Origin of the sequence: Arthrobacter sp. NPDC080031, from assembly GCF_040702485.1 — a bacterium.
GTDB lineage: Bacteria > Actinomycetota > Actinomycetes > Actinomycetales > Micrococcaceae > Arthrobacter.
The window spans coordinates 1-110,733 of record NZ_JBFBLA010000018.1; the positions used below are offsets into that span (position 1 = coordinate 1).

General features: G+C 64.9%; 98 protein-coding genes, 1 tRNA gene and 3 pseudogenes. 26 read left to right on the forward strand and 76 right to left on the reverse strand.

Going from position 1 to position 110,733, the window contains the following annotated elements; translation table 11 throughout:
- The first annotated feature begins 124 nt into the window (after positions 1-124).
- On the forward strand, positions 125-655 hold the full coding sequence (locus AB0323_RS15475) for a J domain-containing protein (RefSeq protein WP_366178103.1): 531 nt from the start codon (positions 125-127) through the stop codon (positions 653-655).
- A gap of 165 nt (positions 656-820) precedes the next feature.
- On the opposite strand, the gene AB0323_RS15480 is transcribed toward AB0323_RS15475, so the two are convergent.
- The 19 genes and pseudogenes from AB0323_RS15480 to AB0323_RS15570 form a co-directional block, all read right to left on the reverse strand.
- Entirely contained in the window at positions 821-1,240 is a 420-nt protein-coding gene (locus tag AB0323_RS15480) for a hypothetical protein (RefSeq protein WP_366178104.1), read from the reverse strand.
- Positions 1,241-1,436: 196 nt separating this feature from the next.
- Positions 1,437-2,087, reverse strand: a complete 651-nt coding sequence (locus tag AB0323_RS15485; RefSeq protein WP_366178105.1) for a DUF1345 domain-containing protein — start codon at positions 2,085-2,087, stop codon at positions 1,437-1,439.
- A 536-nt stretch (positions 2,088-2,623) separates the two neighbouring features.
- On the reverse strand, positions 2,624-3,676 hold the full coding sequence (locus AB0323_RS15490; protein WP_366178106.1) for an MBL fold metallo-hydrolase: 1,053 nt from the start codon (positions 3,674-3,676) through the stop codon (positions 2,624-2,626).
- A gap of 584 nt (positions 3,677-4,260) precedes the next feature.
- The gene (gene panB / locus AB0323_RS15495; RefSeq protein ID WP_366178107.1) at positions 4,261-5,178 is read right to left on the reverse strand and encodes a 3-methyl-2-oxobutanoate hydroxymethyltransferase; all 918 of its coding nucleotides are present in this window, start codon (positions 5,176-5,178) and stop codon (positions 4,261-4,263) included.
- Between the two features lie 2 nt (positions 5,179-5,180).
- Positions 5,181-5,609, reverse strand: a complete 429-nt coding sequence (gene panD / locus AB0323_RS15500) for an aspartate 1-decarboxylase (RefSeq protein WP_366178108.1) — start codon at positions 5,607-5,609, stop codon at positions 5,181-5,183.
- Positions 5,610-5,623: 14 nt separating this feature from the next.
- Complete coding sequence (locus AB0323_RS15505) at positions 5,624-6,256, reverse strand: nucleoside monophosphate kinase (RefSeq protein ID WP_366178191.1); 633 nt, start codon at positions 6,254-6,256, stop codon at positions 5,624-5,626.
- A 204-nt stretch (positions 6,257-6,460) separates the two neighbouring features.
- A complete protein-coding gene (locus AB0323_RS15510; protein WP_366178109.1) occupies positions 6,461-7,285 on the reverse strand; it encodes an enoyl-CoA hydratase/isomerase family protein in 825 nt (274 codons plus the stop codon).
- Entirely contained in the window at positions 7,282-8,523 is a 1,242-nt protein-coding gene (locus AB0323_RS15515) for a CoA transferase (protein ID WP_366178192.1), read from the reverse strand. The genes AB0323_RS15510 and AB0323_RS15515 overlap by 4 nt, the downstream gene beginning before the upstream one ends.
- Positions 8,524-8,525: 2 nt before the next feature.
- Positions 8,526-10,025 (reverse strand): aldehyde dehydrogenase family protein, encoded by a 1,500-nt coding sequence (locus tag AB0323_RS15520; RefSeq protein ID WP_366178110.1) that lies wholly within the window; start codon positions 10,023-10,025, stop codon positions 8,526-8,528.
- 51 nt (positions 10,026-10,076) lie between these two features.
- The gene (locus AB0323_RS15525) at positions 10,077-10,853 is read right to left on the reverse strand and encodes an enoyl-CoA hydratase (protein ID WP_366178111.1); all 777 of its coding nucleotides are present in this window, start codon (positions 10,851-10,853) and stop codon (positions 10,077-10,079) included.
- The gene (mmsB, locus tag AB0323_RS15530; RefSeq protein ID WP_366178112.1) at positions 10,850-11,761 is read right to left on the reverse strand and encodes a 3-hydroxyisobutyrate dehydrogenase; all 912 of its coding nucleotides are present in this window, start codon (positions 11,759-11,761) and stop codon (positions 10,850-10,852) included. The genes AB0323_RS15525 and mmsB overlap by 4 nt, the downstream gene beginning before the upstream one ends.
- A 73-nt stretch (positions 11,762-11,834) precedes the next feature.
- Positions 11,835-12,898: pseudogene (locus tag AB0323_RS15535) on the reverse strand (enoyl-CoA hydratase/isomerase family protein).
- Between the two features lie 2 nt (positions 12,899-12,900).
- Entirely contained in the window at positions 12,901-14,037 is a 1,137-nt protein-coding gene (locus tag AB0323_RS15540) for an acyl-CoA dehydrogenase family protein (RefSeq protein WP_366178113.1), read from the reverse strand.
- A gap of 17 nt (positions 14,038-14,054) precedes the next feature.
- Positions 14,055-15,014, reverse strand: coding sequence for a hypothetical protein (locus AB0323_RS15545; protein ID WP_366178114.1), 960 nt, complete (start codon positions 15,012-15,014; stop codon positions 14,055-14,057).
- Between the two features lie 30 nt (positions 15,015-15,044).
- The gene (locus tag AB0323_RS15550) at positions 15,045-16,028 is read right to left on the reverse strand and encodes an electron transfer flavoprotein subunit alpha/FixB family protein (RefSeq protein WP_366178115.1); all 984 of its coding nucleotides are present in this window, start codon (positions 16,026-16,028) and stop codon (positions 15,045-15,047) included.
- A 30-nt stretch (positions 16,029-16,058) separates the two neighbouring features.
- Positions 16,059-16,826, reverse strand: a complete 768-nt coding sequence (locus AB0323_RS15555; protein WP_366178116.1) for an electron transfer flavoprotein subunit beta/FixA family protein — start codon at positions 16,824-16,826, stop codon at positions 16,059-16,061.
- A gap of 53 nt (positions 16,827-16,879) precedes the next feature.
- Complete coding sequence (locus AB0323_RS15560; RefSeq protein WP_366178117.1) at positions 16,880-17,968, reverse strand: acyl-CoA dehydrogenase family protein; 1,089 nt, start codon at positions 17,966-17,968, stop codon at positions 16,880-16,882.
- Between the two features lie 39 nt (positions 17,969-18,007).
- Positions 18,008-19,963 carry an AMP-binding protein gene (locus tag AB0323_RS15565; RefSeq protein WP_366178118.1) on the reverse strand — a complete coding sequence of 652 codons (1,956 nt, stop codon included), beginning with the start codon at positions 19,961-19,963 and terminating at the stop codon, positions 18,008-18,010.
- A gap of 2 nt (positions 19,964-19,965) precedes the next feature.
- A complete protein-coding gene (locus AB0323_RS15570; RefSeq protein WP_366178119.1) occupies positions 19,966-21,141 on the reverse strand; it encodes an acyl-CoA dehydrogenase family protein in 1,176 nt (391 codons plus the stop codon).
- Between the two features lie 65 nt (positions 21,142-21,206).
- On the opposite strand from AB0323_RS15570, the gene AB0323_RS15575 reads away from it, so the two are divergent.
- The 3 genes from AB0323_RS15575 to AB0323_RS15585 are packed head-to-tail and all read left to right on the forward strand — an operon-like array spanning position 21,207 to position 22,679.
- The gene (locus AB0323_RS15575) at positions 21,207-21,653 is read left to right on the forward strand and encodes a MaoC family dehydratase N-terminal domain-containing protein (protein WP_366178120.1); all 447 of its coding nucleotides are present in this window, start codon (positions 21,207-21,209) and stop codon (positions 21,651-21,653) included.
- Positions 21,650-22,201 carry a MaoC family dehydratase gene (locus AB0323_RS15580; RefSeq protein WP_366178121.1) on the forward strand — a complete coding sequence of 184 codons (552 nt, stop codon included), beginning with the start codon at positions 21,650-21,652 and terminating at the stop codon, positions 22,199-22,201. The genes AB0323_RS15575 and AB0323_RS15580 overlap by 4 nt, the downstream gene beginning before the upstream one ends.
- Positions 22,179-22,679, forward strand: a complete 501-nt coding sequence (locus tag AB0323_RS15585) for a thioesterase family protein (protein ID WP_366178122.1) — start codon at positions 22,179-22,181, stop codon at positions 22,677-22,679. The genes AB0323_RS15580 and AB0323_RS15585 overlap by 23 nt, the downstream gene beginning before the upstream one ends.
- Before the next feature lie 56 nt (positions 22,680-22,735).
- Here AB0323_RS15585 and AB0323_RS15590 read toward each other — a convergent pair whose 3' ends face one another.
- The 4 genes from AB0323_RS15590 to AB0323_RS15605 are packed head-to-tail and all read right to left on the reverse strand — an operon-like array spanning position 22,736 to position 26,539.
- Positions 22,736-22,879, reverse strand: a complete 144-nt coding sequence (locus tag AB0323_RS15590) for a hypothetical protein (RefSeq protein WP_366178123.1) — start codon at positions 22,877-22,879, stop codon at positions 22,736-22,738.
- Between the two features lie 57 nt (positions 22,880-22,936).
- The gene (locus tag AB0323_RS15595) at positions 22,937-23,902 is read right to left on the reverse strand and encodes an acyl-CoA dehydratase activase (RefSeq protein ID WP_366178124.1); all 966 of its coding nucleotides are present in this window, start codon (positions 23,900-23,902) and stop codon (positions 22,937-22,939) included.
- Between the two features lie 54 nt (positions 23,903-23,956).
- Positions 23,957-25,345 (reverse strand): 2-hydroxyacyl-CoA dehydratase family protein, encoded by a 1,389-nt coding sequence (locus AB0323_RS15600; RefSeq protein ID WP_366178125.1) that lies wholly within the window; start codon positions 25,343-25,345, stop codon positions 23,957-23,959.
- A gap of 15 nt (positions 25,346-25,360) precedes the next feature.
- A complete protein-coding gene (locus AB0323_RS15605; RefSeq protein ID WP_366178126.1) occupies positions 25,361-26,539 on the reverse strand; it encodes a 2-hydroxyacyl-CoA dehydratase family protein in 1,179 nt (392 codons plus the stop codon).
- A 166-nt stretch (positions 26,540-26,705) separates the two neighbouring features.
- Between AB0323_RS15605 and AB0323_RS15610 the strand changes: the two genes are divergently transcribed.
- The gene (locus tag AB0323_RS15610) at positions 26,706-27,584 is read left to right on the forward strand and encodes an alpha/beta hydrolase (protein WP_366178127.1); all 879 of its coding nucleotides are present in this window, start codon (positions 26,706-26,708) and stop codon (positions 27,582-27,584) included.
- A 2-nt stretch (positions 27,585-27,586) separates the two neighbouring features.
- Here the strand turns inward: AB0323_RS15610 and AB0323_RS15615 are convergent, their stop codons facing one another.
- Positions 27,587-28,750, reverse strand: a complete 1,164-nt coding sequence (locus tag AB0323_RS15615; RefSeq protein ID WP_366178128.1) for an acyl-CoA dehydrogenase — start codon at positions 28,748-28,750, stop codon at positions 27,587-27,589.
- Positions 28,751-28,858: 108 nt separating this feature from the next.
- Here AB0323_RS15615 and AB0323_RS15620 point away from each other — a divergent pair, with 108 nt between their 5' ends.
- From AB0323_RS15620 to AB0323_RS15630, 3 genes are all read left to right on the forward strand, one after another.
- Positions 28,859-29,554 carry a PaaI family thioesterase gene (locus tag AB0323_RS15620; protein ID WP_366178129.1) on the forward strand — a complete coding sequence of 232 codons (696 nt, stop codon included), beginning with the start codon at positions 28,859-28,861 and terminating at the stop codon, positions 29,552-29,554.
- 169 nt (positions 29,555-29,723) lie between these two features.
- On the forward strand, positions 29,724-30,518 hold the full coding sequence (locus tag AB0323_RS15625) for an SDR family oxidoreductase (RefSeq protein WP_366178130.1): 795 nt from the start codon (positions 29,724-29,726) through the stop codon (positions 30,516-30,518).
- A gap of 202 nt (positions 30,519-30,720) precedes the next feature.
- The gene (locus tag AB0323_RS15630) at positions 30,721-32,370 is read left to right on the forward strand and encodes an AMP-binding protein (protein ID WP_366178131.1); all 1,650 of its coding nucleotides are present in this window, start codon (positions 30,721-30,723) and stop codon (positions 32,368-32,370) included.
- Positions 32,371-32,382: 12 nt separating this feature from the next.
- Here the strand turns inward: AB0323_RS15630 and AB0323_RS15635 are convergent, their stop codons facing one another.
- Positions 32,383-33,261: a PaaX family transcriptional regulator C-terminal domain-containing protein gene (locus AB0323_RS15635; RefSeq protein WP_366178132.1), complete on the reverse strand. Its 879-nt coding sequence runs from the start codon at positions 33,259-33,261 to the stop codon at positions 32,383-32,385.
- Positions 33,262-33,540: 279 nt separating this feature from the next.
- Here AB0323_RS15635 and AB0323_RS15640 point away from each other — a divergent pair, with 279 nt between their 5' ends.
- Both AB0323_RS15640 and AB0323_RS15645 read left to right on the forward strand, forming a co-directional pair.
- Positions 33,541-35,205, forward strand: coding sequence for an AMP-binding protein (locus tag AB0323_RS15640; protein WP_366178133.1), 1,665 nt, complete (start codon positions 33,541-33,543; stop codon positions 35,203-35,205).
- A complete protein-coding gene (locus AB0323_RS15645) occupies positions 35,202-36,245 on the forward strand; it encodes a nitronate monooxygenase family protein (RefSeq protein WP_366178134.1) in 1,044 nt (347 codons plus the stop codon). The genes AB0323_RS15640 and AB0323_RS15645 overlap by 4 nt, the downstream gene beginning before the upstream one ends.
- 107 nt (positions 36,246-36,352) lie before the next feature.
- Here the strand turns inward: AB0323_RS15645 and AB0323_RS15650 are convergent, their stop codons facing one another.
- Positions 36,353-37,309 (reverse strand): nitronate monooxygenase, encoded by a 957-nt coding sequence (locus AB0323_RS15650; RefSeq protein ID WP_366178135.1) that lies wholly within the window; start codon positions 37,307-37,309, stop codon positions 36,353-36,355.
- A gap of 164 nt (positions 37,310-37,473) precedes the next feature.
- On the opposite strand from AB0323_RS15650, the gene AB0323_RS15655 reads away from it, so the two are divergent.
- The 4 genes from AB0323_RS15655 to AB0323_RS15670 are packed head-to-tail and all read left to right on the forward strand — an operon-like array spanning position 37,474 to position 40,950.
- The gene (locus AB0323_RS15655; protein WP_366178136.1) at positions 37,474-38,277 is read left to right on the forward strand and encodes an enoyl-CoA hydratase-related protein; all 804 of its coding nucleotides are present in this window, start codon (positions 37,474-37,476) and stop codon (positions 38,275-38,277) included.
- Between the two features lies 1 nt (position 38,278).
- Positions 38,279-39,412, forward strand: a complete 1,134-nt coding sequence (locus tag AB0323_RS15660) for an acyl-CoA dehydrogenase family protein (protein ID WP_366178137.1) — start codon at positions 38,279-38,281, stop codon at positions 39,410-39,412.
- Between the two features lie 36 nt (positions 39,413-39,448).
- Positions 39,449-40,354: an SDR family oxidoreductase gene (locus tag AB0323_RS15665; protein WP_366178138.1), complete on the forward strand. Its 906-nt coding sequence runs from the start codon at positions 39,449-39,451 to the stop codon at positions 40,352-40,354.
- Between the two features lie 26 nt (positions 40,355-40,380).
- On the forward strand, positions 40,381-40,950 hold the full coding sequence (locus tag AB0323_RS15670; protein ID WP_366178139.1) for a hypothetical protein: 570 nt from the start codon (positions 40,381-40,383) through the stop codon (positions 40,948-40,950).
- Here AB0323_RS15670 and AB0323_RS15675 read toward each other — a convergent pair.
- The 13 genes from AB0323_RS15675 to AB0323_RS15735 all read right to left on the reverse strand — a co-directional run bounded on the left by AB0323_RS15675 (position 40,926) and on the right by AB0323_RS15735 (position 53,829).
- Complete coding sequence (locus AB0323_RS15675) at positions 40,926-41,960, reverse strand: hypothetical protein (RefSeq protein WP_366178140.1); 1,035 nt, start codon at positions 41,958-41,960, stop codon at positions 40,926-40,928. The genes AB0323_RS15670 and AB0323_RS15675 overlap by 25 nt on opposite strands.
- A 25-nt stretch (positions 41,961-41,985) precedes the next feature.
- Positions 41,986-43,023 carry a phosphotransferase family protein gene (locus AB0323_RS15680; RefSeq protein ID WP_366178141.1) on the reverse strand — a complete coding sequence of 346 codons (1,038 nt, stop codon included), beginning with the start codon at positions 43,021-43,023 and terminating at the stop codon, positions 41,986-41,988.
- 9 nt (positions 43,024-43,032) lie between these two features.
- Positions 43,033-43,845 carry an enoyl-CoA hydratase-related protein gene (locus tag AB0323_RS15685; RefSeq protein WP_366178142.1) on the reverse strand — a complete coding sequence of 271 codons (813 nt, stop codon included), beginning with the start codon at positions 43,843-43,845 and terminating at the stop codon, positions 43,033-43,035.
- Between the two features lie 35 nt (positions 43,846-43,880).
- Complete coding sequence (locus tag AB0323_RS15690) at positions 43,881-44,693, reverse strand: enoyl-CoA hydratase-related protein (protein WP_366178143.1); 813 nt, start codon at positions 44,691-44,693, stop codon at positions 43,881-43,883.
- Positions 44,694-44,754: 61 nt separating this feature from the next.
- Positions 44,755-45,903 (reverse strand): CaiB/BaiF CoA-transferase family protein, encoded by a 1,149-nt coding sequence (locus AB0323_RS15695; RefSeq protein WP_366178144.1) that lies wholly within the window; start codon positions 45,901-45,903, stop codon positions 44,755-44,757.
- Between the two features lie 131 nt (positions 45,904-46,034).
- Positions 46,035-46,823, reverse strand: a complete 789-nt coding sequence (locus tag AB0323_RS15700; protein ID WP_366178145.1) for an enoyl-CoA hydratase-related protein — start codon at positions 46,821-46,823, stop codon at positions 46,035-46,037.
- Positions 46,824-46,899: 76 nt separating this feature from the next.
- On the reverse strand, positions 46,900-47,736 hold the full coding sequence (gene menB / locus AB0323_RS15705; protein WP_366178146.1) for a 1,4-dihydroxy-2-naphthoyl-CoA synthase: 837 nt from the start codon (positions 47,734-47,736) through the stop codon (positions 46,900-46,902).
- Between the two features lie 18 nt (positions 47,737-47,754).
- Positions 47,755-48,513: an SDR family NAD(P)-dependent oxidoreductase gene (locus AB0323_RS15710; RefSeq protein WP_366178147.1), complete on the reverse strand. Its 759-nt coding sequence runs from the start codon at positions 48,511-48,513 to the stop codon at positions 47,755-47,757.
- A gap of 31 nt (positions 48,514-48,544) precedes the next feature.
- Complete coding sequence (locus AB0323_RS15715) at positions 48,545-49,492, reverse strand: hydroxymethylglutaryl-CoA lyase (protein WP_366178148.1); 948 nt, start codon at positions 49,490-49,492, stop codon at positions 48,545-48,547.
- Complete coding sequence (locus tag AB0323_RS15720) at positions 49,489-50,727, reverse strand: acetyl-CoA hydrolase/transferase C-terminal domain-containing protein (RefSeq protein WP_366178149.1); 1,239 nt, start codon at positions 50,725-50,727, stop codon at positions 49,489-49,491. The genes AB0323_RS15715 and AB0323_RS15720 overlap by 4 nt, the downstream gene beginning before the upstream one ends.
- Before the next feature lie 2 nt (positions 50,728-50,729).
- Positions 50,730-51,914: a thiolase family protein gene (locus AB0323_RS15725; RefSeq protein ID WP_366178150.1), complete on the reverse strand. Its 1,185-nt coding sequence runs from the start codon at positions 51,912-51,914 to the stop codon at positions 50,730-50,732.
- Positions 51,914-52,663, reverse strand: a complete 750-nt coding sequence (locus AB0323_RS15730; protein WP_366178151.1) for an SDR family NAD(P)-dependent oxidoreductase — start codon at positions 52,661-52,663, stop codon at positions 51,914-51,916. Before AB0323_RS15730 ends, AB0323_RS15725 begins: the two co-directional genes overlap by 1 nt.
- Positions 52,663-53,829: an acyl-CoA dehydrogenase family protein gene (locus AB0323_RS15735; RefSeq protein WP_366178152.1), complete on the reverse strand. Its 1,167-nt coding sequence runs from the start codon at positions 53,827-53,829 to the stop codon at positions 52,663-52,665. Before AB0323_RS15735 ends, AB0323_RS15730 begins: the two co-directional genes overlap by 1 nt.
- Before the next feature lie 211 nt (positions 53,830-54,040).
- Here AB0323_RS15735 and AB0323_RS15740 point away from each other — a divergent pair, with 211 nt between their 5' ends.
- A complete protein-coding gene (locus AB0323_RS15740; protein WP_366178153.1) occupies positions 54,041-54,817 on the forward strand; it encodes an FCD domain-containing protein in 777 nt (258 codons plus the stop codon).
- A 117-nt stretch (positions 54,818-54,934) separates the two neighbouring features.
- Here AB0323_RS15740 and AB0323_RS15745 read toward each other — a convergent pair whose 3' ends face one another.
- The 4 genes from AB0323_RS15745 to AB0323_RS15760 all read right to left on the reverse strand — a co-directional run bounded on the left by AB0323_RS15745 (position 54,935) and on the right by AB0323_RS15760 (position 58,531).
- Positions 54,935-56,065 carry an AMP-binding protein gene (locus tag AB0323_RS15745; protein ID WP_366178154.1) on the reverse strand — a complete coding sequence of 377 codons (1,131 nt, stop codon included), beginning with the start codon at positions 56,063-56,065 and terminating at the stop codon, positions 54,935-54,937.
- A 122-nt stretch (positions 56,066-56,187) separates the two neighbouring features.
- Positions 56,188-56,589, reverse strand: a complete 402-nt coding sequence (locus AB0323_RS15750; RefSeq protein ID WP_366178155.1) for an AMP-binding protein — start codon at positions 56,587-56,589, stop codon at positions 56,188-56,190.
- A gap of 103 nt (positions 56,590-56,692) precedes the next feature.
- On the reverse strand, positions 56,693-57,478 hold the full coding sequence (locus AB0323_RS15755) for an enoyl-CoA hydratase/isomerase family protein (protein WP_366178156.1): 786 nt from the start codon (positions 57,476-57,478) through the stop codon (positions 56,693-56,695).
- A gap of 48 nt (positions 57,479-57,526) precedes the next feature.
- Positions 57,527-58,531, reverse strand: a complete 1,005-nt coding sequence (locus AB0323_RS15760) for a zinc-binding dehydrogenase (protein WP_366178157.1) — start codon at positions 58,529-58,531, stop codon at positions 57,527-57,529.
- A 117-nt stretch (positions 58,532-58,648) separates the two neighbouring features.
- Here AB0323_RS15760 and AB0323_RS15765 point away from each other — a divergent pair, with 117 nt between their 5' ends.
- Together AB0323_RS15765 and AB0323_RS15770 are read left to right on the forward strand one after the other, a co-directional pair.
- Positions 58,649-59,224 (forward strand): helix-turn-helix domain-containing protein, encoded by a 576-nt coding sequence (locus AB0323_RS15765; RefSeq protein WP_366178158.1) that lies wholly within the window; start codon positions 58,649-58,651, stop codon positions 59,222-59,224.
- A gap of 50 nt (positions 59,225-59,274) precedes the next feature.
- Positions 59,275-60,264 (forward strand): NADPH:quinone oxidoreductase family protein, encoded by a 990-nt coding sequence (locus AB0323_RS15770; protein WP_366178159.1) that lies wholly within the window; start codon positions 59,275-59,277, stop codon positions 60,262-60,264.
- A gap of 94 nt (positions 60,265-60,358) precedes the next feature.
- Here the strand turns inward: AB0323_RS15770 and AB0323_RS15775 are convergent, their stop codons facing one another.
- Positions 60,359-62,038 (reverse strand): AMP-binding protein, encoded by a 1,680-nt coding sequence (locus AB0323_RS15775; RefSeq protein WP_366178160.1) that lies wholly within the window; start codon positions 62,036-62,038, stop codon positions 60,359-60,361.
- A 167-nt stretch (positions 62,039-62,205) separates the two neighbouring features.
- On the opposite strand from AB0323_RS15775, the gene AB0323_RS15780 reads away from it, so the two are divergent.
- On the forward strand, positions 62,206-64,146 hold the full coding sequence (locus AB0323_RS15780) for an acetyl-CoA C-acyltransferase (protein ID WP_366178161.1): 1,941 nt from the start codon (positions 62,206-62,208) through the stop codon (positions 64,144-64,146).
- Between the two features lie 678 nt (positions 64,147-64,824).
- On the opposite strand, the gene AB0323_RS15785 is transcribed toward AB0323_RS15780, so the two are convergent.
- The 5 genes from AB0323_RS15785 to galU all read right to left on the reverse strand — a co-directional run bounded on the left by AB0323_RS15785 (position 64,825) and on the right by galU (position 68,301).
- Positions 64,825-64,897 (reverse strand) — tRNA-Ala (locus tag AB0323_RS15785).
- Between the two features lie 31 nt (positions 64,898-64,928).
- Positions 64,929-65,729: an NAD(P)H-binding protein gene (locus AB0323_RS15790; RefSeq protein WP_366178162.1), complete on the reverse strand. Its 801-nt coding sequence runs from the start codon at positions 65,727-65,729 to the stop codon at positions 64,929-64,931.
- Positions 65,730-65,735: 6 nt separating this feature from the next.
- Positions 65,736-66,461: a hypothetical protein gene (locus AB0323_RS15795; protein ID WP_366178163.1), complete on the reverse strand. Its 726-nt coding sequence runs from the start codon at positions 66,459-66,461 to the stop codon at positions 65,736-65,738.
- A gap of 308 nt (positions 66,462-66,769) precedes the next feature.
- Positions 66,770-67,390: a GNAT family protein gene (locus AB0323_RS15800; protein WP_364534886.1), complete on the reverse strand. Its 621-nt coding sequence runs from the start codon at positions 67,388-67,390 to the stop codon at positions 66,770-66,772.
- Positions 67,391-67,395: 5 nt separating this feature from the next.
- Entirely contained in the window at positions 67,396-68,301 is a 906-nt protein-coding gene (gene galU, locus AB0323_RS15805) for a UTP--glucose-1-phosphate uridylyltransferase GalU (RefSeq protein WP_366178164.1), read from the reverse strand.
- Positions 68,302-68,419: 118 nt separating this feature from the next.
- Between galU and AB0323_RS15810 the strand changes: the two genes are divergently transcribed.
- From AB0323_RS15810 to AB0323_RS15820, 3 genes are all read left to right on the forward strand, one after another.
- Positions 68,420-69,025, forward strand: a complete 606-nt coding sequence (locus AB0323_RS15810; RefSeq protein ID WP_366178165.1) for a 5-formyltetrahydrofolate cyclo-ligase — start codon at positions 68,420-68,422, stop codon at positions 69,023-69,025.
- A gap of 156 nt (positions 69,026-69,181) precedes the next feature.
- The gene (locus AB0323_RS15815) at positions 69,182-69,442 is read left to right on the forward strand and encodes an FmdB family zinc ribbon protein (protein WP_366178166.1); all 261 of its coding nucleotides are present in this window, start codon (positions 69,182-69,184) and stop codon (positions 69,440-69,442) included.
- A gap of 103 nt (positions 69,443-69,545) precedes the next feature.
- Positions 69,546-70,382 carry an RcpC/CpaB family pilus assembly protein gene (locus AB0323_RS15820; protein ID WP_366178167.1) on the forward strand — a complete coding sequence of 279 codons (837 nt, stop codon included), beginning with the start codon at positions 69,546-69,548 and terminating at the stop codon, positions 70,380-70,382.
- Between the two features lie 20 nt (positions 70,383-70,402).
- Here the strand turns inward: AB0323_RS15820 and AB0323_RS15825 are convergent.
- From AB0323_RS15825 to AB0323_RS15880, 12 genes and pseudogenes are all read right to left on the reverse strand, one after another.
- Positions 70,403-74,572: pseudogene (locus AB0323_RS15825) on the reverse strand (AAA family ATPase).
- Between the two features lie 128 nt (positions 74,573-74,700).
- Positions 74,701-76,305, reverse strand: coding sequence for a glutamine-hydrolyzing GMP synthase (gene guaA / locus AB0323_RS15830; protein ID WP_366178168.1), 1,605 nt, complete (start codon positions 76,303-76,305; stop codon positions 74,701-74,703).
- 120 nt (positions 76,306-76,425) lie between these two features.
- Positions 76,426-76,944: a DUF3817 domain-containing protein gene (locus tag AB0323_RS15835; RefSeq protein WP_284980769.1), complete on the reverse strand. Its 519-nt coding sequence runs from the start codon at positions 76,942-76,944 to the stop codon at positions 76,426-76,428.
- Positions 76,941-77,783: an SURF1 family protein gene (locus AB0323_RS15840; RefSeq protein ID WP_366178169.1), complete on the reverse strand. Its 843-nt coding sequence runs from the start codon at positions 77,781-77,783 to the stop codon at positions 76,941-76,943. Before AB0323_RS15840 ends, AB0323_RS15835 begins: the two co-directional genes overlap by 4 nt.
- A gap of 53 nt (positions 77,784-77,836) precedes the next feature.
- Entirely contained in the window at positions 77,837-78,325 is a 489-nt protein-coding gene (locus tag AB0323_RS15845) for a PTS sugar transporter subunit IIA (RefSeq protein ID WP_366178170.1), read from the reverse strand.
- Positions 78,326-78,364: 39 nt separating this feature from the next.
- Positions 78,365-80,125 (reverse strand): glycerol-3-phosphate dehydrogenase/oxidase, encoded by a 1,761-nt coding sequence (locus AB0323_RS15850; protein WP_366178171.1) that lies wholly within the window; start codon positions 80,123-80,125, stop codon positions 78,365-78,367.
- A gap of 103 nt (positions 80,126-80,228) precedes the next feature.
- Complete coding sequence (locus AB0323_RS15855; RefSeq protein ID WP_366178172.1) at positions 80,229-81,365, reverse strand: GuaB3 family IMP dehydrogenase-related protein; 1,137 nt, start codon at positions 81,363-81,365, stop codon at positions 80,229-80,231.
- A 148-nt stretch (positions 81,366-81,513) separates the two neighbouring features.
- Positions 81,514-83,025: an IMP dehydrogenase gene (guaB, locus tag AB0323_RS15860; RefSeq protein WP_366178173.1), complete on the reverse strand. Its 1,512-nt coding sequence runs from the start codon at positions 83,023-83,025 to the stop codon at positions 81,514-81,516.
- Positions 83,026-83,220: 195 nt separating this feature from the next.
- Positions 83,221-85,275 (reverse strand): acyltransferase family protein, encoded by a 2,055-nt coding sequence (locus AB0323_RS15865; RefSeq protein ID WP_366178174.1) that lies wholly within the window; start codon positions 85,273-85,275, stop codon positions 83,221-83,223.
- Positions 85,276-85,525: 250 nt separating this feature from the next.
- Positions 85,526-87,136, reverse strand: coding sequence for a chaperonin GroEL (groL, locus tag AB0323_RS15870; RefSeq protein ID WP_366178175.1), 1,611 nt, complete (start codon positions 87,134-87,136; stop codon positions 85,526-85,528).
- Between the two features lie 87 nt (positions 87,137-87,223).
- Positions 87,224-87,520 (reverse strand): co-chaperone GroES, encoded by a 297-nt coding sequence (gene groES / locus AB0323_RS15875; protein ID WP_028265041.1) that lies wholly within the window; start codon positions 87,518-87,520, stop codon positions 87,224-87,226.
- A 226-nt stretch (positions 87,521-87,746) separates the two neighbouring features.
- On the reverse strand, positions 87,747-88,157 hold the full coding sequence (locus AB0323_RS15880; protein ID WP_364534919.1) for a hypothetical protein: 411 nt from the start codon (positions 88,155-88,157) through the stop codon (positions 87,747-87,749).
- A gap of 77 nt (positions 88,158-88,234) precedes the next feature.
- Here AB0323_RS15880 and AB0323_RS15885 point away from each other — a divergent pair, with 77 nt between their 5' ends.
- Positions 88,235-89,473, forward strand: a complete 1,239-nt coding sequence (locus tag AB0323_RS15885) for a class I SAM-dependent methyltransferase (RefSeq protein WP_366178176.1) — start codon at positions 88,235-88,237, stop codon at positions 89,471-89,473.
- A gap of 23 nt (positions 89,474-89,496) precedes the next feature.
- Here AB0323_RS15885 and AB0323_RS15890 read toward each other — a convergent pair whose 3' ends face one another.
- The 3 genes from AB0323_RS15890 to AB0323_RS15900 all read right to left on the reverse strand — a co-directional run bounded on the left by AB0323_RS15890 (position 89,497) and on the right by AB0323_RS15900 (position 91,715).
- Positions 89,497-90,315 (reverse strand): shikimate 5-dehydrogenase, encoded by an 819-nt coding sequence (locus tag AB0323_RS15890; RefSeq protein ID WP_366178177.1) that lies wholly within the window; start codon positions 90,313-90,315, stop codon positions 89,497-89,499.
- A gap of 50 nt (positions 90,316-90,365) precedes the next feature.
- Positions 90,366-90,488 (reverse strand): type B 50S ribosomal protein L36, encoded by a 123-nt coding sequence (gene ykgO, locus AB0323_RS15895; RefSeq protein WP_184740519.1) that lies wholly within the window; start codon positions 90,486-90,488, stop codon positions 90,366-90,368.
- 66 nt (positions 90,489-90,554) lie between these two features.
- Positions 90,555-91,715: a GTP-binding protein gene (locus AB0323_RS15900; protein WP_366178178.1), complete on the reverse strand. Its 1,161-nt coding sequence runs from the start codon at positions 91,713-91,715 to the stop codon at positions 90,555-90,557.
- Positions 91,716-91,891: 176 nt separating this feature from the next.
- Between AB0323_RS15900 and AB0323_RS15905 the strand changes: the two genes are divergently transcribed.
- The gene (locus tag AB0323_RS15905; RefSeq protein WP_364534931.1) at positions 91,892-93,043 is read left to right on the forward strand and encodes a glutamate--cysteine ligase; all 1,152 of its coding nucleotides are present in this window, start codon (positions 91,892-91,894) and stop codon (positions 93,041-93,043) included.
- Positions 93,044-93,064: 21 nt separating this feature from the next.
- Here the strand turns inward: AB0323_RS15905 and tsaD are convergent, their stop codons facing one another.
- From tsaD to AB0323_RS15940, 7 genes are all read right to left on the reverse strand, one after another.
- Entirely contained in the window at positions 93,065-94,192 is a 1,128-nt protein-coding gene (tsaD, locus tag AB0323_RS15910; protein ID WP_366178179.1) for a tRNA (adenosine(37)-N6)-threonylcarbamoyltransferase complex transferase subunit TsaD, read from the reverse strand.
- The gene (gene rimI / locus AB0323_RS15915) at positions 94,189-94,677 is read right to left on the reverse strand and encodes a ribosomal protein S18-alanine N-acetyltransferase (RefSeq protein WP_366178180.1); all 489 of its coding nucleotides are present in this window, start codon (positions 94,675-94,677) and stop codon (positions 94,189-94,191) included. Before rimI ends, tsaD begins: the two co-directional genes overlap by 4 nt.
- Positions 94,674-95,345, reverse strand: coding sequence for a tRNA (adenosine(37)-N6)-threonylcarbamoyltransferase complex dimerization subunit type 1 TsaB (gene tsaB / locus AB0323_RS15920; protein WP_366178181.1), 672 nt, complete (start codon positions 95,343-95,345; stop codon positions 94,674-94,676). Before tsaB ends, rimI begins: the two co-directional genes overlap by 4 nt.
- Entirely contained in the window at positions 95,345-95,914 is a 570-nt protein-coding gene (tsaE, locus tag AB0323_RS15925; RefSeq protein WP_366178193.1) for a tRNA (adenosine(37)-N6)-threonylcarbamoyltransferase complex ATPase subunit type 1 TsaE, read from the reverse strand. The genes tsaB and tsaE overlap by 1 nt, the downstream gene beginning before the upstream one ends.
- A gap of 26 nt (positions 95,915-95,940) precedes the next feature.
- Entirely contained in the window at positions 95,941-97,146 is a 1,206-nt protein-coding gene (gene alr / locus AB0323_RS15930; RefSeq protein ID WP_366178182.1) for an alanine racemase, read from the reverse strand.
- A gap of 93 nt (positions 97,147-97,239) precedes the next feature.
- Positions 97,240-98,346 (reverse strand): carbohydrate kinase family protein, encoded by a 1,107-nt coding sequence (locus AB0323_RS15935; protein ID WP_366178183.1) that lies wholly within the window; start codon positions 98,344-98,346, stop codon positions 97,240-97,242.
- Between the two features lie 40 nt (positions 98,347-98,386).
- Positions 98,387-98,917 carry a GNAT family N-acetyltransferase gene (locus AB0323_RS15940; protein ID WP_366178184.1) on the reverse strand — a complete coding sequence of 177 codons (531 nt, stop codon included), beginning with the start codon at positions 98,915-98,917 and terminating at the stop codon, positions 98,387-98,389.
- Between the two features lie 148 nt (positions 98,918-99,065).
- On the opposite strand from AB0323_RS15940, the gene mshA reads away from it, so the two are divergent.
- The 3 genes from mshA (at position 99,066) to AB0323_RS15955 (ending at position 103,329) form a co-directional block, all read left to right on the forward strand.
- Positions 99,066-100,310, forward strand: a complete 1,245-nt coding sequence (gene mshA / locus AB0323_RS15945) for a D-inositol-3-phosphate glycosyltransferase (protein WP_366178185.1) — start codon at positions 99,066-99,068, stop codon at positions 100,308-100,310.
- A gap of 168 nt (positions 100,311-100,478) precedes the next feature.
- Complete coding sequence (locus AB0323_RS15950) at positions 100,479-102,170, forward strand: formate--tetrahydrofolate ligase (protein WP_366178186.1); 1,692 nt, start codon at positions 100,479-100,481, stop codon at positions 102,168-102,170.
- Between the two features lie 199 nt (positions 102,171-102,369).
- Positions 102,370-103,329, forward strand: a complete 960-nt coding sequence (locus AB0323_RS15955) for a DUF559 domain-containing protein (RefSeq protein WP_366178187.1) — start codon at positions 102,370-102,372, stop codon at positions 103,327-103,329.
- A 132-nt stretch (positions 103,330-103,461) separates the two neighbouring features.
- Here AB0323_RS15955 and AB0323_RS15960 read toward each other — a convergent pair whose 3' ends face one another.
- The 5 genes and pseudogenes from AB0323_RS15960 to AB0323_RS15980 form a co-directional block, all read right to left on the reverse strand.
- A complete protein-coding gene (locus AB0323_RS15960) occupies positions 103,462-104,547 on the reverse strand; it encodes an inositol-3-phosphate synthase (RefSeq protein ID WP_364534961.1) in 1,086 nt (361 codons plus the stop codon).
- A 165-nt stretch (positions 104,548-104,712) separates the two neighbouring features.
- The gene (gene mgrA / locus AB0323_RS15965) at positions 104,713-105,750 is read right to left on the reverse strand and encodes an L-glyceraldehyde 3-phosphate reductase (RefSeq protein WP_366178188.1); all 1,038 of its coding nucleotides are present in this window, start codon (positions 105,748-105,750) and stop codon (positions 104,713-104,715) included.
- Positions 105,751-105,827: 77 nt separating this feature from the next.
- Positions 105,828-107,585 carry a malto-oligosyltrehalose trehalohydrolase gene (gene treZ / locus AB0323_RS15970; protein ID WP_366178189.1) on the reverse strand — a complete coding sequence of 586 codons (1,758 nt, stop codon included), beginning with the start codon at positions 107,583-107,585 and terminating at the stop codon, positions 105,828-105,830.
- A 59-nt stretch (positions 107,586-107,644) separates the two neighbouring features.
- Positions 107,645-109,963: a malto-oligosyltrehalose synthase gene (gene treY, locus AB0323_RS15975; protein ID WP_366178190.1), complete on the reverse strand. Its 2,319-nt coding sequence runs from the start codon at positions 109,961-109,963 to the stop codon at positions 107,645-107,647.
- Positions 109,960-110,733 (reverse strand): annotated as a pseudogene (locus AB0323_RS15980) (glycogen debranching enzyme); the annotation flags it as partial. The pseudogene AB0323_RS15980 and the gene treY, both read right to left, overlap by 4 nt.

Sequence of the window (110,733 nt, forward strand, 5' to 3'; positions counted from 1 at the left end):
AAAGCGGCCCCCGACGATGTCTCCCGCACCGATGGTCCCCGGCCCAGCGGGCCGGGGACCATCCCCACACCCCAGGGCCCCGGCAACAGGGACCGAAAGGAACAACAGCAGGAAAAGCGGGACCATGAAAGAGCACAGCCCGGACCCCTACAAGGTGCTCCACCTGGATCCGGCGGCCACGGCGCGTGAAGTCAGCCGCGTCTACCGGGCGCTTGTTCGCGCCCATCATCCCGATACCCGCGCCCCCGGAGCCGTGGCCGCAGACCCGGACTCCGGCGCACAAGAACTGCGCGACCAGGAACTGCGCGACATCATGGACGCCTACGCGATCCTCCGCGACCCGGTCAAACGGGCCGCGTACGACCGGCAGCGGGCGGGATCCCCACGGCCCGAAACCGTTCCATCCCCGCGAAACCCACAAGGACCTTCCGTCCGCTCATCGCAAGGACCCTCCGGCGCTGCCCTCATCATCGGCCCTGTGCGGTGGGAAAACACCGGGAGACCGGCCCCGAGGCGGCAGGTCGCCGGGGAGCCGGTCACGGGCGCACGGGATCTGTTCCATCAATTGCGGGACCGCCGAGCAGCAGGGGCCGGAGAACCCGCACCGGGCAGGTACCGGATCCCCTGGTGGATGCCGTGGTGGATCCTTCATTGAATCAACGCCGACACCGGCGCTGCCATCGCCGCGGTCCGGATATGGGCAGGAGATCCCCGGCACCCTTCCTTCGGCGCCGGACAAGGGGATCCGGGATAGGGCCTTGACGACCGTTCCCTGCCGGCATGACGGAGTTACTTTTCCAGGAGACCTGGACGTGCCGCTCTAGATGGAGGAGGTCTGCTGCTCCGCCTCTGATTTCTTCGGGTCAGGACGGCTGGTCAGCATCCGCCAGGCCAGGACGGCTGCCGCTGCGGCCGCTGCGGCAGCCAGAGCGGAAGCAAGAAACGTCTTTCCTGAAGGTCGGCCTGCTGGATGGAGTTTCCTTTCCGCACGCAGTACGGCCCGCGAGGCAGCCTTTCGTGCCCGGTTGGCGACCTTCCTGTTTCCTGTCAGCGTGAGAACCACACCGTGAACCACGTCGGGGACGTGGGCCTCGTCGAGCCTGGACACCGCCCACCGGATGGCCGCTTCGGCCTGGGGCGAGGACTTGACGGACGCGTTCTTGATCCATTTTTCGGCACGGTCCCGGGCAGCAGATGCGGCTTCGTTCGCAGCGCGGGAAGCCTTGGTCTTTCCAATCATTGCTCACTCCTCAGCGGTGGTGGCTGGCTGTCCCGTGACAGCCTACGCCCGCACCCCGTGGCGGAGAAACCCATACCCCGCCGCCGCACCCGGACGGCCCAGGCCCCACGGCTCCCCCGGGTCTACGCTCTCAGCTTTCCGCCTGGGCCCTAGCGCCGTCGGTATACCCGGGAGCCAGCGGATTCCCGCTTGGATGTTAGTGGACCAGTCCGGCGACAAGATTTATGGTGGTGGCCAGGACGATGGCTCCCAGCACGTACGAGAGCAGCGCCTGGCGGAGGGCTGTGTACCTGATGGCGTCGGAAGTCAGGTCGGTGTCCGAGACCTGGAACGTCATGCCGATCGTGAAGGAGAGGTACGCAAAATCCGCGTACTTCGGCTGCTTCTTTTCGTTGAAGTCCACCCCGGCATTTTCGCGGTAGTAGATGGTGGCGTACCGGAGGGTAAACAGGGTATGAACCAGAAGCCAGGAAAGCGTAATGCTGCCCAGCGCCAGGGCTATGATGGCCGCCTTCAGGCCGCCCTGGGCGGACCCGGCCTCGAGCAGGATAAGACCGATACCCCCGAAGCTGGCCAAGGTCGCTGCCAGCACGAGGACGTCCGAAGCGATCCGGCCCGGGTCCTCCCGGATGGCATGCGCTGCCGTGTCCGTGGCATCAAGGCGGCTGATCACCGACCATGCCCAGATCAGATAGGTCACGCACGCTGCCGCCCATCCAACAACCGGAGCATACGCCCAGGAGCCCAGACTGCCGACGAGCAGCGCTACGGCCATCCCTATGATGGCCATGGCCGCGACGCGCACGCCGGAGCGGTGGACGGTGGCACTGAAAGTTGGCAAGCTCATCACCCGATCATTGCATCCCACGGCAGGGGCCGCTATGCCCGCGGCTTGAGCTGTCGTCGTTCAGTGCGCTGGCCGCGATCTCCCGGAAGGTGTCCCAAAGCGTGTGGTTTCCATGTGGTGAGTCTCAGATCAGACAAGCAAAAAGCCCTCCCACCCTGCGTTTCCGCAGGTCAAAGGGCCTTCACTGTGGCGCTAAAACTGTGGAGCTAAGGAGATTCGAACTCCTGAACTCTTCTCAGAGGACGGCGTATTTCATTGGTTGCCAAGGGCTTGCGGCGCCCTGATGATCCGCGGAATCTAGGCGTTTTTGGCCCCAGGGGAGACCCTTGACATGTCACCGTTTTTCCATCATTTCCGTGGGGTAAACGTGTGGCGCGATCTCTTGACTGCAACAAGTCAGATGAAACGGACAACGGGCTTTGATACCTCTTGTCGCGCCGGTGATGCACGCCCCACTGTTCCGCTCGTCCTAGGTCAGGGGGCACCTAATTCGGCGGCTGGCCGCCCCGACGAGATGCTGGACCGGCAGGGTGCCGTCACCGGGAGACAGCCGGCCGGGGTTCTGTGACGGGCACGTCGATATCATGGCCCTGTGAGCGGAGATACACCACATGGCTGGCTGTTTCCGATACCGCCAGGCGCAGCGAGAAGGCCTGCAGGGAATCCCAGCCACGGGACCAGGTCAGGTGCCGGGCAATGTCCCAGACCGTTTCGGGCCGGTGCCGATCCAGCACCCGCAGGACCTCCGCGGAGCGTTCGCGATTGTGTTCGACCAACTGTGCCACCCGCCGCTGCATGCCGCTGAAGCGGTACTCGTGCGCAGGGCAGACCTCCATCGCGTCCTCGAACGCGATCAGGTCCAGGGACTCGTAGTAGTCCGCCAACGGGTTTGCCGGTCCAGGCAGCTCCAGGGCTATGTGCGGGGAGATCCGCGGCAGGACATGGTCCCCGCTGAAGATCAGGCCGTGCGGCTCATCGACCAGGCAGATGTGCCCCGGTGAATGCCCGGGAGTGGTGACCACCCGGAGGTCGAGGCCTTCGGCGGGCACTAGGCTGCCGTCTATCAGCCGCAGGTCCGGATCCGCGAGGTTCCGCAGATGGGTGAGTTCGAGGCGGTTCACGGCCACCTCAGCCAGCCTGTCCGCCGGCACGCCCCACAACGTCAGCTCCTCGCTGTGGGTACGCAGGACAAGATCCAAGTCCTCGGAGGCGGAGAGCCGGCGCACTTCCCGGTCACCCAAGGCCACCCACGCCCGCGATGCGATCCGCAGGCGGGCAGCCATTCCCAGATGGTCCGAGTGGAAATGGGTGACCACAATACCCGTGAGGTCCGTGAGCCCAAGGCCCGCCTGCCGCAGACCGGCGGTCAGATGGTCCAGACCCGCATCACTGTCCCAGCCCGGATCTATTAGGACCGCGTCACCGGCCCCCAGTAGCAGGTAGCTCAGGGTGTAGCGCATGGGGTTTCCGGGGAACGGGACGGGGATGGACCACACGTCCTGGCCGAGCCGTTCCACGGGCGGCAGCACCTTGTTCTGCCACGCTTCTTTCTGGGCGTGGCCGGTGAGGGTAATCGGCGGCAGGATCATTAGTTCCTCTCAAAACAGCAAACATGTGGACCGACCTCAGCCGGATCCCGGATGCGGCCCATTCATTCTGGCATAGTGCGCGTAGGCTCAGACGGCCTGGTTGGGCGCAACCTAGGGTCGGTGCGCTCATCAGGGCCGGCGTCCGGCGGGATCCTACGTGTGTCCGTCGGTTGCTGCTTGCGTTCTGCGTAGGGATGGATGATGGACTCGAAAAGGTTGGGCTGCCTCTGCCACCGCCTCGGAAACAGTGGCATTAGCCGAGGCTCGAGCGTGGATAGAGGCGAGTCCAAACCTCATACCCGGAAGCGGTATCAATGAATTCCCGCTGAAATACCCCCTCGGGAGCCAGCCATAAGCCGGATGCGTCGGGCATGGCGGCATCAACCCAGCCCTTGCGATACACCTCGCCCTCGAGCCAGACCTCGATGGTCTCGCCAACGAGCGACTGCCATTGGTCCGTTCGGTGCAGGCTGTCACGACTAACGCTTTGGGACTCCATAACTCACCGTCTTCCTCTTCTGATTGTCGGTACTTCGCAGGTAGTTCACTTCGCTCCACCCGGGAGCCGCCGAGTCGGCGACATGCTAGAAGGAGTGCTCCGGGCCGGGGAAGTGGCCCGAGCGCACGTCCTCGCCGTAGGCTTTCGCGGCGTCGCCCAGGGTGGTCCGCAGATCTGCGTACTGCTTGACGAACTTCGCCATCTTCCCGCCGCGCAATCCTGCCATGTCCTGCCACACCAGCACCTGGCCGGTGGTGGCGTTGCCGGCCCCGATGCCGATCGTGGGGACCTCGACGGCGGCGTCCACGGCAGCCGCTGTCGGAGCCGGAACCATTTCCATCAGCACGCAGAACGCGCCGGCGTCGGCCAGCGCGACGGCGTTGTCGATCAGCCGCCGGGCATCGTCACCGCGGCCCTGGACCCGGTACCCGCCGAGGGCGTGCTCGCTTTGCGGGGCGAAGCCGATGTGCGCCATCACCGGGATGCCGGCCTGGACCATGGCCCGGACGGTCTCGGCGTAGAACTTGCCGCCCTCGATCTTGACCGCGTGGGCGAGCCCCTCCTTGAGGAACCGCACGCCGGTGGCCACCGCCTGCTGGGCGGACACCTCGTAGCTGCCGAACGGCAGGTCGGCCACCACGAGGGCCCGCCGGGCGGAACGGGCGACTCCCCGGCACAGCGGGATCAGCTCATCCACCGTGACGGGCAGGCTGGTTTCGTTGCCGAAGACGTTGTTGGAGGCGGAATCTCCCACCAGCAGCACCTCCATGCCGGCCTGGTCGAAGATCTCCGCGGTGTACTGGTCGTACGCCGTCAGCATCGCGAACCGCTCACCGTTGAGTTTCGCCTGGCGCAGATGGTGCGTCCGGATCCTATTCACCGGTTTCCTGACTGTTTCCGGCTCCGGAAGGCCCGCTCCGGAGGGCCAGGTTCCTCCGGGGGCCGGAACTTCTGCGGGCGTGCCCGGGCCAGGGCTGTTGCTGTTGCTGTTGCTGTTGCTCATGATCAGTTCGCCGGGGAGTTGCGCAGCGCGAAGGGCGGCCGCCGCAGCCCGGGGGCGATGCCTTCGGCGGGGTCGTTGCCGAGCCGGATGATCCGGTTGTGCCGGTCCACGTGGACCACCTTGGGGTCGAAGGTCCTGGCCTCTTCGGTGGTCATCTGGGCATATGTGATGAGGATGACGGTGTCATTCTCCTGGATAAGGTGTGCGGCGGCGCCGTTGATGCCGATGACGCCGGAGCCGCGTTTACCGGCAATGGTGTAGGTCTCTAGCCGTGCCCCGTTAGTGACGTCCACGATCGCAACGAGTTCGCCGGGCAGGATGTCGGCCGCGTCCAGCAGGTCCAGATCCACGGTGACGGATCCGACGTAGTGCAGGTCGGCGTGCGTAACGGTGGCCCGGTGGATTTTGGACTTGAACATGTTGCGAAACATAAGCTGCCCGGCCATTACATCCCCCGGGAAGGTTCGGAGATGCTGGCCGCGGAGTTTGTGGAAGAGGGCCAGCGGAACGCGATCACGTCATGGGTCCAGATCGCATGGAAGAAGCGGCCAGTAACGGTATCTGTTGCCCCAATGCCATCGGCCATGGTCAATATGCCGCGTCCGGCGCACTCCGACACCACGTCTTCTCTCTGCCCGTGGTACTGGGCCCGGCGGTGGCGGATGACGTCCTCCGTGTCGTCGCTGCGCCCGGGTGCGTTGGCGCGGCCGAGAAGGCGTGCGACGAGTTCTTCACGGTCTGCCGTCAGTACTAGCGCCCGGTCCAGCCACTGCTCCTTGGCGGCAAGGATCTGATCCAGGTACGCGATATGCGCCGTCGTGTGGGGATGTCCGTCCAGCAGGAAGCCATTTTCGGCGTCGTTCTCACCGAGGCGATCCCCGACCATGTCGTTGGAGACACCGTCCGGAACGAAATCGCCGGCATCGATGTACTTGCCGGCTTCCAGGCCAAGCGATGTCCCGCCCTTGACGTTGGCGCGGAAGTTGTCGCCAGTGGAGATGGCGACGACGCCGAGTCGGTGGGAAATCCGCTCGGCCTGCGTTCCTTTGCCCGAGCCAGGTGGCCCAACAATCAACATTCTCATTCAGGTCCCTCTGCTGTGCTTGTTTCGTACCATTCGATCCGAGTGAAAATATAGAGATCCACGTGGTCTGCCTTGTCTAGGTGGCATTGGTAATCGTCGAAGGCGCGAATTTTGGGCCGACTTACCGCCTCGTAGCGGTTCCCCCAGCAACTCGGCGCTTTGCCTGCTTCAGTCCGTTTGTTGAAAGGCGGCTTCTGCTCAGATCCGCGCCGGGCCGCCGCCGTTCCAGCGGAAGTCCGGCTCACGTTTTGCGAGAAACGCGCCGATGCCTTCTTCGGGTTCCCCGCTGGCGGCCATCTGGTCCTGCCAATAACCGCTGATCACCGGGACGGCCGGATCATTCACGGCGATTGCGTCGATGATCTGCTTCATGGCCTGAGTTGAGAGCTGCGAGCGGGTGGCGAGCCGGTCGGCGAAGTCCTGGATTTCGTCCCAGAACTTGTCCTCAGGGACCACCTTGGCGAGCAGGCCGAGCCCGTGCGCTTCGGCGGCGGTGATGAAGTCGCCGGTGAGCAGCAGGTACTTTGCGGTGGCGGGTCCGGCGAGGCGGACCAGGCGTTCGATGCCGGAGAGCGGGTAGACGATGCCGACCTTGGCGGGGGTGATGCCGAAGGTTGCGGTCTCGGCTGCGATGCGGATGTCGCACGCGCCGGCGATCTGCCAGGCGCCGCCGATGCAGTACCCGTCGATCGCAGCGATGGTGGGTTTGGGGAAGGTGGCCAGCGCGTTCTCCCCCGCGGTGACGTGGCCGCCGTCGTGGGCGCCGCTGTCCGGGTCGTGCAGGATGGCCAACAGGTCGGAAATGTCGGCGCCGGCAGAGAAGTTCCCGCCGGCGCCGCGGACCACGACGACCTTGACGGAGGGGTCCGTGGCGAGCCGGTCCAGCAGGGGCGCGAATTGCTGCCACATGTCCTGGTTGAGCGCGTTGCGGCGGCGGGGGTTGTCGATCACGATGGTCGCGACGGCGCCGGATTGTTCGGCGCGCAATGACCCTGTCATAGTTTCCTGCGCTGCCCCGGTCATGCCCGGACCCTGTCCGGGGCGGGCGTTTCTCGCACGATGCCGGAGGCGATCAGCTTCTCGATCTGTCCGGGGGTCAGGGCAAGGTCCTCCAGGACCTTGCGGGTGTCCTCGCCCAGGGCAGGAGGCGCTTTGCGGACCGGCGTGGGCTCGCCGTTGACGGACAGCGGGCCGCGCAGCAGCGGCAGTTCGGAGCCGTCGTAGCGGTTCACGGTGCGGACCATGTCCACGGCGGTGACCTGCGGGTCGGCGAAGACCTCGGCGTAGTTGTAGATCGGTCCACAGGGGATCTTCACGGCGCGGAAGGCCTCCAGCCATTCCAGGCCCGGGCGATCGTGGAGGAGTTCCTCCAGTCGCCGGGCCAGAGCCTTGCGGTTGGTCGAACGGTCCCGTCCGGTCGCATAGTCGGGGTCTTTGGCCAGGGCCGGATCCCCCACGAGGGCGCAGAGCTGGAGCCATTGCTTGTCGTTGCCGACGGAGATGATCACCGGGATGTCCTCGGTCTTGAAGACCCCGTAGGGGGCGAGTACCGGGTGGTCGTTGCCCTGGGGCACCGGGACTTCGCCGTTGCTGAGGTAGCGCTGGCCCTGGAATGCGGACAGGGCCAGCGCTGATTCCAGGAGCGAGGTGGAGATGTCCAACCCCGCGCCGGTGCGGGCACGGCCAGCGAGGGCGGCGGCGATGCCGTAGGCGGCGAAGATCCCGGTGCACATGTCCACGATCGGCACGCCGAACCGGTACATATGGTCCGCATCCTGGCCGGTCACGGACATGAGGCCGGACATGCCCTGGGCGACCTGGTCCAGTCCCGCCGTACGGGCCAGCGGTCCGGTGGTTCCGAACCCTGTGACCGAGGTGATGATGAGTCCGGGGTTGGAAGCGCGCAGCTCTTCGGGGTCCAGCCCCATAGTCGCCAGGACCCCGGGCCGGAAGTTCTCGATCAGCACGTCCGCTTGGAGCGCCAGTTTCCGCAGTAGGTCCTTTCCATCGGGCGTGTAAAAGTCGACGGCGACGGAGGACTTGCCGCGATTGACCGAATCGAAGTAGAGACTGTGCTCGTTCTCGAACGGAGGCCAGGACCGGGACGAGTCGCCGCCCTTGATGGACTCGACCTTGATCACGGTGGCTCCCATGTCCGCCAGCAGCGCCGTGGCGTACGGACCCGCGAGGGCGCGGCTGAGGTCCAGCACGGCGATTCCGGCCAGCGGGCCCGGCGCCGAGGTCGTCGTAGTGGTTTCCATGGTCACGCCCTCAGCTTGACGTTGATCTGCTTTGTCTGGGTGAACCCAGCTAGCATGCCCTCAAGGGAGACCTCGCGGCCGATGCCAGACTGCTTGTAGCCGCCGTAGGACTGGCCTACCAGCTGGCCGCCGCCCTGGTTGACCTGCACCCAGCCGGACTCGACCCGGTGCGCGGTGTTCAGCGCATTGTCCAGGTTATGGCTCCACACGTAGGCCGCCAGACCGTAGTGCGAGTCGTTCGCCATGGCCACCACCTCATCGATGTCCTTCCAGCGGATGGCTGCCAGGACCGGGCCGAAGATCTCCTCCTGCGCCAGGCGGAAGTCGTTGCGGACCCCGCCGAAGACGGTCGGCAGGTGGTAGTAGCCCTCCGTCAGCGGCCCCTCGGACGGTGCCGACCCGCCCAGGGCAACGGTCAGGTCCTTGTTCGACCTGCCCTCTTCGAGGTACCCGGAAATCTGGCGGTGTTGGCTGGCGTTGATGATGGCGCCCATATCGGTCGCCTCATCGAGCGGGTCGCCTACCTTCAGCGCGCCGAGCCTGGCCACGAGCCGGTCGAGCACTTCGTCGTAGATGTCTTCGTGCAGGAACAAGCGCGATCCCGCGGTGCAGCTCTGGCCCTGCCGGGTGAACCTGGAGGCGGCCAGCAGCCCGTCGATCAGCTCGTCATCGACGGCGTCGGGGAACACGATGGAAGGGTTCTTGCCGCCGAGTTCCAGGGATACATGGGCAAGCCGTTCGCTGGCCTGGCGGGCGACGCCGCGTCCGACCTCGGTCGAACCGGTGAAGGAGACCTTGTCCACGCCCGGATGTGTGGACAGCGCCTGGCCGATCACCCTGCCGCGGCCGGTCAGCGCGTTCACGACCCCGGCCGGCAGATGACGGTTGCAGATTTCGGCCAGCAGCAGGATCGTCAGGGGCGCGTCGTCGGCGGCCTTTAGGATGACGGAGTTGCCGGCGGCAAGCGCGGCCGGGATCTTGAACCCGGCGATCATCAGCGGGGAGTTCCAAGGCAGGATGCAGGCGACGACGCCGAGCGGTTCCAGCCGCGTATACTGCAGCTGGTTGTCCCCGGCCGGCAGCGTGGAACCCTTCACCTCGCCGGCGACGCCGGCGAAGTAGCGGAAGAGCGCTACCAGCGTGGCTACCTCGGGGCGGGCTTGGGTGCGCAGGGCGTTGCCGGTGTCCAGCGCGGTGAGCCGGGCGAAGTCCTCCGCCCGCACCTCGATGTCGTCGGCGATTTTCGCCAGCGCCCGGGCACGTTCGGTGAAGTGCACCGAACGCCATCCTCCGAACGCGCGCCGTGCGGCGGCGACGGCGAGTTCGACGTCGCCGACTCCGGCGGAGGGCACCCGGGCGATCACCTGCTCGCGGACGGCGGGGTTCTTCACCTCGCGCCACTCACGCGTCGTGCTTTCGGTCCGTTCGCCGCCGATCCACATCAGTTGTTCGAATCCGTCCAGGATGGAGCCGGTGCGGGGGTCAACACTTACTTCGGTCATGGTTCCTCGTCTGCAAGATGGTGGGCGGACCCGCCGGGTGGGGTGCCGGGGTCAGCGGTGGGTGAATTCCGGGGTGCGCTTGTCGATGAAGGCGGCCATGCCTTCCTTCTGGTCATCGGTGGCCCAGCAGGAGTGGTTCAGGCGGCGTTCGAAATGCACGCCCTCGGCCAGTGACATCTCGTAGGCGGCGTTGACTGCTTCCTTGGCCAGCAGGGCGATCGGTTTGGACATGCCCGCGATTGTCGCGGCCGTGGTCAGCGCATCGTCCATCAGCCCGGCGACCGAGACGACCCGGGCGACCAGGCCGGCGCGTTCGGCTTCCTCCGCGCCCATGGTCCGGCCCGTAAGGACCATTTCCATGGCCTTGGACTTTCCGATCGCGCGGGTCAGCCGCTGCGAGCCGCCCATGCCCGGGATCACGCCGAGCCTGATCTCGGGCTGTCCGAACTTGGCGTTGTCCGCGGCGATGATGAAGTCGCAGATCATGGCCAGCTCGCAGCCTCCGCCGAGGGCATGGCCGGCGACGGCGGCGATCAGCGGGGTGCGGACTCTGGCCAGCTCGTCCCAGCCGGCGAACCAGTCAGCGGTGTACATGTCCATGTAGCGGCGCGGTGCCATTTCCTTGATGTCCGCTCCTGCGGCGAAGGCCCGGTCCGAACCCGTGATGATGATGGCCCCGATCTCCGGGTCTGCATCGAAGCCGCGGGCGGCGGCCAGCACCTCGTTACACAAGTGGACGTTAAGGGCGTTCAGCGCCTCGGGCCGATTGAGCGTGATGATGCCGACGCGACCGTCCTGCTTGACCAGGATGGTCTGGAAGTCGCTCATGGCAGTGCCTCCGCGCCCGAGGTGGCACGGATCTCGTTTATGATGCCGGAGAAGTCCCGGCCCGCCCCCTCGCCCTCGGCGAAGTCACGGTAGATCTCCTCGGCCAGGGAACCGAGCCGCGCCTTCACGCCGGTTGCTTCGAAGGCCTGGACGGCAAGGCCGAGGTCCTTGGCCATCAGCGCTCCGGCGAAGCCAGGCTGGTAGTCGCGGTTCGCGGGGCTGTCCGGAACGGGACCGGGGACAGGGCAGTTGGTGGTCAGGGCCCAGCACTGGCCGGAGGCGGCCGAGGCGACGTCGAACAGTGCCTGGTTGGACAGGCCCAGCTTTTCGCCCAGGACAAAGGCCTCCGACACGGCAATCATGGAAATGCCCAAAATCATGTTGTTGCAGAGTTTCGCGGCCTGCCCTGCGCCGGGTCCGCCGCAGTGCACGATCCGGCCGCCCATGGCGGCCAGGATCGGCTCGGCCTCCCCGAAGTCGTCGGCGCTGCCTCCCACCATGAAGGTCAGCGTGCCGTTCGCAGCCCCGGTCACACCGCCGGAGACGGGGGCGTCCAGGCTGCGGTGCCCGTACGCGGTGGCCAGATCGTGGGCTATCCGCGCGTCCTTTACCGCGATAGTGGAGCAATCCAGGAAGATGCTTCCTGGACGGGCGGCATCCAACAACCCATCCCTGCCCTGGTAGGCATCCAGCACGTGGCGCCCCGCCGGGAGCATACTGATGACGACGTCGGCGCCGGCCGCGGCCGCGGCGGCGGACCCGGCGACCTCGATGCCCTGCGCGCGGGCCGTCTCCAGCGCCTCCGGGGCGAGGTCGAAGCCGGACACGCGGTGGCCGGCCTTGACCAGGTTCGCGGCCATCGGGCCGCCCATGTGGCCCAGGCCGATGAAAGCTATGTTCTTACCCATCAAAACTCCTTCTCGTCGCACAGTTGGGGTGCGCAATGGTGCCGTGCAGTTGAGGCTCGTGTGGTGTTGGTGTTCAGGCGGTCGTGCCGGAAACCGCGGTGGCCAGGCGCAGTTCGCGCCGCCCCAGACCAGTAAAATAGGCGGCCACGTCGGCGGCCGAGACCGCCTCCAGGGTGGCTGGGGACCACTGTGGTCGCCGGTCCTTGCCGATCACCTGTGCCCTGATTCCCTCGGGGAGGTCGTTTCCGGCGAGGCAGCGCAGCAGACCCGAAATTCCTGCTCTAGGGTTTCCGCCAGGCTGCCCGAGGTCCGGGCGCGGCGCAATGATTCCAGGGTCAGCTTCAGCGCCGTCGGTGACTTCGCCAGCATGGACTCCGCGGCGGCCGCAGCGGCGGGAACCGGCGTGGCGCGCAGCGCGGCGAGGATCTCCTCGACCGTGTCGAAGGCATAGCACCCGTCGATCCAGGCCCGGTCCGTGGCCAGGGCGGCCGGCGGGAAGTAGTCCCGGCCGAAAGACCTGACGCCCTCCGCGGCGTTCTCGCGAGCCAAGGCCTCGATCAGCCCGGGAAGGGCGCTGCTGTCCACGAAATAATCGGCAAGGCCGAGTGCGATCGCGTCGGACCCGGCGAGGCTTGCGGCGGTGAGCGCCACGTGGGTGCCGAGTTCGCCGGGGGCCCGTGAGAGCAGGTGGGTGACGCCCACATCGGGGACGAAGCCGATGCCGGTTTCGGGCATGCCTACCTTCGTGCGCTCCGTCACCACACGCAGCGAGCCGTGGGCCGAGACCCCGACGCCGCCGCCGAGCACCAGGCCGTCCATGATGGCGACGTAGGGTTTCGGGTAGTCCGCGATCCGGGCATTGAGCCGGTACTCGTCGGCCCAGAAGCGTTCGGTTCCGGTCCCGTGGTTCACCGCGTCCCGGTGGATTGCCACGATGTCACCTCCCGCGCACAGCCCCCGCTCCCCCGCGCCGGACAGCAGGACGGTGGCGACACCGTCGTCGTGCTCCCAGTCCTCCAGGGCCGCGGCGATCCGGGTGACCATGGCGTGGGTCAAGGCGTTGATGGCCTCGGGCCGGTTTAGGATGATGTGTCCGAGGTGGCCGTCCCGGCGCAGCAGGACGTCGTCGTTTTCCATGCCTAGGCCCCCGCCACGATGCGGCCGACGATCAGGCGCATGATCTCGTTGCTGCCTTCGAGGATCTGGTGGACCCGCAGGTCACGGGCGATCTTCTCCAGTCCGTACTCGGACAGGTAGCCGTAGCCCCCGTGTAGCTGGATCGCACTGTTGGCGACGTTGAACCCGGCATCCGTGGCGACCCGCTTAGCCATGGCGCAGAGCTTCACGACGTCGGGCGCCCCGCGGTCCAGCGCATCGGCTGCCCGCCAGAGCAGCGTCCGGGCGGTCACGAGCTCCGTTTCCATGTCGGCGAGCTGGAACAGCAGGGATTGCTGGTTGATCAGCGGGCCCCCGAAAGCCTGGCGTTCCTTGAGGTAGGCCACGGATTTGTCAAGCGCGATCTGGCCGCCGCCCAGGGAGCAGGCCCCCATGTTGATCCGGCCCCCGTTGAGACCCTTCATCGCGATCCCGAAACCGCTGCCTTCCTCGCCGAGGCGGTTGGCCACCGGCACCCTGACGTTCTCGAAGACCACCTGGCGGGTCGGCTGGGCGTTCCACCCCATCTTCTTCTCGTTCGCACCGAAGGACAGGCCCGGCGCGTCCGCGGGGACCACGATTGCCGTGATCCCGCGGCTTCCGGTGTCAGCTGTACGGGCCATCACGACGTAGAAGCTGGAGGACCCTGCACCGGAGATGAACTGCTTGACCCCGTTCAGCACGTAGTCCCCGCCGTCCCGCACCGCCCTGGTACTGAGCGCCGCAGCGTCGGAGCCGGCTCCCGGCTCCGTAAGGCAGTAGCTGCCCAGTGCCTCCATCGAGGCCAGCTGCGGTACCCACTGTGCGCGCTGCTCATCGTTTCCGAAGGAGTCGATCATCCACACCACCATGTTGTGGATGGAGATGTAGGCGGCGATCGTCGGATCCGCCTTGGCCAGTTCCTCGAAAACCAGCACCGCATCGCTGCGCGTGAGCCCGGAGCCGCCGAACTGCTCCTTGACGTAGATGCCGCCCATGCCCAGCGCGCCGGCCTCGGCCAGCACGTCCACCGGGAAGTGCTTGGTCTCGTCCCACTTCGCGGCGTTGGGAGCAAGGGCCTCGTTGGCGAAGTCCCGCACCATCTCAACCAACGCCTGCTGGTCGTCGTTGAGTTCAAACATAGTTGGTCCTTTCCTCCCTAGCGGGAGACCTTGCCCATCAGCGATGCGATGGGCCGCAGGAAGAGCGGGCGTGCCAGGAACCAGGCGGCGATGATCACGGCGAGCGAGCCCGCGAAGATCCAGAAGCCGACCCAGCTGGCGTCGTCGGTCGAGGCGTACATGTGGTTCAGGTTCCGTTGCGCCCCGGTGAGCAGCACCAGGGCGACGTGGGTGATGATGAAAAGGACAACGTAGATCATCACCGGCACGTGGATCGCGCGGGCGGCCTCGACGGGGTAGATCCGGTTCAGCTTCTGGGCATTCTGCGGCCACGCCCCGGACATCCGCAGCCCGGTGATCATGGCCAGCGGTGCGGCGATGAACACCGTGGCGAAATAGGCCAGTACCTGCAGGCTGTTGTAGTTCACCCAGCCGTTCTCCGTGGGCCAGTCAAAGGACGCATACTGCAGCGCGGTGGACAGTGCGTTGGGCACCACGTCCCAGCCGGTGGGCACGATCCGCATCCACTGCCCGGTGGTGAACAGCAGCACGATGAACACGAGGCCGTTGATCACCCACAGCGCGTCCAAGCACTGGTGCAGCCACAGGTCCAGGCTGATCTTCTTCGGCGGGTTCTTCGTCCGGACCAGGCCCTTGTTGTTGCGGGTCCAGTACGCCTTTGGCCGCGCCGTGGTGCGTACCTGCCAGCCGGTGCGGATGATCAGCACCATGAAGAAGGCGTTCAGGAAGTGCTGCCAGCCGAGCCAGGACGGGAGGCCCGTCGGGGCGGTTTCTGGCAGCTCGGTGTGGCCCGGATACTGCAGCAGGAAAGATTCCGCAGCCGGCAGGGTCCGCAGCCACTTGGCCAGTAGGAACACCACCAGTAGGAGCACGATCACGGCCGCCACCGCGGCCGCGGTCTTCGCCCAGGGCGGGGCGGGCTTGCGCTTGGTCTTGGTCTTCGGCGTGGACGCCGCCTGCTTCGTTGGGGTCGCCATAACTCCGCGCTCCTTTCCCGTGGTCCCGGACTAGTTTGCCGCCGTCAGCTGGCGGCCCTTGATGGCCTCGATCAGCTGGGGAACGACGGTGAAAACGTCGCCGACGATTCCGAAGTCGGCGACCTCGAAGATCGGAGAGTCCTCGTCCTTGTTGATGGCCACAATGGTCTTGGACGTCTGCATGCCGGCGCGGTGCTGGATGGCTCCGGAAATGCCCAGGGCGACGTAGAGCTGCGGGGAAACCGCCACGCCGGTCTGGCCGACCTGGTGGGACTGCGGGACGTACCCGGCGTCGACGGCGGCACGGGAGGCGCCCACTGCGGCCCCCAATGCGTCCGCCAACTGCTCCACGAGCACAAAGTTGTCCTTCGAGCCGAGCCCGCGCCCGCCGGAGACGACCTTCGCCGCGCCGCGCAGGGCGGGCCGGCCGGTGTCGGCCCCGGCCTCGTGGGCCTGCTCGATCGTGGCACCCGGGAAGCCGGGGGCGGCCAGCGTGGCGACGATGAGCTCGGCACCGGCGGCCGCGGCCCGTTCCTCGATGGAACCGGGTCGGATGGTGAGGATCGCCAGGCCGTCCTGCACCCAGGATTCGGTGGTGTAGTCGCCGCCGAAGACCGAGTGGACAGCGATGATCCGCCCGTTCTCGGTCCGGACGCCGACCGCGTCGGCGGCGACGGCCCCGCCAGTGCGCACGGCCAGTCGGCCGGCGACCTCGCGGGACTCCGTGGAGTTGGAGATCAGCACGGCGGCCGGCGCGTAGGCGCTGACCGCCGCAGCGAGTGCCTCGAGCTGGGGCTGGGCCAGGATGCGGCCCACACCGTCGCCCTCGGCGGCGTAGACGTGGGCCGCACCGAGCCGGCCCAGCTCTGCGGCGACCGCGGCCCCGGTCCCGGGTGCGGCGGCCAGGACGGCGACGGGGGTTCCCAGTTGGGCGGCCGCTCCGAGCAGGCCGGGTGCGGAGGCCTTGATGCCGCCGGTGGACGTGGTTTCGATGAGTACAAGGATGTTTGCCATGTCGGTTTCTCCGTTGGAAGATCAGGCGGGTCAGATGAGGCGGTTCGAGGCGAGGAAACCGGCCAGTTCCGTGGCGGCGGTCCCGTCGTCGACGATCTTGGTGCCGGCGGCGCGCGCCGGGCGCCTGGTGACGGATCCCACTACCGATGTCGCGGCCGCCGCGCCCAGGCCGAGCGAGGCCCGGTCGATGGTTTCCACGGGCTTGCGCTTGGCCATCATGATGCCCTTGAAGTTCGGGAAGCGGGCCTCTGCGGAGCGTTCGGTGAGGGACACGACGGCCGGCAGCGGGGCGCGTACCGAAAGTGAGCCGCCGTCGATCGAGCAGGTGCCGGACACGGAATCTGCCGCCAGCTCGACGGTGTCCAGCGAGGGCAGCAGGGGTAGGCCCAGGATCTCGGCCACCATTGCCGGAACAACTCCTCCGCGCCCGTCCGTTGACTCGTTGCCGGCCAGGACAAGGTCGAAGCCCCCCCGCTGGATTGCGGCCGCGAGCATCCGCGCCGTCTGCATCATGTCCGAGGCGGCCAAAGCGTCGTCGACGATGTGGATGGCCGAATCGGCGCCCATCGAGAGCAGCTTGCGCAGCGTCTTGACCGCCGAGTCCGGACCCATCGTCAGCACCACGACCTCCGTGCCCTTCTGTCCGTCCTTGTAGCGCAGCGCGGACTCCAGCGCACGCTCATTGATCTCATCGGGGACGATGTCGCTCGCACCGCGGTCGAGCAGCCCGCTGGAAAGGTCGAGCTTGCGGTCCTCGTAGGTATCCGGGACCTGCTTGACGAGTACGACGATCTTCATGGTCTTTCCTCCTATGGGGCTGATTTTTTGTCTTGGCTCTACCATAACAAAGGTCAGACCAAAAGTCTCGTGCGTTCGCCAATAAGTTCCAGGCGGTTTGCCAGCAGCAGGTTCCAGGCGGTCGGTGAACCATTGAGCTGCTCGTCAAGCTTGACCCGCTTGTAGAACAGGTGAAGGTGGTGTTCCCAGGTGTAGCCGATGGCCCCGTGCATGGTCAGGGCGCTGTCGGCCGACTTCACAGCCTCCTTGGTGACCTGCGCCTTGGCGGCGGCGGCATGCAATGCCGACTCGGGCTGACCGGACTCCACGGAAGCTGCGGCGAAGTAGACCACCGAGCGGGCCGCCTCCACAGCCACCATGATGGTGGCGGCCGCATGCTTAACGGCCTGGAAGGATCCGATCGCCACACCGAACTGCTTGCGCTGCTTGCTGTACTCCACGGCCAGCTCAAGCATCCGCCCGGAGGCGCCCAAGGCATCCGCCGCCGTAAGCACTGCCGCGCGCTGCGCCAGGGCCTCGAGCCCGGCCGCAGCCTCCACCGCCAGCGGCTCGGATGCCGCCCCGTCCAGCACCACGTCCGCGACGGACCGGGAACGGTCCAGGAGCCGGCGGGATGACACGGCGACGCCCGCAGAGCCGGCGTCCACCAGCCGCAGGCTCGGCGCCCCGAGCTCCTGAACCACCACCACGAAGTGCGCGGCCGTGTCGCCGGCCAGCACGCGCGGGACGGTCCCGGTGATCCGGCCGGCGGGATCCATCGCCAATGGTGGGGTGGACCCGGGGATGGCCTCGGACGGCACCAGAAGCGCGAGGGTCGCACCGGCCAGGGCCGCCTCGACCAGATCCGCACGCCCCGCCAGCAGCGGTGTGGCCAGGACCGTGGACATCCAGGCCGCGGAGGGCGCCGCGGCACGGGCCAGTTCCTCAGCAGTCTGGGCAAGCTCGACGAGCCCGCCGCCCTGGCCGCCCAGTTCCTCCGCTAATCCGACCCCGGCCCAGTCCCGGGCGAACTGTGCCTCGAAGTCAGCGGAGTCGCCGACCGCCTGCCAGGCGCGCACCGTTTCAACGGGCGCAGCGTCCTCCAGCCAGTCACGCAGCGCCTCGGTGTAAGCGAGCTGCTCCTCTGAGAATTTCCATTCCACGGTGTGTCCTTTGTTCGTAGCTGTGGTGTTCCGGTGGGCTCAGCCGATGGGCTGGCGCAGCCCCTTCACGACGTCGCGGATCTCAGAGACCGCTTCCGGGTTCTCCGCACCGGACAGATCCCCCGGATCGGCTTCCAGCACGGCAGCACGGACAGCGCGCCGCAGGACCTTGGCGGACCGGGTCTTGGGCAGTTGCTCGACGCGCACCACCTGGGAGGGGGCAAACGGCTTGCCGACTTCGTCGGCCACTGCCTGCCGCAACCGGGCCGCGACGGTACTGTCATCGTCGGTTACGCCGGGCCGGCGCACCCAGAAGGCCCACAGGGCCTCCCCCTTCTTGGTATCCGGGATTCCCACGACGGCGGACTCGGCCACCGCGTCGTCGGCGGCCAACACGGATTCGATCTCAGCCGGGGCGACGCGCTTGCCAGCCACGTTCATAACGTCGTCGGAGCGGCCGAGGATGAACCAGCCGCCGTGCCCGTCGGCCAGCGCGTAGTCTCCGTGCCGCCACAGCCCCGGGAAGGTTGACCAGTAGGCCTCCAGGTACCGCTCGTTGTCCTGCCAGACGCCGCGCGTCATCGCGGGCCACGGCTGGCGGCAGATCAGTTCCCCGACGGAGCCGCGCAGCGGTTGTGCACCGTCGTCCACGACGTCGACGTCCATGCCCAGGGCCGCGCCTCCGAGTGAGCAGCTGGCAATGTCCTCGACGGGATAGGGACTCAGGAAAGAGCCGCCCACCTCGGTTCCGCCGGAGAAGTTGATCACCGGGACCCGGCCGCCGAACACGTCCCGCGCCAGCCATTCGTAGGACTCGGGGTCCCAGGGCTCACCGGTGGAGCCGAGTGTGCGCACGGAGGACAGGTCCGCGGCCGGCAGCTCGTGGCCGGAGGCGCGCAGCGTGCGGATCAGCGTCGGGGAGACACCGAGCAGGGAGATTCCATGGCGCTCGACCAGGTCCCAGAGCCGGTTGGTGTCGGGCATGTCGGGGGAACCCTCAAAGAGCATCAGCGTGCCGCCGCAGGCGTGGGTGCCCAGGATCGAGAGCGGGCCCATGATCCAGCCCATGTCAGTGATCCAGCAGAACGTCCGCCCCGGGGTGATGTCGAAGCCGTAGGCGACCTCGCTGGCCACCTTGGCGACGAAACCGGCGTGGGTGTGCACGGCGCCCTTGGGTTTGCCCGTGGTGCCTGAGGTGTAGGCCAGAAGCAGCACGTCATTGGCGGCGGTCGGTTCGATCACCGGATCGGGGTCCCCGGACAGCAGCTCGTCCCAGGAAACGAGTCGTCCATCGGGGAAACCGGCGTCGGAGAGGGTGCCGAGGTTGTTGACGACGGCGACGAATTCGACGCTCGGCGTCTGGGCGAGGGCTTCCTCCAGCTGCGGCAGCATGGCCGACACCTTGCCCCGGCGCAGGGTACCGTCCGCTGTAATTACCGCCTTGGCGGAGGCGTCCCGCAGCCGGGAGGCGATGGCCGTGGAGGCGAACCCGGAAAACAACGGAACCACCATGGCCCCGATGCTGGCTATCGCATAGGTGGCGATCACGGCCTCCGGCGTCATGGGCAGGAAGACCGCCACCGCGTCGCCCTTGCCGATGCCGCGTGCGCGCAGGCCGGCCCGGGCCCGGGCCACCAGCCCGTCCAGTTCGGCATAGGTCAACCGGCGGACGTCACCGGCCTCGTCCTCGTGCACGACGGCCACGGCATCGGGAGTCTCCACGGCCCAGCGGCCAAGGCAGACGTCGGCGACGTTGAGCCGGCCCCCCGGGAACCATTCCGGGAAGGCCGGCCCGCGGGACAAGTCCACCGGCCGGTCGTAGGGCTCGGAGAATCGGATGCCGAGGTCCTTGACGACCTCGTGCCAGAACGCTCCGATGTCCTCGACGGAGCGGGCCCGTAACTCGTCGGCGGAACCGACTCCGAGGGTGCGCATCAGGCGTGCGACGTTTGAGTTCTCAAGGTAGTCCTGCGAGGGGTGCCAGACGTAGGCCATTTTCAGCTCCTGGGCATGCCGAGGATGCGCTCGGCGACGATGTTGCGTTGGATGTAAGTCGAACCGCCGGCAATTGCGGTGCCGCGCGCCTGGTTGGCCAGACGGAGCCAGCGCCGCGGGCGGGGGTCGTCGTCGTCCAACTCGAACTGGTCTGCCAGCGGCTCCATGGAGAGCCGGAAGTCCGCGAGATCCTCGACGAGTGGGCAGAAGTACAGCTTGCCGATGGAGGTGACCGGCCCGGGCGGGGCGTCGCCCGTGGCGTCGGAGATGACACGCTGGCTGATCGCGCGGTGGACCAAAACGCGTCCCCAGAGATCGGCGACCCGCTCGCGCACGTGCAGGTCCGCGCCCAGCGGCGTGCCGTCCGCGGCGCTCATGGTGCGGATGTCCGCCATGATGTCCTCGATGGCCTTGGTGGTGTTCACTCGTCCCGTGGCAATGGCCACACGCTCGAATCCGAGGGTCCCCATGGCGACCTTCCAGCCGCCGTCGACCTCTCCTACCACCGCATCGTCCGGGAGGAAGACATCGTCGAGGAAAACTTCGTTGAATTCGACCTCTCCGAGCATGTGCGCCAGGGGCCGGATGGTTACACCCTCGGCGTTCATGGGAAGCAGGAAGTAGGTGATGCCCTTGTGCCGGTCCCCTCCCCCGGTGCGGGCCAGCAGAATGGCATGGGCGGCGATCTGGGCACGGCTGGTCCAGATCTTCTGCCCCTGGATGCGCCAGCCCCCATCAACCTTGGTAGCCTTGGTGCGCAGCGAGGCAAGGTCGGAACCGGAATCGGGTTCGGAGAAGAGCTGGCACCAGATGTCCTCGCCGGTGAGGATGGGCCGCAGGTAGCGCTCCTTTTGGGTGGCGGAGCCGAAGTGTGCGACGGTGGGGCCGGCGAAATCCTCCCCGATGGTGTTGAGCCGCTCCGGGGCGCCGGCCCGGTCGCACTCCTCACTGAAGACGTTACGCAGCCGTTCGTCCGCGCCCTGGCCGCCGTACTCCTTCTTCCAGGTCAGGCCCGCATACCCTCCCTCGTACAGCATGCGCTGCCATAGGCGCCAGAACGGCGCCTTTTCCTCCAGATCGGCCGGCTCGGGCCAGGGCAGCTTCGGAAGCTGCACTGCGAGCCAGGAGCGAAGCTCGTTGCGGAACCTTGTTTCGGACGGTGTTTCTTCGAAATCCATCGCGGACCCTCCGTTCTCGTTTTTGTGAACTATACTATAGGTCAGACCAAATAAGGAGGATAGATATGGGATCGACCCTAGGGATGCTCGTTGACCGGGTTTCGTTCGACGTCGAGCGGGGCAAGATCGCCGAATTCGCGCGCGCGACCTTTGCTCGCGACCCCGCCCACACCGACCGGGACGCCGCAGCACTGCGGGGATTCGAGGACGTCCTGGCCACCGGGACGCACGTGGTGGTGGCCGGCCACCAGCGCGACCAGCAGGCCGTGGTCCGATCCCTGGGGTTGGACCTGCCACGCGTCGTGGTGGGGTCCACGCGGTGGGAGTACGAACGCCCCCTGGTGGCCGGAGACCGGCTCACCGCGGTGCGCAGCGTCGTCGCGGACGAGACCAAGGAGGGCAAGCGCGGCGGCAGGCTGCGCATCGTGACCCTGGAAACGGACTATCTGGATCGGGATGGGCGATGCGTGCTCCGCCAGCGTGAGGTGCTCATCGAAAGGGGTGCGGCATGAGCCTTCCCGCCGACAGCCCGCCCGCCGGCGCCGTTCCCGGCCACGCCGTTCCCAGCCATATGGTTCCCGCCCAGCGACCGGAACCACGCACAGTCGGACCGCTGACCCAGACCGATATCGTCCGCTTTGCGGGCGCCGGCGGGGATTTCAACCCCCTGCACCATGACCCGGAATTCGCCGCCGCCGCTGGCTTCGGGCGCCCCATTGCGATGGGGCAACTGAGCGCCGGTCTGCTCTCGGGCTGGCTCACCGACTGGTGCGGCGTCGAGAACCTGCGCGTCCTTGAGGTGCGCTTCGCGTCGCCGGTCGCCGTTGGCGACAGCATCACCCTCTCCTGCGAGACCCTGACGGTATCCGAGGGGCCCACGGGCCGGGACGTCATTGAGCTGGAGCTGGTTGCGCGCAGCGGTGCTACCACTGTCGTCACGGCTCGTGCCACGGTGTGGGCGCCCGCCGCCACCCATGCCATGCCGGTCGCGGCACGTGCAGACCGCAGCGGAGCCACCATTCCCGAAAGGGACCCTCGTGACAAGCCTGCCGACATTTGACCAGGTGGCCGCCTTGCCCATTCTGGCCAAGGGATCCGTCACCCCCGATTTCATCGACGCCAACGGCCACATGAACATCCGCCACTACCTTGAGATCGGCGCAGACTGTTCCCAGGTGCTGTGCGACGATTCCGGCGCCCCGCAGGGGTACATCGTCGAACGCAAGTTGGGCGTCTTTACCGCGGAGCACCACCTGCGCTACCTCGGAGAAATGCGCGTGGGCGATGAGTACACGGCCCATGCACGGGTGATCGACCGCAGCGACAAGGCGGTGCAGATGCTCGCCTTCCTGCTCGACCGGGAGCGCAACCGTCTGTCCAACACTTTCGAGACGCTGTTGATCCACATGGATATGGAGACGCGCCGTCCCACCGGCTTCCCTGCCGACGTGGCCGGGAACCTCGACCGGATGATTGGGCACGACGCCAACACCGGCTGGGACGCGCCATTGTGCGGCGTGATGGGCGTCAGGAGGTAGCCAAATGCGTGGGGGCAACTCCCGGGCGGCCCCCACGCCGGCGATGCCGGTCTTCGTCAACGTGCGGCCAGGTACTCGGCGACGAGCGCGGCGGCGATGTCCTTCCGGGGTTTGTGGTCCCCATGCGGGTCGGAGAAGTCGATCGTGCCCGACGCCTGCAGCCCCTGCTCGCCGAAGCCGACGTCGGCATCGGCGCGCACGGCCAGCTCCCGGCCAACACTCGGGCGACGGGCGTTCTCCCTCCGGCCTTCCGGCGGTCAGGCCTCGCGGCCGCCCGAGCGCAGGCCGACCATTGGTCGCGGGGATATCGCCACCGGGACGGGTCTGCGGCTTGAACTACTGCCCAGCTGGCCGTCACAGTCTGCGCAGCGAGGGACTGCAACTGCCAAACCGGCGGCGGCCTGTGCGGCGGCCGCCACGTCGGCCGCAGCAGCGGAAACGTTGCCGAGGTGTTCCTCGCGAGCGATGAGGGCGGCGCCGTAGGCACCCGCAATCTGCGGTTCGTCGAGCATTTCGATTGGCAGGCGCAGTGCTTCTGACAGGTAGTGGACCAGCGCGGGGTTTTTGGCGACGCCACCAGTCATTACGACAGGGGATCCCCTCCCCACTTGGGCAACGAGGCCGAGCGTCCGGGAGGCCACGGCCTTGTGAACGGATGCAGCAATATTGGCCTTCGAGGCGCCCTGCGCCAGAAGGGAGATAACTTCGGTTTCGGCGAATGTGGCGCACATGCTGCTCACCTCCAGACTATCGTCCCCGCTCATCGCGAGGCTACCGACCTGGTCGATCGGCACCTCCAGCGCTCGACACAATACGTCGAAAAACCGTCCGGTGCCGCTCGCGCAACGGTCGTTCATCGCGAACCGATCGACGAGACCGTCCTGGTCTACTGCGATGGCCTTGCTGTCCTGGCCGCCGATGTCAATCACGAGTCGAACGCCCGGAGACATTTTCGCGGCGCCGCGCGCATGGCACGTGATCTCCGTGAAGGTCTTGTCCGCAGGCACGAGTTTGCGGCCGTAGCCGGTGCTGATGGTGCGCAAGATGTCCGGCTGGCTGATGCCCGCAGCTGCAAGCGCAGCTTCCATGGCGACACTGACGGCCTGTGTGCTCACGGCACCCATTTGGACGATTTTCGATCCGACCAGCTCGCCGTGGCTGTCGACGACGGCGACCTTCGCGGTCGTGGAGCCCAGGTCGACTCCCATGACGTACCAGTTCATCCTCGTTGCTCCTTCCGAACTCAGACTCAGGTGTGCCCAGGCTGGGGGCATCGACTACACCAGTGCGCGAGCGCGCTGCTGGTCGATGGTCTCGAGCATGGCGACGAGTCCGCTCTCAAGCGACTCGTCCTTATAGAAGGCAGCGTCGGCGACATCCCCCTCAAAGAAGAATGACTTGATTCCACGGTCGCGTTCCGCCGTCTTCGCCAGGATGTGTTGCGGATTCGTCATGGCCCGGCATGTGCGGGTGGAGTGGAACGCAATACCATCGATCCCGAACTCGTCGCATCGCTTGATCAACAGCTCCTCCATGATCTTCAGGCCGTGGTTGATCGGGCAAATCAGGTAGTGCTGAGCCATCCCGAGCAGCGGGCGGTCGAGATCGATCAGCTGCGGCTCCTGCCAGAACGAGTCGTGGGTGTATCGACCCGCGACGACGGCGACATCGTACTCGGCAAACTTTCGAGTCAGCCAGCCGAGCTTGTTCCAGTTCATGATGCCGTCGAAATAGACGCGATACTTTTCGTTGGCGACAGCCGAGATGCGGTTGTCCAGGCGGTACTGGATCTCGTTCTTCACTCCCTGAAAGTAGTCGACGAGCGCCTGGTTGGCCGGCATGAAGTTGATCGGGGCGATGCTCGCCACCCAGTCCCAGTACGTCGCCGGAGTGGGGGCTGCCGCGCACAAAGCCATCGCCTCCAGTCGCAGCTCGGACGCGCGCTTGATGTAGTACATGTTCTCCGACAAGGCGTCCCAGTTGAACGGTTTCTTCGTCTGGTACTCGATGAACTCGATGAGCTTCTTCAGCTGTTCCTCGACATAGAGCGGTGTCTTCTCCCACTCTGAGCCGCGCAGGTAGCCGGCATCCTTCTTGTTGCCCCAGATCATCGGCAGGGAGACGTTGAAGATCGGGAACTCTTTGCCAAAGACCCGGTATGTCATGGCGTCCCACTGCTGGCCGGTCGAGCAGCCGGCGTAGGCGTTGACGAAGAAGTCCGGGGACGGGAGCTTGGCAGCGAGTTCCTCCTGGTCGACCATTCCGACGATGCCGTTCTGCTTTTCGGTGATGCCCTTCTGGGTCATGACAGCGCAGCCGAGGTGCGTACGGGCGTATGAGCAGAGCTCGCCGATGTAGCCGTACTCCGCACCGGCCGCCTGCGCCGGGACTTCCAGATGCATGGCGGCGAGGCGGGCGGAGAAGGCTTCGCCGTGGCACCATTCGAGGCCGGCGGCCTGGAAGATCGGGTTGAGTGCCGTGCCGTTGTACCAGACGACCTTTTTGCCGCGTTCCTTCGCGGTGAAGATGTTCTCCCAATATTCGGCGACCATCTTGCCACCGGTCTTGGTCGAGGAAAGGCGGTTCGACTTGTCGACCAGATCGAGGGTGCGGTCACGGGTGGACAGCAGTTCCAGCGACTCGCGATTCGGGGTATCCAATGACATGTCCGTTGTCCATTTCTAAGCTAAAGTCGGCACTTTGGTCTTGTTGCGGCGAATGCGTTCGACGAAGGTCTCCACGCGCGTGCGGGTGGACTCCTCGGCGAGTCCCTCGTGCTCGGTTTCAATGAGGAGCACCGGAATATCGTGGCCGTCGAGCGACTTCTTGAGCTCGGGGTAGTACAGCATCAACGGCTCGCAGAACTTGGCCATGAGCGTGATGACGCCATCCGATGCACTGTCCTTCAGGCTCTCGATGAGGTAAGTGTCCCAGTCGACATTGCGCTGAACGCGGGTGCCGCACGGGGCTGAGATATTGCGATCGAGGTACCAGAGTGCGAGCGCGTCGAAGGGGTCGACATCCTCGGGAACGTCCGTGGAGACGTAACGCCAGCCGTGGTAGAGGTCGTCGTTTACTACCAGCGCGCCGCACTCCTCGATGACATCGAGCAACTCCGGGCGCGGCGGGGCGCAGAAGTGGCCGGAGAGGTGGACGCGCACGAGCGCGTCGGGCGCGTACTCCTCGGGCACGAGGGCGCCGAGGATGCTCCGCAACAGCGCCGAGTGCTCCTCGATGTCCATGACCATGCTCGATTTCACGAGTGTCTGCATCTGGGATGCCGTAATGCGAACCCGCCCTGACCTGCGCAGCTCATAGAACTCACGGAGCAGCCTGCGGTTCTCATTGAAGAGCCGGATACTCACGGCAAGCGCCTCCGGCGTCACCGTCGTGCCGACGATCTCCTCGACCTCGACGCGCAGCGAGCCAATCTTGTCGATGACCTGGCCCTGGCTCCAAGGGTCGTCCATCGAGCTGATGAATTGGGCGAAGTGCGTCGGGATCTGCGGCTTCGCCCAGCGGATCACGTCGACCGCTCCGAGCAGTTGCACGCAATGATCGGCGAGCACGAAGGCGTCGAAGACGTCCAGTTCCCCGGTCGCGGCCTGGTCGGCGAGGCTGCGGGTGTAGCCGCAGTAGAACTCGGGCAGCAGGCTTCGCCCTTCGGTGATCGCGGTGCGGCTTTCCTGGATGACAACAGGCAGGGCGCCGGTGGCGTGAGTGAGTTCCGATGGGAAGTTCATCGGAAACGACCCGATAACGGACCGACCCGTGCGTGCCTTCCACGACTGCGCGTAGGTGACTGGATCGGCCGCGGCCGCAGCAAGGGCGTCATAAGATACCGAATCGAGATTTTGCATGCCCTCAAGCTACTCGATGTTTCTCATCTTTGGCAATAATGTTCCGCGAAGTGTCGATAATTGCTTACGGTGCTGTCAAACTGGACAAAAGGGCCATCCCCGGCCGCCAACAAGGAGGCGCAATGTCGTTCCGTCGAGCAGGTAAACCCGATTGGATGGAAGAACTATGACGGCCATGTTGGCCGATCTGGTGCGCACGCCGGACTGGTTCAACCAGGCGCTGGCCGTCGAGGCCAGAGCGGCATCGACGGTGGTCGATGGCGCGAAAATCGCCTACCGCACGTGGGGAGAAGGCACACGCTCAGTGATCCTGATTCACGGCGGGGCCGCCCACTCTCGATGGTGGGACCACATCGCGCCGCTGCTCGGCGAAGGCCGCGAGGTCATTGCGTTGGATCTCTCCGGCCACGGCGAGAGCGACTTCCGCGAGTCATACAGCGTGGACCGCTGGGCCGCTGAAGTGCTCGCGGTAGCGGGTCTTGCCTCATCGGCGGCACCCATCCTGATCGGGCACAGCCTGGGTGGTGTGGTGGGACTTCGGGCAGCCATGGCATCCGGCGCCAAGCTCGGCGGGATCATCATTGTGGACTCGCCCCTTGTCCACTTCACGCCGGAAGAGGACGCGGCGGCGGACCGTCTTGCTTTCGGTCCGCCGCGCCTGTATCCAACCCGCGAATCCGTTGTTTCCCGGTTTCGTCCGATTCCAGACCAACTCACGCTCGACTATGTCGCCACCCATGTTGCGAACACCTCGGTTCGCGAGGTGCCCGGCGGGTGGTCGTGGAAATTCGACTTAAAGATCTTCGACCGCGCCCCCCAGTTGCCGGAGCTAATCCCACTGGCGTGCCAGTCGGCGTTCTTCCGGGGTGAAAATGGGCTGGTCGGGACTGACATGGCCGACGAAATCTTCCGCCGGCTCGGCAGCGCCACGCCCATGATTGAGGTGCCCGCTGCCGGCCACCACCCCATGCTCGATCAGCCGCTCGCGCTCGTGGCCGGCCTCCGCACCCTCCTTGCCGCTTGGGAACACCAGCCTACCGCGTGAGGTCAGCGCCTCGGGTATGGAATGAACTGGCGCCCAAAGAGCTCCCGGGCGATAATGATCTTCTGGATTTGCGCCGTGCCATCAGCAATTTCGACGGCGAGCACGTCCCGGAGCCGCTGCTCGAACGGGAACTCACTCGAATAACCAAAATTTCCGTGCAACAGGAGGCACTCGCGGATGGCCTGGCCGGCGTGAAGCGGGCCGTACCACTTCGTCATCGCCGCGAGAGCGGTGTGCGGCCGCTCGACCGTTCGGTGCCAGAGCGCCGAGTAGCAGAGCAGCCGTGCCGCCTCGAGATGAGTCGCATGCTCGGCCAGCGGGAACGACACACCCTCATTTGCGGCGAGGGGCGAACCAAACGCCGTTCGGCTTGACACGTACTCCACGGTCTCGTCGATTGATGCCTGAGCGGTGGCGATTCCGGTAAGTGCGAGCAGCGGCCGGGTGAAGTCGAACCCGCCGAGTAGCTGTCGGAAGGCAGCGCCCTCATCGCCCAGGAGAGCATCGGCCGGGATCTCGACATTGTCCAGATGCAGCACCCCGCGGCCGAGGGGCAGCCAGCCGGTGTCGGCGATCGCCGATTTTTCGATGCCAGCGGCATCCAGCGGGACCAGGAATGCAGAAGCACCGACCGGCTCTCCGTCCCGGACCGTTTTCGCGACGATGATGATTGCCTCGGCGTTTGCCAGCATCGTCACAGAGGTCTTCTCACCGGAGATCACGTATCCGCCGGGAGTCGCGGTCGCGGTGGTTCGGATGTCTCCGACATCCGAACCGACCTCCGGCTCCGTGAGGCCCAAGGCGACGTAGGTTTCACCTTCGACCATTCTTTTCAGGTACGTCTCCCTGATGCGCAGGCTGCCGTGTCGCGAGATAAGGGCGCTCATGAGCATTACGGGGATGGCCGCGTTGGCGAGATTGAAGTCGGCGTACGCGAGCTCTTCGACAACCAGCCCTACGGCGACGTAGTCCTCCCTCTCGAGAGGGTTGTGGTCACTCCCCGCGAGCAGTCCGAAGATTCCCAGTACGGCGATTTCGCGGTGGAGTGGCCACGGGAACGTTTCCGACTTCGCCCGTGCGAGGTAACCGGCACTGAGCCGGGTGCGTGCGTAGGCGCGCACCGCATCGCGGATTGCCAGCTGGTCATCGGTAAGGCCGAATTCCATTGAGTCTCCTTTGTTTAACGGGGCGCCTGTTTAAGAGGGCGTCAGTTGCGGCGATTTCGCACTCCGCCGACGACCAGTTATTGGTCTGATCATTGTAAGGTTAATACCATGAATGAGACGCATGAAGAAGTTATCCGCCAGCGAGAGGCGGTCGCAAATCTCGGATCCGCGCTGCGCGAAGTGATTGTTGCCCAGGCCGCCAACGAGGTGTCGCCGGAGAATCTGGCAGAGGCTGCGCGTCTTGCCCGTAGGATCACGTCACTGGTTTCCGGCAACGCGCGGGGACTTTCCCAGGTCGCGTCGGTCGACTCGCTGCCGGACGCCATCCGCTATTTCAGCCCGGTGACAGGCCTTGGCAACCCAATGTCACCGCCTCTCGTCTTTGCATACGAAGGCGAGTCGGTCGTCGTTCGCACCACCCTCGACCGCCGGTTCGAGGGACCCCCAGGGTTCGTGCACGGCGGCGTCACCAGCCTCTTGCTCGACGAGGTGCTCGGTCAGGCCGGCACCCAGGCGGGCCGCTGGGGCATGACGGCGTTCCTCAACGTCACTTACCGCCATGCCCTGCCGCTCGACACCGAGCTCGAACTCACGTCACACATCGACTGGACGGAGGGCCGCAAGACGCACGTCCGGGGCGCGATCGCGCTCGCATCAGATCCGTCCGTCCCGCACGTCGAGGCAGAGGCGCTCTTTATCGAGCCGCGCCAGGAGAAGCAGGAGCGGTACTTCGGGGATCTTAGAGACCTCGGCGGCGTCCCGCAGTCGGGCCGGCACGGCGGAACTTCACCACTGCGCGTCTAATCTTCCGGCGTACACGGCGTCGGGATATGCATTCAGCACGGACTGCTTCATCGGCACGGGCGCCCGGGGTGCTTGAGGCAATGCGACCGCTTATGCGACACTAAAACGTACCGAGTCAACTAATGTGTCGACTATTGAGTACGATCCCCTCCACGGAAAAGAGATCCCCATGCCCACCACCGCGCCGCTCGTTCGCAGCTACGAAGAATCCGCCGTCCTGATTGCCGGCGGAACGTCGGGTATCGGGCTGGCCTCAGCCATACAGTTCCTGGGCGCGGGAGTTCGGCGCATTGGGCTCATGGCCCGCGACGAGGCCCGAGGGCAGGCTGCCAAGTCACTGCTGCTGGGTCTGCAGCCCGATGCCCAGGTGGAGTTTCTTGCCGCCGACGCTGACGATTTCCACCAGGTCGCCGAAACCGTCGAAGTTATGCACTCGCGCCTCGGCGGGATCGATGTCGCGGTCAGTTCGGTCGCGGCCTCGTACCGCCCCGAGTTGCTTCACAACACCCCGATCGAGGATCTGTCGTCGATCCTGACCCGCCAGGCGCTGCCCCCGATGTATCTCACCCGGTCAGTTTTGCCGTTTATGCGGGTGCAAGGTGGGGGCAGCATCATCAATGTTGCCTCGGACGCGGCGAAGGTCGCCACACCGGGCGAGTCCGTCCTCGGAGCAGGCATGGCGGCCATCGTCATGTTCTCTCGAACGGCGGCGATCGAGGGCAAACGCAATGGCATCAGGGTAAACGCCGTGACACCTTCGCTGGTCGCGGGAACGATTACCGCGGAGCGGGTGCTGTCGGATGGGTTCAGCAAGAAACTCTTTGAAAATGCCGCGAAGCAGGCCCACCTGGGTGTCGCAGAGCCGGAGGACCTGGCCGCGCTCATCGTTTTTCTTGGCGGCCCAGGCGCGTCACGGCTGACCGGACAGGCGATCAGCGTAAACGGCGGGATCTCGGCCGCCTGACTGACGTGGTCGCTCTCACCGTGGATCACGGCAGGAAGTAGACCGCCGCTGCCATAAGACGGAAACCGGATGGAGCAAGAATCATTCAATTCTCTCGCTCGTAAATGGTTGAACTATTGAACGATTGGTCCTAATGTGATGAATGGGTCCACTTTGTTGCCCTGCCTGTAGTACTTACTCGACCTGCGAAGAAGGAGCGTCGATGAACACCTCCGTTGCACCACTTGTGATGTCCTACTGGCCCAAGGAGTCAAGCTCAGGAGTGCGGGACATTACACTCCCCGATCTGCTCAGGGGCGCGGCTGAGGCGGCGCCGGAGCGCCTTGCCCTCGTTGACGGCGTCGCCGATCCAGCCCTGCGGCGGCACTGGACTTACCGCGAGTTTCTCGCCGAGACTGAGGCTGCTGCCCGCGGGCTGCTCGCCCGCTTTGAGCCCGGCGACCGCATAGCCATCTGGGCGCCGAACAGCGCCGAGTGGGTCATCCTTCAGCAGGCCGTAGCAATGGCCGGCATGATCGTCGTCGCGATCAATCCCGCCTATCGGGCCAAGGAACTTGGGTACGTCCTCAGCCAGTCCGGCGCCGTGGGCCTGTTCCTTGTCGAGTCATACCGCGGAGCGGACATGCGGGAGATTGTCGCATCCGTAGGCTCCGAAACTCCCGCACTGCGTGACCTGATCTCCTTCGACGAATGGGCGGCCTTTCTCGCCTCCGGGGATCCTGAGCGCTCGTTCCCCGAAGTTGCGCCTACTGACCCGGTTCAAATCCAGTACACGTCGGGAACCACAGGCTTCCCGAAGGGTGCACTCCTGCACCACAAGGGCATAGTGAACGAGGCGGCGTTCGTCGGCGAGCGCGCGGGCATGAGTGACGGCGACGTGTGCATTAACGCAATGCCGATGTACCACATCGGCGGCGGCGCGGTCACCGAGCTCTCCACGATCTCCTGGCACGGCACGTACGTGGTGATGCCAAACTTCGATCCGGGCCTGACACTGGAGCTGTTCGAGACCTATCGCGGCACGCACGCGCTGATGGTTCCGACGATGCTCATCGCTGTGCTCGATCATCCCGACTTCGCGGCGCGCGACAAGTCATCCATCAAGACCATGATGTCTGGCGCGGCCGCAGTGGCCGAACAGCTTGTACATCGGGTAACCAGCCATTTCGGTTGTCAGGTCAGCATCCTGTTCGGGCAGACCGAGATGCATGGCGTCATCAGCCAGACCCGAGTGACTGACAGTGCCGTCGACCAGGCCGCAACAGTGGGACAGCCGCTTCCGGAACTCGACGTGAAAATCGTGCATCCGGATACCGGGGAAATCGTTGCTACCGGTGAGCAGGGCGAGATCTGCTGCAGGGGTTACCAAAACATGTTGGCCTACTACGAGATGCCGGAGGAGACTGCCAACACGATCGACGCGGACGGCTGGCTGCACATGGGGGATATCGGCACAATGGATGAACGCGGTTTTATCCGTGTTACGGGCCGCGTCAAGGACATGATCATTCGAGGTGGCATCAACGTTTATCCACGAGAGATCGAGGACCTTCTGTTCGACCACCCCGCGATCGCCGAAGCCGTGGTCCTCGGCATCCCGGATGAAAAGTGGGGTGAGCAAGTCGGCGCCATCGTCCGCCTTCGCGAGGGTGTCACACCGCCCGACCCGAAGCAATTGCGCGCCTGGTGCCGCGAGCGGATCTCCGCACACAAGGCCCCCACGCATTGGTTCTTCACCAACGCTTTCCCGCTGACGCCGTCGGGCAAGATCCAGAAATTCGTGCTGCGGGATCAGATCGACGCGGGCGAGCTGGCTGCCGTCCCCTCGATGGAAGCAGCCTCGCCGATCTAGGCGTGACAGGCTTCAGCTGGATGCGGCGTTAATCTCCGACCAGCGTGCGTGGACTTGGGGCGCCCATGACCGCCGGAGATCCTGCAGGTGCGACGTGACTCGTCGCCCGATCCAATCCGGAAGGAGCGCCTCGGGCAGTTGCGGGTCAGCGAACGGCAACCGCTGCAGTTCTGACAGGACGCGGATGTGCGTAAACAGGGTATCGTCCCCCGGCGCCGGCGTCGGATTCCTGAATTGCGCTCCGACCTCCCTGTACCGCTCAGCGAGTGCCTCAAGATCCCAGCCGCGCCGAATGATCATCTCTTCCGAAAGGCCGATCGAATCGGTCCTTCCGAGAAATGAGATCGTTGAGTCGGTGAGCCCAAGGTCGTCGATCAAGGCATTCACCTGTTCACGCCGCTCACTGTGCGGGGTCAACCATAAACCGGCTGTCGGATTGCCGAATCCCGCCCATTCGAGACCGCTGTATAGCCGCTTGCGGCTGGCCCGGAGGGACAGCGGCACCGTCACCAGGAGAATCAGCCAGTTGCGGTCCCATTCGAGAAACGGATCACTGAGCGCCTCCACCCGGCGTGAACCCGTTTCGAACACCTGGGCCAGTTGGGCCGACACCGACCATGCCACCTCGCGCCCAAATTTGACTGGTTCGATCCAGCCGGAATCCGCACCCCGCACAATAGCCTGGCGGGCCGTGCGCTCCTCGATTCCGAGCCCATTCATCACGTAGAGGAGGGACGACGTCCAGGCCCGCTGCTTCGTTGGCGAGACCAGCTCGCCGAGGATGGTGAGCAGCACCGACCTCGCACTGCCCGGGGTGAGGTCGGCGTGACCCCCCTTGCGGTCTCGTTCTCCAGGATTTCCAGTCGAGACCGGCTGGGGTTGGGTCACCATGATTCCCATCCTATAGGGAGTTTCGGGGCCCTCAGATTGCCAGACACCCCACGCCGGCCCTCACTCGGGCGCACCGGGCATGGGGCGGGCGGCGAATCCCGGATGCAGTTCGCCATCCGCTGCACCCGTGATCGGACCCCGCTTCATTTAATATCGGACCTTTATAGCGGTCTGACCAATTGTGTGTAACACTCATAGGTGAAGTGAGGCGTCCGCCACCTCCCCAGGTGGTCGGCCCACCTCCCTCAGCTCACGATCGGATCAACCCAGAGAGCGAACATGTCAACGATGACATTGACCGAATCTTATTGGCCAGAAGACACGTCCGTGCCCATGCTGGCGTCCACCACCGGCGGGCTGCTCCGCAGCATTGCCGCAGAGGTGCCGGATCGCGTGGCCCTCATCGAGGGCACCGCCGACCCGGCCGCCCGCAGATCGTGGACCTACGCCGAACTCCTCGCTGAGGCAGAACACATGGCCCGCGCCATGCTGCAGCATTTCTCGCCCGGTGACAGAATCGCCATCTGGGCCCCGAACGGGGCCGAGTGGGTGATCCTCCAGCAAGCAGCCGGGCTCGCCGGGCTCGTACTCGTCACGGTCAACCCTGCCTACCGCAAATATGAACTGGAGTACGTGCTGCGGCAGTCGGAAACTGCAGGCATCTTCCATGCCCGCGAATACCGCGGTCACGACTTGGCCGCCGCCGTCGCAGCCGTCCGGGATGACCTGCCGGAGTTGAGGCTGGCGGTGTGCATCGATGACTTGGATACGTTCACTGCGACGGTCGACAAGGCCGCTCCGCTACCGGACGTCCAGCTCTACGATCCCTCCCAAATCCAGTACACCTCCGGCACTACCGGCAAGCCTAAGGGCGCCGTGCTACATCACCTCGGAGTGGTCAACGCCTCCCGCTTTGTCACCGGGGGTGCAGGCGTCGAGGACGGGGCTGTCTGGGTCTCGGCCATGCCGATGTTCCACATCGGAGGGTCCCTGACGGAGATCGGAACCTTCGCCCACCGCGGGACGTACATTGTGGTGCCGGCCTTCGACCCTGGGCTCATGCTGGAGCTCTTCGAAACCTACCGCGCCACTACCAGCCTCCTGGTTCCCACGATGCTCCATGCCATGCTCGAGCACCCGGACAGCCACACGCGCGATGTCTCGGCGCTGACCACGGTGATGTCGGGGGCTTCGTTTGTCCCCGCACGGCTCGTCGAGCAGACCAAGGAACGCTTCGGCTGCAGGTTCAGCATCGTGTTCGGACAAACCGAACTACACGGTGTTATCTGCCAGACCAAGCTGACAGATTCTGCTGAGGACCAGTCACTGACGATCGGCAGCCCCCTGCCAAATGTCGAAGTCAAGATCATCGATCCCGCATCCGGGGACATCCTGCCCATAGGCGAAAGCGGTGAGATCTGCGCCCGGGGCTATCAGACGATGCTGCGCTATCACAACATGCCCGAACAATCGGCGGCCACGATGCAGGACGATGGGTGGCTGCACAGCGGTGACCTTGGATCGATGGACGGGCGCGGCTACCTGAAGATCACCGGCAGGATCAAAGACATGATTATCCGGGGCGGCGAGAACATCTACCCCCGCGAGATCGAGGACCTCATCCTCTCCCACCCTGCCGTCGCCGAGGTCGCCGTCGTCGGGATCCACGACGAAAAATGGGGTGAACTTGTCTGCGCCGTCATCCGCCCTGTTGATTCGAACGACCCGCCCGGCGTCGACGCCCTGCGGGAGCTGTGCCTGACGCATCTGGCCAAACACAAGGCCCCCGCCCGTTGGTACTACGTCGACGAACTGCCCGCCACACCGACGGGCAAGATACAGAAATTCAAGCTGCGCGACGGGATCGTCGCCGGTGAGCAGTCCGTACGGCAGCTCAGCGAAAAGCAGAATTCACTCCTAGCCAACACCAAGGTGGACTCATGAACGCGCCCCTGACCAACCGTTACACCCGCCTGGTCGGCATCGACCACCCGGTGGTGCAGGAGGGCCTCGGCCCCTACCGCACCCCCAAGCTGGCCGCCGCCGTTTCAAACGCCGGCGGCCTGGGCACGGTCAGCATGCCCGGCATGCCCGTCGACATCCAGGAGGGTGCCCGGACCTTCCGTGCGCACATCGAGGAAGCCTCGGCACTGACCGACAGGGTCTTTGCCGTGAACATTCCAGTGGGCGTGGACTCCCACGGAAAGGTCCTGGAATTCACCGACGTCTACATCCGCACTGTCCTTGAGATGCGCGAAAAGGATCCGGCCCTGGCGCGGAAGCTTCGGGTCATGACGACTTCCGCAGGCTTCCCTGGCGACTACATCGGGGCGATCAAGGACGCCGGCATGATCCACCAGCACAAGGTTGGTTCCACCCGCCAGGCGGTGAAATCGGAAGAAGCCGGCGTGGACGTCATCATCGCCGCGGGATTCGAGATGGGCGGGCACGCGCCCGCCGCGGGCGTGCACACCTACGTGCTCGTGCCCACAATCGTCGAGGCAGTCTCCGTCCCCGTTTTGCTGACAGGCGGCGCCCGCAACGGCCGCAGTCTGGCGTCAGCGCTGGCCATGGGAGCGGAAGGCGTGGCGATGGGCACCCGGTTCATTCTGACCCACGAGAACTCGGACTGGCACCCTTCCTATATCCAGGCACTCCTGGATGCCAAGGAGGGTGACGATGTGGCCTTTGACGGCGTTTACGGCCCCTGTCGTGGGCTGCGAAACACCGCCTCCCTGGAGCTGCTAAAGGCCCAGAATGCGCCCGACGCCGATCCCGTGGCCCTGACCCGGCACAAGATCGAGTCGATGCAGCGCGCTCAGACTACCGGTGACACTGAGAACAGCCTCGTGTTGACGGGCCAGATCGCCGGGGCGATCAACGATCTGGTCAGCGTCGCCGAGTTCGTGCCGCGCATCGCGGAGGAAGCCGCAGATATCCTGCAGAGCCTGGCTGCCTCGATCCGCGTGCCGGCGCCGGCATAGAACCGGCCACGCCAGCTGCGAAGGACGTCGCGCCCCACGAGGGCGGGACGTCCTTCGCTTTGCGAAAGCAAACTGTTCCCGGCACGTCCGTGGACGCAGGAGGGGGGTCAGCGAGCCGCCAAATACTCGACGACGATCTCGTCGGCGATGTCCTGGAGCGGGGCGATGCGGTCGACACTTCCCACGCCCTGCCCGGCGGCGAAGATGTTTTTCCAAGGCTTATGCTCTCCGTGCGGATCCGAGAAGTCGATCTTGCCCGACGCCTGCAGCGCCGCGTCGCCGAAGCCGACGTCGGCCAGCGATTCATCGAGCCAGCTGCACATCACGCCCGTGACGGCCTTGGTCGCAGTGACGTCGTCGACCCCGGCCCGGACCAGCATCTGCCGGTATTTGTCGTTGGCGAGGGACTCCTCGGCGCCGATGAACCTCGTTCCCATATAGGCCAGGTCCGCTCCCAGAGCCTCGACGGCACGGACGCCCCGCCCGGTGGAAACGGCCCCGCCAACAACAAGCGTCCCGTCGAAAAACGACCGGACCTCATCGACAAACGCGAACGGCGACAACCGCCCGGTGTGGCCACCGGCCCCATGGCACACGAGGACCAGGCCGTCGGCACCGGCGTCGGCCGCTTTCCGCGCATGCTCCACCGACATCACGTCAGCGTAGACGGCGCCCCCGTAGCCGTGGACCGCGTCGAGCACCCGGCGGGGGGACCCCAGCGCCGTGATCACCACGTCCGGGCGGTACTCCGTCATCAGCCCCAGTTCGGCCTCGAACCGGTCATAGGTAGGGTGCACAATCTGGCTGACGGCCCACTGGGGCCGCGGCAGGCCCGAGAGGCCCTCCCGGATCCGGTCGAGCCACTGCACCAAGTCAGCGTAGGTTCGCGCGTTCTGTGTAGGGAACGACCCGGCAAGCCCTGCCCGGCAGCTGGCCACAACCAGTTCGGGACCGGAGACCAGAAACATCGGCGCGACGATGGCCGGGGCCCGCAGCCCGCGGGGGTCGATGCCGGACGGGCCAGCGAGTGATTGCACGGCCAGGGTTTCCGCAGTCTCGGTCATGTGCCGGTCCTCTCTTCGGGGGGCGATCGAATCCAGAAGTAATCTTCGCCATAGTATTGATAACGATCGTTCACAGCCGTATGTTTGTCAATGGTAGGGCCAATTAGCCGCCAGGGCCCAGGCCGTCCAGCAGGACGGCAGAGCCGGCATAACGAGGAGAAACAATGCCTTCAATCGACAGTTTCACTGATATCACCTACACGGTCGACAACGGCCTTGCCTGGATCACCATCAACCGGCCGGAACGCTACAACTCCTTCCGCGCCCGAACCGTCGACGAGCTGATCATGGCCTTCAAGACCGCGTGGGGCTCGGACAAGGTGGGCGTGATCGCCCTGACCGGCGCCGGCGAGAAGGCCTTCTGCACCGGAGGTGACCAGAAGCAGCGCATGGAAACGGGAGACTACGGCCCTTCCGACAGCGGCCTTTTTGAGATCGATTCCCTGCACCGTGTCATCCGTGACACCCCCAAACCAGTCATCGCCGCGGTGAATGGCTTTGCGATTGGCGGCGGCCACGTACTCCACTTGCTGTGCGACCTGACGATCGCAGTGGAGAACGCCCGTTTCGGGCAGAACGGGCCGCGCGTGGGGTCCTTCGACGCCGGCTTCGGCACCGGGCTCATGGCACGCGCGATCGGCGAAAAGCGCGCCCGCGAGATTTGGTTCCTGTGCCGGCAGTACAGCGCAGAACAGGCCGTTGAGTGGGGACTGGCCAACAAGGTCGTCCCTGCCGGGCAACTCCAGCAGGAAGTCCGCGAGTGGGCCGACGAAATCCTCAAGCTGTCCCCCACCTCGTTGAAGGTCCTGAAGCAGTCGTTCAACGCCGACACCGAACACTTCGCCGGCATCGGGCAGATGGCGTACTCCAGCCTGAAGCTCTTCGGTGACACCGAGGAGGCCAATGAGGGCATCACCGCCTTCAACGAAAAGCGCGCCCCCGAATTCTCGAACTACCGGGGCAACTGAGATGGAACTTTCAGCCGAACAGCACCAGTTCGCCGAAACCATCCGCACGTTTTGCGCCCAGGAACTCGGAACTCTCGCGCAGCGGGATGCAGTCACGGCGGGCGGAACGCTTTCGAACAGTCCGCAGGTGCTGGCCAGGTTGGCTGAGCTGGGCTGGCTGGGCGTCTCCTTGCCGGAGGAATATGGCGGGGGCGGGGCGGGTTTCGTGGACGAGTGCGTCTTCCTTGAGGAGACCTCCCGGGGGCTCGCCCCGATTACCGGGTATTCAACGGGGCTCACCGCTGCACAGACATACCTCAAATGGGGATCTGAACTGCAGAAGAAAACCATCGTCTCGAACCTGGCCGCGGGTAGGCTCGAGGCCATCTCGCTGAGTGAACCAGGAGCCGGATCGGACCTCGGCGGCGTGAAGGTTAAGTCCGTTCGGGATGGCGACGAATATGTCATCAATGGCCAGAAGACCTGGTGTTCCGCCGCCCATGTCGCCGAACACCTGCTGGTCCTCACCCGGGAGGACAACTCCGGGACCAAGCACCAAGGACTCACCCTCCTGATGGTTCCCACGGAAACGCCCGGCCTGGACATCCGGGAAATCGAAACCATGGAACCCCACACCGTCAACGACGTGTTCTTCACGGACGTTCGCGTCCCCGCCTCGAACGTGGTCGGTGAGGCCAAGAATGCCTGGAAGCAGCTGATGCGCGGGCTAAGCGTGGAGCGGGTCATCATTGCGGCGATGAGCCTTGGGTCGGCCCAGCGGTCCCTGGATGACGCCATCGCCTACATCAGCGAACGTGAGCAATTTGGCCGCAAGATCAGCAGCTTCCAGGCCTTGCGCCACCGGATCGCCGACCTCGCGACGGATGTCGCCTTCGCGCGCTCCTTCGTCTATGACGTAGCCCACCGCATTGACGAGGGCCTGGAGGACTCCTTGGCCCAAGAAAGCGCGATGGCCAAGATGCGCTGCACTGAAATCGCCAAGAACACCGCCCTGGAGGCCATGCAAATGATGGGGGGCTACGGCTATGCCCGTGAGTACGGCATGGAGGCCCAGGTGCGTAAGTCCCTGGCGCCGCCCATCTATGGCGGTACCAATGAGATCCAACGGGAAATCATCGCCAAGAGCCTGCTTTAGTCCGGCCCTACTATTTTCACTGAGGAAAGAGGACCCATGTCCATCCCCGCACGTTCCCCCTTTTCATCCGACGCCCTGGCGGGTAAACGCATCCTGATCACCGGCGGTGGAACCGGGCTCGGCCGCGGAGTGGCCCGCCACCTGATAAACCATGGCGCAGAAGTCCATCTCTGGGGACGGCGCGAAGCCGTCCTGCGGGAAGCGGCCGAGGAAGCCTCGAGCGATCACCCGGGCCGCGCGCATTTCCAGACGGTGGATGTGAAGGACTACGATCAGGTCGACGCCGCCATGGACGAAATCTGGGCGCTGCATGGACCGCTCACTGGCGTCATCAACAATGCTGCGGCCAATTTCATCGCACAGACCAAGGACCTGAGCCCGCGTGGCTTTGATGCGGTGGCCAGTACCGTCATGAACGGCTCGTTCCATACGACCCACGCTGCCGGTAAGCGGTGGATCGCGGAGGGGCTGCCCGGCAGTGTGCTCTCCACGCTGACCACCTGGATCTGGACCGGCTCGGCGTACGTTGTCCTCTCTGCCATGGCCAAGGCGGCCGTCCACGCGATGACCATGTCCCTGGCCGTTGAGTGGGCCAAGTACGGCATCCGCCTCAATGCCCTCGCCCCCGGCCCGATTCCCACCGACTATGCCTGGGAAATGCTGAACCCGACGGAGAGAAGCGCCGCGGGCGCAACACAGCAGGACCAGGTGCCCGCCGGCCGGATGGGGACCATTGAGGAGCTCGCCCACTTGACCATCTTCATGATGTCCGATGCATGCGACTACCTGACCGGACAGACCATTGCGATGGACGGCGGCCAGATGCTTGCCGGGCCCGGGACCTTCGCTGGACTGAACTCTATGACGGATGCGGACTGGGCCGAAGCCCGTCTCAAGAGCAAGGCGGCCACGGCGGTCACCAAGGCACAGCGGTCGGTCTAGCCGTGTCGCGCCTACCCACTGACGAGATGACAGGGCCGGCGGCCCGGACACCGGTCCTGATTGCCCCACGAGGCCACCCGGAGGAGCTGTTCCGGCTCCAGTCCTTGCGTTTGCAGGACGAGCAGGCCATGTGCTCCATGGTGACCGGGGAGTGGCTGGCGGATGAGTGGGGCCGGCCGCTTTCCGGAGCAGTGGGTGTCCTTATGGACTGCGTGTTGGCCAACGCAGCAAGGCTGCACCGGCCGGCGGGCAAGGGGTGCGTCACCACGGAACTGGGACTGGACTTCTTCCGGCCGCTCCCCATGGACGGGTCCACGGTCTTCGCGGCGGCAACCTCGCCCCATGGCGACGGCTGGGGAGGATTCGCCGAGGGTCAGGTCCAGGACGAAACCGGCGCCACTCTGCTTCACGGGACTTCATGGCTGAAACTCGTGGATGAGGTTCCGACGTCGACTGCCCTGCCGGACGGGTTGGGGGCGGCCCGCGGGCATTCCCTCAAGGAACTTCTTGCCGGCAGGGTGTGTTCTGAGCTTGTTATTCGGGATCGGGGTCGAACACACGCTGGCTCGGGTCAGCGCCGGAGGGTCGGTTTGTAGACGTAGGAAGCGCTGCGCGTATGCGCGAACTCGAAAATTCCCACCCCGGCGATGCCATCCCAGTCAAACGATGCAAGCCGGTCCGTCAGGGCCGAATCCAGCGTCTTGGGGGTCACTGAACCGTCCAGCGGGTAGACGTCGTACTCGACATGGTCCCTGCCCAGCTGCTGTCCGTGGTGGTCGCCGTAGCCGCCGCCAGCCATGTAGCCGCCGCCCGCGGACGCATCCGCAGCAATGTCATAGGTCTGCCCGGAAGCCGTCCGGACACGCACCATTCCGCTCTTGAGGTCGAGTTGGTCGTCGAAGACCAGGTCATGGCTGACGTCGATGATGTCGTCAAGGGTGCCGTCCTCATGCATCACGGCCCCATCCAGCAGCAGTCGTCCGCCCTGCCGGTTCTCTACCAGCAGGAATCCAACCGAGCGGTCCGGGAACTGCGCCTGGTACCAGATGTGCAGCCCCTGTCCGCCCTTCATGGTCCTGACTCCGCGTGAACGGTCCCGCTGCCCGTACCACCCGGCGGCGTCCAACGTCTCACCGTCGATCGTGACGGTGCCTTCATAGCGCCCGGACTGAAAGAGGTGGTCGAAGGTCGCTGTGGCCTCACCCTCCGTCGCCACGCCCACCTCGCCCGACCACGCCGGCGTCCGCGCATGCCAGATGAGGTCGAGTTCGACGCCGGACTCGTTCGGCCCAAGTTGCACGGCCCAGGTCTTGTTCGGCTCCACCGTCTGCCAGGACATCGGTCCGGCGCTGCTGCCGTCGGTGGCGCTGAGTTCGGTGGAGAAACGCAGATTGCGCTGTTCGGTTCCGGTAACGACAACGACAAAGCCGTCCACGACGTCCTTGGGCGGGTAGATGCCCAGGCCCATCACAATCGAAGGCGCCGTCGCGTCCGCCGCGTGCGCGTTGAACATGAACCTGTCAAAGAATCGGTCCGGTACTCCGGTGACGTCCGGGGCCACCAGATGGTCGTGGAAGTCCTGCCGCATATCCGTCTCTTGCTTCACGGTGCCGTCTCCTGCCATAGGGGGATCAAATGGTTTCCGGAACGCTCAGGCCAGCGGTCCGATACGCCTCTTCGAGAAATGCGTGGACCAGCGCGGGGTCCGCGTAGTAGGGGTCGCCGATGCCTTCCAGCACCCTGCGGCGGCTGTATTCATAGAGGACGGCCAGCTTCCACAGCGCCATGGCCGTGTACCAGTCCAGCTGGGCCGGCTCCCTGCCGGTCTTCTCCGCGTAGCGGCAGGCGAGCTCGTGCCGGGTGGGGTAGCCGTCTTCGAGCATAGCAACGCCCAGGTCTTCGGTGGGGGTCCGCGGCTGTCCGGCCTCGGGAATCGAGGAGAGGAAATATCCGACGTCGAACAGCGGATCACCCAGTGTGGCCAGCTCCCAGTCCAGCACGGCCTCGATGCGGCCCGGTGCATCCGATGCCACGACGACGTTGCCGATGCGGAAGTCGTTGTGGATGAGTGAGGCGCCGGATTCGGCGGGAACATTGGCCTTCAACCAGGCCTCGATCCCCGCGAACTGCGCTGGCGGGTTCCCGTCGGCGTCGGCGATGAGCCTGCCCATCCGGCGCAGGTGGCGTTCGTTGAACCCCTCCGCACGTCCGATGTCTGCCAGCCCGACTGCCTCCACGTCGACCGAGTGCAGCACCGCAAGCGTGTCGATGAGTGATTCAGCTATTTGCCGGCGCCCCGGCGGCGTATCGAGTGGTGCCGGGGTCGAGGTGGTCACCACGTGGCCGGTCGCGAAACCCATCACGTAGAACGCGACGTCCAGGACCTCGCCCGCCTGGGCTGTGGCAAGCACCGGCGGCACCGGGACCCCGGTACCGTGCAGTGCTCCGATGATGCGCGCTTCTCGCAGCATGTCGTTTGCACCTGGCGGGATGGGAGGGGGCGGGGGCCGGCGGACCACCGCCTGCCGTTCCCCGTCGGTCACCAGATAGGTGAGGTTCGAATGCCCGTCGCCAATGCGCCTGGCCTTCACGTTGCGCCCCATGATTCCGCGCGACTCCAGAAATCGCCCCAAGGCGTCCAGCGTGTCAGGTGTCCAGTCCCAGGCCATGATCCTCCGTCACCGCCCCGTGAACACGGGTTCACGCTTTTCCTTGAAGGCCGCGAGGGCTTCGGGCATGTCTTCTGTTCGGGACATCAGCGCCTGGCCGCGGTTCTCCAGTTCCAGGGCAGCGGCGTAGGAGGTGATTTCCTGGTTGCGCTGGATGGCGCGCTTGGACATGCGCACACCGCCGGGTGAGTTCGAGGCGATCAACGTGGCCATGGCGAGGGCCTCGTCGAGGAGGCCCTCGGAGGGCACTACCCGGTTGACCAGCCCGATGGCAGCGGCTTCCTCGGCATCGACCAGGCGGCCGGTGTATCCGATCTCCGCGGCCTTCGCCGGCCCGATGATCCGGGTCAGGTTGTAGGAGGTTCCCAGCTCACCGATCGACAGGCCCACCTTGACGAACGCGGCACTGAACTTGGCGGTCGGGGCCGCGAGCCGGATGTCGGCGGCCAGCGCCAGCGCGAGGCCGCCCCCCGTGGCCGCACCATGGATTGCGGCAATCACAGGGAACGGCAGGTGCCGCAGCGCCTGGATTCCGCCGGTGGCCGTCTCCTGGAACTTCAGGAACTGACGCACACCCATGGTGGTGATGACGTCGATCTCATCCAAGTCGAAGCCGGCGCAGAACGCCCGCTCCCCCGTGGAGGTGAGAATCAGGGCCCGGGCGCCGCTGTCGCGCAGGGCCATGGCCGCCGTGTTGTATTCGGTGAACATCTTCACGGTTTGTGAATTCATCCGCTCGGGACGGTTCATCCGCAGGACGGCGATGTCCCCGGGCAATGCCTCCAGGGTCAGGGTTTCCATATCTGGAATGTCAAGGTTCATGGTGTTCCTTCAGTTCTGTGGTGTGCGGCGACGGCTCACGCGCCGGTGAAGATCGGGGAGCGCTTTTCCTTTAGAGCCGCCAGCGCCTCGGACATGTCACTGGTGCGGGACAACAGGGCCTGCCCGCGGTTCTCGAGCTCCAGGGCGGCGGCGTAGGAGGAGACTTCCATGTTCGCTTGCAGCGCGCGCTTGGAAAGCTGGACGCCGCCGGGTGAGTTCGCGACGATGGCTTCCGCGGCACGGAGCGCGTCCTCGAGCAGGTCCTCGGGTGCGCTGACACTGTTGACCAGCCTCAGGGCTGCCGCTTCCTGCGCGCCGACCATGCGGCCGGTGAAGCAGATCTCGCTCGTTGCCGCGGGGCCGATGAGCCGGGTCAGCAACCAGGAGGTGCCCAAGTCACCGGCGGAGAGCCCGATTTTCACGAAGGCTGCGTTGAACTTGGCCTGCGTTGAGGCGACCCGGAAGTCGGCGGCGAGCGAGAGGGACAGGCCGCCCCCGGCAGCGGCTCCATTGACGGCTGCGATGAGCGGAACCCGCATGGAACGCAGGGCCAGCAGGGCCCGGGCGGCGAGCTCCTGCTGGTCCAGCATGCCCAAGGCGCCCAGGCCGGGGAGGCCATCGGCGTCGGCGAGATCGAAGCCTGCGCAGAACGCCTTGCCGGCGCCGGTCAGGACCACCACCCGCAGATCATCGTCGTCATTGAGTTCCAGGGCCGCCTGCTCCAGTTCACGGAACATGGTGTTGGTCATGGCGTTGTAGCGCTCCGGCCGGTTCAGCGTCATGAGGACGATCCCGGTCCGGACCTCCTCGAGAGTGAAGGTTTCGTAGCTTGTCTCGGTGCAAATCATTGTGTCTCCTTGCCGTGCGGCGATGCCGTGGATGCTGTCGTACCCGTGCGCGTTGCTATGGTCATGTCGTATGGGTCGGTTCCCTCGCGTCCTGGCGGATAGCCCCGGCCTCGGTCCACTGGCGTACCCGCCCCTCGGGAAGGCGCCAGTCGAGCAGTGTCTCGCGGGTGTGTTCACCGGGAAGCGGCGGGGGCGCGTCCACGGCAGCTGGCGTGCGGCTGAACCGTGGCGCGGGGGCCGGTTGCGTGATCCCCTCGACTTCGACGAAGGCGTCGCGGGCCACCGCATGGGGATCGACGATGGCTTCCTCGATGGTGAGCACCGGGGACAGGCAGGCGCTCTTGCCCTCGACGGCGGCCATCCAGGCGTCGCGCGTGCGTGTCCGGATCGCACCGGCGATGACGCCCTTGAGCTCCGGCCACCGTGTCTGGTCGTACTGGTCGGGCAGTGCTGCCGGGTTCAGGCTGAGCACCTCGAGCAGGTCTGTGTAGAAGTGGGGCTCCAGGCTCCCCACGGCCACCCATTTGCCGTCCAGGGTCTCGTATGCGTCGTAGAATGGCGCGCCGCTGTCGACGAGGTTGGTCCCGCGCTCCGCGTTCCAGTCCCCGGTCTGCGCGAAGCCGAAGAAGGCTGCCCCCAGGGTCGCCGCACCGTCCACCATGGCGGCGTCGATGACCTGCCCCTCGCCCGACACTCGCACTTCCCACAGGGCAGCGAGAATGCCCAGGGCAAGGATCATCCCTCCGCCCCCGAAGTCCCCCACGAGGCTCAGTGGCGGCGTAGGGGGCTGGCCGTGGCGACCGAGCAGGGACAGGACGCCGCTCTGGGCGACGTAGTTGATGTCATGGCCCACGGTCTGGGATAGCGGCCCGTCCTGGCCGAACCCCGTCATTCTTCCGTAGATCAGACGGGGATTCCGTTCCAGGCAGGCCTCGGGGCCGATTCCGAGACGTTCCATGACTCCCGGACGGAATCCCTCGATCAGCGCATCCGCGCCCGCCACCAGGCCGAGCACTACCTCACGCCCCTCCGGGTGCTGCAGGTCCACGGCAACGGATCTGCGTCCCCGGTTGAGGATCTCAAGGCGGAAATCGAGGTTCGGGCCGGGAAGCGATGCACCTTGCGCCCGGTCAATGCGGATCACGTCGGCCCCCAGATCGGCCAACAGCATGGCACAAAAGGGCCCCGGGCCCATGGACCCGATCTCCACCGGCCAGCGGGCCTGTAAACGATCGTTCCATGATGCCGTGTTGCTCCTTCGCCCGGTCCTATATCGCGTCCACGTCCAAGCCCTGAGGGGCCCGTGATTCCCGCCGCCGAAGCCTGCGGGATATCGCCTGTCTAGGCGAAAGTCGGCTTTCGCTTCTCGATGAAGGCACTCAGACCCTCGGCCGCCTCGCCATGCTGGAACAGCCCCTGTTCCTGCGCCACCTCGAAGCGTGCACCCTCGCCGAACGGCAGGTCGAACGCCGCGTTGACGGCGCGGGCGCCGGCCAGTTGCGCCGGCAGCGAGGCCCCGGCGAGTTCTGCCGCCAGGGCGAGGGCTGCGTCCAGTGCGTTGCCGTCGGTCAGGCGGTCCACCAGGCCGATGGAGCGGGCTTCTTCGGCCGGGACCTGTCGCGCAGTGAGGATGATGTCCACGGCCCGGCCCCGGCCAACCAGTCGCGGAAGCCGCTGGGTGCCCCCGGCGCCGGGGATCAATCCGATCTTGACCTCGGGCAGGCCGTACCGCGCGTTCGGTCCGGAGACGCGGAAGGTGCAGGCCATCGCCAGTTCGAGTCCACCACCGAGCGCCAGTCCGTCCACTGCGGCGATGGAGAGCCACGGTGAGCTTTCCAGCCGGTCATTGACGTGGCGCATGGCATCGCCGTAGGCGGTGAAGGAGTCGGCGTCAATGGTGGAGAGGTGCTTGATGTCTGCGCCGGCCGCGAAGAAGCCCTCCACTGCGGAGCGGATGATCATGACCTTGATGTTTCCGGCCTCTTCGGCGGCCTGGCACGCAGCCTCGAGACCATCGAGGATCACTGGCCCCAGTGCATTAGCCGGCCCCCGGTCCATAGTAACGAGCATGGTTCCCTCGTCCACCGTCTCCCAGGAGACCACTTGCACGTTCTGCTTCTGCACGGTCATGGTTTACTCGTACCTTTCCTCATTTGGTAAGACCATATACTCGAATTGTGTTGGGCGATAGTGCCCGTGGCATTCGTTACGCGCGTCGCGGGAACCGCGCAAAGTCGGGCTCCCGCTTCGCCTTGAACGCCTCGCGGCCCTCGGCGGCTTCTTCGGTGCCGTAGAATAGCAGGTTGGCGTCATGCGCCAACTGCTGGATTCCGGCGAACCCGTCTTCCGCGGCGTGGAAGCTGGCCTTCATCAAACGCAACGCGAACGGTGAGAGCTGCAGCATCTCCCGGCACCAGCGCACGGTCTCCGCCTCCAGTTCCGCCAGCGGCACCACGGTGTTCACCAGCCCCATCTGCAGCGCCTGGGACGCGTCGTACTGGCGGCAGAGGAACCAGATCTCCTTGGCCTTGCGCGCCCCGACCAGCTCGGTCAGCAGCGAAGCCCCGAACCCACCATCGAATGAACCCACGCGGGGCCCGACCTGGCCAAAGCGGGCGTTGTCCGCAGCGACTGCCAGGTCACAGACCAGCTGAAGGACGTGGCCACCGCCGATGGCCCATCCGGCCACCATGGCGACGATGGGTTTGGGCATTCTGCGCATCTGGACGTGCAGGTCGGTGACGTGGAAGCGCCCGGTGGCGCCGGCATCGGTCTTGTACCCGCTCTCTCCGCGGACGCGCTGGTCCCCGCCCGAGCAGAATGCCTCATCGCCTTCGCCGGTGAGGATGATAACCCCGACCGCTTCGTCCTCGCGGGCCTCCACCAGGGCCTCGGAGATCTCGATCAGCGTCTGCGGCCGGAAGGCATTGTGCACCTCGGGGCGGCAAATGGTGATCTTGGCGATCCCGTCGGCCGTGGTTTCGTAGCGGATGTCTTCATACTGCCCGGTGGCGTGCCACTCGGTTACTGGTGCGTCGCTCATTCTTTTCTCCAGCCCCTCCTAGGACATCGTCAGGCCGCCGCTGACGGACAGCGTCTGGCCGGTCACGAAGCCCGCGGCATCGGAAGCGAAGAAGACGACGGCCGGACCGATGTCCTCCGGCGTGCCGAGGCGCTTCATCGGTACTGCGCGGGTCATGCCGGCAATCACCTTGTCCGCGTCATCGCCCGCGCCGTCGGCGAATTTGCGCAGCGCGGGGGTGTCGGTCGGGCCGGGGCATACCACGTTCGCGGTGATTCCCTTCGTGGCGACTTCACGGGCCAGCGTCTTGGTGAAGGCGATGATGCCGCCCTTGGCACCGGAATACACGGCCTCGAGCGAGGAGCCTACCCGACCGGCATCAGAGCCGATATTGATGATGCGGCCGTGGCCACGCTCGATCATGCCCGGTACGACCGCATGGATGACCCGCAGCGCGCCCTTGAAGTTCAGGTCCAGGATTTTCTCCCAGAAGTCCTCGGTGGTCTCGACGAACGGCATGAAGTCGTCCCACCCGGCGTTGTTGACTACGACCTCGATCGGCCCCAGCTGGGCCTCGACGGAGGCGATCGCTGCCTTCACGGCAGCCGTCTTCGTCACGTCGATCTGGACCGCGATGGCCGTTCCGCCGTTGTTGCGTATTTCCTGGGCCGTCTTCTCGGCGACCTCGAGGTTCAGGTCCGCGATGGCCACTCGAAAGCCGGCCTGCCCCAGGGATGTGACGATGCCCTTGCCGATGCCCTGGGCACCGCCGGTCACCAGTGCTACTCGATTGCTCATGTTCTGACTCCTTTTCGATTCGTGTGGTGTTTCAATTCGCGACGGCCGACGCCCAGCGGACCGGACCGGCAACGATCGAATGGCTGGTCAGTTTACGCCCGAGGACCTGTTGGGCCTTGCGGGCGGCCTCGATGACCCGTTCCAGGTCCAGGCCGGTGTCGATGCCCATTTCGTGGAACATGCTGACCAGGTCCTCGGTCGAGATGTTTCCGGTGGACCCGGCGGGCACCGGGCATCCGCCCAGTTCGCCGAAGCTGGACTCGAAACTATCGCAGCCGGCCTCCAGTGCTGCGTAGGCGTTGGCCAGTCCCTGCCCGCGCGTGTTGTGGAAGTGCGCGGTGAGCTCGACGCCGGGGAGCCGTTCGGCCGCCGCCCGGAAGAACCGCGAGACGTAGGCGGGGTTTGCCATGCCCGTGGTGTCGCCGAAGCCGATCTCGGTCGCGCCGGCCTCGGCAAACTGCTCCGCGAGGTCAAGCACCCCGTCCATGGGGACCTTGCCTTCATAGGGGCACCCGAACGACGTGGCAATGACGGCGCAGAACTTCACGCCCTCTGCAACGACACGCCGGCCCATGCCCTTGACGTCTTCCATAGTTTCCTCAACCGTCCGGTTGATGTTGGCCTTGTTGTGGGATTGAGACGCGCTGACGAAGAGGGTCATGGCCTCGAACAGCCCCCGCACCTGCAGTGCGTTCTCCAGCCCCCGGCTGTTGGGGATCAGGACCATGCGCTCCACGTCGGCGGGCAGGTCAATGCCGCGCAGCACCTGCACCCCGTCCGAAAGCTGGGGAACCACATCCGGGCGGACGAAGCTGGCCACCTCGATGCGTTTGAAGCCGGCGTCGCCGAGGGCATTGATCAGCTCGATCTTGTCCCGCGTGGCGATGGTCTCCGGTTCGTTCTGGAAGCCGTCCCGGGGGCCGACCTCCCTGACCTTGACGACGCGGTGCTCCCCCGCGGTCCTGTTGTCCTGGCTCATACTGCCACCTCCTGTTGTCCGAGGGCCCTGGCGAGCCCGTCACGATGTTGTGGTGCCGCTATCCCTACCAGCCTGCGCGCGCGCTGTGCCATCGTGCAGCCGGTGAGCACCGCGGCGCCGTGCTCGGTGACGACGACATCCACATCTGCGCGCGAAGTGCTGACCAGCCCGCCGCGCAGGTTTGCCCGGATCGTCGACTCCCCACGGGCCTCGGAGCGCAGCGCGATGATCGACCGCGCCCCCGTCAGCGCGGCGGCGCCGCTGAAATCCGCCTGGCCGCCGATCGCGCCCAGGTGGACCGTGCCGGTATGTTCCGAGCCGATCTGCCCGAACAGGTCCACTTCGAGCGCGGAGTTGATGGAGACGAGTGAGCGGAGCCTGGAAAGTGTCGCCGGGTGGTGCGTGTAACTGGCCGGCCGGAACTCGATCGGCAGCGTGGCCAACTCTTCGTACAGGCGACGGGTCCCCATGGCCGCCCCGGTGACGGCCAGGCCTGCGTCGATCTCCTTGCGCGAGCCGTTGATCACGCCGCGCTCGATCAAGTCGAGGACGCCGTCGGTGATCAGGCCGCTGTGCAACCCCAGGTTCCGGTGGCCCCGGAGCGCCGTGAGGACTGCATGGGGCAGCGATCCGACACCGATCTGGATGGTGTCCCCGTCCTCGACGAACCCGGCCACGAGGGCCGCTATGGCGCAGTCGACGGCGTCGGGTTCGCGGGTGGAAACCTCTCGCAGGGGCCGGTCCACCTCCACGACGGCGGCGAAGCGTGACAACGCCAGCATGGGAGCCCCTGCCGTCACCGGCATTCGCGGGTTGACTTCGGCGATGAGGGTGCGGGTGTGCCGGACGGCGTCGGCCGCGTATTCAACCCCAATGCCCAGCGAAACCTCCCCGGCCGCGTTGGGTGCGGAGACTTGGAGCAGTCCGACGTCGTGCGGCAGCCGGCCCTCGGCGAACAGCCGCGGCAACGCGGAATAGTGGCTGGGGATCACCTCGAGCCGGCCGCTCTGGCTCAGCCGGCGCAGTTCCCCCAGGCCGCCGTAAGACTGGATGCGCAGGGACTCGGGCACGTCCGTGCCGAGCCGCGGATTCAGCGACAAACCGGAGAACGCCAGCAGCTCGCCGATCCCGCCCGCCTGGTCCAGCAACGCGTTAACCAGTGATTCAGGTTCGGCAGGGCCCTGGCCCCACCAGATCCCGTCGCCGTCGCGCAGGTGCTTCGAGAAATCGATCATGGCTAGATCCGCTGCACGAGTGTGGCCGTCCCGAGCCCGCCGCCACAACACATGGTCACGAGTCCCAGTTCCACGTCGCGGCGTTCCATCTCGGCGAGCAGGGTCCCGAAGAGCCGGGCCCCCGTGGCGCCGACGGGGTGTCCCATGGCAATGGCCCCGCCGTTGACGTTGACACGTTCCATGTCCGGCTTGAGCTCCTGTTCCCAGGCGAGCACCACCGAGCTGAACGCCTCGTTGATTTCGAACAGGTCGATATCGTTGATCGTCAGGCCGGTGCGCTCCAGAAGTTTCCTGGTTGCCGGGATCGGTCCGGTCAGCATGAGGATGGGGTCCACTCCCACCGTTGTCTGGTCCAGGACCCGGGCCCGCGGCGTGAGTCCGTACCGATCGGCCGCGGCCCGGGAAGCGAGCAGGACTCCCGCAGCACCGTCGCTGATCGGCGACGACGTGCCGGCGGTAATCCGGCCGTTCTCCGGCCGGAAGACCGTCTTCAGCCCGGCCAGGGTCTCCATGGACGTGCCCGGGCGGATGGTCTGGTCGGAGCGGCGCGTTTCGCCGTCCAGGAGGTACGGGATCATCTCGCGGTCAAACCGCCCTGCTTCCAGTGCCTCGGTTGCCAGCCGGTGGGAGCGGGTCGCGAATTCATCCATCTGCCCGCGGGTGATGCCCCACTTATCGGCGATCAGCTCCGCGCTCTCCCCCTGCGGCACGAAGTCGTAGCGCGCCCGGAGCTCCGCGGGCCACGGTTCCCCGTAGAGCTCGGAGATTTTGGCGGGGGAGTTCATCGGGACGTGGCCCATATGCTCCACGCCGCCGGCAATGGCAATGTCGTGGGTGCCGGAGGCAATGAGGGCAGCGGCCATTTCCACTGCCGTCTGCGCTGAGCCGCAGCGGCGGTCCAGGACGGTTGCCGGGACCTCCGCCGGGTAGCCGGCCTGGAGCCAGGCGTTGCGCCCGATGTTCCGGGATTGTTCGCCGAAGGGCGCGGTGCACCCGATGACCAGGTCCTCGACCGTTTCCGGTGCCACCCCGGTCCGCTCCAGCAACGCCGTGTACACGGTGCCGAGCATCTCGTTGGGATGGGTGTCGCGGTACCAGCCGCGTTCGGCATGGGACTTGCCCATTGGAGTGCGCAATGCCTCGACGATCAGGGCTTCGCGGCCGTGGGTAGTGAAGGGGCTGGACATCAGATCACCGTCCCGCCGTCAACGGGCAGGACCTGCCCGGTGATGTATGAGGCGGCATCTGAGGCGAAGAAGACAAACACGGGCGCGATCTCCTCGGCGTCGGCCCAGCGACCGAGCGCGATCCGCGCCAGCTGCTTTTCGGCCAGTTTCTCGTTGGTGCGGACCGTTTCGGTCATGCTGGTGGCCGCGAGCGGGGCCAGCGCGTTGACAGTGATCTGTTTCTTGGCTAGTTCGCGGGCGAGTGACTTCGTCAGGCCGATGACGCCTGCCTTCGCGGCGCCGTAATTGACCTGCCCGATGGTCCCGGTGAGGCCCGCGGCCGACGTCACGTTGATGATGCGACCTGTGCCGTCTTCCGGCATGTGGGGCAGGGCAGCCTGGCTGACGGTGAAGGTTCCGCCGACGTGGACGTCAAGGACAAAACGGAATTTCTCGGCGGTCATCTTCGGGAACATCGCAGGCGCTATGGCACCGGCGTTATTGACGACAATGTTGAGCACGCCTCCGTTGAGCCCGGCAGCCAGTGCTGCGGCTGCGGCTGCCTGCCCGGCGTCGCGCACGTCGAGGGCCGCGGCCTCCGCAACACCACCGTCCCCGACGATCTGGTCGGCCACTGCCTTGGCCGCGACTTCGTCGATGTCTGTGACGACGACTGCGGCTCCGGCGCGGCCAAAGGCGCGGGCCACGCTGGCCCCGATCCCGTTGCCCGCACCCGTAACGAGCGCGGACTTTCCGTTGAGGGTGAACATTAGTAGCTCCTTGGGAGGCCGAGGACGTGTGAGCCGAGGAAGTTCAGGATCATTTCCTGGCTGATGGGCGCAATCTTGGTGAGGCGGGCCTCGCGGAAGTACCGGGCCACATGGTATTCCTCGGCGTAGCCCATGCCGCCATGGGTCTGCAGCGCTCGGTCTGCGGCTTCGAAGCCTGCATCGGCGCACAGGTACTTGGCGGTGTTGGCCTCGCGGGCGCACGGCAGGCCGTTGTCGTACAGCCAGGTGGCCTTACGCAGCATCAGTTCAGCGGCGTCGAGCCGGGCCAGCGAATCGGCGAGCGGGAACTGGATGCCCTGGTTCATGCCAATGGGCCGGCCGAACACCTCGCGCTCGTTCCCGTACTGGACACCGGCGCGGAGGGCTGCGCGGCCGATGCCGAGGGCCTCGGCCGCGACCAGCATCCGCTCCGGGTTCAGCCCGTCGAGAATGTACTTGAACCCCTTGCCTTCCTCGCCGATCCGGTGTGCCGCCGGCACGCGGAGGTTGTCGATAAACAGTTCGTTGGAGGTCACCGCGTTCCGGCCCATCTTCTTGATCGGCCTGATGTCCACATGGTCGCGGTCCAGGTCCGTCAGGAAAAGGGTCAGCCCGTCGGTCTTCTTGTCGGAATCCTCGAACTTCGAGGTACGGGTCAAGAGGAGAATCTTCTCCGACTCCATGGCCTTGGAGATCCAGACCTTTCGCCCGTTGACGATGTAGTCGTCGCCGTCGCGCTTGGCGAAGGTGGTGATGCGGGTGGTGTCCAGGCCGGCGCCGGGCTCGGTCACCCCGAAGCACACGTGCAGATCGCCGCTGACGATGCGCGGCAGCGTTTCACGCTTCATTTCCTCGGAGCCGTGCACGATGACCGGGTGCATTCCGAAGATCGACAGGTGCATCGAACTTGCTGCGTTCATGCCGCCGCCGGAGGCGGCAACCTCTTCGAGCAGGAGGGAAGCCTCGGTGATGCCGAAGCCGTGGCCGCCGTATTCCTCCGGGGTCGTGATGCCCAGCCAGCCGCCTTCGGCGAAGGCCTGGTAGAACTCCGTGGGGAACTCGTGGTTGCTGTCTTTATCCATCCAGTACTGATTGTCGAACTTCGAGGCCAGCTCGGCGACGGCTTCCTTGATCGTCTGCTGGTCCTCGGTCAGTGCAAAGTCCATGTTCGGCCTCTCTGCTCGAAACGTAACCGCCTAGCTACGTCAACTTGGCCTAACCCTATCAAAGGTCAGACCGAATAGCACGAGCTCACCGCCCACGCCGCTGGCATTTCTTTCGATCGATCAGACCATTAGCGGAGGATGACCCTTCGTGGAAGAATATGAATTACTGATGACCAAGTTACTTGCCCCCACGAATCAACAGAGGACAGCAATGAGTATTACTGTAGAAGCCGCGGCACGGCCTGGCGCGAAGTCTTCGCTCTCCCGGCTGCATGTGCCCAAAGCGTCAGACGTCCTCGCTGACGACCTGCGGGAACGCATCCTGCGCGGCGATTTCCCGGAAGGCACGTCCCTGCCGGCGGAACGGGAACTCGTGGCCCAGACTTCCATGAGCCGGACCACGGTCCGAGAGGCCCTGCGCATCCTTGAGGTCCAGGGGCTCGTCAGCATCAGGACGGGCCGTTCCGGCGGCGCCTTTGTGTGCCGCCCTGGCAAGGAATCCGTGGCGAGCTCCGTAGGGCTGCTGATCCGCGGCCGCCGCGTGCGCCTGGCTGACCTGCTCGAAACCCGCGAAGCCATTGAGCCAGCCTGCGCCCGGCTGGCAGCCAAGCACCGCACCGAGACCGACCTGGAGGTGCTCGACCGGCTCAACGACGAAATCGTCGTCGACGACGGCGCCAGTCTCGCCAGCTTCCTCCAGACCAACGTGGACTGGCACGTCGCGGTCGCGATAGCCAGCCACAACGAACTGCTCTCCGGGATGATGATGGCACTCTCCCGTGCCATCTACGAGGCCACCGACAATCAGGGGTTCGTCGATGCCGCAGTGCGCGAAACGACTGCCCGCGCTCATCGCTCCGTCACCAAGGCCATCCGTGAGCACGACGGCGAGGCCGCCGTCCGGCGCATGACCCGTCACGTCCACTCCTATGCCGAAGCTGTCATCCAGGTTGAGGAACGCACCGAAATCCAACTGGCCGAACACTGATAACACAGGCAGCGACGGCCTCCGCCCCTCATTCCGGGGGCCAAGGCCGTCGCAGCATTATTCGTCGCAGCATTATTCTCAGGAGTCGGCGGGGACCGGGCTAGGACCCCGCACCGGTCATGCCAGAACCTCCTGCGCAATCTGCTCGCGCAGCACGTTCTTCTGGATCTTGCCGGTCGGAGTCGTCGGAAGCTCAGGAACGACGACCAGCCGCTCCGGCACCTTCTGGATGGCAAGCCCTTGGTCGAGCAGGTACCGGCTTATGTCCTCCAGGGTCAGTGGGGCGCAGCCGTGCTCGGGGACCAGGAAGCAGCAGGCGCGCTCCCCCATCGTCGGGTCCGGCATGGCCACAACGGCCACTCCTGCCACGGCTGGGTGCGCAATGAGGAGGTCCTCGATTTGACGGACACTGATGTTCAGGCCGCCTCGGATAACGATGTCCTTCAACCGGCCGGTCACCCGGACATAGCCGTCGGCGTCCATGCGCCCCAGGTCGCCGGAGCGGGAGAACCCGTCGTCCGTAAACACGGCACGGTCCTCCTCGGGCAGGCCGATGTACTCGAGCAGGTGCATCGAACCGTTGTAGGCAATGTCCCCCTCCTCGCCGCGGGGAAGCTCCCGGCCGTCGGCATCGATGATCCGCACTTGCTGCCCGCGCAATGCCCGGCCATCGGTCGTGACGGCACGACTCGGCGGATCGTCGATGTCACACATCGTCGTCGTGACGTTTTCCGTCCGGCCGTAGAGGCTGATGATTTTCATCGCCGGCATGGCTGTCCGCGCCTGCTCCACAAGCGAGGCGGGGATTGGCGCCCCGGCCAGGGTCCAGACACGCATGCTGCTGGCATCATGCCTGGCCGGGTCATAGACAGAGAGCACCGTCTGCAGAAAGGTGGATGCGTTCACGGTTGCCGTGCACCGAAATTTCTCAATGTGCCGCAGCCCCTCTTCGGGATCCCACCGCTCCATGATGTGTGTCCCCGCGCCGCAGATCAGCGGAAGGATGATGCCGGTGACGAGACCAGTCGTGTGGGTCACCGGGCTGGGTCCAAACTGCACGTCCTCGGCGGTGTAGCGGTAAGCCTCGCCCTGTAGGCGCGCACTGCAGGCCAAGGTGTTGAAGGTGTGCAGACAGCCCTTCGCTTTCGACGTGGTTCCTGAACTGAAGACGATGGCGAAGGCGTCATCCGGGCCACCCTCAGGACCGATTTCCCGTTCCAGTTCCCCGGGATCGGCGTCCGCGTCCACCAGCACGTCCTGGTAGGTGAGGGCGCCCTGGTGGCCGCCCCCCCACGCACGGTGATGACGGTATCCAGTGCCTCGCGCTCATGCTGGAACGCAAGGAACATGTCGACGTGGTCGAAGCCGCGTTACTCCTCCACGGTGAAAACCGCCCTGACCCCCGCAGTTTCCAGGATGTGTCCCACCTCGTGGGTGCGGTAGATGGGCTGAATGGGCACGATGATCGCGCCCAGCCTGGAGATTGCCATCGCGATTGGGGCGAACTCGGCCCAGCTGGGGATCTGGACGGCCACGGAGTCTCCTGCCCGGAGGCCCCGGCGGTGCAGGCCTGCGGCGAGACGCAACGCCTCGTGGCGCACCTGGCTGAACGTGTAGCCGGTGGCCGAGTCGGTGATGAAAACCTTGTCCCCCCGCAGCGCGGCCTGCTTCTCCAACTCACCGAACATGGTCAGGTCTGTCCACAGGCCCTCGCAGTGGAACCTGTCGACCTCCTCTTGGGTGTAGCGATCCAGAACGGTGGCAAACGCCATGACCTCTCCTTTGAGTCGGCGGACTGCGGCACGTGCTCCGCAGCTCTTAGCTAGACGTTACAATTTTTGGACTAAATAAACAATGGGTCTGACCATTTAGGCGTCATTTACCGGCCCAGACCGGTTTGCGCTTCTCGGAAAAGGCCGCCACGCCCTCTTTTATGTCCTCCGCGGCGAAGGCAAGGGCCAATTGGCTCCGCAGGTAGCGCAGTGCGTCCTCCAGGGGCATATCGCGCGTCGCATCGAGCGCGTCCTTGCCCAGGCGCATGAGCAGCGGCGAGCGCGAGGCCAGCCGGTCGGTCACCCGCTGCAGTTCCGCCTCGAAGTCTGCGGCGGGCACCACGGAGTTCACGATATCCAGGCGCTTCGCCTCCTGGGCACTGATCAGTTCGCCCATCATCATCAGTTCATTGGCCTTGGAGCGGGGCACGCTGCGGTAGATCAGCGCGGAAATCATGAAGGGGAAGACCCCCACATTGATCTCGGGGCAACCGAACCGGGCGCCGTCGGTGGCGATAATCAGATCGCAGGCGAGCGCAATTCCAAAGGCGCCGGCAAGCACGTCCCCCTCGGCGGCGCACACGATGGGCTTACCCAGCCCGCCCAGCAGGCGGTAGAGCCGGGGAAATCGGTCAAGCCCCGCGTACTTGGCCAGCAGGGGCCCGTCGTCAGCAAACGCCTTGAGGTTGCCGCCACTGGAGAACACCTTGGGGTCACCGGAACGCAGGACCACCACCCGGACTGCTTCGTCGTCCCGGGCCCGCTCCAGGGCGCCGAGCAGCTCGTCGACCAGCGCATCGCTCAGCGCGTTGCGGGTTGCGGGGTCGTCCAGCACGATGCTGGCCACCCCGCGATCATCGACGTCGTAGTTCACCTTGTCACCGGTCATTCCGATCTCCTTGTGTGTGTTGTGTGAAGTGTGGCCAGGCGCGCAGCCCTAGCGGTGCAGCAGGACAATCCGCCCGAATCCCGTTCCGGCTTCGAGACGTTCGTGCGCGGCTGCGGCGTCCCCGAGGCCGTAGCTAGCGTCGATGACCGCGGGCGCGACCCGGTGCTGCTGAATAAAGGACAGCAACCCAGACATGTCGGCCGGGCTTCCGAGGGTGGTGCCAATGAGCTCGTACTGCCCGAAGTAAAAGGGCCGGATCGGCAACTCGGCCTGCTCCGCGGCCGAGGCACCAAGGACGACGCAGCGGCCACCGGGTCTGAGGCAGCTAACGGACTCCTCCCACCGCCCCACGGAATCCAGGACGAGGTCGAACCCGCGGCCCTCCGGGGTCAGCGATCGAGCGTGCTCCACCCAGTCCGGGGCTGTGTGGTCCACACCCGCCACGGCGCCCAGGCCGCGTGAGGCGTAGATCTTCTCCGGGGAGCCGGACGTGACGACAACGCGGACACCGGCCGCGGAAGCGAGGGACACGGCCGTGGTTGCAACGCCGCCGCCGGCCCCGAGCACCAGCAGTGATTCCCCGGCCGCAAGCCGCCCGCGGCTGAAAAGACCGCGGTAGACGGTCACGCCCACGAGGGAAAAAACCGCAGCCTCGGCCAGTCCCAATCCAGCGGGCCAGGGCATCACGCATTCGGCAGGGACGGCTATGCGCTCGGCATAGGTTCCCTGGCAGTGGTCCCCCACGATCTCCCATCCCGGTTCGGGCGCGGCGTCGCGGCCGCCCCAGAACATCGTGGGCAGGATGATGACCTTTTCCCCGGTGTCGCGGCGGACACCCGCCCCCTCCGCTCCGGGAACGTGCGGCAATGGGGACTTGTAGTTGCCGCGGCGCACCAGGGTATCGTGCCAGTTCAGCCCGCTGGCGTGCAGGTCAACAGCCACCCACCCCCCAGGGACCTCAGGTTCGGGGTATTCCTCGAGACCCAGGACGTCCGGGCCGCCATACTGCCTCATCACCACTGCCTGCACGCGTGCTCCCTCGATCGATGCCATCCACTATTGGTCCTACCATTAGCAGGTTAGCCCACGAGGCGCCTCGGAGCGAGGGTGTGGCGAATATACGTGGCTCACTTGGGTAACGATCGTTATCAGCGTGCTACGCTCAGCCTCGTGGGAAGAGAACAAACCATCTTGCAGGCGGCTGCGGATGCCTTCTACGAAAAAGGGTTTCATGGCGTAAGCGTCGACGAACTGGGCCGGCGTGCCGGGCTCAGCGGCCCCGCCCTGTATCGATCCTTTTCGGGGAAGGACGAGATCCTGGCCTGCCTCCTCAATGAGGCCATGGATGAGCTGATGAGCGCGACCGTCCCGGTTCACGAGGATGCAGCGCTGGACCTTGACCGGGCCATCCGGCATCATATCGACTTCGCGCTTCGGAAGAGTTCCCTGGTTAACCTCTACCAGCGGGAAGTCCGTTCACTCGTTGACCCGTGGAAACGGCCGTTTCACCGCCGACGGCAGCTGTACTGCGAGCGTTGGGATGAGCTCTTCCTGCGCCGGTCCCCTCACCTCGACGAGGCGACCGCGGCGGTCGCCACACAAACGACCCTGGGAACCATCTTCTCCATCCCCTACTGGCCCGGCCGGCTCCAGCGCTCCGGGGATGTGACCGGACAGCTGTTGGCCCTGCTGGCCCACGGTCACGCCTCGCTGGACGCCGGGCGCGCCCCCGTTCCGCCCGCCTAGCGCCGCGGTTGCCGGCGGCGCCCCGAACCCCACTTACGAAGGAGATCCGCATGCGAGCAGTCGTCATCGAAGAACTCAACGGTCCCGGAGCAGCACGCATCAGGGACGTTCCCGAGCCGGAGGGGGCCCACCCGCGGGCGGGCGGCCGGCGCGTGCTGGTAGACGTGCACGCCGTCGGGCTCTCCTTCATCGACCCGTTACAGACCCGTGGAGCCTACCAATCCGGCGTCGCCGCTCCTTACATCGCCGGCAGCGAGTTGTCCGGCGTCGTGCTCGAAGCGCCCGGGGACGCACTGGTGCAGCCCGGTGACCGGGTGGCAGGGATCGTCTGGCAGGGTGCCATGGCGGACCGGGCCCTCGCGCTGGACGACTACCTCGTCAAACTGCCGAACCACATCAGCTTCGCCGAGGGCGCCGGAATCTACATGAACTATTCAACGGGCTGGTACGCGCTGGAAAGCGCCCGGCTCCGGGCCGGGGACACGGTCCTGGTCCAGGGTGCCGCGGGCGGCGTCGGCACCGCCATCCTGGATTTGGCTCCGGCGTTCGGCGTCAAGACGATCGCCATCGTTTCCTCCGCGGAGAAGGCAGCACTGGCGGCCGCCTGCGGGGCGGACCATGTGCTGCGCAGTGACGAGGACTGGCTCGACGGCGTCAAGGCAATCACGCAGGGACGCGGCGTGGAGGCCTTCATTGACATGGTGGGAGGCGACCGCTTCCTGGACACGGTCCGATCGCTGGCCATTGGCGGGCGAGGCATCATCGTCGGCTTTGCCGGCGGCAGCATCCCGGAGATCAAGGTCAACCGTCTGCTGCTGCGCAACCTCACGCTCACCGGCATAGCGATGGATGTGATGGAGCGGGAACATCCCGGCACGCTCCTGCGGGTGCGCCAGGGGGTCCAGGCCCTGCTGAATGCCGGAAAACTGCATCCGGCCGTCGAACAGCGATACGCCCTGGAACAGGCCTCCGAGGCCCTTGCCTCCCTGGAGAATCGGACGGCGCTGGGCAAGGTCGTCGTCGACGTCAAGCCCGCATAGCTGCCGCGGGGCGCACCGGGCAGTGAAACGCTCGGTGGTGTTGCCGAGGGTGTTGAAGGCCTCCGGCGGATTACCGGAGGCCTTCAACACAGCATCACAACGCCGAGGCACCCAACTGGGTCAGCTTGCCCGCTACGTCGGCGCGCAGCAGGTGCTTCTGAAGCTTGCCGGTCGCCGTAGTGGGCAACTGGTCCACGATTTCCAGCCGCTCGGGAAACTTCTGGACGGGCATGCCACGTGAACGCAGGAACGTTGTCAGTTCATCCAGGAGGGGCGGCTCGCCCGGTTGAGCTGGAACGATATAGGCGCATGCCTTCTCCCCGAGCCGGTCGTCCGGCATCGCCACGACTGCCACCCCGTCCACGGCGGGGTGCTCAAGCAATTGGTCCTCGATTTCGCGGGCACTGATGTTCATGCCCCCACGGATAATGATGTCCTTGACCCGGCCGGTCACACGCACGTAGCCAGCCTCGTCCATACGGCCCAGGTCGCCGGACAGCGAGAACCCTTCGGGAGTGAACAGCGCCTCCGTTTCGGCTTCGTTGGCCCAGTAGCCGAGCATGTGGCTTGGACCACGGTATGCGATGTCGCCTTCCTCCCCCCGGGGAACCTCCTGGCCTAGCGCATCGACGATCTTGACTTCCGAGAGTCCGGTGGCGCGGCCATCGGAGTGGACGGCCCGCTCGGGACCGTCTTCCAGGGTGCACAGGGTTGTCGCCAGGTTTTCCGAGCGCCCGTAGAGGCTCAGCGTCCTGCACCCGGGCAGCACCTCGCCGGCCCTGCGGACAATGGAGCCGGGGATCGGGGCCCCGGCGCAGACCCACAGGCGCAGGGAGCCCGCATCGTCCTTCGCGGGGTCGAAGGCGCCCATGAGCATCTGCAGGAACGGCGTGGCTGTTACTGCCGCCGTGATCTTGTGCTGCTGGATCCTGCGCACCGCATCCTGCGGGTCCCAGACCTCCATGAAGTGGGATGAGGCGCCTGTCAACACAGGGATCAAGACACTGGTCACCAGACCCGTGCTGTGAGTGATCGGCGAGGGGCCGAACTGGACGTCGTCCTCGGTGTACCCCAAATCACGGACCATCTTCACCGCACTGGAACGCACGGTATTCAGGGTGTGGTAGCAGCCTTTGGGCCGCGAGGTCGTGCCCGAGGTGTAGACGATCTCGAACGGATCGTCCGGTGAGCTGTCGGGCCCGGCCTCGGCTTCAAGCTCCGCAATACCGCCCTCGGCCAAGATTTCGCCGAACGGTGTCGCGGCCTTACGGTCCAGGGACTCGTCGGGGCGCACCGCAATGATGTGGCGCAGGGACGGGGTCCTGTCACGTAGCGACTGGAACATGTCCACATAGCCGAACCCACGGAATTCATGGGCCGTGATCGCCAGGACAGCTCCGGAGTTCTCCAAAACGTAACCCACGTCCCCTGCCCGGTATATCGGCATGACGGGCACCACGACGGCACCGATGCGCGAAGTCGCCGCCGCAATCACCGGGAACTCGGTCCAGTTCGGCAACTGGGCCACCACGCGGTCACCCTTGCCGACGCCGAGGCGCTTCAGCCCGACGGCAAGGCGCAGGGTCTTCTCTCGGAACTCCGAATAGGTCAGCGACGTGGTGCTGTCAAACACATAGGTCTTCCCGGGGCGCACGCGTGCCTGCTCAGTCAGTTGCTCGTAAAAGCTTTCGCGCATCCATTCGCCGTCCGCGTAGTACTGCTCCACTTGTTGCGGCGAGAAACGATCATGGACCGTCAGCGTCGTTGCGGACATGCTAGCTCCCTTATGGTCTGATAATTAAATGATAGTGCCACAACCCTATGCCCTCCCGCACTGTCTGGCATATAGTTTTCAGTAGTCGATTTTTGGTCTAACAGTTTGCTAATAAGACCGCTATGCTAGTCACGGAGGCCTATATCGAACTCGGAGAGGGGACACGGATGAGCCGCTCCGAGCCGAGGCCCCGGGCCCCGTGGACTCCTGCCCTCCTGATTTCATTGGCAGCGGTCCTGTTGCTCACCCTCAGCCTGCGCACGGCCATGGCGTCGGTGTCGCCGATCGCCGACTTCATAGACCGGGACATCGGCTTGGAAGGCGCACGCCTGGGGTTGCTGGGCATGGCACCAGCCGTGGCCTTCGCGGCCGCAGGACTGTTCAGCGCGGCCTTCTCCCGGCGGGTCGGCCTGGAAACGGCCCTCCTGCTCTCCGCCGTGATGATGTCTGCGGCCCATCTCATGCGTGCCCTCGCCCCGGATTTCGGTGGCTTTTTGACCGCGACCCTTGTCATCTTGTTGGCTGCAGGTATTGGCGGAATTCTGCTCCCGCCCTACATCAAAATGCTGTTTGGCCAGCGCGCTGCCGCCGTTGCCTCGGCCTACGTCTGCGTGATCTCCCTGGGCACCGCGCTCCCGCCGATCGTCGCGGTGCCGGTCGCCGAGGCTGCGGGATGGCGCGCCAGCCTCAACGTATGGACGCTGATCGCGGCCTGCGCCGCCCTCCCTTGGGCCGTGGCCTGGTTCATCTCCCGCCGCCGGACAGCAACCACCGTGGGCGGGGCGCCACCGGCGCAGCGGCGTGCTCGATGCTCCGTCCGCCGTGCCGGCCCCGGACTGCGCCGCAACGGGCCTGTCGGACACCCCGTCGTCGGCCACACACAGCTACGACCCGAACCTCGACAAGATAGGCAAACTATGAGCAATCACAGCCAGGAAAAAATCGTACTGCTGGAGGGTGCCCGCACCCCGATCGGCAGCTTCGGCGGGGTCTTCAAGGATGTCCCGGGCTACGCGCTGGGCGCAATTGCCAGCCGTGGCGCGCTAGCCAACGCCGGCGTTGCGGCCTCGGAGATCGACGAGGTAGTCATGGGCTGCATCGGGCAGGTCGGTGCGGACGCCTACAACGCGCGCCGCGTTGCCGTCGCCGCCGGACTGCCCCACCATGTCCCCGCTTATACGGTCAACCGGCTGTGCGGCAGCGGCCTGCAGGCCATCTGGTCCGCGGCCATGCAGATGCGCTGGGGAGGAGTCGATTTTGCCCTGGCAGGTGGTAACGAATCCATGACCCGTATGCCCTTCTACGACTTCGGTGCACGCAGCGGGTACAAGCTCGGGGACCGGGCCCTGATCGACGGGACCGTCGCCATCCTCACCGACCCGTTCCACGGCATCCAAATGGGCGTCACCGCGGAAAAGGTCGCCACGAAGTACGGGGTCTCACGCAGCGAGCAGGACGAATTTGCCCTGGAGTCCCAACGCCGGGCGGCCAGCGCAGCGGCCCTGGCCGCCTTTGCCGAGGAGATCGTGCCGGTCGAGGTCGGCGGGCGCAAGCCCTTCACGGTCGACACCGACGAGCACCCCAAGCCCGCCACCACTCTGGAGGCCCTGGGCCGGCTCCGTCCGGCTTTTGCAGAGGGCGGTTCGGTGACCGCCGGCAATTCCTCGGGAATCAACGACGGTGGCGCCGCGGTGGTGCTCGCCCGCGAATCCGTGGCAGCGGAGCGCGGCCTTACCGGTTTGGTCACACTCGAGGCCGTGGCGACAGCTGCCATGGAACCCGAGCTCATGGGCTACGCCCCGGTGCTGGCCCTGCAGAAGCTGTTCGCGCAGACCGGCACGGGCCCGGCGGACATCGACGTGATCGAACTCAACGAGGCCTTTGCCTCCCAGGCGGTCGCCGTCATCCGCGATGCGAAGCTCGACCCCCGCAAGACCAACCCCTACGGTGGAGCGATCGCCCTGGGCCATCCCGTGGGCGCCACCGGCGCGATCCTGTCCCTGCGTGTGGCCAAGGACCTGGTCCGGCGGGACCTGGAATTGGGCATCGTCACCATGTGCATCGGTGGAGGCCAGGCCCTCGCCGCCCTCTTCCGTCGCCATGCATAGTGGTGCTGCGTTAAGTGCTTGGGGAGACATTGGTCAAGCCCCGGGTTTTGTGGAGACGTTCTTAGTTGGAAAGCGAGAGTAGCTCGGGCGCAGGGTGGCCGGCGTGGGGTTGCTCGAATTCAACCGTGCGACCGGCAACAGGGATAGGTTGCATGGCGCGGGAGGTGAAAGTGGAGGACCTCGACGCGCGGGAAGTCTGGGCGATCATCGCCGACGTCGACATGAGCTGGCCCGATTGGTGGCCACACTGCAGCTTCGCCGCGCCCCTCACACGTACCGAGGCATTGAGCAGCTCGCAGGCAGACATCCTCACAGCAACCACCGCCTACCTCAACTTCAAGGCGGCGTTAGGCTACACCCTCACTCCAAGCAAGCCGCAGCCCAACTGGGCCACTCTGGTACGGCAATTACAGAGAAGCACTACATCGCCAAGGCCAACGAATCACCAGATCTCACGGACACCCTCCAAAAGTTTTGCAAAGAGCCGCCATCCGGTCCGGAACGCATGTCCAGATGAACGCCAACAGACGTCGAGGCGTCGACTCCTGCGTCAAGACGGCAGTCCGCCCAGCCCAACCCAACGTTCGAAAGCGTGTGGTTTCCGTGTGGCTGGCCCCACATGAGGCATGAGAAAAGCCCTCCACCCCCACGTTTCCGCAGGTCGGAGGGCCTTCTCTGTGGAGCTAAGGAGATTCGAACTCCTGACCTCTTCGATGCGAACGAAGCGCTCTACCAACTGAGCTATAGCCCCTGGTCAACCGTGGGTTGCCAGTGTCCCTAGGCTACAAACTATTTTCGCGCTTCGCCAACCAAGACTCGAACGTGTCTGTTCCCGTCCGCTGGCTTGGCACCAAATTCAGTCCGTTCCGAAGATATTTGCCCATCGCTCCCGGCAACGGCACCTCCACGATCCGCCCGGCATGTCCCGGAGCTTCTCGCCAGATCTCAGCGAGTTCACGCATGGTCCGGATGTCCGGTCCGCCGATGGTTCGTGTCCGGTGCCGCTCCGGGGACGGCGCCGCCAGCGCCTCCGAAAGCAACTCGGACGCCACATCCGACGGTGAAATCGTTTGAAAGCGTGCGCCCTTGAAGATCGGTATGAGGCGAACTTTCGCCCCGGCCTGGAACACTGCCGCCACGAGGCTGTGGAATTGGGTAGCCCGCACAACCACTGTCTCAAGCGCCGAATTCGCGTAGACCCGTTCTTTCCGGGCTTTGGAGACATAGAATGCCGCGTCGCTCTTGTCGCAGTTGATGATCGAGAGGAGAACCGCCTCGCGGACGCCGGCACCGGCCGCTGCGGCGAGCAGTCGCGAGCCGCCGTCGGCGAAATTCTTGCGGGCCTTCCCGAACCGCCCTTCCAAGCAATCAATCACGACGTCGGCCCCCCGCAGGGCTTCCGCCAGCCCGGCGCCTGTGGTGACGTCAGCCTGAAAGTAGCGGGCGCCGTCGTGATGGACCGGCGACGCGCCCGACGGCGGGCGGCGGCTCAGGACCGTCACGTCCAGTCCGGCGTCGAGCGCCAGACGGACGACTTCACGGCCGACTTGTCCCGTGCCCCCTGCGACGCAGACCGTAGTCAAGGGAGGCTATGCCCGGCGGCGCTGCAAAACGTCGTCGAGGTTGCTGAGGGCGCTCTGAGGCTTGCCGTGCTGCGTCTGGACCGACGGGCCCGTGGAAGGCGCGCTGGCCGGCTTCAACGACGGTTTGCCGAGGGGTTTGGGAGCCTCAGGCAGGTCGAGGGGTTCGGGTGCCGGCCGGGGCGCCTTGGCGGCGTCGACATATGTTGGTTTGGGAACGTCCACCGGCTGCCATTCAGATTCCTTGGATTCCGCCGTAAACCGGACCGTGTTGTCGCCAGCGGCGACGGCAACGTTGAGGGCCGCCTGCCGAAGTTCGACGGCGGTCAGGCGCGTCGCCTCATGGGCGTGGGCTTCCGCGTCGAAGATCTTGGTATCCGGGCGGTCCGATGCCGGAGGACTCACGCGGGGACTCTCGACTGTGTGACCCATTGCGCTGCGGAAGGCCCTGTTCATCTTCGCCCGGCGGTCCCTGATGGCCAACTGGCGAAGCAGGAAGACGGTCCCGGCCACGCCGACGATGGACACCAGTGGCAGCCAACCCGAAACGAGGCCAAGAATGCGCAGCACACCGGAAACGGCTGCCGTGAGCAGCAGGAGGAAACCGGCGAGAGCAAGAGCGCACCGGCCGTATCTGACTTTGAAGACCGCTGTATCCGATGCAGCATCACGCCGTTCGCCGGCGTCGGCCGATGCCTCGGGCAATGCGGTTGCGGTGCTCTGCATGGTTTCCATTGCTTTCTCCTGCCGAGGGGTGATTGACAGAACCACCCCGGCTTGCAGTTCATGAGCGTCTTCGTCGATAACATCCGCTGGAATGTCACCGGCCACTTGGATGTGGTGGCCATGATTCCGCAGTATGTATGGCGCAACCCAAACAATCCACAGCGCGACAGCAATGACCAATATCACCGAGCTGCTGAGAGGGAAGTCCACAATCAAAACCGTAGAAGCAAATACGCAGAGGCCACCGCATTGCCCGCGGTGTGTCGTCGGAGAGTCGGCAAATCAGTGGATTTACCGACTCTCTTCACCCAAACGGACTAGTTTGCTCCGCGTCTCAGCCAAGCAGCCAGCAAGCCCCCGGGGACCTCCTCCGAAGTCAACGCAAAGCTTCGATGGTCGGCCCACTCTCCGTTGATGTGGAGGAAACGCTCACGGCGGCCTTCGTCCCGGAATCCCAGCTTCTCAACAACCCGCAGGCTCGGCCCGTTCTCGGGCCTGATGTTGATCTCCATCCGGTGCAGTCCGAGTGCCCCAAAACAATGGTCAGTCGCCATGGCAACCGCAGTTGGAGCAATTCCGCGACCGGCCCGAGCCTGGTCGACCCAATAGCCAAGCGTGGCAGTCATCGCCGACCCCCACATAATCGAGGAAACCGTCAGCTGCCCGACGATCCTGGGCTCCGCGAACCCTGGAGTGCGCTCCGTGATCACAAACGGAAGGGCACTCGCTTGACGAGCCTGCGCGTTAAGGGAAGCCACCATCTGCCGGTAGTTCGGTAGTCGGCCACCAGGTGCGGGGTTCGAGGCTTCCCAAGGCGCCAGCCAATCACTATTGCGCGAGCGGACCTCGGTCCATTCCTTCTTGTCCCGGTAGCGGATGGGACGCAAGATGAGGTCCCCGCTCTCCAGCGTCACCGGCCAAATGGCCGATCCCCACACGGGACCTACTTGCTGAGGCCGGCAGCAAAGCCCGGCAGCCACTCACGCAGACCGGGACCGAGGTCTTCGCTGTCGCACGCCAGCTGGACGCAGGCTTTGAGGTAGCTGAGCTTGTCCCCGGTATCGTAACGACGGCCGCGGAAGACCACTCCGTAGACGCCGCGACCTTCGCCCTGTCCTGCCGCGAGTACCTGAAGTGCATCCGTCAGTTGGATCTCTCCTCCGCGGCCCGGCTCGGTTTTCTCGAGGACGTCGAATACGGCGGGGTGAAGCACGTAGCGGCCAATCACGGCCAGGTTGGATGGAGCCTCGTCTGCGGCTGGCTTTTCCACAAGCTGCTTGATCCGGACGTAACCGTCTTCACCCATATCCTCGATATCCGCACAGCCATAGGCACTGATCTGGGAGGGGTCGACTTCGATGAGGGCAATAACGGATCCACCGGTTTTGTGCTGGACCTCGATCATGTCGCTGAGGAGCGTGTCCCGGGCGTCGATGAGGTCGTCACCGAGAAGAACCGCGAATGGTTCGTACCCGACGTGCTGCTTTGCTCGCAGCACTGCGTGCCCCAGCCCCTTGGGGTCGCCCTGGCGGACGTAGTGAATGTCGCCGAGGTTGCTGGTCGCCTGCACCGAGTCCAGCTTAGTCGTGTCTCCCTTGGCCTCCAGAGTCGCTTCCAAAGCCGGAACCCGGTCGAAGTGATCTTCCAACGCACGCTTGTTGCGGCCTGTGATCATAAGGATGTCGTTGAGTCCCACGCTCACGGCTTCTTCGACAACATATTGGATGGCCGGCTTGTCGACTACCGGGAGCATCTCTTTGGGCATGGCTTTTGTCGCAGGCAGAAACCGGGTGCCGAGCCCGGCAACAGGGATCACGGCCTTGCGGACGGCGCAGTTATTGGAAGTCACCGGACTAATCTAACGGAAGGAACTGGACAATGGGCAAAAGGGAACGTGCTGGACTGGAGAGAATCCACCGCTCTTTCGCCATCTTCGGAGCCGCACAGCCGCGAGAACTGGAGCAAAAGTGACTTTGAAAGACGATATCCGCCGGGACTGCCGCAAGCGCCGGCTCGCCTTGACCGGACAACAGCGTGCTGACGCTGGAACCGGGATCGCCCGCCACGGCCTCTCGTGGGCGGATGGGGTTGCCCGGGGGAAACCCTCGACTTTTGCGGCCTATGTCGGGGTGGCTGCAGAGCCGCCAACGCTGCCCTTGCTTGCGGCGCTCCATGCCGCCGGGCACAGGATCCTTCTTCCCGTCTGTGAACCGGAACGACGTCTGAGCTGGGTCTATTGGATACCAGAGACGCCATTTGTCCGCTCGAAGTACGCCCCGATTGATGAGCCCGTGGGCGAGCGATTCGACAGCGACGTCATCAAGGATGCGGCTGGGATCTTCCTCCCGGCCACCGCCGTCGATGGAGGCGGAAACCGTATCGGTCAAGGGGGCGGCTACTACGACCGGCTCCTCGACAAGCTCGACGCCGACGGGCAGCGTCCGCCGACTGTCGCCGTTGTATATGACCACGAAGTGCTGCCCGCGGGGACGATCCCGGCCGAACCGTTCGACAAACCCGTGGCGGAGGCGCTGACCCCATATCGGATCGTCCGGCTGGCTCCGGTCGATTGATCGGGGGTTTCCGGCCTGTTTACTCGGTCACGTTCAGTGGTAGCGGCCCCGGCTCCGGATGATAGAATTAGCACTCAGGCCCCGGGACTGCTAATGGACGGAACAATCCGCCTTGGCAGCCCAGGACCTGTAGTTCGTCCCGGAGGAGGATCACAAGTGCCCACATATGCCTATGCCTGCAAAGACTGCGGACATGCCTTTGACATCGTTCAGGCTTTCACGGACACCTCCCTGTCCGACTGCCCTGAATGCGGGGGCTCGTTGCGCAAGAAGTTCAACAGCGTGGGCGTCGTCTTCAAGGGATCGGGTTTCTACCGCACGGACTCCCGGGACTCCAAAGGAAGCACCGTTTCGGCCGCTCCAGCCCCAGCTGCGTCTCCGGCTCCAGCCTCGGTTCCGGCGGCTGCCGCGAGCTGAGTGCGGTTTCCGACTGCCCTCGGTTTTTCCACATAGCTCACCGATTTCCACATAGCGCAACCGGGCCCTGCCACGGGCCCGGGCGTCCGGTTAGCGTGGGCCCATGCCCGCAACCCCGAACGTATCCAAAGGCTCCACGTCTGCCGGACCTTCCTCGATTCCGCGCAACAGGCTCCTCGTGCCGGTCGACGGGGTCAGCACCCGCCGTCTTCACGCCGGTCCCTTCAAGGCTGGCCGGCGCCTGTGCGCTCCCGCGGGACACTCCAGGCCCCGCAGCTTCGGCAGCTGGCTAAACCGCAACCGCCGCCTAGCAGTGGCTCTGCTCCTATGCGTGGCGGTCGGGATCATCGTGCATCAACTGACTCCCCCTTCGGAGCAACGAGCCACGGTCCTGGCCGCCGCGCGGGATCTTCCTGCCGGGTCCACTTTGACGGATTCCGACCTCAAGCCACTCGACGTCCTTCCTGACGGAGTTCCGGCCGGCGCACTCACTTCCGGGGCTGGATATGGCGGGAAGCAGCTTGCCTCGCCCCTGAGGAAGGGGCAGATCCCCACAGACGCCCAACTCCTGGGACCGGGTCTGCTGACCGGTACCGCGCCCGCGACGGCGGTCGTTCCACTTCGCATGGCCGATCCCGCTTCAATTCAGCTCATCTCGCCGGGCCAGTTGGTCAACGTTGTTCTCACCGCAGCTGACGGATTTGGCGGGCCTGACAAGAAATCCGAGCTCCTGGCAGCTACGGTCCCGGTTTTGTGGACGTCCGCGCAAGGAGGCAAAGCCGGCCAATGGTTGGGCACGAACGAGGCGGACGGCCTTGTGGTTGTAGCTGCCACCCCGCAACAGGCCGAAATCCTCGCCGGAGCTTCGACCCGCGGGAAACTGTTCTTTGTACTCGTCAATCCCTCTGACAAACGGCAGATCCAGACCCAGGCCGGATAGTCACGACCATGATGGAACGTTCAGCCCCAGTGCGGGGGCCTTTGCTCCTTCAGCCAGGCATCGTGGTCGTAGCCAGGCTCATCACCCCAGCGGCGTGGATCATCTTCGGAGGCCTTCTTGGGCAGAATGCTCTCTCCCACATGCTTCCGCTCCGGCGCAGGCTTCACTTGTGTTTTCTCCTGCTCGCCCAACTTTGTGTCATCGCCTACTGCGTCGGAACCGGTGTCCGCGGAGTGCCTGGATTGAGTGCTTTTGCTTTCCGCCATTGCGCTTCCTTAGGGGATGGCCGGTCCCGAGCCAAGGCCTTGCGTACCGCCAAGGCCTTGCGTACCGCCAAGGCCGCCCGCGGCCTGATCCGGGTGACCGTCCAGTTCCAATTGTTCAACATCGATGTCCAGGAATCCATCCTGGACGGCACCGTACGAGGGTGCTACCGGCTTCTCCAGTCCCAGATAGGATCCGATGCGATCAGCGCAGGACGAGGGATCCGTGAATACTTCGATGGTCCACAGGGACATGTAACGCCAGCCAAGGCGTTCCAGGAGCTGGGGCCGGAGCCGGCTGCGCTCCCGGACGCTCATCCGGCGGTATCGTTCCGTGCCATCCGACTCGATGGCCACCGGTGTTGGCATCTCGGTGTCATCACGGCCTATGGTGTGCACCGGATCTGCCGCGACGGCGATGTCCAAGGCTCCGTCATAGTGGTGCCACACCCGGGCTCCACGGGCACGGAGTCGCTCACCCAGATCCGCTACCAACGGATCCTCTCCGAGCGCTTGCTCGCTGGCCGCGGCCCTGGTGGCTGGTGTTCCCAGATCCGAATTCCCGGACAGTTCACGGTCAAGGAGTTCATGGAACTCAACGGCGCCGTGAGCCAACCTGTCCAGATCGAGGTCCTCCGGACGGAAGCAGCTTAGGACGTGCAACGATCTCCGGGCGCGGGTCATTGCCAAGGCAAACTTGTTTCGGCCGCCTTCGACGGACAGGGGTCCGAAACTGTGCAGCGCCCGGCCATGCGGAGTGCGCCCAAACCCCAGGGAGAAGATGATGTGGTCGCGGACAAGTCCTTGCGCGCGCTCCAAATCCACCACGCGGAAGGACTCTGCACCGGCGTTGAAGAAACCCGACAACAGCGGATAGTTAGGAAGCTGGAGCCTGATGGCTTCGCCGATCCTCGCCGCGTGGCGCAGGCTTGCGGTGACCACGGCGAGCGAGGTCCGCGGCCTAAGGCTGGCGTGTTCAAACACCAGATCAACCACGCGGTTCACTTCAGCAGCGACCGATTCAACACCTTCGTGATCCGCCCCGGGCAGGCCGGTACCATCCGGAATGTACTCAACTACTACCGAGCGGTCCAACCCTGTTACAGATTGGCCGTCCGGCAGCCGGCGCAGGCCACCGTTGTAGTAGTTCTTGCTCAGCTGGAGCAAGAGATCTTCGTCAATCGCCCGGTACACCCAGTTCAACTGCCACGTGGGCAGGACCCGGGCCAAGGCACTGAAAGCACTGTCTACGGTCTCTTGGCTGGCGGCACCGGCCATGGGAGGTTCCACGGCAACACTGAAGGTGCGGGCATTGGCGATCTTCGAGTCGCCAAAGGCAACCACTTGCCGGGCCCGGGCGATCGCCGGCAGCACGGCCTGCAAAGATGTGCTCTCAGCGTCGAGAATCACCACCGCATCGAACTTCTGCTCTGCAGGCAAGAGGCCGGTCAGCAAGTACGGACTGATGGACCACACGGGAACCAAGCGGGAAACAAGGGCTGGCGCCTGGGCGCTGAGCGCCGAGAGGGTGACGCGGCCGTCCTTGATCAGGTTCCTCAGGAGCTCAGATTGGCGGGGATGTTCAGCGATTCCAGCACGCCACATTTCGGCGAGTTTCCAGCGCAGCCGGGCGGCTCCGCTGGCGATGTGCGCGTGGTCCGCGAGGCGGTACTCCGCTTCGAGACGGCGGAGGGAATCGCCGTCGGACATGGCGAGGTAGTCGTCACCGCTGATCATCGCCTCCAGGGCGGACTGCCACCAGGCAAGGTCCAGTTCCGCGGCAACGGATTCAGCAGGCACTTCGCGTTCAGCCAAGTCAGCGAGAAGCTCGGCGAGTCCATGCTCGCGCATATTCTCCACCAGAAGCGTGCGCTCCGGGAGCGTTTCCAGGGTTCCCGTGTCGGCCACAAGGCGCTCAAGACGCTGCATGAGATCTTCGTAGCGGGTCGCGTGGAGGTCGCCGCCGCCGGCAGTGTGTTTCAGGAAATCGCCCAGACGGCGGAGATCCCGGTCCAGTTCGCGGTAGCTGGCGCCCAGGTCCGCCAGCCCGGAGGGCACTGCCGGATGGCGCTGTGTGGTCGCGTACTCTGCCCACAGTGCCCGCTGTTCCTGAACGAGCACCAAGGAGCTGTGCAGATCCGCAATGTGGACACCGGGCCGGACGTACTCCTTTGCCACGCGACGCAAGCGGGAGCGCTGCATCGAGGGCATCTCCACTGCCCGCTCACGACGCCAGGCGGAGGTGGCGGTCGCCGAAATCAGATCGTGGACTGGCCGGTCAAAAATATCCGGGGTGAATTTGTCCAGGCTTTCCCGCACCGCCATCAAAAGCTCAAGCTGGGCGCCCCATTCTGCGAAGTTCGCCCCAAGCCGGATTTCGGAGTGCTCCGCAACCTGGTTCATCCGCTCCCGCAACCGGGGAAGCTGTTCGGCGGCACTGCTGGCCAGTTGCTGGGCTTCCTCCGTCTCCTTGCGGGTGACCAGGCGTGCCCCGTACCAGGGGCTCGACGTCGATGCACGGCTGAAGCTGCCAAGCTCGGCAGCGCGTCGGAGTCTTTCAGCCAGCTCAGCGCGGTCTTTGATATTGTCCAGCACGCTGCGCTTCAAGCGCACGGTCGTGGCCGGGGCAGGCTGGATCGAGGTCAGCTCCGCGAGCGACTGCATTGCCTGATAGGGCGAGCATCCCCAGCGCTGGCGTACATTGTGCAAAGACGCGACATGGTCCATGAGGGCATGGCGGTGCTCGGTCAGGGTCTTGTGGAGATTCGCAAGTTGCGGCTCCAGCGACTTTTCGTTGCGGATGATCGCGCTGACCAGCTGGCCCTTGAGCTGCTGGGGCGTGGCACCGTTGCCCGGCCTGAACAGCATCGATTCAAGGCCCAGGGCTTCAAAATGGGCCGCCAGACCGTTGAGGCTCGCCCGCCGGTCGCCCACGACAAGCACCGATTTTCCCTCATTGACGAGGGCGCCGATGGCATTGATCGCCGTCTGGGTCTGGCCGCTGCCTGGCGGGGTGCTCACCACCAGCGAATCGCCTGCCCGCACGGCATCCACCACGTACTGCTGATCCGGGTCCGCATCCAGGAGCAGCGACTCTTCGGCGGGGTCGCGCTCGTCGAGGTTCGGGAACCGTCCGGACTTGATGGGTTCGGGTTCCACATCCCCGCCGTTGGCCGCTTCGAACAGGGAGGCCACGACGCTGCTGTTCTCGTTGATCCAGGGGTCTTCCAAGTTCCCGGACAGATCCGCCAACGTCGTGATGAGGAGATTGGGGGTTACCTCGGCACCGTGGATCGGTTGCACCAACGTGGCCAGTCGGTCAAGTACCGGCTGTGGATCAAGGCGCGCGGTGTTGTACGCCATACGGCTCACGGCGTTGACGTCAAAGACAATGCCATGGACTGTCTTCAAGTGCCGGACCAACGCGGGGTTGATGCCCGCCTGCTCGGTGAGTTGCAGCTCGTAGTCATCTTCGCCCGGCCGCGCCGTGAGTGAGATGGCGGCCAACATAACAGGGGCTGAGACTCGTTGGGGTTTTCCTCCGACCGCCGACGTCCACACGACCGTGCCGCAGGACAGATAACCGGCGTCGATCCCCCGGTCGTTTCCCAATTCGAAAATCTTGGAGCGAAGGTTCCTGGCGGCACGCGCGGCAACAAGATACTGCTGGCGATCCCGGATCAGGGTGGAAAGCCGGGTTCGACGCCCGGCGAGGAGCTGTGCCAAGCCTGAGGGGTGGCCGTTGCTCAGGTCTATCGACCCTTCCGGCGTCTTGACGAAACGCAGCATCGTGTCTGCACCAGTCACGGGCTTGAGCCCGGACAGCCATTTCCGGAGCTCCAGGGAGCTCTCTTCGTGGCTTTGACCTACTGACACCGCTGCCTTCTTTTCTGTGATAGCTCGAGACGACTTGGACCAAATCGGCATACTTTCGAGGGTAGCGGGAATCGACCGGCAGTCCGCACCGCAACACTGGTGGAAAGGCAAATTACCCCTGATTTCAGGGGAAATACAAAGTGACCGGCCCCTGGAGCAGGGGCCGGTCACTCAGAATGCTATTCCCACTCGATGGTTCCCGGCGGCTTGCTGGTGACATCAAGTACCACGCGGTTGACCCCGTCAACCTCGTTGGTGATCCTGTTGGAGATCCGGGCGAGGAGGTCATACGGGAGCCTCGACCAGTCGGCCGTCATGGCGTCCTCGGAGGAAACGGGACGCAGCACGATCGGGTGTCCGTAGGTGCGCCCGTCGCCCTGCACGCCAACGCTGCGGACGTCGGCCAGCAATACCACAGGCATCTGCCAGACGTCGTTGTCGAGTCCGGCTGCAGTGAGTTCGGCCCGCGCGATGGCGTCTGCCTTGCGAAGCAGGTCGAGTCGTTCCCTGTTCACTTCCCCGACAATGCGGATACCCAGGCCGGGTCCGGGGAACGGCTGGCGACCGACGATTTCCTGCGGCAAACCGAGCTGTGCGCCCACGGCACGAACCTCGTCCTTGAACAAGGCGCGGAGCGGTTCAACGAGTTCGAACTGCAGGTCCTCGGGCAGTCCGCCCACGTTGTGGTGGCTCTTGATGTTCGCGGCACCTTCGCCGCCGCCGGATTCGACGACGTCCGGGTACAGGGTGCCCTGCACGAGGAACTTGATGCTCTCGCCTTCGGAGGCAGCTTCGGCGATGATGGCCCGTTCTGCTTCCTCAAACGCACGGATGAACTCGCGGCCGATGATCTTACGCTTGGTCTCGGGATCGCTGACCCCGGCCAGGGCGGAGAGGAATCGCTCCTGCTCGTTGGCGACATAGAGTTTGACCCCGGTTGCCGCAACGAAGTCACGCTCGACCTGTTCGGCTTCGCCTTCGCGCAGCAAGCCGTGGTCCACGAATACACAGGTCAGTTGATCGCCCACGGCGCGCTGCACGAGGGCTGCGGCGACGGCCGAGTCGACGCCGCCGGAGAGGCCGCAGATGACCTTGGCGTCACCGATCTGCCGGCGGATCCGGTCCACCTGCTCTTCGAGGATGTTGCCGGTGGTCCAGTTCGGCTTCAGGCCGGCTCCGTTGAAAAGGAAGTTCTCCAGAACCTGCTGGCCGTGGACAGAGTGCTTTACTTCCGGGTGCCACTGCACGCCGTAGAGATGCTTCTCTTCGTTCGCGAAAGCAGCCACAGGTGCGCCTGCGGTGGTCGCGAGGACCTCGAAGCCTTCAGGAGCCTCATGAACGGAGTCTCCATGGCTCATCCAGGTGTTCTGGGAGTCCGGGACGCCCGCAAGGATGGAGCGCGGTCCGCCAACGGTGGTGGCCTCGGTTGCGCCATACTCCCGCAAACCGGTCTGCGCGACCTTCCCGCCGAGCGCGTTCGCCATCGCCTGGAAGCCGTAGCAAATACCGAAGACCGGGACGCCGGCCTCGAAAAGGTCCGCGCCAACCTTGGGGGCACCCGCGGCATAAACGCTTGACGGTCCGCCGGAGAGGATGATCGCTGCCGGGTTCTTGGCCAGAAGCTGCTCGGTGGTGAACGTGTGCGGAACAATTTCCGAGTACACATTCGCTTCACGGACGCGGCGGGCAATCAGCTGCGCGTACTGGGCACCGTAGTCAACAACCAGCACCGGCTTCTGGGAAGTCTGAGCTTCAGAACTGAAGGGTGCGGTGGGAGTAGTCACCGTAACAGCCTACTTTGCCGGGATGCCCCGGTGCACCTTGAAGCCGGTCGTGAAGCCCGGAAATCAGCCCGGAAACTGTCCGACGTTAGCGATCTCACAATGCGCGCCGGGGCACGCCCGTCAGTAGCGCTTGGAAGCCTGCGGATTCGCGGCGAGTTCCATCTCTACTTCCGAGTGGAACTTCTTCTCCACGATGAAGGACATGAGAGGGACAACGCCGCCCAAGGCGAGCAGGATGAGCTTCGTGAACGGCCAGCGCATGAGCGACCACAACCGGAAGTCCGAGATGAGGTACAGCACATACATCCAGCCATGGACGATCAGGACGCCCACGGAGACGTTGACGCCGCCCAGGACCGCCTTGGACTCAGCGTCGGCGAATCCAAATCCGAACGGCTGACCAGTGATTGCATTGGTTCCGCCGGCGAAGAGATACACGCCGAACACATAGCGCGCGACGAGCTCGGCGCACAGGAGCAGCAGCATGGTGCCGGTGAGGTAGGCCATGACTTTATAGAACTTCAGGGCCGACCGGATCTGGGCCGTTGTTCCGCCGAAGCGGCGTTTCTTGGCCGCGCTTGGCTTTGCGGCAGATTCTCCGGACTGTTCGGGCTGGATGGCCGGTTTGGGCTCAATCATGGCTTTACCTGTTCTGGCTTGGTAATTGCTGGCAAATCGTCTGACGGGAATTCGTCCTCGGGCTCTTCCTCGTCGTCTTCGAGGGTGCGCCGGTAGTCATCGGCCACCATGCGCCACCAGATGTAGAGGGCGAATCCTGCAAAGACCACCCATTCCACGGAGTAGAAAAGGTTGAGCCAGTTGATCTGTTGGTTGGGGGGCTGGGCCGGGATATTCAAGGGCTTCAGCTGCGGTGGAAGTGCGAGTGTCTTGCCCGCCGATACTTCCGAGGTTGCGGCGATGAAGCCGGGATAGCTGGAGACTTCCCATGTGTTGATGAGTTCCGCGACGGAAACCGCAGACGCGCGGCCCGCTCCGGCGTCGACGTTTGGCACTGGTGCCTCGGACGGCAGGAGCCGTCCGGTCAGCTCAATGGTGCCCGACGGCGGCGGCCCGGCTTGGGCAGGATCGGCGACCCAGCCGCGGGCCACGGGGATCCAGGTCTTCGCGGAGGCGCCGACACCGTGCAGGACGGGGGCGCCGTCGACAGCAAACGCGGTCACTACCCAGTACCCTCTTTGCCCGGCGAGCAACCGGCCCTCCACCAGGACCTGCTTGGCGGGGTCGTAACTGCCCTTGGCGCTGACCATTTGGTCTGATGCCGAACCCGGAAAGAACGTTCCAGGCTGAAGTTGCCCGGTAAGCGGCTTGACTTGCTCCACCGCGGGGTCCTCAACCGGGACGTCGCTCTGGGTGGATCTGCCGAACTGCCACTGGCTGAGCAGCACAAAGACCCCGGAGAGCAGGAGCGCGAAGACAAGTCCTGCGATCCAGCGGGGCTTCAGAGCGGTTTTCAACACCCCTTAACCGTACTTCGTCAAGCTGTAGAACAGCTAAACGAAAGGCCTGCCCCCTAGTGGTCGAAGAACACCAGGCTGGAATTGATCAGTTCCGCGATGACTTCGGGATCGTGGGCGCGCCGCAGGGATTCCCTGAACGATTCCTTGGACAGCGAGCGGGCCAAGGTCGCGAGGACTTCCAAGTGGTCCGAGAATGAACTGGCGGGGGTGGCAATGAGCAGGACCAAGGTTGCCGGTCCGTCGCTGGCCCCGAAGTCCAAGGCGTGTCCGAACTTCGTGACACCAACAGCGATGGAAACCCGGGAGACAAACTCGCTGCGGGCATGCGGAAGGCCAATGCCGCCCGGCAACCCGGTGGCAAGTTGGTGCTCACGGGAGTTGACGACTTCGAGGAAGCCCTCAAGGTCCGTGATGCGCCCGGCAGCGTAGAGTCGTTCGGCGAGCTGGCCCGCGGCATCTGTTTTGTCGACCGCTTCCATCTCGAGGATGACGGTCTCCGGCGTCGTCAGTTCGGCATCATACGGGTCCAGTGGTTCCGCCAAGTCGTTTTCCCTCCAGTGTGCCCAGCCAACCCGGGCCGCTTAGCGGAGGGGGACGATATCATCGACACCCATGCGCGCAGCATCGGCCGATTCGTCGTCGGGCTGCTGTTGGCTGAGCCGTTCAGCTTCCACCCGGGCCAGGTAGTGCTTGATTTCGCTTTCCCGCTGCGCGTCGCTCCAGCCAAGAATTTCTCCCATCAGCTTAGCGACAACAGGGACCGCGGAAACACCTCTGTCCCACGACTCGATCGAGATACGCGTGCGCCGGGTCAGGACATCATGGACATGCCGTGCACCCTCATGGGTCGCGGCATACACGACCTCTGCTGAAAGATAGTCGTCTGCCCCCGGCAGCGGCTCGGCCATGGCCGGGTTGTCCTTGATGATGGCCAGCACTTCCGGGGTCATGGAGCCATAGCGGTTGAGCAAATGTTCCACCCTTGCGACGTGGATCCCGGCCTCATCAGCGGTTCTTGCCCGCCGGTTCCATGCGGCTTTGAACCCCTCGGCGCCTAGGAGCGGGATGGTATCGGTGCAGCTCGCGGGTACCCGCTCGTCCATGGCCCGGGTCGCTTCGTCCACGGCGTCCTTCGCCATGACCCGGTACGTGGTGAACTTTCCGCCCGCAACCACCACCAGGCCCGGAACGGGGTGCGCCACCACGTGTTCGCGCGAAAGTTTGGCGGTGGAGTCGCTCTCCCCCGCCAGCAGCGGACGGAGGCCCGCGTACACCCCCTCAACATCCTCACGGGTCAAGGGCCGCTTCAAGACCCGGTTGACGTGTTCAAGAACATAGTCGATGTCCTTCGAGGACGCGGCAGGATGCGCCTTGTCGAGCTTCCAGTCGGTGTCCGTCGTGCCGATGATCCAGTGCCGCCCCCAAGGGATGACGAACAGCACGGACTTTTCGGTCCTCAGGATCAATCCGACCGTGGACTGGAAGCGGTCGCGCGGGACCACAAGGTGTATGCCTTTGGAAGCTCGGACCTTGAGCTGGCCGCGATCCGTCACCATGGCCTGGGTCTCGTCCGTCCAGACTCCCGTGGCATTGACTACTTGCTTGGCGCGGACTTCGATGATGCTGCCGTCTTCCTGGTTTTCCACCTTCGCGCCCACCACGCGTTCGCCCTCGCGGACGAACGACACCACGCGCATCCTGTTCACGGCGTGCGCCCCGTAGTGTGCCGCAGTGCGGACGACGTTGACCACCAGCCTGGCGTCGTCGACCTGTGCATCGTAGTAGCGGATGGAGCCGACGAAGGCATCGCTCTTGAGGCTCGGCGCTGCCCTAAGTGTTCCGCGCCGGAAGAGGTGTTTGTGCATCGGCACACCGCGGCTGTGGCCGGACGTGAGGCCAAGCGTGTCATAGAGGAAGATCCCGGCACCAACGTAGGGCCGCTCCCAAAAACGCCGGGTCAGCGGGTACAGGAACGGGACCGGCCGGACAAGGTGGGGTGCGACCTGTTGGATCAGCAATCCGCGTTCCTGGAGAGCCTCCTGGACCAGCGCGAAGTCCAGCATTTCCAGGTACCGCAACCCCCCGTGAATCAGCTTCGAGGACCTGGACGAGGTTCCCGAAGCCCAGTCCCGGGCCTCGACGATGCCCACCGACAAGCCGCGGGTCACCGCGTCCAAAGCCGCGCCGGCCCCGACCACGCCTCCCCCGACAATCAGGATGTCGAGTTCCTTGCCAGGCTCAGTGGTGCCTTTGAGAACGTCTATGGATCTGGCCCGGGCCTGCGGACTCAATGCACCTGTTGATGCATCATCCCTTTGCGAACCATCTGCAACACTGCTCATTGGACGCCTCCCATCGCACAAAGCCCGTAGTTCCCCACACTACTTCTTGTCCAGCGGCTTGGGCAGGGTTTTCGCGGGCCGGCTAACGCGGACCGAGTGGAGGCTACCGGCCCGAGTAAGGCGAGACGACGACGTCGACCCGCTGGAACTCCTTCAGGTCCGAGTAGCCGGTGGTGGCCATGGAACGGCGAAGCGCACCGATCAGGTTGGACGTGCCGTTGGTGTGGTGGCCTGGCCCGAAGAGCACTTCCTCAAGGGGACCGACAGTGCCGACGTTGACCCTGTCGCCGCGGGGCAGCTCAAGGTGGTGGGCTTCCTGGCCCCAGTGCCAGCCCTTGCCCGGGGCTTCTTCCGCACGGGCCAAAGCGCTGCCGAGCATGACTGCGTCGGCGCCCATGGCGATGGCTTTGACGATGTCACCCGAAGAACCCATGCCGCCGTCGGCGATCACGTGCACGTACCGTCCACCGGACTCATCCATGTAGTCGCGGCGGGCAGCAGCGACATCGGAAATGGCGGAAGCCATGGGCGAATGGATGCCGAGCGCACGGCGCGTGGTGGTCGTTGCGCCGCCGCCGAATCCCACCAGGACGCCGGCCGCTCCGGTACGCATGAGGTGCAGGGCCGGGGTGTAGCCGGCGGCCCCGCCGACGATCACCGGTACGTCGAGTTCGTAGATGAACTGCTTGAGGTTCAGCGGTTCATGATTCTTTGAGACGTGTTCGGCCGAGACGGTGGTGCCCCGAATGACAAAAATGTCGACGCCGGCGGCCACCACGGTCTTGTAGTGCTCCTGCGTACGCTGCGGCGTCAACGAGCCGGCCACGGTCACGCCGGAAGCACGGATTTCCGCAAGCCTGGTGGTGATCAGTTCGGGCTGGATGGGGGCCTTGTAGAGCTCCTGCATGCGCCGCGTGACCGTCGGGCTGGCCGTTTCATCCGCAAGGGCAGAGATCTCGTCCAGCACGGACTGGGGGTCCTCGTACCGCGTCCACAAGCCCTCGAGGTCCAGAACGCCCAGACCGCCCAGCCGGCCAAGTGCGATGGCCGATTCAGGCGACATCGCGGAGTCCATGGGTGCGGCGATCACCGGCATCTCAAACTTGTAGGCGTCAATCTGCCATGAGACGGAAACGTCCTTGGGGTCGCGCGTCCGGCGGTTGGGGACGATCGCGATGTCATCCAGGGAGTAGGCACGACGCCCACGCTTGCCACGGCCAATCTCAATCTCGTAAGTCACTGCTCTAGGTTATCCCAGTGCGGCGTGATGTACCGGCAGGGTGACGTACAGCATGACGACAGGCGATACGTCCTAAAACAGGCGAGCCCGCCACCTCCATGGGGGAGGTGGCGGCCTCACATGTTGCTGCCTGGGACGGGAGCACCGCCTAGCGGGAACCGTAGTTCGGAGCCTCGACGGTCATCTGGATGTCATGCGGGTGTGACTCCTTCAGCCCGGCCGCAGTGATGCGCACAAACTTGCCGCGTGCCTTGAGCTCGGCGATGGTCGGAGCACCCGTGTAGAACATGGTCTGGCGGAGGCCGCCGACCAGCTGGTATGCCACCGAGGAGAGCGGGCCGCGGTAGGCGACGCGGCCTTCGATGCCCTCCGGGATGAGCTTGTCGTCGCCGGAAACGTCCGCCTGGAAATAGCGGTCCTTCGAGTAGGACGTGTTCTTGCCACGGGACTGCATCGCACCCAGGGAACCCATGCCGCGGTAGCTCTTGAACTGCTTGCCGTTCACGAAGATCAGCTCACCCGGCGACTCGTCACAACCGGCCAGCAAGGAGCCGAGCATGACCGTGTCCGCACCGGCCACGAGGGCCTTGCCGATATCGCCCGAGTACTGCAGGCCGCCGTCGGCGATCAGCGGGACACCGGCAGGGATGGCAGCCTTCGAGGACTCGTAGATGGCCGTGATCTGGGGGACGCCTACACCGGCAACAACGCGGGTGGTGCAAATGGAGCCCGGGCCTACGCCCACCTTGATGCCGTCGGCACCGGCGTCGATCAGTGCCTGGGCGCCTTCACGGGTGGCGGCCTGGCCGCCGATGATGTCAACGTGCGCGGCGACGGGATCGGACTTCAGGCGCGTGATCATGTCCAGGACGCCCTGAGAGTGGCCGTTGGCGGTGTCCACGAACAGTGCGTCGACGCCTGCGTCGATCAGGGTCATGGCCCGCTCCCAGCCATCGCCGAAGAAACCGATGGCGGCGCCGACGCGGAGACGGCCTTCCTCGTCCTTCGTCGCGAGGGGGTACTGCTCGGCTTTGGTGAAGTCCTTGGTGGTGATGAGGCCCTTGAGGCGTCCCTGCTCGTCGACGAGGGGCAGCTTCTCGATCTTGTTCGTGGCCAGCTTGTGAGAGGCCTCTTCGCGGCTGATGCCGACGTGGCCCGTGATGAGCGGCATCTTGGTCATGACGTCGCTGACAAGCCGCAGGGGGAAGTCGGACTCCGGCACGAAGCGGGTGTCGCGGTTGGTGACAATACCCAGCAGGCGGCCGTCCGTGTCGATGACAGGCAGGCCGGAAACCCGGTAACGCGAACACAGTTCGTCCAGTTCCTGAAGGGTGGCTTCCGGGTGGATGGTGAGGGGGTTGGTGATCATCCCGGACTCGGAGCGCTTGACGCGGTCAACGTGGTCAGCCTGGTCTTCGATGGACAAGTTGCGGTGGATGACGCCAAGGCCGCCCTGGCGGGCCATGGCGATGGCCATGCGGGACTCGGTGACGGTGTCCATGGCGGCGGACAACAACGGCGTCTGGACCGAAATCCGCTTCGAGATCCGGGAGGAAGTATCAGCCTCTGACGGAATGACGTTGGTGTGGCCGGGCAGCAGCAGGACGTCGTCGTAGGTCAGGCCAACAAAGCCAAAGGGATCGTGTTCGGGCTGGGTCATGAGTGCGCCTCTTACCTTGGTTCTTGGGGGTTGCTCTGGTAGGGGTTGCAGCTGATGACCAGCCCGTCATTACGGGACTGGCCTGTGCAGAAAGGTTCTGAATAAATAGTAGAACCTCGCCGCCGATCCCCATATTCCGCGAGGGCAATGTGAGCAACAGCACCCGGCGGCCGCCGTCGAGCCGTTCGACAGGCTTTAGCTCCACCCGGTCGCGGCCATGAACGCCTTCTCGAAGTATGGGGTCAGGGTCTTCATGTATGTGGCGGTCACGTGGTTGTCGTCCTTGTAGACCATCACGTTGCCGATCACTGCCGGACAATTCGCGTCGGGGCAGAAATACTTCGAGAGGTCCAGGAATTTCGTGTCGGGCATTTCCGCGGCCACCGCCCCCGTCGGGGAATCTTCGGAGTAGATTTCGGCACGCTGGGAACCGCACGCAACATATGCGCCGGGGTTCTTCTCCAGGCAGGCCGGAACCGGTTGCGCTGTGCGTGGAGTGTCCCGGAAGGCAACAACTTCGATTCCGGCGTCGTTAAGCGTCTTTACCTCCGTGACCCAGGAAGGATCGAGCCGCTCCGGGATGTTGCTCTGCGCATTGGTGCGTGTACTCGTCGTCACCACAACATCCGGCTTCATCTTCAGGACCTCCGCGAGCGTGGCCTTGTTGAAGTCAACGCACGCCTGCGTGATGTCTGCCGCGGTGTCCTCGCCAAGCGGACAATATCCCTTGGTGATGGACGTCAGGCTCCAATTGTTCTTTGCGGCCATCGAAAGCAGCGGCGTGTTCAGCACATGGGCGTGCGAACTGCCCATGACCACCACGCTTTTCGTCCCGTTCTTGATCCCGTTGGTGCAGCGGTTGACGAATTCCTGCGGGTCCGCCGTCCCTTTACAGGGGGTCGGGAAAACCGGCCAGTCACCATCAACTGCGGTCATGCTTGGAACCAAAGGCACCCCCGGATCGGGGGTGTACACGAGGTCTCCGCCCACGGCTGCCGCTCCCGGGTTGCGGGCATCCATGTTTGCAACCAGCGCACGGTTTGTCTGCTCGATCTGCAAGGGCCAACCCGTCAACGGAAGAATAGCCACGGTCCCCACCGCAACCAGCGAAATCACGCTTCTGCGTCGGTTGGCCTCGGGCCACCTCCACTCCCGCAACGGCTTCTCGATGAATCTGGTGGTCAGAACAGCCAGGAGGAAAGCACCGGCAATGATCACTGTGCCGGACAACCAGCCGGCGTGGGTCTTGCCGGACCAAGCCAAATAGATGACCAACATGGGCCAGTGCCAAAGGTAGAGGGCGTACGAATTGTTCCCCATCCGCACCAGTGGCTTGGAACTGAGGATGCGGTCGATTCCGAATCGGCTTTGGGTCTGGCCCGCTGCAAGCAAACAGGCGGCGGCCAGCGTGGGCCACAAAGCCAACCACCCGGGGAAGACGCCCTCGACGTCCAGAATGAGCCCGCAGCTAAGCATCGCCAGGATGCCGAGCCAGCCAAGGACGATCCTGGTTAACCTGGGTATTTTCAGCGAAGGCAGGAAGAGGGCCAGAAGAGTTCCAAGGGCAAATTCCCAAAGCCTGGCCGCGGTCGAGAAGTACGCCGCCGCTTGGTCCGTAGCGGTGTAAAGGACCGAGTACGCCAGTGAAACCAGGAAGATTAGCCCGAAGATGTAACAGAGGAGTGGAACGTACGCGAGCCTGAACCTTCTGGCCACCCAGCCCGCTCCCACAAAGATGATTGGCCAGACGATGAAGACCTGTCCTTGGATGGACAGCGACCAGAAATGCTGTAAGGGACTTGCCAGGCTGTGATCCGCGGCGTAGTAGTTGACGGCCTGCGACTGAAGCAGGAAGTTCTCGACGTAGAAAAGTGAAGCCCAACCCTGCTTGATGGTATCGACCCAGCGGGTGGCTGGCATGAAGAGGTAGGTGGCGGCCAGCGTTCCAACGATCACCGTGACGGCTGCGGGCAAGAGCCGCCGGAAGTGATGGAGATAGTGCATGATCAGTTCCGTTTGCCGGCCGCCGGCATGCCGCCTCGTGAACTGCAAGGTCATAAGGAACGCCGAAACCAGGAGGAAGACATCCACCCCGCCGGAGACCCGGCCAAACCAGATGTGGTAGGTGACAACCATGAGGACGGCAACAGATCGAAGCCCCTGGATTTCAGGACGGAACGTCGATTTAGGCGCCGAATTCTGTATCTCGCCGCTAGTTCGCCGCAGCGCAATCGGGCGCGTGGTTGTCAAAGTCTTGCCTCCAGGGTGCTACTCAAACCGTCTACCCTACTGATTCGAAAAGTTCATCGTCAATTGAGACCGCGTTCAACCAACTTCCTACGATCCATTAGGACACAAGCGGCTGGGAGCTTCCGGAGCGTTTTCCGGGTCAATCCTCCATGCCGTACAGCCGGCATCCGGTGGTCATCCGGCCCCAGCGCACATGCAGGAGGCCCGGCCCCCAAAAGGGGACCGGGCCTCCTGCATCGATCAACCAGTATTAGTGGCTGTGGCCTGCGTGCTCGTCTTCCTCGGCCGGCTTCTCGACAACCAGGGTCTCGGTGGTGAGAACCAAGGCTGCGATGGACGCGGCGTTCTGGAGCGCGGAGCGGGTGACCTTGACGGGGTCGATCACGCCTGCGGCGATCAGGTCCTCGTACGCTCCGGACTTCGCGTTGAAGCCGTGGTTGTCTTCCAGCTCGGCAACCTTGGCAACCACGACGTAGCCGTCGAAGCCGGCGTTCTGGGCGATCCAGCGAAGGGGCTGGGTCAAGGCGCGGCGGACGATGCCGACGGCGGCAGCCGCGTCGCCTTCCAGTGCCTTGACGGCAGCGTCCTCGTCCAGAGCCTTGAGGGCGTGGATGAGGGCGGATCCACCGCCGGAGACGATGCCTTCTTCAAGGGCAGCACGCGTGGAGGACACTGCGTCCTCGATACGGTGCTTCTTTTCCTTGAGCTCGACCTCGGTGGCTGCGCCGACCTTGATGACGCCGATGCCGCCTGCCAGCTTTGCAAGCCTTTCCTGCAGCTTTTCCCGGTCCCAGTCGGAGTCCGTGCGGGTCAGCTCGGCACGGATCTGGGCGACGCGTGCTGCGACATCCTCAGGAGTGCCGGCGCCGTCAACGATGGTGGTGTTGTCCTTCGTGACAGTGATCCGGCGGGCGCTGCCGAGGACCTCGAGGCCAACCTGGTCCAGGGACAGGCCGAGCTCCGGGGAGACAACCTGTGCGCCGGTCAGGGTGGCAATGTCCTGCAGCATGGCCTTGCGGCGGTCGCCGAAGCCCGGAGCCTTGACGGCAACGACGTTCAGGGTGCCACGGATACGGTTCACGATCAGCGTGGACAGTGCCTCGCCGTCGATGTCCTCGGCAATGATGAAGAGCGGCTTGGCAGCCTGCAGGGCCTTCTCGAGGAGCGGCAGGAATTCCTGCAGCGCGGAGATCTTGCCCTGGTTGATCAGGATGAGCGCGTCTTCCAGAACGGCTTCCTGGCGTTCCGCGTCAGTGACGAAGTACGGGGACAGGTAGCCCTTGTCGAACTGCATGCCTTCGGTGAGGACCAGTTCGGTCTGCGTGGTGGAGGACTCTTCGATGGTGATGACACCATCCTTGCCGACCTTGTCGAAAGCCTCGGCGAGGAGCTCGCCAACCTCATCGCTCTGGGCGGAGATCGCGGCAACGCTGGCAACCTGGGTGCCTTCTACTTCGCGGGCGTTCTCCAGGAGGCGGGCAGCCACGGCCCGCACGGAAACCTCGATGCCGCGCTTGATTTCGCCAGGAGCGGCTCCGGCGGCAACGTTGCGCAGGCCTTCCTTGACGAGGGCCTGTGCCAGCACGGTGGCCGTGGTGGTGCCGTCGCCTGCGACATCATTGGTCTTCGTGGCGACTTCCTTGGCCAGCTGTGCACCAAGGTTCTCATACGGGTCGTCGAGTTCGACTTCGCGGGCGATCGTCACACCGTCGTTGGTGATAGTGGGAGCTCCCCACTTCTTGTCCAGAACGACGTTGCGGCCGCGCGGGCCAAGGGTGACCTTGACGGTGTTGGCGAGCTTGTCAATGCCTGCTTCGAGCGAGCGACGGGCAGCGTCGTTAAACGCAAGCTGCTTTGCCATGGTTGTGTCCTTTCAAGACGGAAAACCCGCACCGCTGATCCGACCGGAAGAAGTCCGACCCGATCTGCGATGCGGGATCCAGGGGAATTACTTAACGACGATCGCCAGAACGTCGCGGGCGGACAGAACGAGGTATTCGTTGCCGCCGGTCTTGACTTCAGTTCCGCCGTACTTGGAGTAGATGACGACGTCGCCAACGGTTACGTCGACGGGCACGCGGTTGCCGTTGTCATCAAAGCGGCCGGGGCCAACTGCAACAACTTCGCCTTCCTGCGGCTTTTCCTGTGCAGTGTCCGGGATGACCAGGCCGGAAGCCGTGGTCTGCTCTGCTTCGAGCGGGCGGACAACAATGCGATCCTCGAGAGGCTTAATGGAGACCGACACTCGGATCTCTCCTTTACGTGAGGTAGTACATGGACTATCAAACCAGGGGTGCCGTGGCGGGCTTACCGTCGTCGCGGTGCCGGTAAGTTGCCTGGCGGCATGATTAGCACCCGCCTAGGGAGAGTGCTAATCAAGACTCTATGTAAGCATTAGCACTCGGTCAAGGCGAGTGCCAGAATTCCGTCGTGGGTGAACGTCCAAAGGGGCAGCTTCCGGGTCAAGTAGCTCATTGCCCGGCGAGGTCGTCGAAGTCGACGTCCTCGCCGTCGTCGTACTCTTCTTTCGGTCCGGTTCCGCGGTTCAGGTAGAGGACTACGCCGCTGGCGAGCGCGACGACGCCGAACACCACCAGCCCGACGATCGCCCCGATGCGGGCACCGGTGTAGCTGTCACGGATGTCCCGGGCTTCATCCGTGGCATCCTGGACGCTCTTTCCGGTCATGGAGTAGGTGGCGGCGTTGAAAGAGTCGAGGAAGAAAATAATGATCAAGAGCGCGATGCAGACAATGGCAATCAAAGCACCCACGATGAGCGCAGGGCGGGCATACTTGGAAAGATTTCCGGCGAAGGGACGTTTATCGGGGGCAGAGGGAGAACCATTGGCGTCGTCAGGCTGGCGTACTGGGTTGTCTTCCATGGCATCAACCCTATCGGCCCGAGCGGTCCCGGATCCCTCCCGACCCCGTATCACCGGCGAGCACTAGGCTAGTTCCCATGGCTGACACATCCCCGGACCAGATTGCCCCCTTGCTGACAACGGAAGGTTGGGAGCTGCTGGCGTCCTTGGGACCGTACCGCGATGGCGAAGCCTTCGCCCTCAATGCGCGCCTGCGCAAGGACGGCCACTCCCCCGCGCTCGTGGCCGCCGTCCTCACCCAGTCCAGGCTCCGCACCCGGGCCGAGGCCAAGTTCGGCGAATTCGCCCGGCAAATGCTCTTCACCCAGGCCGGCCTGGAACAGGCCACCCGGCTCAATGTCGCAGCCAGGCATGCCGAACGCTTCGCCAAGGCGGGCACGCAGCACGTCGCGGACCTGGGCTGCGGGCTTGGAGCCGACTCCATGGCCATGGCCTCCATGGACATCAAGGTCACCGCCGTGGAACTCGACGAGACCACCGCAGCGTGCGCCACGATCAACCTCATGTCCTTCCCGCACGCAACGGTGGTGCATTCCGACGCCACGTCGGTGCCCCTCGACGGGGTCGACGGCGTGTGGCTCGATCCGGCGCGCCGCACGACGTCGTCGTCGGGAACCACACGGATCTGGGACCCGGAGGCGTTCTCGCCGCCGTTGTCCTTCGTTGAATCATTGGCCGCCACCGGCAGGTCCGTGGGGGTCAAGATGGGCCCGGGGATGCCACATGATTCGGTTCCGGCCGGCTGCGAGGCACAGTGGGTTTCGGTGGGAGGGGACGTCACGGAAGTAACGCTGTGGTTCAATGACGTCTCCCGCCCGGGCATCCGCCGCGCTGCCCTTGTGCTCGGGCCGCAGGGCGCGGCAGAGATCACCAGCGGCGAAGATTTCGACGGCGGCCCGGTGCCCGGCGTCGGGCCCGTGGAAGGATACCTGTACGAACCGGACGGCGCAGTGATCCGCGCGGGCCTGGTGGCCGACGTCGCGCTCCGGCTCGGCGGCCACCTGGTGGACCACCACATTGCCTATATCTGCGCTCCGGAACTGGTGGAGACCCCGTTCGCCCGCGCCTACAAAGTCCTGGAAGTCATGCCGCTGAACGTCAAGGCCCTCAAGGCCTGGGTGAAGGCCAACAGCATCGGCGTCCTCGACATCAAGAAGCGGGGCACCTCCGTTACCCCCGAAGAGCTGCGGAAACAATTGCTGCCGCCCGGAAAGGGCCCGGCAAAATCCCGCGGCAGCAAAACAGCCACCCTGGTCCTCACGAGGATCGGCGAGGAAAAGGTGGCTGTTGTGGTGGAGCCGGTAGCGGCCGCCTGAGCTGGACCCTGGACCGCGGCGCCCTATTGGGCGCGCGTGAACTCCTCGGCCGCGGCCACTTGCTCCGGTGTCGGTGTAATGCCCGTGTAGAGCACAAACTGTTCGAGTGCCTGGATGGTGGCCACTTCAGCGCCGCTGATCACGGTCTTTCCTGCCGCACGGCCGGCCTTGATGAGCGGCGTCTCTGCAGGGAGGGCGACGACGTCGAACACCACGTGCGCGGCCGCCACCGCCTCTTCGGGGAAGGACAGTGAGCCGGAGTCAGGTCCGCCGGACATGCCGATCGGGGTCACGTTGACGAGCACGTCCGCCGTCGACTCCCCTATGTCGGCCTGCCAGCCGAAGCCGTAGAGCCCGGCAAGGGACCGCCCGGACTCTTCGTTCCGGGCAACCACGGTAACGCGGGAGAAGCCGGCGTCGCGGAAGGCAGCCGCGGTTGCCTTGGCCATGCCCCCGGAACCACGGAGCAGAACCGAGGACGCCGGGTCGATCGCGTTGCGCTCGATCAACTGCGCGATCGCGGTGTAGTCCGTGTTGTACGCCGTCAGTACGCCGGCGTCGTTCACGATCGTGTTGACCGAGTCAATAGCGGCCGCCGAAGCGTCCATGCGGTCAACCAAGGCGATGACATCTTCCTTGTAGGGCATCGAGACGGCGCAGCCGCGGATGCCCAGGCCGCGAACACCGGCGATCGCATTCTGGAGGTCGGTGGGAGCGAAGGCCTTGTAGATCCAGTTCAGGCCGAGCGCTTCGTAAAGGAAGTTGTGGAAACGCGTTCCGTTGTTGCTCGGCCGGGCAGAGAGAGAAATACAGAGCGTCATGTCTTTATTGAGGATCGGCATAACGGGACTTCCTTCGCGTAGCGGGTTCTCTGCCCAGCCTAGACGGGGAGCTAGCCTTGGCGCGCCTTGAAGCGAGGATTCAGCTTGTTGATGACAAAGGTGCGGCCGCGCCGGCGGACGACTTGCGCGCCGGGGATCTTCTTGAGGGCACGCAGCGAATTCCTGACTTTCATGGGGTTCTCCTTCTCGGGTTTTGACTTGTTTGATTGCGGTTTTGTTCCACCGGAGCTGGAGCTCGGCTAAAGGGTGGATTCGAGTTCAAAGGGGTCCTCGAGTCCGGCGAAGCCGAGCCTCATCTCTGCTTCGCTCAGCGCGCATCCGTCCAGGAGTGCCCGGATTTCGGCGTCGTCGAGATCTTCCCCTCGTCCGGTCACGGCCAGCACCGTGCCCCGGTCGCCGAAGCGGGGATGCCAGTCAAGGACGGCGTCGACGTCGGGGAGGCCCTTTCCTTGTTCCAGGCCCTTACCGGCGAGGACAGGGCCGTTGCCCGCGTCCGCGAGCCACTCGCCTGTGCCCTCGAGCCAGACGCGCGGCCCGATTCCCTGCACCGCGATCCGCACCTTGGCCGCCGAGGCAATCCACAAACGGCCCCGCATCCAGTGGCATCCCTCGGCCAGCTTGGGTAGCGCCTCCTGGAACCGTCGTGGATGAAGCGGACGCTCCACTTTGTGGAGCACAGTCCGGAAACGCCCCGACTCCTCCTCGAGCGGAACCCTCACGGAACCACGACGAACCCTGGCCAGAGCCTCGGCGCCGTCGTAGCAGCCGGGCCGGAAGTCGTCGTCGCCCGCGGAAACGGCGGCGTGCGGCGCAAGCTGCCCGAGCAGTTCCAGCCCCAGGGTCCAGTCCTCGCTTGAGTCCGGACGCAAGCCCGCCAGCTCTGCCCCAAGACCGGCATGCACCATGACGGTGTCCGCATGGCCCAATTCCCCGATGAGAAACTCTCCGCTGGTGCGCTCATCCTCCGGCATGGCCGTGAAGCCGGATTCATACAGCGTGTGCTTGTCCCAGATGTGGTCTTCCAGCCCGGAGGGATCGATTGCCAACACGGCGTTGTCGATGACGGCGGGCCGTTCCAGCCCGCGCTTGAGTTCGGCCACCGCCATGTCCACGGAGACCCCGGGCGGCAGGCCCAGGACGATGTGGTCGTGGCCGGAGGACGCGAGGCGTTCCGCCGTCGGGACAACATCGAGGCGGACAGTACAGCTGAGGCAGCCGTGTTCCAAAGCGGTTTGCGCCTGCTCCACCAGTTCACCCTTGCGGAAGATCCTTCGCAGGACGATGGAGCCGTCCAGGAGGTCGTGCAGGACCACCACCGAATCGCGGTGGGTCCGCCCAAGCCTGGTGGTGGCCGCTTCGCGGCATTGACTGTCCAGTGAGCTGACAACAGTAAGATGCATGCCGGTTATCTTATATGCAAATCATTCTCATTAGCAAATGGCTTTAGTTCTCCTTTTTACCTCGCGGTCCCATCATGCGGTACCGTACCGCCCCTGCATTAGACTTGAGCCAACCGCTGACGGCCCCACGGCGGGCATTGCTCAGGGCGTTTTTGGCAAATACCGAGGGGACCCACGTGCAGATTGATTTCGCTTCATCCAGGCAGTCGACCCTGGGGGTGGAATGGGAGCTCGCGCTCGTCAACGCACGCACCGGCGAATTGGTCTCGGTCGCCAATGAGGTCCTCCGGGGCGTGGCATCGCGGCATCCGGACTTGAACGAAGACGACGAACATCCGCACATCAAGCGGGAATTGCTCCTGAACACCGTGGAACTCGTCACAGGCGTGTGCAACACCGTCAAGGAAGCCAAGGAAGACCTGGCCCGCTCGCTTCAGGCCGTCAGGGAAGTCACCGACCCCATGGGTGTGGAGCTTTTCTGCGCCGGAAGCCATCCCTTCAGCCCGCCGCAGCTTCAGCCGGTCTCGGACAAAGAACGCTACGCCAAGCTGATCGACCGCACCCAATGGTGGGGACGGCAAATGGTCATCTACGGAGTCCACGTCCACGTCGGCCTGGACCGCAGGGACAAGGCGCTCCCTATCCTCGATGGACTGGTCAACTACTTTCCCCATTTCCAGGCGTTGTCCGCCTCGAGCCCGTTCTGGGGCGGCGAAGACACCGGTTATGCGTCACAACGCGCGCTCATGTTCCAGCAACTGCCCACGGCAGGGCTGCCTTTCCAGTTCCCCAGCTGGGCCGAATACGAGTCCTATGTCCAGGACATGTTCACTACCGGGGTGATCGACACCCTGTCCGAAATCCGCTGGGATATCCGGCCCGTGCCGAATCTGGGCACGATCGAAATGCGCATTTGCGACGGCCTGGCCACCCTTGAGGAAGTCGGCGCTGTTGCGGCCCTGACCCAATGCCTCGTGGACGAGTTCTCAACGATCCTGGACAACGGCGGCAGCATTCCGACCATGCCGCCATGGCACATCCAGGAAAACAAGTGGCGCGCCGCCCGTTACGGCATGGACGCGATCATCATCCTCGATGCCGAAGGCAACGAGCAGCTTGTCACTGAGCATCTGAAGGAAACGCTGCTGCGCCTGGCGCCTGTCGCGGAGAAGCTCGGGTGCTCGGCGGAACTGGCCGACGTCGAAAAGATCATCGCCCGCGGAGCAGGCTACCAGCGCCAGCGCCGCGTCGCCGCCCAGCACGACGGCGATCTTCACGCGGTCGTGCAGGATCTTGTGCAGCAAATGCGGTCCGTTCCGACCGCATAGCGTCCGGCCGGGTTCCTCCGCCTACACAGAAACCGTGGTCACCGGCAGGGAGGAATCCGGAGCGAACGCGACGCCGCTGGGACCGATTCCCGCCATGATGAGCTGCGAGCCCAAGGCAGCGACCATGGCACCGTTGTCGGTGCACAGTGACAGCGGCGGCACGTGCAAGGTGATGCCCGCCGCGTCGCAGCGTTGACCCGTGAGCTCACGGAGCCGGGAATTGGCTGCAACTCCGCCGCCCAGCAGAAGATCGGTGATGCCGTTCTCCTTGCAGGCCAGCACAGCCTTGGACGTGATGACGTCCACTACGGCTTCCTGGAATGCGGCGGCGATATCGGCAACGGGAACGTCCTCCCCGCGGGCTTCGAATTGTTCAACGCAGCGCGCGACGGCGGTCTTGAGCCCACTGAAGGACCAATCGTAGCGATGCGGTCCCGGCTCCTCCGCGGTTCCCATGTACTTCGGTTGCGTCAAGCCGCGCGGAAAGCGGATGGCCTTGGCGTTGCCTTGCTTGGCGAGTCTGTCGATGGCCGGTCCGCCCGGGTAGCCAAGGCCCAGGAGCCTCGCCACTTTGTCGTAGGCCTCCCCTGCGGCGTCGTCGATCGTGGAGCCGAGCATCTCGACGTCGTCGGTGATGCTGCGGATGCGCAGGATTTCCGTATGCCCTCCCGAAACCAGCAACGCACCGAGATTTTCCGGCAGCCGACAGCCCGAACCGAGCCCTCCAGTGCCGCCGGCGGCGCCGTCAAGGAGCCCGACGCCGACATGCGCCACCAAGTGGTTGATCGCGTAGAGCGGCTTGCCCGTGGCAACAGAGAGGGCCTTGGCCGCACAGACACCCACCATGAGCGCCCCTGCCAAGCCAGGTCCGGAGGTCACGGCGATGGCGTCGATGTCTTCCAGCGTCACACCGGCCTCGTGCAGGGCCTCCTGCAGCGTGGGCACGAAGGCGTCCAAGTGAGCACGGGAAGCGATCTCCGGAATGACGCCGCCAAAACGGACATGCTCATCCATCGAAGAGGACACGGTGTTGGTCAGCAGGGTGGTGCCCCGGACAATCCCGACGCCGGTCTCGTCGCAGGAGGACTCGATCCCGAGCACGAGCGGCTGGACGGTGGCGGGTTGGTTCGCGTGGCCGGGTTGGTTCATGCCGGTGTTCCTTCAGTCAATGTCAGCCTCATGATGAGGGCGTCCGTGCCGTCGCGGTAGTACCGCCGACGGACATGGATCTGCTCGAAGCCGAACCGCACGTAGAGTGCCTGCGCCCGTGGATTGTCCTCGCGGACCTCCAGGAGCACTTCCACCGCGCCGCGCCGCCGGGCCTCTTCGATCAGTTCCGTGAGGATGGCGGAGCCGATTCCCCTGCCTTCGAATTCGGGCACGACGGCGATCGTCTGCACGTCCGCGATCGGTTCGATGCACATGAGCCCGGCGTAGGCCACAATCTGCCCGTCAGCTTCGGCCACCACATAGCGGCGGGTATCAACCTGGGCAAGTTCATCGAAGAACATCTGCATCGGCCACGCGTCCACCGGGAAAAGCCGACGTTCGAGTACCTCGACGGCGGTGACGTCGTCGGCGGTCATGTCGCGCAAGGTCACGCCGTCGAGCTTGAACTGGTACGAGGGGTTCACAGGGCACGCTTCCTAGGGCCAGGCACTTGCGCGTCGGATTCCCGCAAATACAACGGAGTGGAATCCGGCAGTTCCGCGCCGGCCGCAAGGAGGGCCATGGCGAACTGGCCCAACGAGGCCGCGTCGGGCTGGGTGGTGCTGAATTCCTCGTTCGCGTCGACGACGTCCGCGTAAATGCCGCCGCCGGCACCGAAGACCGGGAGATCGGGCAGCTCCGAGGCGAACCCGACGTGCGGACCGTCCACGAGTTGCGGTAGCTGGCCATCATTGAGCGTGTAGCGCGCCCAGTAGACCTCCTTGCGACGGGCATCCGTGGCCACCAGGAACTCGGCCTGCGCCTCGGTTGATTCGGCCACTTCCAATGCGACCGCGTCCAGGCTCATGAGACCGAAAAGGGGTTTGTTCCAGGCAAACGCCAAAGTGCGGGCAGTAGCGATCCCCGAACGGAGGCCCGTGAACGGCCCGGGGCCAACACCTGTGACGATGAGGTCGATGTCCGCGCCGCTCACTCCGGCGTCGGCCAGAAGCTTCTCAATCCCGGGCGCCAGAACTTCGGCATGGCTGCGGGTGTCCTCCGTGGCGAAGGACTCCACGACACCCTCGATGGCGTCGTCCGAGATGAGTGCCGCACTCGCCACGGCCGAAGTATCAATGGCCAGGATCAGCATCAGGCGCTCTCCTCCAGTATTTCGGGCACGGCGCTCCAGCGAGGGCCAAAGCCGCGGAAAACGATGGTGCGGGGTTCGTCGTCGTCCTCCGGGTCGAAATCCAACACGGCATCCTGGCCAGCTTCCGGCCGGGTTGCCGCCGCGCCGCCCACCGTCCGGTGCATCTCGATGTCCAGGCGGCTATCCGAAAGGTGTTCCACGCGCTCGCGCCCCCACTCGACCACTGTCACGGAGTTGTCCATGGTGTTTTCGAGGTCGATGTCGTCGATTTCGGCAGCTGATGCCAGCCGGTACGCATCAACGTGGACCAGGTCAGGGCCGCCGGGGCGCGGCCCGTCCGGCAGGTTGGGGTGGATCCGCACCAGGACAAACGTGGGTGAGATGACACCGGCACGGACGCCCAGTCCTTCGCCGAGTCCCTGGGTGAAAGTAGTCTTGCCGGCGCCGAGTTCGCCTGTCAGGACCAGCAAGTCACCCGGCTCAAGGACCCCTGCGAGCGCCGAGCCCAAAGCGTGCGTCTGCTCCGCCGTCGCGACTTTGACGGTCCGTTCCCACAACGCCTCTTTCAACGGGATTTTGTCAATCGGGGCCCCGCTCACCGGGCATCCGCCCCCGGGGTCTCGTTGATGTAGATGCGCGGGACGCGCGGGCTGATGCGGGTGACAATCTCATAGTTGTTGGTCCCCGCGGCGGCGGCCCAGTCTTCCGCCGTCGGGCCGCCGTCGGCGCCGTCACCAAACATGACGGCTTCGGCACCGAGCCAGCCGGCTTCGTCCGTCACAGCGTTCCCAAGGTCGATGACCATCTGGTCCATGGCGATCCGGCCCACAACGGGGTAGTTGACCCCGTTGACCCGCACCGGCCCGCCGGTGGCGACGCGCGGCACGCCGTCGGCATAACCCAGCGGGATCAGGCCCAAGGCGCTCTCGCTCGACGTCCGGTAGTTGAGCCCGTAGGACACCCCCTGTCCTTCGGGCACCCGCTTGCAGTTGGAAACGAGGGTGCGGACCGTCATGGCGGGACGGAGGCCAAGTTCCGCGGAGATTTGTCCTTCGAAGGGGGACAGTCCGTAAAGCCCGAGCCCCACGCGGACGAGGTCGAAATGGGCATCCGGGCGGGAAAGCGTGGCGGGCGTATTGGCCAGATGCCGGACTTCGGTGTCCACCCCGGCGTCCTCGGCCACGGCAATTGCTTCCCGGAAAGCCGCCAACTGCTCATCGGTCTCGGGACGGTGCGGTTCATCGGCCACGGCCAAGTGCGAGAAGATGCCCACGACGCGCAGGAGGCCCTCGTCCTGGTACTCCATAGCCTGGCCCACCAGTTTGTCCCATTGGGCGATCGTGGAGCCGTTGCGGCCCAGGCCGGTGTCCACCTTGAGATGGATGCGGGCGGGTCGTTCCTGTTCGCGTGCCGCGGCGACCACCGCGTCCAGTTCCCAGCCGGATATCCCAACGTCGACGCCGGCGGCGACTGCCGCCTGGAAGTTGCTTTGGGTGGTGTGCAGCCAAGCCAGCATGGGAGCATCAATTCCAGCCGCGCGCAGGGTCAAGGCCTCCGAAATATGGGCAACACCAAGCCATCGGGCGCCGGCTTCAAGTGCCGCGCGGGCTACCTGCACCGCGCCGTGCCCATATGCGTCGGCCTTGACCACGGCCATGACGTTTGCGGGTGAGGCGATAGCCACGAATTGGCGAACGTTGTGCCGGATGGCGTCCAAGTCGATGACGGCTGATCGTTCGAGGACCGTTGCCGAACCCGATGTCGTCGAGGGCTCGAAACTGGCAGCTGCTTCGTAAGTCACCCTCACGATTCTAGTGCCGCGACGGCGATCGGGTTGACTCGCGGTGAGCGGGCTGACTCGCGTGAGCGGCTTGTCCGGCGGGGTGAGCGTGGCTCAGGCGTCCGAGTTGTGGGCGATCGTCGCTGTTGCACGACGTTGGGCCCCGGGCGGGACATCCGCCACAATGTCCTCGAGGAAAGCGAACCGTTTGAGCCACTGGCTGGACTGCCGCTCCCTCCGGGCGTTCGCTCGCTGCCACCAATCGGCGATGTCTCCCCAACCAGGTGCAGCCAGCGAGCCACCCACTTCCTGTACCGCCAGCGAGGCGCAAAGATTGGCAAAACGGAGCCGGTCACCCAATGGCCATCGGGCCAGGCAGCCCACAACAAACGCCGCACCGAAGCAGTCCCCCGCTCCCGTGGGGTCGTACGCCGTCACGGGAAGCGATGGCACCCACTCCTCCTCGCCGGTTTCGGAATCCACGGCCATGGCTCCCTGCGCTCCCAGCGTCACTACAGCCACCGGGACGCGGTCGGCCAGCGTGTAGAGCGCAGACCAGGGGTTGTCCTTGCCGGTGAAGGCCATCGCCTCCCGCTGGTTCGGCATGAAGGCGTGGAAATTGCTGAGCTGGTCCAGCCGCTTCGAGGACCACACTCCGGTCGGATCCCATCCGGCGTCGCCGAAGAGTTTGACGCCCGCCTTCCTCGCCGCCAGCATCCAGGGCTCCGGCTCCTCGCCGAGATCCGCGACGGCTGCGAGCGCTTTGGGCGGATCGCCAATCAGTTCGGACGCGCTCATGGGCGAGGGATGCCCATGAGTGACCATGGAACGATCCTGATCGACGCACAAGGAGACTGTGACAGGAGAATGCCAGCCCTCGAACCGCCTGGACAGGGAGAGGTCCACGTGCTCCTGGCTTTCCAGGATCCGCCAGTTGAAGTCCCCGTACCCGTCGTCGCCGAACGCCGCAGCGAGGCTGGTCCTCAACCCAAGCCGGGCAGCCGCGATGGCTTGGTTGGCCACGCCGCCGGGGCAGCTCCCCATGCCTTGGCTCCACACTTCGGTACCCGGTTCCGGGCTGCGGTCCAGGCCGGTAAAGATAATGTCCTGGAACACGGTGCCTGTCAGAAGGAGATCGCAGCCTGAATCGGGTCCGTCCGCCTGCACATCCCCCCGGATAGCGGCAAGGGGGTCGAATCGCGTCCTGGGCGTTGCGTCCATGCACGGCAGACTACGCCGCGGCCACGATTGTGCATAGCTCTCAGAGTTCCTGGTACATCACGTGCAGCCCCACGTAGCCAAGGGTCGGATGCTGGAAGGCCTCGGGGATGGTCGCCAAGATACGGAAGCCCATGGACTGCCACAAGCCCACCGCGCGGACGTTGCTTTCGACGACGGCGTTGAACTGCATCGCCCTGAACCCGGCATCCCGGGCAGCAACCAAGGAATAGGCACAAAGTGCTCGAGCGATTCCCTGCCCGCCGTGATCGGCATGGACCATGTAGCCGGCGTTGGCCACATGGCTTCCGCCGCCGCCCTGGTTGGCGTGCAGTTCCCCGGTACCCAGCACTTCGCCGTCGCGCACTGCCACAAAGGTCAGGCCGGGGGCTTCCTTGAACCATTTGCGCCGGGCAGCCTCTTCGGAAGTGTCGCGGTCCCAGGTAAAGGTCTCCCCTGCCCGGATCACCGGTTCCAGGACCGCCCAGATTCCGGGCCAGTCGCTTGCCCGGGCGGGCCGGATCTCGTAGCTAGCGGCTGCCGACGTTCCTGCTTCGCTGGTTGAATGGCTCACCTCCGTTACGGTACCAGCCCGCCCTGCACTGATGGCCTTGTTGGGCCGGCTGCAGTGCGAGGGAGGTCAGGAGTAGTGTTTTCGCTGGGACGCAGAGGATTTTCGCTTTGCGGGGCTCGTGGAATTGCGTTGGATACAGGAGGTAGCGGTGTCGTTGATCCGTCGCGTAGCCTTCCTGTCACTCCACACTTCGCCCATGGAGCAGCCGGGTTCGGGGGATGCCGGCGGCATGAATGTCTACGTCCGCGCACTGGCCATGGCACTGGCGGATCTTGGCGTGGAGGTAGAGATCTTCACGCGTTCGACGTCGGCCGGGCAGCCCGCCGTCGAACATCCCGGTCCCGGTGTCTGTGTCCATAACGTCCTGGCGGGCCCGCCCCGGAAACTGCCCAAGGAGGAACTTCCCGAGCTCCTCCACACCATGGTTGCCGAAATCGAGAGGATCCGGCAACGGCAACCGCACGGCCGTTACGACGCCATCCATTCGCACTATTGGGTGTCCGGCGTTGCCGGCCTTGAACTCTCCGCATTGTGGAACGTGCCGTTGATCCACACGATGCACACCATGGCGAAGGTCAAAAACCTCGTGCTCGAATCCGGCGAGCGGCCCGAACCGCGCCTACGCGAAGACGGCGAACAGAGGATCGTGGATGGAGCCACTCGACTCGTGGCCAACACTCCCGCCGAGGCCCAAGAGCTCGTATCGCACTACAACGCCGATTTCGACCGCATAGACATCGCTCCGCCCGGAGTTGACCTCACCGTGTTCACCCCGGCGTTCCGCGCCCGGTCCCGCGCCGAGCTTGGCGTGCGGCCCGGTAGTTTCCACCTGCTCTTCGCCGGACGCATCCAGCGGCTCAAAGGCCCGCAGGTATTCATCCAAGCCGTTGGCATCCTCCGCAAGAGGCGGCCCGACATCGACCTCGAACTGACCATCCTGGGCGCCCTGAGCGGCGCCAAGGACTTCAATCTGCAGTCCTTCATCACGGCCGCTGGGCTCGACGACGTCGTAACGCACCGTGCGCCGGTCAAGGCGCCGAAGCTGGCGGGCTGGTTCCGTTCAGCCGACGTCGTTGTGATGCCATCCTTCAGCGAATCGTTCGGGCTCGTTGCCCTTGAGGCGCAGGCCTGCGGCACTCCGGTGGTGGCCACCAATGTTGGCGGCCTGTCCCGCGCCGTTGCCGACGGACGGACCGGTATTTTGGTTGACGGCCACAATCCCTCCCGCTGGGCCGATGTCATCGAAGCCCTGTACGACGATCCCCGGACCCGCGAAGACATGGGCCGTGCCGCCGCCGTGCACGCCGAGGCCTTCGGCTGGCAGAGGACGGCGGCGTTCGCGCTCGAGAGCTACCACGCAGCCATCGGTGCTGTCCTCGTCCGCCCAAGCTAGACCCTCGCTCACCTATGAGCCCAATCCCGACGACGCCCGCTCACCTATGGGCCCCCTCCCGACGACGCCCGCTCACCTATGGGCCCCCTCCCCCAAACCCTCGCTCACGTATGAAGGCGTGGCTGGTAGATTGTCGCGAACAGTGTTCCCGCGGAGTTGAGGACAAGGATGTCTGAAAAGAACTTGAGCGACCTTGAAATTGCCCAGAATGCAGCGATACGTCCCATCGAGGAGATCGCGGAGCATGCCGGGATCAACGTCGATGCATTGGAACTGTACGGCCGGTTCAAGGCGAAAATCGATCTCGCCAAGCTCCGTCTCCCGGACGTCAAACGCGCGGGCAAGATAGTCCTCGTCTCGGCCATGTCCCCGACGCCGGCGGGTGAGGGAAAGTCCACAACCACGGTAGGACTTGCCGATTCCTTGGCACGGGCCGGCCACCGCGTGATGGTCGCGTTGCGCGAGCCGTCCCTCGGACCGATCCTGGGCATGAAGGGAGGAGCGACCGGTGGCGGCTATTCCCAGGTTCTCCCCATGGACGAGATCAACCTGCACTTCACCGGCGACTTCCACGCGATCACTTCAGCCAACAACGCCCTCATGGCCCTTGTGGACAACCACATCTTCCAAGGCAACGAGCTCAACATTGATCCGCGCCGCATGACGTTCAAACGGGTCCTCGATATGAACGACCGCTCGTTGCGCGAGGTCATCATCGGCCTCGGTGGGCCCGCTCAGGGAGTGCCGCGACAGGACGGGTTCGACATAACCGTGGCCTCGGAAATCATGGCCGTCTTCTGCCTCGCGAGGGACCTGGATGATCTCCGCGAGCGCCTCGGCCGCATCACTTTCGGCTACACCTATGACCGGCGGCCGGTTACGGTGGCTGATCTCGGTGTCCAGGGTGCACTGACCATGCTGCTGAAGGATGCCATCAAACCGAATCTCGTGCAGACCATCGCGGGAACCCCGGCCCTCGTGCATGGCGGCCCGTTCGCCAATATCGCGCACGGATGTAACTCGCTCATCGCCACGCGAACGGCCCAACGGCTGGCGGACATCGTGGTCACGGAAGCGGGATTCGGCGCCGACCTCGGAGCCGAAAAGTACATGGACATCAAGTCGCGCATCGCGGACGTGGCGCCGTCCGCGGTCGTCGTGGTCGCGACCATCAGGGCGCTGAAGATGCAGGGCGGCATCCCGAAGGAGCTTCTCAAGGAGCCGAACGTTGAGGCGCTCGCTGCGGGCGTCGAGAACTTGAAACGGCACGTGCACAACGTCGAAAAGTTTGGCGTCACACCGGTTGTTGCAGTCAATAGATTCGCGTCGGACACAACAGAAGAGCTCGAATGGCTGCTGGCTTGGTGCGCCCGGGAGGGAGTCCAGGCGGCGGTCGCGGATGTCTGGGGCCGCGGTGGAGGGGGCGACGGCGGTGATGAGCTCGCGGCGAAGGTCGCCGCGGCGGTGGCGGCAGCAGCGCCGTCGGACTTCCGACACTTGTATCCTCTGAGCCTGTCTGTGGAGGACAAGATCCGCACGATCGCGCAGGAAATCTACGGCGCCGACGGCGTGGAATTCTCCGTCCCCGCGCTCAGGCGCCTCGCGGACATCCGGAGAAACGGCTGGAGCGGAATGCCGGTTTGCATGGCCAAGACGCAGTACTCATTCACCGACGACGCCTCCCAGTTGGGTGCCCCCAAGGGATTCACGGTGCACGTGCGCGAGCTGATTCCCAAGACCGGTGCGGGCTTCATTGTCGCATTGACCGGTGCAGTCATGACCATGCCCGGACTGCCCAAGGAGCCCGCTGCGATGCGAATGGACGTCGATGAGCACGGAAATCCGGTGGGCCTCTTCTGACGCACGCTCACGTATTGCCATATTTACGAAACCCTCGCTCACCTATGTGCCACTTTCGCAGAACGCTCGCTCACGTATACAGCACTTTCGGGAAACGCGCGCTCACATACAGCTCCCGAGCACGACAAGACCTACGGCCGAATCCCTAGCCTGTGGATAACTTCTGCAGGCACCCGCCCATTTGCGCAACAATGCGGGTATGCGAAACGAGATTGCCCTTCCCATTGAACTGCTTTCAGGACCGTTCACCCTTGCCGAGGCCCATGCCCAGGGTGTGCCGCGCAGCCGCCTGCTTCGCGCCGACGTCGAACGCGTCAGCCGTAGCCTCTACCGTCCGGTCGGCTGGGACTTCGATCTTGAGTCCGCCGCCCGTGCGCTGTCGGCCGCTACTCCCGGGGCTTGGATCTCCCATGTGACGGCTGCGCGCCTTCGCTGCTCCTGCCTTCCGCCGTGGCTTGCCGATTCGACGGAGCTGCACCTCAGCAAGCCGCGATCGTTGCCTGGAGCCCGCCGCAAAGGCGTGATCGCGCATAGGGTGATCGCGGCCGTGAACGAGGTCGAATCCGTTGATGGAATACGGATCAGCACACGCCCCCGCACTTGGCTGGACATGGCCCGGGTGCTTCCTTTGAACGACCTCGTCTGCATGGGCGACGAGCTGATTCGCGTACCCCGCCAGGCGCTGGAAGGGCGGGACACCCCGTTCACGACCCTTGAAGAACTGCGCGCCCTCGTGGAACGGCATCCAAATTTACAAGGCGTCGTGCGTGCCCGGCAGGCGCTCGAACTGATGCGCGTGGGCGCGGATTCCGCGCCTGAGTCCCTGCTTCGCTTGGCCATGCTGGACGCTGGAATCCCCGAACCGGAACTTCAACTCAAGCTGCGAAGTGACGATCCGTTCTCGCCGTCGGCGGATTTGGGGTTCCGCCAAAGGCGGGTCGCCATTCAGTACGACGGCGGCCATCACCTCGAGGAGGCCCAGACACTCAGTGATCGACGCCGGAACAAGGCCTTCGAAGCAGCCGGATGGACGGTCCTCGTCTTCCGCAAGGAAGATTTGGCAGATGGTTTCGAGCAGGCAACCAAAAAGATCAAGAAGGCACTGCGATCAGCGTGGGTCGATCCCGCCGTCGCATCCGGCTTTGCAAGCGCCGTGTAGCGAGCGAGCATTAAACGACGGACGCCCGCTCACTTGTAAGTGAGCGAGCGTCCAGCCAAAACCCCACACAAGTGAGCGAGCGTCCGGGCAGTCCAGCCGATCCGGCCAGGCCGGGCAGGCCGGCAGCGGGAGTTAGCGCTCTACGTCGCCGCGGATGAAGGCCTCGACCTTTTCGCGGGCGAGGTCGTCGTTGAACTGCTCCGGCGGGGACTTCATGAAGTAGCTGGAAGCAGAGAGCAGCGGGCCGCCGATGCCGCGGTCCAGGCCGATCTTCGCGGCGCGGATGGCGTCGATGATCACGCCGGCGGAGTTCGGGGAGTCCCAGACCTCAAGCTTGTACTCGAGCGACACCGGGGCGTCGCCGAAGTTGCGGCCTTCGAGGCGGACGAACGCCCATTTGCGGTCATCGAGCCAGGCGACGTAGTCGGAGGGGCCGATGTGCACGTCGTCGGCGTGGAGCTTGGCTTCGACGTTGGAGGTTACGGCCTGGGTCTTGGAGATCTTCTTGGATTCCAGGCGGTCGCGCTCCAGCATGTTCTTGAAGTCCATGTTGCCGCCGACGTTCAGCTGGTACGTGCGGTCCAGCGTGACGCCGCGGTCTTCGAAGAGCTTGGCCATGACGCGGTGCGTGATGGTGGCACCGATCTGGCTCTTGATGTCATCGCCGACGATCGGCACGCCAGCCGCGGTGAACTTGTCGGCCCATTCCTTCGTGCCTGCAATGAAGACCGGCAGGGCGTTGACGAAGGCAACACCGGCGTCGATGGCGCACTGCGCGTAGAAGTGCGCGGCTTCCTCCGAACCGACCGGCAGGTAGCAGACCATGACGTCGGCCTTGGCCTCGCGCAGTGCGGCGACGATGTCCACTGCGTCTTCCGGGGCCTCGACGATGGTCTCGCGGTAGTACTTGCCCAGTCCGTCCAGGGTGTGGCCGCGCTGCACGGTCACGCCGGTGGAGGGGACATCGGCGATCTTGATGGTGTTGTTCTCGCTGGCGCCGATGGCGTCAGCGAGGTCGAGGCCGACCTTCTTGCTGTCGACGTCGAAGGCAGCGACGAACTGGACGTCATTGACGTGGTACTTGCCGAACTCAACATGCATCAGACCCGGAATCGTGGCCTGGGGGTCGGCATCGCGATAGTAGTGGACACCTTGGACCAGCGAAGCGGCGCAGTTACCTACGCCGACAATGGCGACACGAATCGGATGTGAAGACACGGAACTCCTTCGAGAACTAACCTCAGGTACCTAGCGCGTCCGTACCTGGATGTACGACGGCGTCTTAAAGGCACAGCGCCATTCGGCGCTCTTTGCATTGTAGCCAACCCGAACGGGGCCGGCTTTGTTCCCAGCCGGCCCCGCAAGTGTATTAAGTTTCGGAATCTACTTCTGCGCCCACAGATTGATGTCCGATTCGACGGCGAACTCGTCGATGGCAGTCAGTTCCTCTGACGTGAAGTCGAGGTTGTTGATCGCGGACACGGTGTCCTCCAGCTGCGCGACACTTGACGCGCCCACCAAGGCCGATGTCACAGGCGAACCCTTGGGCTGCTCGCGCAGGATCCAGGCGATAGCCATCTGGGCGAGGGTCTGGCCGCGTCCTTCGGCAATGGCGTTCAAACCACGCACCCGGCTCAGCTTTTCCTCAGTCAGCGCTGATTGGGACAAGAACCGTTCCTTGGCGGCGCGCGAGTCCGCGGGGACGCCGTTCAGGTACCGGTTGGTGAGCATCCCCTGTGCCAGCGGGGAGGAGGCGATGGATCCTGCGCCAACCTGGTCAAGCGTTTCGTAGAGGTTCGGCGAACCGTTCTCGGTCCAGCGGTTCAGCATGGAATAGCTGGGCTGGTGGATGAGAAGCGGCGTGCCCATCTCCTTGAGAATCCGGGCGGCCTCGAGGGTCTGCTCGGGCGTGTAGGACGAGATTCCTGCATAGAGCCCCTTGCCGGAACGGACTGCGTGGTCCAGCGCACCCATGGTCTCTTCCAGCGGAGTTTCGGGATCGGGACGGTGGCTGTAGAAGATGTCCACGTAGTCCAGTCCCATCCGCTGAAGCGACTGGTCCAGGCTGGAGAGCAGGTACTTGCGGGAGCCCCATTCTCCATAGGGGCCGGGCCACATGTAGTAACCGGCCTTGGTCGAAATGACGAGCTCGTCGCGGTACGGCTTGAAGTCATCCTTCAGGTGGCGGCCGAAGTTCGTCTCAGCCGATCCGTCCGGCGGGCCATAGTTGTTGGCAAGGTCGAAGTGGTTGACTCCCAGATCAAAGGCCCGCCGCAGGATGGCGCGCTGCTCTTCGAAGGGCTTGTCGTCGCCGAAGTTGTGCCATAGTCCCAACGAGATCGCGGGAAGTTTGAGGCCGCTGCGTCCGACGCGGCGGTAGGGCATGGTTTCATAGCGGTTTTCCGCAGCCGAATAAGTCATACCTACCATCCTGCCACCGCCTCCCAGCCTCGAAGGCCGGTGTCCGTCATGTGGGCGCAGTCACTTAAGGCGCGCGGTCACTTCAGGCGCACGACGGCGGCACTCTCCCCCGGGAGCGTCAGCTTTCCGTTCCCGACGGCGGCCGCGGAGTCCGTGGCGAGCAAGACTTCGCCATCCATGTCCTTCGTCAGGGTCCGGTCCCCGAAGTTGCAGGCAACCCTCACCGCGCCCCTGCTAAGAACCAGCCACTTGCCCTCTTCGCTGAAGTCGACATGGGTGTCTGTGAAACCGCCGCCCGCAAGCTCCGGCGTCGAGCGCCTGAGGTTCGCCAACGCCCGGTAAAGGTCAAGCAACCGGGCGTGATCGCCGTCGTGCGCCTCCTCCCACTTGAGCTTGGAGCGTTCAAACGTCTCCGGGTCCTGGGGGTTGGGCACCAATGCGGGGTCCCAGCCCATCCGTTCGAATTCCTTGAGCCGGCCTTTTGCTGTGGCCTCGGCCAGCCATTCCTCGGGATGCGATGTGAAAAACTGCCAGGGTGTGGACGCGCCGAACTCTTCGCCCATGAAGAGCATCGGGGTGAACGGCGAGGTCATGGTCAGTACGGCCGCCAGCGCCAGCCTGCCGTAAGACAGGCTCGAACTCAGGCGGTCCCCGGCGGCGCGGTTGCCGATTTGATCGTGGTTTTGGTTGCAGACCACCAAAGCGGCAGGATGGACCAGCCCCGGGCGAATGGGGCGGCCATGATGCCTGCCGCGGAAGCTTGAGTAGCTCCCGTCGTGGAAGAAACCGTGTTCGAGTACCTTTGCCAGCGCACCTAGGGAATCGAAATCCGCATAGTAGCCGGCGGTTTCCCCGGTGAGGTTCACGTGCACGGCGTGGTGGAAATCGTCGCTCCACTGCCCTTCCAGGCCGTAGCCATTGGTGTCCCTGCGGTAGATGAGGCGCGGATTATTCAGGTCCGATTCCGCGATCAAGGTCTTGGGGATGCCTGTTTCGGCTTCGATGCCGTCCGCGAGGCTAGCCAGGTCTTCCAGGATATGCACGGCCCGCTCATCGCGGAGTGCGTGTACGGCGTCGAGGCGCAGCCCGTCCACGTGGAAGTCACTCAACCACATGGCCGCGTTGTCCAGGATGTACTGACGGACGTCGTCGGAGCCGGGGCCGTCCAGATTCACGGAGTCGCCCCATGTGTTGCCTTCGCCGGACTTCAGGTAGGGACCGAATTTCGGCAGGTAGTTCCCGCTGGGCCCCAGATGGTTGTAGACCACATCCTGGATCACACCTAGTCCGGCAGCGTGCGCGGCGTCCACAAATCGCTGATACGCCTCCGGTCCCCCGTAGGCCTCGTGGACGGCGAACCACAGCACGCCGTCGTACCCCCAGTTGTGGGGACCGTTGAAGGCATTGACCGGCAGGAGCTCCACGAAGTCGATTCCCAATTCGACGAGGTAGTACAGTTTCTCCACGGCCGCGTCGAGCGTGCCCTCCGGAGTGAAGGTGCCAAGGTGAAGCTCATAGATGACCGCGCCGCCGAGCCCGCGCCCCGCCCAATCCGAGTCGTTCCACGCATAGGACGAGGCGTCGAAGGTGCGGGAAAGAGCATGGACCCCGCCCGGTTGCCGTTGCGACCTCGGATCCGGGAAGGGACCCTCACCGTTCACAAGATAGCCGTAGTCGGTCCCGGCCCGCCAAGGTACGTCCGCCGTCCACCAGCCCGCCGCGCCGTCGTCGTGCGACCGCATTTCGTGGTGCTGCCCTTCGGCGAGCAGAGTCACGGACTCTGCAAACGGAGCCCACACATCGAACTGTTTCTTCGCGCTGGTCTTCTCAGCCATCGCTCCCCCTCAATCGTCTCGTCCGGGCCTTCGTTTGCCCGCCGTTGTTGGTGCTCTGGCTAGCTAATGGGTACGAGCAAGGCCACTGGGTATCTCTGCAGAAGCCTTGCGACGTCAACCTCGCCGGGAGGGTAGCTGTTGCCTGTGAGCTCGTCCTGGACCGCACTCCCAAGACGAATAAAGGTGTCCATCCACCCGCCGTTCCGTTCAAGCTTCCGCGGGAGCCTCGTGGCCAAAGTGATCGCACCGCCGCCGGCGACAAGGACGCCACGGTCGAAGGCGATGAGGTGTTCGGCCGCGGGACCCTGGGCGTCGATGGGACTGTATCCAGCGAAAAGCTCCGGCCGGTCCCGGCGCAGGCGCAATGCACGGGAAGTCAGCAGCAGCTTGGCCAACTCGTCCCGCGCCTCAGTCTGGGCACCGGCGTCGAGGGCTGCGAGAGCGGCCCTGCGCCGTTCGAAGTCGACGGCGCGCCGGTTGTCGGGATCAGTGAGTGAACGGTCCCAGAACTCTGTGCCCTGGTAGACGTCCGGTACGCCCGGCATGGTCAGTTGGACAATTTTTGCCGACAGTGAGTTGGACGTCCCATACGGGTCGACCAGGGCAACGAACTCTTCCAGGGCGGCCGTCACCTCCGGCACGTCGAAGACGGCGTCGACGGCGGAGGCGAGCTTCGCTTCGAAGGCCTCGTTCGGCTCGGTCCAGTTGGTCGAGTTGCCGGCTTCTCGTGCCGCTTTGACGACGTAACCCTGGAGGCGTTCACGGCTGGCCGGCCAGGCACCCGCGATGGCTTGCCATACGAGGACAGCGAGTGGCCCGTCGGGAATCGGTGCCAGGTCCTGCATGCGGTCCACGAACGCTTCCCATTCGGGGACCGCCTCGGAGATAACGGAGATCCTCGCCCGGGTGTCTTCGCTGCGCTTGGTGTCGTGCGTGGTGAGGGTGGTCATGGACAGCGGCAGCAATGCCTGGCGGCGTGCCATGCGCTCGTGGAATCCAGCCGTGGACAAGGAGAATTCGGTGGGATCTGCTCCCACTTCGGTCAGCGTGCCAAGGCGCGTGTAGCGGAAGAACGCGGTGTCTTCCACGCCCTTGGCCATGACCATGCCGGAGGTCTGCTGGAAGCGCCGGCCTAGTTCACTGCCGGCGTCGAGCAGCAGCGGAAGCAGCGCCTTGAGGATCTGTGCTAGCTCCGGCCTGGTCCGGGCTGCCCGTTCGACGGCCTCTATCAAGGCGTCTTTGCCATACGGCAGATAACTCCGGTAGACGTGAAACGAAGCGATGGTTTCAGCGAGGGCGTCGGCCACCTCTGGATTGGGTAGCTCCGGAGACTCGGGGACGAGCCGCGCGAGCCGCAGGACTTCCGAATGCAGGATGCCGTCCGTGATGCGCCGCTTGGTGCCGTGGATCATGGCCTGGTAGTCGGCGGCAGAGCCGGTGCCCCGGAGCCTGGCATCCAAGGCGTCAAGCTGCGCCTCGGCGTCGGGATCCACGAAAAGGCGGTCGACGTCGGCGAGGGCGTCGTAGCCTGTGGTCCCCTCGCAATCGAAGTTCTCCGGAAGTGCCTCCCCCGGCTCCAGGATCTTCTCGACAAGCAGATAGGAGCCACCTGTGGTTTCCTTCAGGCGTTCCAAGTACCCGGCCGGGTCCGCGAGCCCATCGGGGTGATCGATCCTCAGTCCGTCAACGAGCCCGTCACGGAACCATCGGGCGATCTCCGCGTGGGCTTCCTGGAAGACCCAGGGAATTTCGACTCGGATCCCGGCGAGCGTGCTGACCGCGAAGAACCGGCGGTAATTCAGCTCGTTGTCGGCCCGGCGCCAGCCGACCAGCTCGTAGTGCTGGCGCGCATGGACGTCCTTGGCGTTGTCACCGCTGGTGTAGCTTCCTTCGGCCAACGGGAAGCGGTGGTCGAAGTAGCGCAATTCGCCGCCGACCACTTCCAGCTTGTCGACGTCGGCGTCGCTGCCGAGGACCGGAAGCCGGAGCTTTCCGCCGCCAAAGTCCCAGTCGACGTCGAACGCTTCCGCATAGCGGGAGGCCTTGCCCTCTTTGAGCAGGGACCACCACCAGGCATTTTGCGGGGGCGACGCGACGCCCATGTGATTCGGGACGATATCCACCAGGACCCCGAGGCCGGCCTCCCGTGCCGCCTTGGAGAGCGCGGCGAGCCCTTCGGCCCCGCCGCGCGAAGCATCAACGGTGGAGGGGTCGGTGACGTCGTAACCGTGCTCCGAGCCCTCCTCCGCCGTCAGGATGGGCGACAGGTACACCCAGTCCACCCCGAGCTCGCGCAGATAACCCGTGAGGGCAGCCGCGTCCTGGAGCGTGAACGAGGGCCTGATCTGGAGCCTGTATGTGGAGAGGGGTGTCCTCATGATCCTCCGTCCTTGCGGGTGCGCGGCTTTCTGGGCTTCTTCGGCGCAGCGGCAGGTTTGGTTTCGGGGGCAGCCTTCGTCTCCGGGGAATGGTGCTTTTTCGGTTCAGGCTCGGTTTCCGGCACAACCTGGCGCTTCCGGGTGGAGGGTGGCGGCGTGGCTGGCGCAGTCAGGGAAGCCGTTTCGGCGGTGGTTGTCTGCGACAACGCGGCGAGGGATGCGGCCACCGAGTGATCCGGTTCCGTGTCCGGGAGGCTGTGTGCCCGCAATACGACTAGCGACTTGGCCTCGACACCGAGGACTGCTTCCGCCGGGACGAGTTCGGTGTCGGCCCCGCCGCCCGCGGTGTCGATGATGATGTCCCAGGCGGGTGCGTATTCGTCCGAGGGCACCTTGAAACCGACTTCCTCGTCGTGGGCGTTGAAGTAGAGCAGGAAGTTGACGTCCGTGATGCGCCGGCCCTGGTTGTCCCGGCCGCGTATCCCGTCGCCGTTGAGGAACACGCCCACGGAGCGTCCGAAAGCGCTGTCCCAGTCCGACGGCGTCATGGTGCTTCCATCGACGTCAAGCCATACGATGTCCGGAAGCCTCTCGCCTTCGCCGCGCAGCACCGGGCGGCCGTCGAAGAAGCGGCTGCGGCGGAAGGTGGGGTGCTTGGCGCGCAGAGCGCTGACTGCGGCCGTGAACTCGACGAGGGGCTGGTCCACGCTGTCCCAGTTGATCCACGTCAGCTCGGAGTCCTGGCAGTAGCCGTTGTTGTTGCCCCGCTG

Bases quoted from the DNA above. Each gene is read 5' to 3' on its own strand.
- AB0323_RS15660 (WP_366178137.1), top strand. From the start codon at position 38,279: ATGGAACTTTCAGCCGAACAGCACCAGTTCGCCGAAACCATCCGCACG.
- treZ (WP_366178189.1), bottom strand. From the start codon at position 107,585: ATGGCTGAGAAGACCAGCGCGAAGAAACAGTTCGATGTGTGGGCTCCG.
- AB0323_RS15850 (WP_366178171.1), bottom strand. From the start codon at position 80,125: ATGAGCAGTGTTGCAGATGGTTCGCAAAGGGATGATGCATCAACAGGT.
- menB (WP_366178146.1), bottom strand. From the start codon at position 47,736: ATGAGCGACGCACCAGTAACCGAGTGGCACGCCACCGGGCAGTATGAA.
- AB0323_RS15600 (WP_366178125.1), bottom strand. From the start codon at position 25,345: ATGTCATTGGATACCCCGAATCGCGAGTCGCTGGAACTGCTGTCCACC.
- AB0323_RS15475 (WP_366178103.1), top strand. From the start codon at position 125: ATGAAAGAGCACAGCCCGGACCCCTACAAGGTGCTCCACCTGGATCCG.
- guaB (WP_366178173.1), bottom strand. From the start codon at position 83,025: ATGACCCAGCCCGAACACGATCCCTTTGGCTTTGTTGGCCTGACCTAC.
- AB0323_RS15610 (WP_366178127.1), top strand. From the start codon at position 26,706: ATGACGGCCATGTTGGCCGATCTGGTGCGCACGCCGGACTGGTTCAAC.
- AB0323_RS15545 (WP_366178114.1), bottom strand. From the start codon at position 15,014: ATGGCGACCCCAACGAAGCAGGCGGCGTCCACGCCGAAGACCAAGACC.
- AB0323_RS15935 (WP_366178183.1), bottom strand. From the start codon at position 98,346: ATGGACGCAACGCCCAGGACGCGATTCGACCCCCTTGCCGCTATCCGG.
- AB0323_RS15570 (WP_366178119.1), bottom strand. From the start codon at position 21,141: ATGGATTTCGAAGAAACACCGTCCGAAACAAGGTTCCGCAACGAGCTT.
- AB0323_RS15730 (WP_366178151.1), bottom strand. From the start codon at position 52,663: ATGTTCACCCTCAACGGAAAGTCCGCGCTCGTTACGGGTGCGGGCAAC.
- AB0323_RS15885 (WP_366178176.1), top strand. From the start codon at position 88,235: ATGGCTGACACATCCCCGGACCAGATTGCCCCCTTGCTGACAACGGAA.
- AB0323_RS15595 (WP_366178124.1), bottom strand. From the start codon at position 23,902: ATGAACTGGTACGTCATGGGAGTCGACCTGGGCTCCACGACCGCGAAG.
- mmsB (WP_366178112.1), bottom strand. From the start codon at position 11,761: ATGGGTAAGAACATAGCTTTCATCGGCCTGGGCCACATGGGCGGCCCG.
- AB0323_RS15650 (WP_366178135.1), bottom strand. From the start codon at position 37,309: ATGACCGAGACTGCGGAAACCCTGGCCGTGCAATCACTCGCTGGCCCG.
- AB0323_RS15480 (WP_366178104.1), bottom strand. From the start codon at position 1,240: ATGATTGGAAAGACCAAGGCTTCCCGCGCTGCGAACGAAGCCGCATCT.
- AB0323_RS15635 (WP_366178132.1), bottom strand. From the start codon at position 33,261: ATGGTGACCCAACCCCAGCCGGTCTCGACTGGAAATCCTGGAGAACGA.
- AB0323_RS15735 (WP_366178152.1), bottom strand. From the start codon at position 53,829: ATGGACTTTGCACTGACCGAGGACCAGCAGACGATCAAGGAAGCCGTC.
- treY (WP_366178190.1), bottom strand. From the start codon at position 109,963: ATGAGGACACCCCTCTCCACATACAGGCTCCAGATCAGGCCCTCGTTC.
- panB (WP_366178107.1), bottom strand. From the start codon at position 5,178: ATGAGCAACAGCAACAGCAACAGCAACAGCCCTGGCCCGGGCACGCCC.
- AB0323_RS15955 (WP_366178187.1), top strand. From the start codon at position 102,370: ATGCGAAACGAGATTGCCCTTCCCATTGAACTGCTTTCAGGACCGTTC.
- AB0323_RS15640 (WP_366178133.1), top strand. From the start codon at position 33,541: ATGTCAACGATGACATTGACCGAATCTTATTGGCCAGAAGACACGTCC.
- AB0323_RS15690 (WP_366178143.1), bottom strand. From the start codon at position 44,693: ATGATTTGCACCGAGACAAGCTACGAAACCTTCACTCTCGAGGAGGTC.
- AB0323_RS15655 (WP_366178136.1), top strand. From the start codon at position 37,474: ATGCCTTCAATCGACAGTTTCACTGATATCACCTACACGGTCGACAAC.
- panD (WP_366178108.1), bottom strand. From the start codon at position 5,609: ATGTTTCGCAACATGTTCAAGTCCAAAATCCACCGGGCCACCGTTACG.
- AB0323_RS15620 (WP_366178129.1), top strand. From the start codon at position 28,859: ATGAATGAGACGCATGAAGAAGTTATCCGCCAGCGAGAGGCGGTCGCA.
- AB0323_RS15950 (WP_366178186.1), top strand. From the start codon at position 100,479: ATGTCTGAAAAGAACTTGAGCGACCTTGAAATTGCCCAGAATGCAGCG.
- AB0323_RS15550 (WP_366178115.1), bottom strand. From the start codon at position 16,028: ATGGCAAACATCCTTGTACTCATCGAAACCACGTCCACCGGCGGCATC.
- AB0323_RS15720 (WP_366178149.1), bottom strand. From the start codon at position 50,727: ATGATCGATTTCTCGAAGCACCTGCGCGACGGCGACGGGATCTGGTGG.
- AB0323_RS15645 (WP_366178134.1), top strand. From the start codon at position 35,202: ATGAACGCGCCCCTGACCAACCGTTACACCCGCCTGGTCGGCATCGAC.
- AB0323_RS15725 (WP_366178150.1), bottom strand. From the start codon at position 51,914: ATGTCCAGCCCCTTCACTACCCACGGCCGCGAAGCCCTGATCGTCGAG.
- AB0323_RS15510 (WP_366178109.1), bottom strand. From the start codon at position 7,285: ATGACCGGGGCAGCGCAGGAAACTATGACAGGGTCATTGCGCGCCGAA.
- AB0323_RS15775 (WP_366178160.1), bottom strand. From the start codon at position 62,038: ATGTCCGCAACGACGCTGACGGTCCATGATCGTTTCTCGCCGCAACAA.
- AB0323_RS15835 (WP_284980769.1), bottom strand. From the start codon at position 76,944: ATGATTGAGCCCAAACCGGCCATCCAGCCCGAACAGTCCGGAGAATCT.
- AB0323_RS15820 (WP_366178167.1), top strand. From the start codon at position 69,546: ATGCCCGCAACCCCGAACGTATCCAAAGGCTCCACGTCTGCCGGACCT.
- AB0323_RS15685 (WP_366178142.1), bottom strand. From the start codon at position 43,845: ATGAACCTTGACATTCCAGATATGGAAACCCTGACCCTGGAGGCATTG.
- AB0323_RS15575 (WP_366178120.1), top strand. From the start codon at position 21,207: ATGGGATCGACCCTAGGGATGCTCGTTGACCGGGTTTCGTTCGACGTC.
- tsaB (WP_366178181.1), bottom strand. From the start codon at position 95,345: ATGCTGATCCTGGCCATTGATACTTCGGCCGTGGCGAGTGCGGCACTC.
- AB0323_RS15565 (WP_366178118.1), bottom strand. From the start codon at position 19,963: ATGGCCTACGTCTGGCACCCCTCGCAGGACTACCTTGAGAACTCAAAC.
- AB0323_RS15760 (WP_366178157.1), bottom strand. From the start codon at position 58,531: ATGGCATCGATCGAGGGAGCACGCGTGCAGGCAGTGGTGATGAGGCAG.
- AB0323_RS15520 (WP_366178110.1), bottom strand. From the start codon at position 10,025: ATGACCGAAGTAAGTGTTGACCCCCGCACCGGCTCCATCCTGGACGGA.
- AB0323_RS15630 (WP_366178131.1), top strand. From the start codon at position 30,721: ATGAACACCTCCGTTGCACCACTTGTGATGTCCTACTGGCCCAAGGAG.
- AB0323_RS15555 (WP_366178116.1), bottom strand. From the start codon at position 16,826: ATGAAGATCGTCGTACTCGTCAAGCAGGTCCCGGATACCTACGAGGAC.
- AB0323_RS15680 (WP_366178141.1), bottom strand. From the start codon at position 43,023: ATGGCCTGGGACTGGACACCTGACACGCTGGACGCCTTGGGGCGATTT.
- AB0323_RS15485 (WP_366178105.1), bottom strand. From the start codon at position 2,087: ATGAGCTTGCCAACTTTCAGTGCCACCGTCCACCGCTCCGGCGTGCGC.
- AB0323_RS15795 (WP_366178163.1), bottom strand. From the start codon at position 66,461: ATGGAAACCATGCAGAGCACCGCAACCGCATTGCCCGAGGCATCGGCC.
- ykgO (WP_184740519.1), bottom strand. From the start codon at position 90,488: ATGAAAGTCAGGAATTCGCTGCGTGCCCTCAAGAAGATCCCCGGCGCG.
- groL (WP_366178175.1), bottom strand. From the start codon at position 87,136: ATGGCAAAGCAGCTTGCGTTTAACGACGCTGCCCGTCGCTCGCTCGAA.
- AB0323_RS15750 (WP_366178155.1), bottom strand. From the start codon at position 56,589: ATGGCGTTTGCCACCGTTCTGGATCGCTACACCCAAGAGGAGGTCGAC.
- AB0323_RS15740 (WP_366178153.1), top strand. From the start codon at position 54,041: ATGAGTATTACTGTAGAAGCCGCGGCACGGCCTGGCGCGAAGTCTTCG.
- AB0323_RS15540 (WP_366178113.1), bottom strand. From the start codon at position 14,037: ATGTTTGAACTCAACGACGACCAGCAGGCGTTGGTTGAGATGGTGCGG.
- AB0323_RS15515 (WP_366178192.1), bottom strand. From the start codon at position 8,523: ATGGAAACCACTACGACGACCTCGGCGCCGGGCCCGCTGGCCGGAATC.
- AB0323_RS15900 (WP_366178178.1), bottom strand. From the start codon at position 91,715: ATGCATCTTACTGTTGTCAGCTCACTGGACAGTCAATGCCGCGAAGCG.
- AB0323_RS15715 (WP_366178148.1), bottom strand. From the start codon at position 49,492: ATGAGCCAGGACAACAGGACCGCGGGGGAGCACCGCGTCGTCAAGGTC.
- AB0323_RS15665 (WP_366178138.1), top strand. From the start codon at position 39,449: ATGTCCATCCCCGCACGTTCCCCCTTTTCATCCGACGCCCTGGCGGGT.
- AB0323_RS15625 (WP_366178130.1), top strand. From the start codon at position 29,724: ATGCCCACCACCGCGCCGCTCGTTCGCAGCTACGAAGAATCCGCCGTC.
- AB0323_RS15580 (WP_366178121.1), top strand. From the start codon at position 21,650: ATGAGCCTTCCCGCCGACAGCCCGCCCGCCGGCGCCGTTCCCGGCCAC.
- tsaD (WP_366178179.1), bottom strand. From the start codon at position 94,192: ATGAACCAACCCGGCCACGCGAACCAACCCGCCACCGTCCAGCCGCTC.
- AB0323_RS15490 (WP_366178106.1), bottom strand. From the start codon at position 3,676: ATGATCCTGCCGCCGATTACCCTCACCGGCCACGCCCAGAAAGAAGCG.
- AB0323_RS15505 (WP_366178191.1), bottom strand. From the start codon at position 6,256: ATGTTGATTGTTGGGCCACCTGGCTCGGGCAAAGGAACGCAGGCCGAG.
- AB0323_RS15880 (WP_364534919.1), bottom strand. From the start codon at position 88,157: ATGGAAGACAACCCAGTACGCCAGCCTGACGACGCCAATGGTTCTCCC.
- AB0323_RS15780 (WP_366178161.1), top strand. From the start codon at position 62,206: ATGAGCCGCTCCGAGCCGAGGCCCCGGGCCCCGTGGACTCCTGCCCTC.
- mgrA (WP_366178188.1), bottom strand. From the start codon at position 105,750: ATGACTTATTCGGCTGCGGAAAACCGCTATGAAACCATGCCCTACCGC.
- AB0323_RS15525 (WP_366178111.1), bottom strand. From the start codon at position 10,853: ATGAGCGACTTCCAGACCATCCTGGTCAAGCAGGACGGTCGCGTCGGC.
- AB0323_RS15755 (WP_366178156.1), bottom strand. From the start codon at position 57,478: ATGACCGGTGACAAGGTGAACTACGACGTCGATGATCGCGGGGTGGCC.
- AB0323_RS15770 (WP_366178159.1), top strand. From the start codon at position 59,275: ATGCGAGCAGTCGTCATCGAAGAACTCAACGGTCCCGGAGCAGCACGC.
- AB0323_RS15890 (WP_366178177.1), bottom strand. From the start codon at position 90,315: ATGCCGATCCTCAATAAAGACATGACGCTCTGTATTTCTCTCTCTGCC.
- AB0323_RS15605 (WP_366178126.1), bottom strand. From the start codon at position 26,539: ATGCAAAATCTCGATTCGGTATCTTATGACGCCCTTGCTGCGGCCGCG.
- AB0323_RS15615 (WP_366178128.1), bottom strand. From the start codon at position 28,750: ATGGAATTCGGCCTTACCGATGACCAGCTGGCAATCCGCGATGCGGTG.
- AB0323_RS15670 (WP_366178139.1), top strand. From the start codon at position 40,381: ATGACAGGGCCGGCGGCCCGGACACCGGTCCTGATTGCCCCACGAGGC.
- AB0323_RS15700 (WP_366178145.1), bottom strand. From the start codon at position 46,823: ATGACCGTGCAGAAGCAGAACGTGCAAGTGGTCTCCTGGGAGACGGTG.
- AB0323_RS15710 (WP_366178147.1), bottom strand. From the start codon at position 48,513: ATGAGCAATCGAGTAGCACTGGTGACCGGCGGTGCCCAGGGCATCGGC.